General features: G+C 75.1%; 116 protein-coding genes, 1 tRNA gene, 1 pseudogene and 1 riboswitch (1 of these 119 only partly in view). Of the genes and pseudogenes, 57 read left to right on the forward strand and 61 right to left on the reverse strand.

The genetic code is table 11. The annotated features are described in order from the left end of the window. Positions 1-133 precede the first annotated feature (133 nt). Positions 134-505: a zinc-binding dehydrogenase gene (locus ACI79E_RS10315; RefSeq protein WP_456932441.1), complete on the forward strand. Its 372-nt coding sequence runs from the start codon at positions 134-136 to the stop codon at positions 503-505. A gap of 62 nt (positions 506-567) precedes the next feature. Here the strand turns inward: ACI79E_RS10315 and ACI79E_RS10320 are convergent, their stop codons facing one another. The 7 genes from ACI79E_RS10320 to ACI79E_RS10350 form a co-directional block, all read right to left on the reverse strand. Next, positions 568-1,341 carry an amino acid ABC transporter ATP-binding protein gene (locus ACI79E_RS10320; RefSeq protein WP_456932442.1) on the reverse strand — a complete coding sequence of 258 codons (774 nt, stop codon included), beginning with the start codon at positions 1,339-1,341 and terminating at the stop codon, positions 568-570. Beyond that, entirely contained in the window at positions 1,338-2,303 is a 966-nt protein-coding gene (locus ACI79E_RS10325) for an amino acid ABC transporter permease (protein ID WP_456932443.1), read from the reverse strand. The genes ACI79E_RS10320 and ACI79E_RS10325 overlap by 4 nt, the downstream gene beginning before the upstream one ends. A gap of 15 nt (positions 2,304-2,318) precedes the next feature. Beyond that, entirely contained in the window at positions 2,319-3,263 is a 945-nt protein-coding gene (locus ACI79E_RS10330) for an ABC transporter substrate-binding protein (RefSeq protein WP_456932444.1), read from the reverse strand. A gap of 115 nt (positions 3,264-3,378) precedes the next feature. After that, positions 3,379-3,888, reverse strand: coding sequence for a hypothetical protein (locus ACI79E_RS10335; protein ID WP_456932445.1), 510 nt, complete (start codon positions 3,886-3,888; stop codon positions 3,379-3,381). Further along, complete coding sequence (locus ACI79E_RS10340) at positions 3,885-4,778, reverse strand: mechanosensitive ion channel family protein (protein ID WP_456932446.1); 894 nt, start codon at positions 4,776-4,778, stop codon at positions 3,885-3,887. The genes ACI79E_RS10335 and ACI79E_RS10340 overlap by 4 nt, the downstream gene beginning before the upstream one ends. A gap of 51 nt (positions 4,779-4,829) precedes the next feature. Continuing rightward, entirely contained in the window at positions 4,830-5,612 is a 783-nt protein-coding gene (locus ACI79E_RS10345) for a thioesterase family protein (protein WP_456932447.1), read from the reverse strand. 106 nt (positions 5,613-5,718) lie between these two features. Beyond that, the gene (locus ACI79E_RS10350) at positions 5,719-6,111 is read right to left on the reverse strand and encodes a hypothetical protein (RefSeq protein WP_456932448.1); all 393 of its coding nucleotides are present in this window, start codon (positions 6,109-6,111) and stop codon (positions 5,719-5,721) included. Between the two features lie 243 nt (positions 6,112-6,354). Between ACI79E_RS10350 and ACI79E_RS10355 the strand changes: the two genes are divergently transcribed. The 4 genes from ACI79E_RS10355 to ACI79E_RS10370 all read left to right on the forward strand — a co-directional run bounded on the left by ACI79E_RS10355 (position 6,355) and on the right by ACI79E_RS10370 (position 10,111). Next, positions 6,355-8,121, forward strand: a complete 1,767-nt coding sequence (locus ACI79E_RS10355; protein WP_456932449.1) for a BCCT family transporter — start codon at positions 6,355-6,357, stop codon at positions 8,119-8,121. 76 nt (positions 8,122-8,197) lie between these two features. Further along, positions 8,198-8,590, forward strand: coding sequence for a VOC family protein (locus ACI79E_RS10360; protein ID WP_456932450.1), 393 nt, complete (start codon positions 8,198-8,200; stop codon positions 8,588-8,590). Beyond that, positions 8,587-9,102 carry a hypothetical protein gene (locus ACI79E_RS10365; protein WP_456932451.1) on the forward strand — a complete coding sequence of 172 codons (516 nt, stop codon included), beginning with the start codon at positions 8,587-8,589 and terminating at the stop codon, positions 9,100-9,102. The genes ACI79E_RS10360 and ACI79E_RS10365 overlap by 4 nt, the downstream gene beginning before the upstream one ends. A 58-nt stretch (positions 9,103-9,160) precedes the next feature. Then, a complete protein-coding gene (locus ACI79E_RS10370; protein WP_456932452.1) occupies positions 9,161-10,111 on the forward strand; it encodes an EamA family transporter in 951 nt (316 codons plus the stop codon). Between the two features lie 96 nt (positions 10,112-10,207). Here the strand turns inward: ACI79E_RS10370 and ACI79E_RS10375 are convergent, their stop codons facing one another. Then, positions 10,208-11,206 (reverse strand): ABC transporter substrate-binding protein, encoded by a 999-nt coding sequence (locus ACI79E_RS10375; RefSeq protein WP_456932453.1) that lies wholly within the window; start codon positions 11,204-11,206, stop codon positions 10,208-10,210. Between the two features lie 117 nt (positions 11,207-11,323). Between ACI79E_RS10375 and ACI79E_RS10380 the strand changes: the two genes are divergently transcribed. Continuing rightward, on the forward strand, positions 11,324-12,268 hold the full coding sequence (locus ACI79E_RS10380) for a siderophore-interacting protein (RefSeq protein WP_456932454.1): 945 nt from the start codon (positions 11,324-11,326) through the stop codon (positions 12,266-12,268). Positions 12,269-12,343: 75 nt separating this feature from the next. Here the strand turns inward: ACI79E_RS10380 and ACI79E_RS10385 are convergent, their stop codons facing one another. The 7 genes from ACI79E_RS10385 to ACI79E_RS10415 all read right to left on the reverse strand — a co-directional run bounded on the left by ACI79E_RS10385 (position 12,344) and on the right by ACI79E_RS10415 (position 17,083). Further along, a complete protein-coding gene (locus tag ACI79E_RS10385) occupies positions 12,344-13,171 on the reverse strand; it encodes an ABC transporter ATP-binding protein (protein WP_456932455.1) in 828 nt (275 codons plus the stop codon). After that, entirely contained in the window at positions 13,168-14,250 is a 1,083-nt protein-coding gene (locus ACI79E_RS10390) for a FecCD family ABC transporter permease (RefSeq protein ID WP_456932456.1), read from the reverse strand. Before ACI79E_RS10390 ends, ACI79E_RS10385 begins: the two co-directional genes overlap by 4 nt. Next, a complete protein-coding gene (locus ACI79E_RS10395) occupies positions 14,247-15,320 on the reverse strand; it encodes a FecCD family ABC transporter permease (protein WP_456932457.1) in 1,074 nt (357 codons plus the stop codon). Before ACI79E_RS10395 ends, ACI79E_RS10390 begins: the two co-directional genes overlap by 4 nt. Positions 15,321-15,430: 110 nt before the next feature. After that, positions 15,431-16,150 (reverse strand): mycothiol-dependent nitroreductase Rv2466c family protein, encoded by a 720-nt coding sequence (locus ACI79E_RS10400; RefSeq protein ID WP_456932458.1) that lies wholly within the window; start codon positions 16,148-16,150, stop codon positions 15,431-15,433. Then, complete coding sequence (locus ACI79E_RS10405; RefSeq protein WP_456932459.1) at positions 16,147-16,365, reverse strand: hypothetical protein; 219 nt, start codon at positions 16,363-16,365, stop codon at positions 16,147-16,149. Before ACI79E_RS10405 ends, ACI79E_RS10400 begins: the two co-directional genes overlap by 4 nt. Then, complete coding sequence (locus tag ACI79E_RS10410; protein ID WP_456932460.1) at positions 16,362-16,640, reverse strand: hypothetical protein; 279 nt, start codon at positions 16,638-16,640, stop codon at positions 16,362-16,364. Before ACI79E_RS10410 ends, ACI79E_RS10405 begins: the two co-directional genes overlap by 4 nt. A 32-nt stretch (positions 16,641-16,672) precedes the next feature. After that, entirely contained in the window at positions 16,673-17,083 is a 411-nt protein-coding gene (locus ACI79E_RS10415; RefSeq protein WP_456932461.1) for a DUF2237 family protein, read from the reverse strand. Between the two features lie 62 nt (positions 17,084-17,145). Here ACI79E_RS10415 and ACI79E_RS10420 point away from each other — a divergent pair, with 62 nt between their 5' ends. Both ACI79E_RS10420 and ACI79E_RS10425 read left to right on the forward strand, forming a co-directional pair. Continuing rightward, positions 17,146-19,146: an acetoacetate--CoA ligase gene (locus ACI79E_RS10420; protein ID WP_456932462.1), complete on the forward strand. Its 2,001-nt coding sequence runs from the start codon at positions 17,146-17,148 to the stop codon at positions 19,144-19,146. A 25-nt stretch (positions 19,147-19,171) separates the two neighbouring features. Beyond that, positions 19,172-19,312 carry a hypothetical protein gene (locus tag ACI79E_RS10425; RefSeq protein WP_456932463.1) on the forward strand — a complete coding sequence of 47 codons (141 nt, stop codon included), beginning with the start codon at positions 19,172-19,174 and terminating at the stop codon, positions 19,310-19,312. A gap of 7 nt (positions 19,313-19,319) precedes the next feature. Here ACI79E_RS10425 and ACI79E_RS10430 read toward each other — a convergent pair whose 3' ends face one another. Continuing rightward, on the reverse strand, positions 19,320-21,026 hold the full coding sequence (locus tag ACI79E_RS10430; RefSeq protein ID WP_456932464.1) for a glycoside hydrolase family 13 protein: 1,707 nt from the start codon (positions 21,024-21,026) through the stop codon (positions 19,320-19,322). Between the two features lie 58 nt (positions 21,027-21,084). On the opposite strand from ACI79E_RS10430, the gene ACI79E_RS10435 reads away from it, so the two are divergent. Continuing rightward, positions 21,085-21,831, forward strand: coding sequence for an SDR family oxidoreductase (locus ACI79E_RS10435; RefSeq protein ID WP_456932465.1), 747 nt, complete (start codon positions 21,085-21,087; stop codon positions 21,829-21,831). 22 nt (positions 21,832-21,853) lie between these two features. On the opposite strand, the gene ACI79E_RS10440 is transcribed toward ACI79E_RS10435, so the two are convergent. Then, entirely contained in the window at positions 21,854-22,255 is a 402-nt protein-coding gene (locus ACI79E_RS10440; protein ID WP_456932466.1) for a VOC family protein, read from the reverse strand. Between the two features lie 127 nt (positions 22,256-22,382). Here ACI79E_RS10440 and ACI79E_RS10445 point away from each other — a divergent pair, with 127 nt between their 5' ends. From ACI79E_RS10445 to ACI79E_RS10460, 4 genes are all read left to right on the forward strand, one after another. Next, positions 22,383-23,681, forward strand: coding sequence for an MFS transporter (locus ACI79E_RS10445; protein WP_456932467.1), 1,299 nt, complete (start codon positions 22,383-22,385; stop codon positions 23,679-23,681). A 94-nt stretch (positions 23,682-23,775) separates the two neighbouring features. After that, a complete protein-coding gene (locus tag ACI79E_RS10450; protein WP_456932468.1) occupies positions 23,776-24,153 on the forward strand; it encodes an FKBP-type peptidyl-prolyl cis-trans isomerase in 378 nt (125 codons plus the stop codon). An 81-nt stretch (positions 24,154-24,234) separates the two neighbouring features. Continuing rightward, on the forward strand, positions 24,235-25,236 hold the full coding sequence (locus tag ACI79E_RS10455) for a cation diffusion facilitator family transporter (protein ID WP_456932469.1): 1,002 nt from the start codon (positions 24,235-24,237) through the stop codon (positions 25,234-25,236). Next, a complete protein-coding gene (locus ACI79E_RS10460; RefSeq protein WP_456932470.1) occupies positions 25,233-25,958 on the forward strand; it encodes a DsbA family oxidoreductase in 726 nt (241 codons plus the stop codon). The genes ACI79E_RS10455 and ACI79E_RS10460 overlap by 4 nt, the downstream gene beginning before the upstream one ends. Here the strand turns inward: ACI79E_RS10460 and ACI79E_RS10465 are convergent. The 3 genes from ACI79E_RS10465 to ACI79E_RS10475 form a co-directional block, all read right to left on the reverse strand. After that, positions 25,955-26,914, reverse strand: coding sequence for an NAD(P)H-dependent flavin oxidoreductase (locus ACI79E_RS10465; protein WP_456932471.1), 960 nt, complete (start codon positions 26,912-26,914; stop codon positions 25,955-25,957). The two genes, ACI79E_RS10460 and ACI79E_RS10465, sit on opposite strands and share 4 nt — an antisense overlap. Before the next feature lie 91 nt (positions 26,915-27,005). Beyond that, on the reverse strand, positions 27,006-27,248 hold the full coding sequence (locus ACI79E_RS10470) for an acyl carrier protein (protein WP_456932472.1): 243 nt from the start codon (positions 27,246-27,248) through the stop codon (positions 27,006-27,008). A 76-nt stretch (positions 27,249-27,324) separates the two neighbouring features. Further along, entirely contained in the window at positions 27,325-27,564 is a 240-nt protein-coding gene (locus tag ACI79E_RS10475) for a hypothetical protein (RefSeq protein WP_456932473.1), read from the reverse strand. A 72-nt stretch (positions 27,565-27,636) separates the two neighbouring features. Here ACI79E_RS10475 and ACI79E_RS10480 point away from each other — a divergent pair, with 72 nt between their 5' ends. The 8 genes from ACI79E_RS10480 to ACI79E_RS10515 all read left to right on the forward strand — a co-directional run bounded on the left by ACI79E_RS10480 (position 27,637) and on the right by ACI79E_RS10515 (position 37,608). Continuing rightward, complete coding sequence (locus tag ACI79E_RS10480) at positions 27,637-27,966, forward strand: ArsR/SmtB family transcription factor (protein WP_456932474.1); 330 nt, start codon at positions 27,637-27,639, stop codon at positions 27,964-27,966. Next, on the forward strand, positions 27,963-28,481 hold the full coding sequence (locus tag ACI79E_RS10485; protein WP_456932475.1) for an SRPBCC family protein: 519 nt from the start codon (positions 27,963-27,965) through the stop codon (positions 28,479-28,481). The genes ACI79E_RS10480 and ACI79E_RS10485 overlap by 4 nt, the downstream gene beginning before the upstream one ends. 234 nt (positions 28,482-28,715) lie before the next feature. After that, complete coding sequence (locus tag ACI79E_RS10490; protein ID WP_456932581.1) at positions 28,716-30,521, forward strand: phosphoenolpyruvate carboxykinase (GTP); 1,806 nt, start codon at positions 28,716-28,718, stop codon at positions 30,519-30,521. Between the two features lie 186 nt (positions 30,522-30,707). Beyond that, the gene (locus tag ACI79E_RS10495) at positions 30,708-31,922 is read left to right on the forward strand and encodes an MFS transporter (RefSeq protein WP_456932476.1); all 1,215 of its coding nucleotides are present in this window, start codon (positions 30,708-30,710) and stop codon (positions 31,920-31,922) included. A gap of 7 nt (positions 31,923-31,929) precedes the next feature. Then, on the forward strand, positions 31,930-32,355 hold the full coding sequence (locus tag ACI79E_RS10500; protein WP_456932477.1) for a rhodanese-like domain-containing protein: 426 nt from the start codon (positions 31,930-31,932) through the stop codon (positions 32,353-32,355). After that, complete coding sequence (locus ACI79E_RS10505; RefSeq protein ID WP_456932478.1) at positions 32,352-33,023, forward strand: acVLRF1 family peptidyl-tRNA hydrolase; 672 nt, start codon at positions 32,352-32,354, stop codon at positions 33,021-33,023. The genes ACI79E_RS10500 and ACI79E_RS10505 overlap by 4 nt, the downstream gene beginning before the upstream one ends. Positions 33,024-33,035: 12 nt before the next feature. After that, a complete protein-coding gene (locus tag ACI79E_RS10510; protein WP_456932479.1) occupies positions 33,036-35,081 on the forward strand; it encodes a HelD family protein in 2,046 nt (681 codons plus the stop codon). Between the two features lie 103 nt (positions 35,082-35,184). After that, the gene (locus ACI79E_RS10515) at positions 35,185-37,608 is read left to right on the forward strand and encodes a transglycosylase domain-containing protein (protein WP_456932480.1); all 2,424 of its coding nucleotides are present in this window, start codon (positions 35,185-35,187) and stop codon (positions 37,606-37,608) included. Positions 37,609-37,631: 23 nt separating this feature from the next. On the opposite strand, the pseudogene ACI79E_RS10520 reads toward ACI79E_RS10515, so the two are convergent. From ACI79E_RS10520 to ACI79E_RS10530, 3 genes and pseudogenes are all read right to left on the reverse strand, one after another. Beyond that, positions 37,632-38,435 (reverse strand): annotated as a pseudogene (locus tag ACI79E_RS10520) (YhjD/YihY/BrkB family envelope integrity protein); the annotation flags it as partial. Further along, positions 38,432-39,994 (reverse strand): phytoene desaturase family protein, encoded by a 1,563-nt coding sequence (locus ACI79E_RS10525; RefSeq protein WP_456932481.1) that lies wholly within the window; start codon positions 39,992-39,994, stop codon positions 38,432-38,434. The pseudogene ACI79E_RS10520 and the gene ACI79E_RS10525, both read right to left, overlap by 4 nt. A gap of 77 nt (positions 39,995-40,071) precedes the next feature. After that, on the reverse strand, positions 40,072-40,251 hold the full coding sequence (locus tag ACI79E_RS10530) for a hypothetical protein (RefSeq protein ID WP_456932482.1): 180 nt from the start codon (positions 40,249-40,251) through the stop codon (positions 40,072-40,074). A gap of 199 nt (positions 40,252-40,450) precedes the next feature. Beyond that, positions 40,451-40,600, forward strand: a riboswitch (cyclic di-AMP (ydaO/yuaA leader). Between the two features lie 15 nt (positions 40,601-40,615). Here ACI79E_RS10530 and ACI79E_RS10535 point away from each other — a divergent pair. Continuing rightward, a complete protein-coding gene (locus ACI79E_RS10535; RefSeq protein WP_456932483.1) occupies positions 40,616-41,668 on the forward strand; it encodes a C40 family peptidase in 1,053 nt (350 codons plus the stop codon). Here ACI79E_RS10535 and ACI79E_RS10540 read toward each other — a convergent pair. Continuing rightward, the gene (locus tag ACI79E_RS10540; protein WP_456932484.1) at positions 41,649-42,191 is read right to left on the reverse strand and encodes a hypothetical protein; all 543 of its coding nucleotides are present in this window, start codon (positions 42,189-42,191) and stop codon (positions 41,649-41,651) included. The genes ACI79E_RS10535 and ACI79E_RS10540 overlap by 20 nt on opposite strands. Positions 42,192-42,383: 192 nt before the next feature. On the opposite strand from ACI79E_RS10540, the gene ACI79E_RS10545 reads away from it, so the two are divergent. Both ACI79E_RS10545 and ACI79E_RS10550 read left to right on the forward strand, forming a co-directional pair. Continuing rightward, on the forward strand, positions 42,384-42,710 hold the full coding sequence (locus tag ACI79E_RS10545) for a DUF3817 domain-containing protein (RefSeq protein ID WP_456932485.1): 327 nt from the start codon (positions 42,384-42,386) through the stop codon (positions 42,708-42,710). Between the two features lie 36 nt (positions 42,711-42,746). Continuing rightward, positions 42,747-44,072, forward strand: coding sequence for a serine hydrolase domain-containing protein (locus ACI79E_RS10550; RefSeq protein ID WP_456932486.1), 1,326 nt, complete (start codon positions 42,747-42,749; stop codon positions 44,070-44,072). Positions 44,073-44,084: 12 nt separating this feature from the next. On the opposite strand, the gene ACI79E_RS10555 is transcribed toward ACI79E_RS10550, so the two are convergent. Genes ACI79E_RS10555 through ACI79E_RS10565 form a run of 3 tightly spaced genes read right to left on the reverse strand, consistent with a single transcriptional unit; the run spans position 44,085 to position 46,377 of the window. Continuing rightward, positions 44,085-44,603, reverse strand: a complete 519-nt coding sequence (locus tag ACI79E_RS10555) for a hypothetical protein (RefSeq protein ID WP_456932487.1) — start codon at positions 44,601-44,603, stop codon at positions 44,085-44,087. A 56-nt stretch (positions 44,604-44,659) separates the two neighbouring features. Continuing rightward, positions 44,660-45,730: a M42 family metallopeptidase gene (locus ACI79E_RS10560; protein WP_456932488.1), complete on the reverse strand. Its 1,071-nt coding sequence runs from the start codon at positions 45,728-45,730 to the stop codon at positions 44,660-44,662. A 32-nt stretch (positions 45,731-45,762) separates the two neighbouring features. Continuing rightward, positions 45,763-46,377, reverse strand: a complete 615-nt coding sequence (locus tag ACI79E_RS10565; protein WP_456932489.1) for a hypothetical protein — start codon at positions 46,375-46,377, stop codon at positions 45,763-45,765. 72 nt (positions 46,378-46,449) lie between these two features. Here ACI79E_RS10565 and ACI79E_RS10570 point away from each other — a divergent pair, with 72 nt between their 5' ends. Next, positions 46,450-46,701 (forward strand): DUF3253 domain-containing protein, encoded by a 252-nt coding sequence (locus tag ACI79E_RS10570; protein ID WP_456932490.1) that lies wholly within the window; start codon positions 46,450-46,452, stop codon positions 46,699-46,701. A gap of 101 nt (positions 46,702-46,802) precedes the next feature. Here ACI79E_RS10570 and ACI79E_RS10575 read toward each other — a convergent pair whose 3' ends face one another. Both ACI79E_RS10575 and ACI79E_RS10580 read right to left on the reverse strand, forming a co-directional pair. Continuing rightward, entirely contained in the window at positions 46,803-48,014 is a 1,212-nt protein-coding gene (locus ACI79E_RS10575) for a DUF222 domain-containing protein (RefSeq protein WP_456932491.1), read from the reverse strand. Between the two features lie 143 nt (positions 48,015-48,157). Then, positions 48,158-48,631, reverse strand: a complete 474-nt coding sequence (locus tag ACI79E_RS10580) for an Lrp/AsnC family transcriptional regulator (protein ID WP_456932492.1) — start codon at positions 48,629-48,631, stop codon at positions 48,158-48,160. A gap of 214 nt (positions 48,632-48,845) precedes the next feature. Between ACI79E_RS10580 and pdhA the strand changes: the two genes are divergently transcribed. The 5 genes from pdhA (at position 48,846) to ACI79E_RS10605 (ending at position 54,180) form a co-directional block, all read left to right on the forward strand. After that, positions 48,846-49,985, forward strand: coding sequence for a pyruvate dehydrogenase (acetyl-transferring) E1 component subunit alpha (pdhA, locus tag ACI79E_RS10585; RefSeq protein ID WP_456932493.1), 1,140 nt, complete (start codon positions 48,846-48,848; stop codon positions 49,983-49,985). Next, on the forward strand, positions 49,982-50,962 hold the full coding sequence (locus ACI79E_RS10590) for an alpha-ketoacid dehydrogenase subunit beta (RefSeq protein WP_456932494.1): 981 nt from the start codon (positions 49,982-49,984) through the stop codon (positions 50,960-50,962). The genes pdhA and ACI79E_RS10590 overlap by 4 nt, the downstream gene beginning before the upstream one ends. Positions 50,963-50,964: 2 nt before the next feature. After that, positions 50,965-52,467 carry a dihydrolipoamide acetyltransferase family protein gene (locus ACI79E_RS10595; RefSeq protein WP_456932495.1) on the forward strand — a complete coding sequence of 501 codons (1,503 nt, stop codon included), beginning with the start codon at positions 50,965-50,967 and terminating at the stop codon, positions 52,465-52,467. Positions 52,468-52,470: 3 nt separating this feature from the next. Further along, positions 52,471-53,637 carry an AGE family epimerase/isomerase gene (locus ACI79E_RS10600; protein ID WP_456932496.1) on the forward strand — a complete coding sequence of 389 codons (1,167 nt, stop codon included), beginning with the start codon at positions 52,471-52,473 and terminating at the stop codon, positions 53,635-53,637. A 75-nt stretch (positions 53,638-53,712) separates the two neighbouring features. Then, positions 53,713-54,180 carry an SRPBCC family protein gene (locus ACI79E_RS10605; RefSeq protein WP_456932497.1) on the forward strand — a complete coding sequence of 156 codons (468 nt, stop codon included), beginning with the start codon at positions 53,713-53,715 and terminating at the stop codon, positions 54,178-54,180. A 72-nt stretch (positions 54,181-54,252) separates the two neighbouring features. On the opposite strand, the gene ACI79E_RS10610 is transcribed toward ACI79E_RS10605, so the two are convergent. The 4 genes from ACI79E_RS10610 to ACI79E_RS10625 are packed head-to-tail and all read right to left on the reverse strand — an operon-like array spanning position 54,253 to position 58,496. Then, complete coding sequence (locus ACI79E_RS10610) at positions 54,253-54,513, reverse strand: HPr family phosphocarrier protein (protein ID WP_456932498.1); 261 nt, start codon at positions 54,511-54,513, stop codon at positions 54,253-54,255. A 44-nt stretch (positions 54,514-54,557) separates the two neighbouring features. Continuing rightward, the gene (locus ACI79E_RS10615) at positions 54,558-56,678 is read right to left on the reverse strand and encodes a PTS fructose transporter subunit IIABC (RefSeq protein WP_456932499.1); all 2,121 of its coding nucleotides are present in this window, start codon (positions 56,676-56,678) and stop codon (positions 54,558-54,560) included. Between the two features lie 22 nt (positions 56,679-56,700). After that, positions 56,701-57,729, reverse strand: a complete 1,029-nt coding sequence (locus ACI79E_RS10620) for a 1-phosphofructokinase family hexose kinase (protein ID WP_456932500.1) — start codon at positions 57,727-57,729, stop codon at positions 56,701-56,703. Further along, entirely contained in the window at positions 57,726-58,496 is a 771-nt protein-coding gene (locus ACI79E_RS10625; RefSeq protein WP_456932501.1) for a DeoR/GlpR family DNA-binding transcription regulator, read from the reverse strand. Before ACI79E_RS10625 ends, ACI79E_RS10620 begins: the two co-directional genes overlap by 4 nt. 159 nt (positions 58,497-58,655) lie before the next feature. On the opposite strand from ACI79E_RS10625, the gene ACI79E_RS10630 reads away from it, so the two are divergent. Together ACI79E_RS10630 and ACI79E_RS10635 are read left to right on the forward strand one after the other, a co-directional pair. Beyond that, on the forward strand, positions 58,656-60,365 hold the full coding sequence (locus ACI79E_RS10630) for a phosphoenolpyruvate--protein phosphotransferase (RefSeq protein WP_456932502.1): 1,710 nt from the start codon (positions 58,656-58,658) through the stop codon (positions 60,363-60,365). 134 nt (positions 60,366-60,499) lie between these two features. After that, positions 60,500-60,646, forward strand: a complete 147-nt coding sequence (locus ACI79E_RS10635; protein ID WP_456932503.1) for a hypothetical protein — start codon at positions 60,500-60,502, stop codon at positions 60,644-60,646. A gap of 78 nt (positions 60,647-60,724) precedes the next feature. Here ACI79E_RS10635 and ACI79E_RS10640 read toward each other — a convergent pair whose 3' ends face one another. After that, complete coding sequence (locus tag ACI79E_RS10640; RefSeq protein WP_456932504.1) at positions 60,725-61,216, reverse strand: DUF4396 domain-containing protein; 492 nt, start codon at positions 61,214-61,216, stop codon at positions 60,725-60,727. Positions 61,217-61,434: 218 nt separating this feature from the next. Here ACI79E_RS10640 and ACI79E_RS10645 point away from each other — a divergent pair, with 218 nt between their 5' ends. After that, on the forward strand, positions 61,435-63,492 hold the full coding sequence (locus ACI79E_RS10645; protein ID WP_456932505.1) for a diguanylate cyclase domain-containing protein: 2,058 nt from the start codon (positions 61,435-61,437) through the stop codon (positions 63,490-63,492). Between the two features lie 3 nt (positions 63,493-63,495). Here ACI79E_RS10645 and ACI79E_RS10650 read toward each other — a convergent pair whose 3' ends face one another. From ACI79E_RS10650 to ACI79E_RS10660, 3 genes are read right to left on the reverse strand one after another with little or no spacing between them, the layout of a single operon-like run. Next, entirely contained in the window at positions 63,496-64,326 is an 831-nt protein-coding gene (locus ACI79E_RS10650; RefSeq protein WP_456932506.1) for a tyrosine-protein phosphatase, read from the reverse strand. After that, on the reverse strand, positions 64,323-65,228 hold the full coding sequence (locus tag ACI79E_RS10655) for a 3-methyladenine DNA glycosylase (protein ID WP_456932507.1): 906 nt from the start codon (positions 65,226-65,228) through the stop codon (positions 64,323-64,325). Before ACI79E_RS10655 ends, ACI79E_RS10650 begins: the two co-directional genes overlap by 4 nt. Before the next feature lie 43 nt (positions 65,229-65,271). Next, positions 65,272-66,027 carry a 3-hydroxybutyrate dehydrogenase gene (locus ACI79E_RS10660; RefSeq protein WP_456932508.1) on the reverse strand — a complete coding sequence of 252 codons (756 nt, stop codon included), beginning with the start codon at positions 66,025-66,027 and terminating at the stop codon, positions 65,272-65,274. Positions 66,028-66,122: 95 nt separating this feature from the next. Here ACI79E_RS10660 and ACI79E_RS10665 point away from each other — a divergent pair, with 95 nt between their 5' ends. From ACI79E_RS10665 to ACI79E_RS10685, 5 genes are all read left to right on the forward strand, one after another. Beyond that, positions 66,123-67,499: an MFS transporter gene (locus ACI79E_RS10665; protein ID WP_456932509.1), complete on the forward strand. Its 1,377-nt coding sequence runs from the start codon at positions 66,123-66,125 to the stop codon at positions 67,497-67,499. 170 nt (positions 67,500-67,669) lie between these two features. Beyond that, entirely contained in the window at positions 67,670-68,629 is a 960-nt protein-coding gene (locus ACI79E_RS10670; RefSeq protein WP_456932510.1) for an ABC transporter ATP-binding protein, read from the forward strand. Positions 68,630-68,658: 29 nt separating this feature from the next. Next, entirely contained in the window at positions 68,659-69,456 is a 798-nt protein-coding gene (locus tag ACI79E_RS10675; RefSeq protein WP_456932511.1) for an ABC transporter permease, read from the forward strand. Between the two features lie 47 nt (positions 69,457-69,503). Further along, positions 69,504-70,706, forward strand: a complete 1,203-nt coding sequence (locus tag ACI79E_RS10680) for a sensor histidine kinase (protein ID WP_456932512.1) — start codon at positions 69,504-69,506, stop codon at positions 70,704-70,706. Further along, entirely contained in the window at positions 70,703-71,308 is a 606-nt protein-coding gene (locus ACI79E_RS10685; RefSeq protein ID WP_456932513.1) for a response regulator, read from the forward strand. The genes ACI79E_RS10680 and ACI79E_RS10685 overlap by 4 nt, the downstream gene beginning before the upstream one ends. A gap of 33 nt (positions 71,309-71,341) precedes the next feature. Here the strand turns inward: ACI79E_RS10685 and ACI79E_RS10690 are convergent, their stop codons facing one another. From ACI79E_RS10690 to ACI79E_RS10715, 6 genes are all read right to left on the reverse strand, one after another. Next, positions 71,342-71,533 carry a hypothetical protein gene (locus ACI79E_RS10690; RefSeq protein WP_456932514.1) on the reverse strand — a complete coding sequence of 64 codons (192 nt, stop codon included), beginning with the start codon at positions 71,531-71,533 and terminating at the stop codon, positions 71,342-71,344. 24 nt (positions 71,534-71,557) lie between these two features. Beyond that, positions 71,558-71,773, reverse strand: a complete 216-nt coding sequence (locus tag ACI79E_RS10695) for a hypothetical protein (RefSeq protein ID WP_456932515.1) — start codon at positions 71,771-71,773, stop codon at positions 71,558-71,560. A 147-nt stretch (positions 71,774-71,920) separates the two neighbouring features. After that, complete coding sequence (locus ACI79E_RS10700; RefSeq protein WP_456932516.1) at positions 71,921-73,765, reverse strand: acyl-CoA dehydrogenase; 1,845 nt, start codon at positions 73,763-73,765, stop codon at positions 71,921-71,923. 132 nt (positions 73,766-73,897) lie between these two features. Continuing rightward, positions 73,898-74,248 carry a LapA family protein gene (locus ACI79E_RS10705; RefSeq protein ID WP_456932517.1) on the reverse strand — a complete coding sequence of 117 codons (351 nt, stop codon included), beginning with the start codon at positions 74,246-74,248 and terminating at the stop codon, positions 73,898-73,900. A 37-nt stretch (positions 74,249-74,285) separates the two neighbouring features. Then, positions 74,286-74,450, reverse strand: a complete 165-nt coding sequence (locus ACI79E_RS10710) for a hypothetical protein (protein ID WP_456932582.1) — start codon at positions 74,448-74,450, stop codon at positions 74,286-74,288. A gap of 137 nt (positions 74,451-74,587) precedes the next feature. Beyond that, positions 74,588-75,175 (reverse strand): TetR/AcrR family transcriptional regulator, encoded by a 588-nt coding sequence (locus tag ACI79E_RS10715; RefSeq protein ID WP_456932518.1) that lies wholly within the window; start codon positions 75,173-75,175, stop codon positions 74,588-74,590. Between the two features lie 276 nt (positions 75,176-75,451). Here ACI79E_RS10715 and ACI79E_RS10720 point away from each other — a divergent pair, with 276 nt between their 5' ends. The 6 genes from ACI79E_RS10720 to ACI79E_RS10745 are packed head-to-tail and all read left to right on the forward strand — an operon-like array spanning position 75,452 to position 81,563. Next, the gene (locus ACI79E_RS10720) at positions 75,452-76,333 is read left to right on the forward strand and encodes a branched-chain amino acid ABC transporter permease (RefSeq protein ID WP_456932519.1); all 882 of its coding nucleotides are present in this window, start codon (positions 75,452-75,454) and stop codon (positions 76,331-76,333) included. Further along, positions 76,330-77,520, forward strand: a complete 1,191-nt coding sequence (locus tag ACI79E_RS10725) for a substrate-binding protein (protein ID WP_456932520.1) — start codon at positions 76,330-76,332, stop codon at positions 77,518-77,520. Before ACI79E_RS10720 ends, ACI79E_RS10725 begins: the two co-directional genes overlap by 4 nt. After that, positions 77,517-79,229, forward strand: coding sequence for a branched-chain amino acid ABC transporter ATP-binding protein/permease (locus ACI79E_RS10730; RefSeq protein WP_456932521.1), 1,713 nt, complete (start codon positions 77,517-77,519; stop codon positions 79,227-79,229). Before ACI79E_RS10725 ends, ACI79E_RS10730 begins: the two co-directional genes overlap by 4 nt. Then, a complete protein-coding gene (locus ACI79E_RS10735; RefSeq protein ID WP_456932522.1) occupies positions 79,229-79,918 on the forward strand; it encodes an ABC transporter ATP-binding protein in 690 nt (229 codons plus the stop codon). Before ACI79E_RS10730 ends, ACI79E_RS10735 begins: the two co-directional genes overlap by 1 nt. Positions 79,919-79,965: 47 nt before the next feature. Beyond that, positions 79,966-80,166, forward strand: a complete 201-nt coding sequence (locus ACI79E_RS10740) for a hypothetical protein (RefSeq protein WP_456932523.1) — start codon at positions 79,966-79,968, stop codon at positions 80,164-80,166. Between the two features lie 2 nt (positions 80,167-80,168). Next, entirely contained in the window at positions 80,169-81,563 is a 1,395-nt protein-coding gene (locus tag ACI79E_RS10745; protein WP_456932524.1) for an amidase, read from the forward strand. A gap of 121 nt (positions 81,564-81,684) precedes the next feature. On the opposite strand, the gene ACI79E_RS10750 is transcribed toward ACI79E_RS10745, so the two are convergent. The 7 genes from ACI79E_RS10750 to ACI79E_RS10780 form a co-directional block, all read right to left on the reverse strand. Beyond that, positions 81,685-82,110, reverse strand: a complete 426-nt coding sequence (locus ACI79E_RS10750; protein ID WP_456932525.1) for a hypothetical protein — start codon at positions 82,108-82,110, stop codon at positions 81,685-81,687. 77 nt (positions 82,111-82,187) lie between these two features. Next, the gene (locus ACI79E_RS10755) at positions 82,188-82,814 is read right to left on the reverse strand and encodes a TetR/AcrR family transcriptional regulator (protein ID WP_456932526.1); all 627 of its coding nucleotides are present in this window, start codon (positions 82,812-82,814) and stop codon (positions 82,188-82,190) included. Between the two features lie 171 nt (positions 82,815-82,985). Then, on the reverse strand, positions 82,986-83,126 hold the full coding sequence (locus tag ACI79E_RS10760) for a hypothetical protein (protein ID WP_456932527.1): 141 nt from the start codon (positions 83,124-83,126) through the stop codon (positions 82,986-82,988). Between the two features lie 79 nt (positions 83,127-83,205). Beyond that, complete coding sequence (locus tag ACI79E_RS10765; protein ID WP_456932528.1) at positions 83,206-84,243, reverse strand: TIGR03617 family F420-dependent LLM class oxidoreductase; 1,038 nt, start codon at positions 84,241-84,243, stop codon at positions 83,206-83,208. A gap of 42 nt (positions 84,244-84,285) precedes the next feature. Then, complete coding sequence (locus ACI79E_RS10770) at positions 84,286-84,432, reverse strand: hypothetical protein (RefSeq protein ID WP_456932529.1); 147 nt, start codon at positions 84,430-84,432, stop codon at positions 84,286-84,288. Between the two features lie 64 nt (positions 84,433-84,496). Beyond that, positions 84,497-85,423, reverse strand: coding sequence for a ribokinase (locus tag ACI79E_RS10775; protein ID WP_456932530.1), 927 nt, complete (start codon positions 85,421-85,423; stop codon positions 84,497-84,499). Positions 85,424-85,473: 50 nt separating this feature from the next. Further along, a complete protein-coding gene (locus ACI79E_RS10780; RefSeq protein WP_456932531.1) occupies positions 85,474-85,950 on the reverse strand; it encodes a DUF6328 family protein in 477 nt (158 codons plus the stop codon). Between the two features lie 91 nt (positions 85,951-86,041). Between ACI79E_RS10780 and ACI79E_RS10785 the strand changes: the two genes are divergently transcribed. The 4 genes from ACI79E_RS10785 (at position 86,042) to ACI79E_RS10800 (ending at position 89,011) form a co-directional block, all read left to right on the forward strand. After that, the gene (locus ACI79E_RS10785) at positions 86,042-86,392 is read left to right on the forward strand and encodes a DUF3140 domain-containing protein (protein WP_456932532.1); all 351 of its coding nucleotides are present in this window, start codon (positions 86,042-86,044) and stop codon (positions 86,390-86,392) included. Then, entirely contained in the window at positions 86,389-87,090 is a 702-nt protein-coding gene (locus tag ACI79E_RS10790; protein WP_456932533.1) for a methyltransferase domain-containing protein, read from the forward strand. Before ACI79E_RS10785 ends, ACI79E_RS10790 begins: the two co-directional genes overlap by 4 nt. 145 nt (positions 87,091-87,235) lie before the next feature. After that, on the forward strand, positions 87,236-88,264 hold the full coding sequence (locus tag ACI79E_RS10795) for a type III polyketide synthase (protein ID WP_456932534.1): 1,029 nt from the start codon (positions 87,236-87,238) through the stop codon (positions 88,262-88,264). Between the two features lie 84 nt (positions 88,265-88,348). Beyond that, a complete protein-coding gene (locus ACI79E_RS10800) occupies positions 88,349-89,011 on the forward strand; it encodes a response regulator (protein WP_456932535.1) in 663 nt (220 codons plus the stop codon). 10 nt (positions 89,012-89,021) lie between these two features. Here ACI79E_RS10800 and ACI79E_RS10805 read toward each other — a convergent pair whose 3' ends face one another. The 7 genes from ACI79E_RS10805 to ACI79E_RS10835 form a co-directional block, all read right to left on the reverse strand. Continuing rightward, positions 89,022-90,632 carry a GAF domain-containing protein gene (locus ACI79E_RS10805; protein WP_456932536.1) on the reverse strand — a complete coding sequence of 537 codons (1,611 nt, stop codon included), beginning with the start codon at positions 90,630-90,632 and terminating at the stop codon, positions 89,022-89,024. Between the two features lie 107 nt (positions 90,633-90,739). Beyond that, complete coding sequence (locus tag ACI79E_RS10810) at positions 90,740-91,315, reverse strand: universal stress protein (RefSeq protein ID WP_456932537.1); 576 nt, start codon at positions 91,313-91,315, stop codon at positions 90,740-90,742. 130 nt (positions 91,316-91,445) lie between these two features. Beyond that, a complete protein-coding gene (locus tag ACI79E_RS10815) occupies positions 91,446-92,213 on the reverse strand; it encodes a putative protein N(5)-glutamine methyltransferase (RefSeq protein WP_456932538.1) in 768 nt (255 codons plus the stop codon). A 79-nt stretch (positions 92,214-92,292) separates the two neighbouring features. Then, positions 92,293-92,363 (reverse strand) — tRNA-Gly (locus tag ACI79E_RS10820). A 132-nt stretch (positions 92,364-92,495) separates the two neighbouring features. Next, positions 92,496-95,162, reverse strand: a complete 2,667-nt coding sequence (locus ACI79E_RS10825) for an ATP-binding protein (protein ID WP_456932539.1) — start codon at positions 95,160-95,162, stop codon at positions 92,496-92,498. Between the two features lie 104 nt (positions 95,163-95,266). Beyond that, positions 95,267-96,232: a methyl-accepting chemotaxis protein gene (locus ACI79E_RS10830; RefSeq protein WP_456932540.1), complete on the reverse strand. Its 966-nt coding sequence runs from the start codon at positions 96,230-96,232 to the stop codon at positions 95,267-95,269. 1 nt (position 96,233) lies between these two features. Next, on the reverse strand, positions 96,234-96,812 hold the full coding sequence (locus tag ACI79E_RS10835; protein ID WP_456932541.1) for a PAS domain-containing protein: 579 nt from the start codon (positions 96,810-96,812) through the stop codon (positions 96,234-96,236). 162 nt (positions 96,813-96,974) lie between these two features. On the opposite strand from ACI79E_RS10835, the gene dcd reads away from it, so the two are divergent. Continuing rightward, entirely contained in the window at positions 96,975-97,565 is a 591-nt protein-coding gene (gene dcd, locus ACI79E_RS10840) for a dCTP deaminase (RefSeq protein ID WP_456932542.1), read from the forward strand. Here dcd and ACI79E_RS10845 read toward each other — a convergent pair. After that, positions 97,531-98,874, reverse strand: a complete 1,344-nt coding sequence (locus ACI79E_RS10845; RefSeq protein ID WP_456932543.1) for an MFS transporter — start codon at positions 98,872-98,874, stop codon at positions 97,531-97,533. The two genes, dcd and ACI79E_RS10845, sit on opposite strands and share 35 nt — an antisense overlap. Before the next feature lie 138 nt (positions 98,875-99,012). After that, the gene (locus tag ACI79E_RS10850) at positions 99,013-101,307 is read right to left on the reverse strand and encodes a heterodisulfide reductase-related iron-sulfur binding cluster (RefSeq protein WP_456932544.1); all 2,295 of its coding nucleotides are present in this window, start codon (positions 101,305-101,307) and stop codon (positions 99,013-99,015) included. Positions 101,308-101,624: 317 nt separating this feature from the next. On the opposite strand from ACI79E_RS10850, the gene dnaK reads away from it, so the two are divergent. The 7 genes from dnaK to ACI79E_RS10885 all read left to right on the forward strand — a co-directional run bounded on the left by dnaK (position 101,625) and on the right by ACI79E_RS10885 (position 108,675). Next, entirely contained in the window at positions 101,625-103,505 is a 1,881-nt protein-coding gene (dnaK, locus tag ACI79E_RS10855) for a molecular chaperone DnaK (protein ID WP_456932545.1), read from the forward strand. Next, positions 103,502-104,227 carry a nucleotide exchange factor GrpE gene (grpE, locus tag ACI79E_RS10860; protein WP_456932546.1) on the forward strand — a complete coding sequence of 242 codons (726 nt, stop codon included), beginning with the start codon at positions 103,502-103,504 and terminating at the stop codon, positions 104,225-104,227. The genes dnaK and grpE overlap by 4 nt, the downstream gene beginning before the upstream one ends. 19 nt (positions 104,228-104,246) lie before the next feature. After that, on the forward strand, positions 104,247-105,455 hold the full coding sequence (gene dnaJ / locus ACI79E_RS10865) for a molecular chaperone DnaJ (RefSeq protein ID WP_456932547.1): 1,209 nt from the start codon (positions 104,247-104,249) through the stop codon (positions 105,453-105,455). Beyond that, a complete protein-coding gene (locus ACI79E_RS10870; protein WP_456932548.1) occupies positions 105,452-105,907 on the forward strand; it encodes a heat shock protein transcriptional repressor HspR in 456 nt (151 codons plus the stop codon). The genes dnaJ and ACI79E_RS10870 overlap by 4 nt, the downstream gene beginning before the upstream one ends. Further along, positions 105,904-106,398, forward strand: a complete 495-nt coding sequence (locus ACI79E_RS10875; protein ID WP_456932549.1) for a MarR family winged helix-turn-helix transcriptional regulator — start codon at positions 105,904-105,906, stop codon at positions 106,396-106,398. The genes ACI79E_RS10870 and ACI79E_RS10875 overlap by 4 nt, the downstream gene beginning before the upstream one ends. A gap of 157 nt (positions 106,399-106,555) precedes the next feature. Then, positions 106,556-107,029, forward strand: coding sequence for a MarR family winged helix-turn-helix transcriptional regulator (locus ACI79E_RS10880; RefSeq protein ID WP_456932550.1), 474 nt, complete (start codon positions 106,556-106,558; stop codon positions 107,027-107,029). 50 nt (positions 107,030-107,079) lie between these two features. Further along, positions 107,080-108,675: an MDR family MFS transporter gene (locus ACI79E_RS10885; RefSeq protein WP_456932551.1), complete on the forward strand. Its 1,596-nt coding sequence runs from the start codon at positions 107,080-107,082 to the stop codon at positions 108,673-108,675. A 74-nt stretch (positions 108,676-108,749) separates the two neighbouring features. Here the strand turns inward: ACI79E_RS10885 and ACI79E_RS10890 are convergent, their stop codons facing one another. Together ACI79E_RS10890 and ACI79E_RS10895 are read right to left on the reverse strand one after the other, a co-directional pair. Then, positions 108,750-109,190 (reverse strand): OsmC family peroxiredoxin, encoded by a 441-nt coding sequence (locus tag ACI79E_RS10890; RefSeq protein WP_456932552.1) that lies wholly within the window; start codon positions 109,188-109,190, stop codon positions 108,750-108,752. Positions 109,191-109,259: 69 nt separating this feature from the next. Continuing rightward, the gene (locus tag ACI79E_RS10895) at positions 109,260-109,703 is read right to left on the reverse strand and encodes a MarR family winged helix-turn-helix transcriptional regulator (protein WP_456932553.1); all 444 of its coding nucleotides are present in this window, start codon (positions 109,701-109,703) and stop codon (positions 109,260-109,262) included. 202 nt (positions 109,704-109,905) lie between these two features. Here ACI79E_RS10895 and clpB point away from each other — a divergent pair, with 202 nt between their 5' ends. Continuing rightward, positions 109,906-110,976 carry the start of an ATP-dependent chaperone ClpB gene (gene clpB, locus ACI79E_RS10900; RefSeq protein ID WP_456932554.1) on the forward strand. The gene runs 1,515 nt beyond the window's last position, so 1,071 of the gene's 2,586 nt are visible here — the first part of the coding sequence; its start codon is at positions 109,906-109,908; the stop codon falls past the right edge of the window.

Consider the following 110,976-nt stretch of genomic DNA (forward strand, 5'->3'; position numbering starts at 1 on the left):
GGGGCTCGCCGCCGGGCAGGGCGCCGGGGCCGCGGGCGCCCGGCCCGCCCCCCCCCCCCCCCCCCCCCCCCCCCCCGCCCCCCCCCCCCCCCCCCCCCCCCCCCCCGCGGTGGACGGCGGCGCGGCGGGTGGGGTGCCCGAGCGGGTGGCGGAGCTGACCGGGGGCGGGGCGCACGTCTCGCTGGACGCCGTCGGCGCGGCGGCCACCTGCGAGGACTCGGTCCGCTGCCTGCGCCCGCGCGGCCGGCACGTGCAGGTCGGGCTGCTGCCGCCGGCGCAGGGCCGCCCGGCCGTGCCGATGGAGCTGGTCATCGCGCGGGAGCTGCAGGTGCTCGGCAGCCACGGCATGGCCGCGCACGCCTATCCGGAGCTGCTCGGCCTCATCGCCGCCGGCCGGCTGGCCCCGCAGCGCCTGGTCACCCGCCACCTGTCCCTGGACGACGCCCCCGCCGCCCTGGCCGGGGTCGGCCGGGCGCCGGGCATCGCGGTGGTCACGTCCTCCTGACGGCCGAAGTGGCCACGAAGGCCCCGGTCTTGGCGCCCTCCGTGGCCACGTCGCCCCTGTGGTCAGAGGACCTTGGACAGGAACGCCTGGCAGCGCGGGTGCTGCGGGTCGGACAGCACCTGCTTCGGGTCGCCGGCCTCCAGCACGACGCCGTCGTCCATGAAGACCAGGGTGTCGCCGACCTCGCGGGCGAAGCCCATCTCGTGCGTGACGACGACCATCGTCATGCCCGACTCGGCCAGGCCCCGCATGACGTCGAGGACCTCGCCGACCAGCTCGGGGTCCAGCGCCGAGGTGGGCTCGTCGAAGAGCATCAGCTTGGGCTCCATCGCCAGCGCCCGCGCGATCGCGACCCGCTGCTGCTGGCCACCGGAGAGCTGGTTCGGGTAGTTGTGCACCCGCTCGCCGAGGCCCACCCGCTCCAGCAGCTCGGTGCCGCGGGCACGGGCGACCTCCTTGCGCACGCCCTTCACCTGCGTCGGCGCCTCCATGACGTTCTCCAGCGCCGTCTTGTGCGGGAACAGGTTGAACCGCTGGAACACCATGCCGATGTCGCGGCGCTGCGCGGCCACCTCGCGGTCGCGCAGCTCGTAGAGCTTGCCGCCCCGTTCCCGGTAGCCGACCAGGGAGCCGTCGACCCACAGCCGCCCGGAGTCGATCTTCTCCAGGTGGTTGATGCAGCGCAGGAACGTCGACTTGCCCGAGCCGGACGGGCCGATGACGCAGACCACCTCGCCCGACCGGACCTCGAGGTCGATGCCCTTGAGCACGTCCACGTGGCCGAAGGACTTCCGCACGCCCTCGGCCTTGACCATCGGCTGCCCGTTCGCGGTCACTTCGAGCTCCCCACCTCACGCGCCCGCCGCGCCGCCCGCTGCGCCCGGGTCTCCCGCGCGCCGAAGCCGCGGCTGAACCGCTTCTCCAGGAAGTACTGGCCCACCATCAGCAGGCTGGTCAGCGCGAGGTACCAGAGGATCGAGGCCACGGCCATCGGGATGATCTGGAACGTCCGGCTGCCGATCGCCCGCAGCTGGAAGTTCAGCTCGCTGGTCACCGGCACGGCCAGCAGCAGCGAGGTGTCCTTGAGCATCGCGATCGTCTCGTTGCCGGTCGGCGGGATGATCACCCGCATCGCCTGCGGCAGCACGATCCGGCGCATCGTCTTGCCGCGGCTCAGGCCCAGCGCGCTGGCCGCCTCGGCCTGGCCCGGGTCGACCGACTGGATCCCGGCCCGCACGATCTCGGCCATGTAGGCGCCCTCGGACAGCGCCAGGCCGAGCAGCCCGGCGGTGAAGCCGGCGAAGATCTGGTTGCCGTCCAGGCCGAGGAAGCGCAGGTCGCCCTCGAACCCGAACAGGTCCATCAGCTGCCGGTCGAACGGGATGCCGAGGTCGTAGGTCGCGTACAGCGCGCCGAGGTTGGCGATGAAGAACAGCAGGACGATCCGGGGGACCGCCCGGAAGACCCAGATGTAGGCCCAGGCCGCGCCCGAGACGATCGGGTTGGGCGAGAGCCGCATGACCGCCAGCACGATGCCCAGCAGGACGCCGAGCACCATCGCGAGGACGGTCATCACCAGCGTCGTCCGCGCCCCGCGGAGCACCGCGGGGGTGAACATGTTGTCGAGCATGAAGCCCCACTGGAACACCGGGTTGGTGACCAGCATGTGGACGAACATCGCCACCAGCACCGCGATGACGACGGCGGCGATCCAGCGGCCCGGGTGCCGGACCGGCACCGCCCTGATCTGCTCGGGCGGTGCCGGCCGGGTGGTCGTGTCGGGGGCCTCAGCGGCCATGGGGGAGCGCTCCGGTCAGCCGACGGTGGGGTTCACCGTCGGGGCGTCGATGGCGCCGTCCTCCACGCCCCAGCGGGACAGCACCTCGGTGTAGGTGCCGTCGTCGATGAGGGCCTGGACGGCGTCGGCGAGCGCCTGGGCGAAGTCGGCCTGGTCCTGGGCGACCACGTAGCCGTAGGGAGCGGCGTCGTAGATGTCGCCGAGCAGCTCCAGCTGGCCGTTGGTCTGCTGCACGGCGTAGGCCATGATCGGGGAGTCGGCCAGGCCCGCGACCGCGGCGCCGGAGACGATCGCCGCGGTGGCGTCGCTCTGCAGGTCGTACTGGTTGATCGTGATGGGCTCCTCGCCGGCGGCCTCGCAGGCCTCCGAGCGGGCGGTGATGTCGTCGACCTGCACGGTGGCCTTCTGGACGGCGATGGTCAGCCCGCAGGCGTCGTCGGGGTCGACGCCGTCGGGGTTGCCGGCCTTGGTGGCCCACTGGGTCCCGGCCTCGTAGTAGCTGACCATGTTGGCCTGCTGCAGGCGCTCGGGGTTGATCGTGAACGACGAGACGCCCGCCTCGTACCGCCCCGACCCCACGCCGGCGATGATCGAGTCGAAGGCGGCCGTCTGGAACTGCGCCTCCAGGCCCAGCTTCTGCGCGACGAGGGTGAACAGGTCGACGTCGAAGCCGATGATCGTCTCGCCGTCCTCGGCGATGAACTCGTTGGGCGCGTAGCTGGTGTCGCTGCCGACGCTGATCACGCCGTCCTCGGCGATCGCCGGGGGCACGCGGTCGGCGAGCGCCTGGTCGACCTCGACGCTGGGCAGCGGCTCGGTGCTCGCCGCGGCGCCGCCGCCCCCGCCACCGCTGCCCGCGTCGCCGCCGGAGTCGTCCCCGCAGCCGGCGAGCACGAGGGTCAGGCCGGCGGCGGCCGCGACGGCGACCCGTCCACGCCGGGTCAGGGATCGGATGGCCACGGGGTGTCTCCCTCCACGGGCGCCTCGTCCGCCGAGGCGCGGGGTGCTGATCCTGCCCTGCGGACCGCGGGGCCGGCGCGGCGAGGTGCCGGGTGACCGCCGTGCGTGGCGCCCGTCACGGCTCCGCGGAGGTGGTGGGGGCGGGCGGTTCGGAGGCCGGCGGGCGGGTCGTCGTCGGCTCGGCCGGGGTGCTGTCGGCCGGCTCGTCGGCACCGGTCGTGGTCGGCGGCGTCGTCGCGTCGGTGTCCCGCGACGCGGTCGTCGTCGGCGCGGTGCTGCGGCTGGGGGTCGGCGTCGCGTCGGTCGTGCCCGTCGGCTCCGTGGTCTCGGGGGCCTGCGTGGGCTCGACCGGCTCGGTCGGAGCGGGCGCCGGTGCGGGCTCGGTGCTGCCGGCGGGCTGCTGGACGGTCCCCACCCCGGTCACCGGGGGCCGCACGTACAGGTACAGCGTGCCGACGGCGAGGAACAGGATCGTCAGGACGACGGTCGAGGTGCGGGCGCGGCCGAGGTGGCGGGGCACCGCCACCCAGAACCGGCGCAGCCCCGACGGCGGCGCGGTCCGCACCGACGGCCGGGCCGTGGGCAGCTCACGGGTCGGGTGCTCCTCGCCGTGGCGGGGGCTCACCGGGCACCGTCCGCGGAGGCGGAGAGGTCCTCGGCGGCCACGTGCGAGGTCGGCGAGGGCACGCCCAGACCCGCCCGGCGGAACGCCAGGACGACGCGGGCACGCAGGTCGCGGCCGACCTCGAACTGCTTGCCGGGCAGCGTGCGGGCCACCATGCGGACGTTCACCTGCTCCAGGTCGAGGGTCTCCACGCCCATGACGCTGGGCTCGTCGAGCAGCAGCGGACGCATCGCCGGGTCGGCGAAGGCCTGCTCGCCGACCTCGTGGAGCAGGTCGTTGACGCGGCTGACGTCCATGGTGGTGGGGACCGGGATGTCGACCACGGCGCGGGCCCAGTCGCGGGACAGGTTGACCACCTTGACGATCTGCCCGTTCGGCAGCGTGATGACCTCGCCGTTGGGCGAGCGCAGCCGGGTGATGCGCAGCGTGACGTCCTCGACGGTGCCGGTGGCCTCGTCGCCGCCGCCGACCACCTGGATGGAGACGACGTCCCCGAAGCCGTACTGCCGCTCGGTGATGATGAAGAACCCGGCCAGGACGTCGCCGACGATCCGCTGGGCGCCGAAACCCAGGCCGACGCCGAGGACGGTCGCCGGCGCCACCAGCCCGCCGATCGGGATGCCGGCGCGGTCGAGCACGAAGAAGGCGGCGATCGCGTAGATGAGCACGACGAGGGTCCAGGTGATCACCTGGGTCAGGGAGTGCCGGTGCTTGGCCGCCTCGGACCGGACCAGGACGTCGCCGCCGGTGGAGCGGGCGTCGATGCTGTCGGTGATCTTCGTGCCCACCCACGCCACGAGCCGGGCCAGCAGCACCGAGCCGATGACGATGAGCACGATCTCCAGCCCGCGGCCGGAGAGCCAGTCCAGGAGTGCGTCGAGTGGTTCCATCGCCCCCCAGCGTCGTCGTCGCCGCCCGGGAACGCCAGCCGTGACCGGCGGTCAGCGCGGCTCGACGAAGAGCGACTGCGCGGAGCGGCCGACGCGCCCGCCGGCGTCGTAGAGGTCGGCGAAGCACTGGCCGGCGCCGGCCGGGCCGATGGTGGTGGCCGCGTCCATGCCCAGCCACCCGCCGGCCGGGGGGCGCACCAGGGAGAGGCCGAGGTCGACGTTGGCGAAGGTGTCCGTCGTCCAGTCGAGGACGGCGGAGACGCCGCTGGCCGCGTCGGTCATGACCAGCAGGTGCTGCAGCGGCGTCATCGGCTCGCCGTCCACCAGGCTGCACAGCGGGCGGGTCCAGGCGGCGGCCGGGCCGGGCGCGTTGAACGAGCCGTGCGCGAACCGCCACTCCAGCGCCCGGTGGTAGGCGACGTCGGTGGTGAAGAAGTCGGCGGTCTCCGGCCGGCTCTCCTCCGGCCCGGGCAGGGGGACGGCGGGCTCGGGCGTCCCCTCGGTGGCGCGGGTGCGCACCCGCCAGGCGGTCAGCCGCATGAGCGGCCGGTCGTCGCCGGCGGTGAGCCGGGCCTCGACGAGCTCGACCCGCCGGCCGGGGCGCAGCACCCGCGCCGCGACGGCGACCGGGCCCACCGGCACGGGGCCGAGGATGTCGTAGGCCAGCCGGACCGTCTGCCCGTCGGCGATCCCGCCGGCCGCCTCCGCCTCGCGGGCCAGCAGCGCCGCCGGCGGCCCCGCGTGCTGCAGCCCGGGGTCCCAGGGCCCGATCGTCAGCGCGGTGGCGCGGTAGCCGCCGTCCACGGGCTCGTACAGGGCGCCGGGCAGGTCCATGCCGCCCAGTCTGCCGCCGGCCCTGCCGGCGAGTTCCGGCCTCTGCCGGTGCGATCGCGCCCGCAGAGGAGGCGGACCACCCGCGGAGGACCGCCGACGCCGGCCGTCACAGGCCCGACCGGCGGGTGTCCCAGACCGCGAACGCCGTCCACGCGGCCGCGAGGACGGCGGCCACCACCCACAGCCAGCGCAGCGACCCCGCGGGGTCGGCCAGCACCAGCAGCACCGCCACGACCAGCACCGCCCCCGCCAGTGGTGGTGTGCGCAGCACCTGGCCGAGGGTGCCGGGCCCGGGGTAGGTGACGAACACCACGACCGCGACCACGAGGAGGAACCCGCAGAGGCCGGCCAGGAACAGTGCGGGGATGCCGTAGCGGGCCGGCAGCAGCAGCGAGCAGAGGGTGCCGGCGACCAGGCCCACCCCCAGTCCGACCAGCAGTTTCCGGCGCCGGGGGGACCACGACGGCCGCGACTCGGGCGAGGGGGACGGCGGCGCCACGCCGCAGGTGTGCCCCCGCCGTGCGGCGGGCACACAGCCACCGGCGGGCGTTCCGCGGTCGTCTCGCCCAGATCACGGCGGGTTGCATCCGGCCGGCCGGCTCCGGACGGTGGAGGGGCGTCGTCCCCTCCCGTCCCGGGAGCGGGCACGCACCCGTCGTCGATCGAGAGGGAGGAGCGCCGGTCCCCGGCGCCGCACGCAACCGTGACGAACACACCTGCAGGCCCGCCGTCCACCGGGGGCGTGGCGCACCCCGCCGTCGCCCCGCCGCCGCCGTCGCCGGCCGACCGCGGGGGCTCGGTCGACCGCGTCGTCTTCGGCGTCTCCGCCGTCGTCGCCCTGGCGTTCGTCGCCTGGGGCTTCGCCTCGCCGGAGGGGCTCGGCTCGGTCAGCGGCACCGCACTGGAGTGGGTGGAGACCAACCTCGGCTGGCTGTTCGTCCTGCTCGCCTCGGCGTTCGTCGTCTTCGTGCTGTGGCTGGCCGCCAGCCGGTACGGGCGGATCCCGCTCGGCCGGGACGACGAGGCGCCGGAGTTCCGGACGGTCTCCTGGGTGGCGATGATGTTCAGCGCCGGCATGGGCATCGGGCTGATGTTCTTCGGCGTCAGCGAGCCGCTGAGCCACTACGTCTCCCCGCCGCCGCGCACCGTGACCGCCGAGACACCCGAGGCGGTGCAGACGGCGATGGCCACGACGCTGTTCCACTGGTCGCTGCACCCGTGGGCGATCTACGCCGTCGTCGGGCTCGCCATCGCCTACGGCACCTTCCGCCGGGGCCGCCGGCAGCTGATCAGCGCCGCGTTCGCCCCGCTGTTCGGCACCCACCGCACCGAGGGCTGGGCCGGCCGGACGATCGACGTCCTGGCGATCTTCGCGACGCTGTTCGGGTCGGCGGCCTCCCTCGGCCTCGGTGCCCTGCAGATCGGCAGCGGCATGGAGATCCTGGGCTGGGCCGGGGACCTCGGCAACGGCCTGCTCGTGGTGGTCATCGCCGTCCTGACCGCGGCGTTCGTCGCCTCGGCGGTCTCCGGCATCGCCAAGGGCATCCAGTGGCTGGCCAACACGAACATGGTCCTGGCCGTCATCCTGGCCGTGTTCGTCTTCGCCGTCGGCCCGACGGTGTTCATCCTCAACCTGCTGCCCTCGACGATCGGCAACTACGTCAGCGACCTGGGGCAGATGGCCGCCCGCACCGAGGCCGCCGGTGGCGACGCGATGGCCGAGTGGCTGCGCGGCTGGACGGTCTTCTACTGGGCGTGGTGGATCAGCTGGACGCCGTTCGTGGGGCTGTTCATCGCCCGGATCAGCCGGGGGCGCACGATCCGCCAGTTCGTCACCGGCGTCCTGCTGGTGCCCAGCGTCGTGAGCCTGGTCTGGTTCGCCGTCTTCGGTGGCGCCGGCATCGCCGCCCAGCGCGGGGGCGCCGACGTCGCCGGCCAGGGGACGACGGAGGGGCAGCTGTTCGGCGTGCTCGACACCTTCCCGCTGGCCACCGTGATGACCGTGCTGGTCATGGTGCTGGTCGCGATCTTCTTCGTGTCGGGCGCCGACGCGGCGTCGGTCGTCATGGGCTCACTGTCGGAGCGGGGCACGCTGTCCCCGAGCCGCTCGACGGTCGTGTTCTGGGGCGTCGTCATGGGCGCGGTCGCCGCGATCATGCTGCTGGTCGGCGGCGACGAGGCGCTGACCGGCCTGCAGAACCTGACGATCATCGCCGCGCTGCCCTTCGCCCTGGTGATGGTGGGCCTGGCCGTGTCGCTGGCCAAGGACGTGCGGACCGACCCGATGGTGCTGCGGCGCACGGTCGCGGTGGAGGCGGTCGAGCAGGCCGTCGTGGAGGGCATCACCCGGCACGGCGAGGACTTCGTGCTGGTGGTCGAGCCGGCCCCGGACACCGACGGTGACGGGGTGCCCGACGGCCCGGTGCAGGCCGTCGCCCACCCGGTGGACGGCGGGGACCGGCACGTCCCGGACGTCGGCTCCCCGGTCCCCGACCGCGGCGGGCGATGAGTCCTGCCGGCCGGCCCCGTCTCACCTGTGACGGGGCCGACCGGGCCCCCGGACGACGGGACCGACGACCGTGCGCATGATCTTCGTGAACCTCCCCGTGCGGGACCTCGCCGCCGCCAAGGCGTTCTACGGCGGCCTGGGGTTCTCCTTCAACGAGCAGTTCTCCGACGAGCGGACGGCCTCGGTCGTCGTCGACGAGAACATCGTGGTCATGCTGCTGACCCGCGACCGGTTCGCCGACTTCGTGACCGGCGAGGTGGGCGACCCCACGCAGTCCACCACCGTGCTCAACGGCCTGTCGGCGGGCAGCCGCGAGGAGGTCGACCAGCTGGTCGAGCGGGCCCTGGCACACGGCGGGAAGCCGTGGCTGCCGCCCCAGGACCACGGCTCCATGTACGGCGCCAGCTTCACCGACCCCGACGGGCACGTCTGGGAGGTCGTCTGGATGGACCCCTCCGCGGTGCAGTGAACGCTGCCGAGGCCCTGGCCGGGGTGCTCACCGCAGCGGCGCCCCGGCCCGAGCTGGCCGACCGGCTGGCGGTCTTCGCGCCGCTGGTCGGCAGCTGGGAGCTGCGCGTCACCGACGTCGCGGCCGACGGCTCGGAGACGGAGCGGGACGGCGAGTGGCACTTCGCCTGGGCCCTGGACGGGCGGGCGCTGGCCGACGTCTGGATCAGCCCGTCCCGGGCCGCTCGCGCCCGCGGTGCTCCCGACGGCGAGTGGGGCATGAGCCTGCGGTTCTGGGACGAGGCGCTCGGCCGCTACCGGTCCACCTGGCACGGCCCGGCACGCGGCTGGGTCATCCCGTTCACCGCCACGCCGTCCCCGGACGGACTGGTCCTGGCCGGCGAGCGTGACGGCACCCGGCTGCGCTGGGTCTTCTCCGAGGTCGGCGCCGACGGGTTCCGCTGGCGGGCCGAGGAGGACGACGGCGCCGGGTTCCGGGTGCGCCAGCGCTTCGTCGCCGTCCGCCGCGCCTGAGCCACCGGCGCCCGGGGAGGTAGGTGGCACGGGGCGCTACGGGGACTACGTTCTCGCCATGCCGCGCCCCGCCCTCGGATACGCCGCCACCGTCGCCGCCGCGGGGTTCTTCGCCGTCAACGGCACCGTCTCGACCCTGGCCCTCCAGGCCGGCATCCCGCCCACCCGGCTGACCGCGCTGCGTTGCGTCGGCGCGGCCGTGGGTCTGCTCGTCGTCCTGGCGGTGGTGTCCCCCGGGCGGCTGCGGATCACCTGGCGGGAGGTGCCCTTCCTCGCCGTCTTCGGGGTGGTGGGGGTCGCCCTGACCCAGTTCCTCTACTACGTGGCCATCGGCCGGCTGCCGGTCGGCATCGCGCTGGTCTTCGAGATGACCGCGCCGGTGTTCATCGCCCTCTACGTGTGGCTGGTCCGCCGCGAGCAGGTGCGCAGCCGGCTGTGGGTGGCCCTGCTGCTGTCGCTGTCCGGCCTGGTCTTCGTGGCCGAGGTGTGGCAGGGCGGCGGCTCCCTGGACCCGCTCGGGGTGGCCGCCGGGCTCGCCGCGGCCCTGTGCCTGGCCACCTACTACCTGATGGGGGAGCGCGGCACGGTGACCCGGGACCCGGTGGGCCTGACCTGCTGGAGCTTCGTCGCCGCCGGGCTGTTCTGGTCGGTGGCCGCGCCGTGGTGGGAGTTCGACGCCGGGGTGCTCGCCGAGCGGGTGCCGGTGTCGGTCGGCGCGCTGGAGCTGCCGCTGTGGGTGCTGGTCGCGTGGATCGTCGTGCTCGGGGCGATGGTGCCGTTCTGGCTGTCCATCGCGGCGCTGCGGCACCTGGCGCCGACGACCGCGGGCCTCGTCGCCACCGTCGAGCCGGTGCTGGCGTCGGTGGTGGCCTGGCTGTGGGTGGAGCAGGTGCTCTCGGGCTGGCAGGTGCTCGGCGGGATCGTCGTCCTGGTGGGGATCGGCCTGGCCCAGACCGCGCGGTCGGCGCCCACGACGGCGGCGGTGCCGGAGACCGTCGCGCCGTCCTGAGGCGGGCCGGGCGGTGTCGAGATCCCGTGGTCTCACACGTTCCGGACGTGCCGGGCGTGCGAGATCACGGGATCTCGACCGGTGGAGGGGTTGCCCTCAGGTGAGCTTCCGGGCCTGGGTGAGGTAGCCGGCCAGCTCCTCCATGTAGGCGGCCTGGGCCACGTGGTCCATCCCGATGTACTTCCACGGGTACAGCTGGCCGGCCTGCACCGCGGGCAGCAGGGCGGCGGTCGGCTGCGCCGCGTACTCCTCCGGGGTCATGCTGAACCGCAGCGAGTAGAGGATCACGTCGCTGCGGAACCGGGGGACCTCCTCCCAGCCGACCGAGTGCCAGAAGTAGTCCTCGCCCTCGCGGACGTCGACGAACTGCACGCCGAGGTCCTCGTACAGGTGCAGCGACGGGTCGTCGGCGGCGATGCCCATCCACCACCCGTCGCTCGGGGTGGCGTAGACCGGCAGCACGGTGACCCCGCTCGCGGCGGCCGTGGAGAGGGTCTGCGAGGCCGCCTCGAAGTCCGCGCGGGCCTGGTCGACCACGGCGCTGTCGGCACCGAGGGACTCGGCGAGCTCGACGGTCCGCTCGATGACGTCGGCGGCCGAGCCGCGGTAGGCGATCGCGACGATCGGGGCGATCTGGGCGACCTGCTCCTGCTGCTCGACCGACTCGAAGCCGTACAGCGGCTGGGTCTCGTCGATCGTGCCCGCGGCGTCGGTCGGGTAGACCGCGGTGACGATGAGGTCGGGGTCGGCCGCGGCCAGCTGCTCGAGGTCGATCTGCCCGTAGCTCTCGCCCAGGATCGTCAGGTCGGTGAGGTCCTTGCCGTCGAAGGCGACGTCGTCCGCGGCGGAGGTCTGCCCGAAGCCGGCCACCGGCTCGACGCCGTAGTTCCACAGCGAGGCGATGACGTCGTTGAGGCCGGCGATGCGGGTCGGCGTCCGGTCCAGCTCGACGGTGTTCCCGAGGTCGTCGGTGAACTCCCAGCCGCCATCCCCCGAGGCGCTGGTGCCGGCGGGGTCGTCGGAGCAGCCGGCGGCCGCGAGCAGGGCGGCCACGGTGAGGGCGGCGCCGATCAGGCGGCGCGGCGTGCGGTGCAACGGGGTCTCCTCGCAGGTCGTCGCGGGGGGTGGTTCCCCCGAGCGGCGGCTTAGGTTAGCCTCACCTGTGCTGCCGTCCGCAAGGGTCGGGGCGCCGGGAGAGAGTGGGGACGACGCATGACCGTCACCGTCGAGACCGCGGTCGAGGCCGCCCCCGAGTGGGCCTTCTTCGAGGCCACGGTGGCCGCCGTCCGCCGGCTGGGGCCCAGCTTCGTGCGCGTCACGCTGACCGGCCCCGACCTGGCCGGTTTCGGTGTCGCCGGGGACGACCAGCGGATCAAGCTCGTGCTCGCCCGGGACCCGGCCGGCATGCGCCGCCTGGTCGAGCGCGGGTCGGACTGGTACGCCGAGTACTGCGCGATGCCCGAGGAGCAGCGGCCGTGGGTCCGCACCTACACGGTGCGCGCCGCGCGACCGGAGCTCGCCGAGCTCGACGTCGACCTCGTGCTGCACGGCGTGGCGGACGGGCACGCGGGCCCCGCCGCGCGCTGGGCCGCCGCGGCCGCGCCCGGCGACCGGATCGTGCTGCTCGGCCCCGACCGGCCCGGGCGCGGCCGGATGTGGGGCGTGGAGTGGTCCCCGCCCGCCGCGGCCACCACGTTGCTGCTGGCCGGCGACGAGACCGCCGTCCCCGCGGTCTGCTCGATCCTGGAGTCCCTCGACGGGACGGACCGCCGCGTGGTGGCCCTGCTGGAGGTGCCGGCCGAGGCCGACGCGATGAACCTGGCCCTCCCGGCGGGCGTGGACGTGCGCTGGCTGCCGCGCTCCGGTGCGCCGCGGGGCTCCCTGCTGGTGCCGGCGGTGCACGCCGCGCTGTGCGAGCTCGGCGTGGTGGCGACCCCGGCGGAGGCCCCGGAGGACGTCGACGTCGACGCGGAGCTGCTGTGGGAGGTGCCTGAGGGCGGGCGCGGGGACGGCACGGCCGCCTCGGGTTGCTACGCCTGGCTCGCCGGCGAGGCGGGGGTGGTCAAGCAGCTGCGCCGGCACCTGGTCGGTGACCTCGGCGTCCCGCGCGGCGCGGTGGCGTTCATGGGCTACTGGCGGCAGGGCATCGCCTCCTGAGGAGACCCCGTGGCCCGGTCGGGGGCCGCACGGGGCGGATCGAGGGCCGCGCTCCCCGGGGGCGCGGCCCTCGCTTCACCGCAGCCGGCGGACCGGCACGACCATCGGCGTCCCGGCCACCGGGTCGGGCACGATCCGCGCCTCCAGGTCGAACACGTCGGCCAGCAGCTGCTCGGTGAGCACCTCGGCCGGCGTCCCCGAGGCGACCAGGACGCCGTCCTTCATGGCGACCAGCCGCTGCGCGTAGCGGGCGGCCAGGTTGAGGTCGTGCAGCACGACGACGACGGTGCGGCCCCGCTCGGTGTGCAGCCGGCTCACCAGCTCCAGGACGTCGATCTGGTGCGACAGGTCCAGGTAGGTCGTCGGCTCGTCCAGCAGCAGCAGGTCGGTGCCCTGGGCCAGCGCCATCGAGATCCACGCCCGCTGGCGCTGCCCGCCGGAGAGGGCGTCGACCGGGCGCTCGGCCAGCTCGGACATGTCGGTCCAGGCCAGCGCCTCGGCGACCGCGGCCTCGTCCCCGACCGACCACTGCCTGAGCCACGACTGGTGCGGGTGGCGGCCGCGGGCCACGAGGTCGGCGACGGTGAGTCCCTCCGGCGCCACCGGCGTCTGCGGCAGCAGCCCGAGCACCTTGGCCACCTCGCGGGTCGGCGTCCGGGAGATGGCGGCGCCGTCGAGCAGCACCTGGCCCTGGCTGGGCCGCAGCAGCCGCCCCAGGGCGCGCAGCAGGGTGGACTTGCCGCAGCCGTTCGGGCCCACGATCGCGGTGAACGAGCCGTCGGTGAGCTCCAGGTCGAGGTCGCGGACGACCACCCGGTCGTCGTAGCCGAGGCTGACCGACTCGGCGGCGAGGCGGACCGGCCGGGTCCCGGTGGGGGCCTGGGGGTGCACGGTGGTCGTCACAGCGTGGATCGCCGCCTTCCGCGGACGAGGAGCCAGAGCAGGTAGGGGGCACCGACGACGGCGGTGAGGATCCCGACGGGCAGGGCCTGGGGCAGGACGGTGCGGGTGAGCAGGTCCGCGCCGATCACCAGCGCGGCGCCGAGCAGCCCGGAGGCCAGCAGCGGTGGCCGGGAGCCCCCGGTGAGGCGGACGGCGATCTGCGGGACCACCAGGGCCACGTAGGAGATCGGCCCGGCCGCGGCGACGGCGGCGGCGGTGAGCGCGACCGCGACGAGGACCACCGCGGCCTGGGCCAGCGGGAGGCGGACGCCGAGCCCGCGGGCGGTGTCGTCGCCGAACTGCAGCACCGCCAGCGCGCGGCTGGCGGCCAGCGCCAGCGGGACCAGTACGGCCAGGGCGAGGGCCAGCGGAACGGCCTGGTCCCAGGTCCGGGCGTTGAGCGAGCCGGTGATCCAGACGTAGGCCGAGGCGGCGTCGAAGATCTCCGCGCGGGTGAGCAGCCAGTCGGTGAGCGCCGAGGCGACCGCCCACAGCGCGATGCCCACGAGCACCAGCCGGAAGCCGTCGACGCCGCGGCGCCAGGCCAGGACGAACAGCAGGACGCCGGTGACCAGCGCGCCGAGCAGGGCGGCCAGCGGGACGCCGAGGCCGCCCAGCAGCGTCCCGCCGCCCGACGTGCCGCCCAGCACGATCGCCGCCACCGCCCCCACGGAGGCGCCCTGGGTGATGCCGAGGACGTCGGGGGAGGCCAGCGGGTTGCGGGCGAAGGTCTGGAACAGCGCCCCGGCGATGCCGAACGCGAGGCCGACGAGCGCGCCGACGACGATCCGCGGCGCGCGCAGCTCCAGGACGATGAACTGCTGGGTCTGCTCGCCCAGGCCGACGAGGGTCTCCAGCACGTCGACGACGCCGATGGGGAAGTCGCCGCGGCCCAGGCTCACCGCCCCCAGCAGGACGACGACGACCGCGGCGGCCACCGGCACCACCAGCTGGCGCCAGCGCACCCGGCCCGAGACCGGGCCGACGCGGACGACGGTCTCCCGCGGCACGGCGACGCGGTCCGGGGTGGTCGTGCTCACGGGCCCGCCAGCCGGCGGCGGCGGATCAGGGCGATGAAGAACGGCGCGCCGACCAGGGCGAGCACGATGCCGACCTGCAGCTCGCCCGGGCGGGCCACGACCCGGCCCAGGACGTCGGCCAGCAGCAGGAACGCCGCCCCGAGCAGCCCGGAGAGCGGGACCAGCCAGCGGTGCGCGGGCCCGGTGAGCGCCCGGACGACGTGCGGGACGACCAGCCCGACGAAGGCGATCGGACCGCAGGCCGCGGTGGCGGCCCCGCACAGCAGGGTGACCGCGCCCAGCCCGACCAGGCGGGCCAGCCACACGCGCTGGCCCAGGCCGCGGGCGACGTCCTCACCGAGACCGAGCAGGTCCAGCGCCGGTGCGTTGAGCAGTGCGAGGACCAGTCCGGCGGCGATGAACGGGGCGACCTGCCAGGCGATGTCGGCCCCGCGGCCGGCCAGCGCCCCGACCACCCAGAACCGGAAGCTGTCGAGGCTGTCGGAGTCGCTCACCAGGATGGCGCGGACCAGCGCGTAGAGCAGCGCCGACAGCGCGGCGCCGGCCAGGGCGAGGGTCACCGGGGTGGCGCCCCCGCGCCCGACGGAGCCGAGGGAGAACACCAGGACGGTGCCGACCAGTGCCCCGGCGAAGCCGAACCACACGTACCCGGCCGGGGTGGTGAGGCCCAGGGCCCAGATGGCCAGGACGACGCCGAGGGAGGCGCCGGCGGTCACCCCGAGCAGGCCGGGGTCGCCCAGCGGGTTGCGGGTGTGGCCCTGGGTCAGCGCGCCGGCGACGCCGAGCGCCAGGCCGACCATCAGGCCGAGGACGGTGCGGGGCAGCCGCAGCTCCCGCACGATCACCGCCTCCTCGCCGCCGAGGGAGGGGTCGGTCAGGGCCTGCCAGACCGTGCCCAGGCCGATGGTGCGGGTGCCGACGGCGATGCTCAGCGCGGCGGCGGCGAGGACCAGGACGACGAGGGCGACGGCGGCGAGGAACCGCGGGCCACGGCCGCGCAGCAGGCCGCGCGTCCGGGGCGGCGCCACCGCTCCGGGGAGCCGGGGAGCGGCGTCGGTCGTCGAGGACACCAGCGGCTCCAGGGACGAGGGACGGGGGACCACCCGCTTCGACCGGGCCGTCTGCCGACACAGGTTAGCCTTCCCTCAGCCGGCCGGTGCACCTCCGGAGCGTGCCGCGGTCAGCGGTGCTGGCGTCGGCTGCCCCCGTGCCAGTCCTCCTGCACGCCCACCTCACCCGGCCGGACGCCGAAGGCCGGCAGCTGCGGGCGCTCCCGCAGGCTGCGCTTGAACTCGGCGAACCCCGGGAAGGCGGCGAGGGCCACCACGTGGTCCCACAGCGCGACGGCGTCCTCGGGGTCGGGCACCCGGCTGATCACCGGGCCGAAGAACGCGGCGCCGTCCGGGGGCCGGAACTGCAGGATCGGCGTCCCGACGTCCTTGCCGGCCAGGCGCAGCGCCTCGTCGGTGTCGGCCTGGACGACGGCGTCCCACGACTCGTCGTCCAGGGCGTCGGCGAGGTCGGTCGGCAGCCCGGCGGCGGTGAGGATCGGCTCGACGAACTCCGCCCGCCCGCGGTGCGCGCCGTCCGGGACCCGGTCGGACTCGAAGATCCGGGCGCCCATGGCGGCGTAGAGCGGGTCGAGCACCTCGGGGCCGCGCTCGTCGCGCGCCCGCGCGGCGACCCGCAGCAGCCGCAGCCCCGCGGTGTGCCCGGCCTCGTAGTCGGGCGGGAACTGGGCGTCGTAGTCGACGTGCCGGTTGAGCAGCCGCAGCGAGATCAGCCGCCACTGCACGGTGTACGCGCGCCGGGCGGCCACGGTGCGCACCCACTGGCTGGTCAGCCAGGCGAAGGGGCAGACCGGGTCGAACCAGAAGTGCAGGTCGGTGTCGCGGGTCACCGGGGCAGCGCCTGCTCGATGGCGTGCCGCACCTCGGGGGAGTCGGGCTGGGTCTGCGGCCGGAAGCGGGCCACGACCTCGCCGTCGGCGCCGACCAGCCACTTCTCGAAGTTCCAGCGCACCTCGCCGGCCTCCCCAGTGGCGTCGGGCGCCTCGGCCAGCCGCTGGAACAGCGGGTGCGCGCCGGGGCCGTTGACCTCCAGCTTCTCGGTCATCGGGAAGGTGACGCCGTAGGTGGTGGAGCAGAAGCCTGGATCTCCTCGGCCGTCCCCGGCTCCTGCCCCATGAACTGGTTGCACGGCGCGCCGACCACGGTCAGGCCGCGCCCGCCGTACTCCTGCTGGAGCGCCTCGAGCTGGCTGTACTGCGGGGTGAGCCCGCAGCGGCTGGCCACGTTCACCACCAGGGCCGCGCCTCCGCCGGCGAGCGCGCCGAGGGTGGTGGCCTCGCCCTGGAGGGTGGTCACCGGCAGGTCCAGCAGGTCGCTCATGTCGCTCCTCGTCGTCGGGTGGGCAGTGGTCGCTAGTCGAGGCCGCTGAGGTCGTCGGGGACGTCGACGGCGTGCTGGCGCAGCGCCTCGAGGGGGACGACCTCGAGGGCGCGGGCGTGGGTGGCGGCCAGGACGACGCCGGTGGCCGCGCCCGCCTGGTAGGCCTGCAGCCAGCGGGCGGCGACGACGCACCACCGGTCGCCGGGGCGCAGGCCGGGGAAGCCGTACTCGGGTCGCGGCGTGCTCAGGTCGTTGCCCAGCTCGCGCTGCACCTGCAGGAACTCGGCCGACACGACGGCGCACACCGTGTGGCTGCCGACGTCCTCCGGGCCGCTGCTGCAGACGCCGGTGCGGTAGAAGCCGGTCATCGGCTCGGTGCCGCAGGGTTGCAGCGGCCCGCCGAGGACGTTGCGCTCCTCGCTGCCGGGCTCGGGCTGGCTCATCGGGTCAATCTTGCGCGGTGCACCCCTCTGGCGCAGCGCGCGGGGGATGGCAGGGTGCCGGTGTGACTGGGAGCACCACGAACGAGCCGACCGTCCTCTGGCGCCCGACCCCGGAGTCGATGCGCGGCACCCGGATCGCCGAGTTCGCCGGCTGGGTGGCGCAGCGGCGCGGCCTGGACCTCGGCGACCCGCCGGACTACGACACGATCTGGCGCTGGTCGGTCGAGCACCTCGACCAGTTCTGGGCCGACGTGGCCGGCTGGACCGGCGTGCTGCCCGACGTCCCGGACGACCGGGTGCTGCTCCGGCGCGAGATGCCCGGCGCCGTCTGGTTCCCCGGCACCACGCTCAACTACGCCGAGCAGGCGCTGCGCGCCGGCGCCGACGGCACCGTGCCCGCCGACTCCCCGGCGCTGATCGCCGTCGCGGAGGACCGCGAGCCGGAGGAGACCAGCTGGGCGCAGCTGCGCGCGCGGGTCGGCGCGTTCGCCGCCACGCTGCGCCGGCTGGGCGTGCAGCGCGGTGACCGGGTCGCCGGCTACCTGCCCAACGTCCCCGAGGCGGTCGTCGCCTTCCTCGGGACGGCGGCCGTCGGCGCGGTGTGGTCCTCCTGCGCGCCGGACTTCGGCACCCGCGCCGTCCTCGACCGGTTCGCGCAGATCGAGCCCACCGTGCTGGTCGCCGTCGACGGGTACCGGTTCAACGGCAGGGAGTACGACCGGCGCGACGTCGTCGCCGAGCTGCGCGGCGCGCTGCCCAGCGTCCGCACCACCATCGCCGTCCCCCGGCTGTTCCCCGGCGAGGTGCCGGCCGGCGCCGTGCCGTGGGCGGAGGCGGTCGCCGAGGAGCAGGAGCCGCGCTTCGAGCAGGTCCCGTTCGACCACCCGCTGTGGATCGTCTACTCGTCGGGCACCACCGGCCTGCCCAAGGGCATCGTGCACGGCCACGGCGGGGTCACCCTCGAGGAGCACAAGCAGCTGGCCCTGCACGGGGACGTCCGCCCCGGCGACCGCTTCTACTGGTACGCCTCCACCGCCTGGATCATGTGGAACATCGCCACCTCGGCGCTCCTGTGCGGCGCGACGGTGGTCGTCCACGACGGCGCCCCCGCGTACCCGTCGGTCGACGCCCAGTTCGCCCTCGCCGCGCGCACCCGGCTCACCTACCTGGGCACCAGCGCCGGCTACCTGACCGCCTGCGAGAAGGCCGGCATCCGGCCGGGGGAGACCCACGACCTGTCGGCGCTGCGGTACGTCGGGTCGACCGGCTCGCCGCTGCCGGCGTCGGCCTTCAGGTGGGTGTACGACGCGGTGGGGCCCGAGGTCTTCCTCGGCTCGCTGTCGGGCGGCACGGACGTCGCCACCGGGTTCGTCGGCAGCTCGCCGCTCCTGCCGGTGACCGCCGGGGAGCTGCAGCGGCCGATGCTGGGCGTCGCGGCGGCCGCCTGGGACGAGCAGGGGCAGCCGGTGGTGGGTGAGCTGGGGGAGCTGGTCATCACCGAGCCGATGCCGTCGATGCCGCTGTACTTCTGGAACGACCCGGACGGCGAGCGCTACCGCGAGTCGTACTTCGAGCCGTGGCCGGGCGTCTGGCGGCACGGGGACTGGATGGAGGTCACCGACCGCGGCACCTGCCTGATCACCGGCCGGTCGGACTCGACGCTCAACCGCGGCGGGGTGCGCATGGGCACGGCGGACATCTACGCCGCCGTGGAGTCGATCCCCGAGGTGCTCGACTGCGTCGTGCTCGGCGTGGAGCAGCGGGACGGCGGCTACTGGATGCCGCTGTTCGTCAAGCTGGCCGAGGGCGCGGAGCTCGACGAGGAGCTCACCGGGCGGATCCGGGAGGCCATCCGCCGCCAGGCCAGCCCGCGCCACGTGCCCGACGAGGTGATCGCCGTCCCCGCGGTGCCGCACACCCGCACCGGCAAGCGGCTGGAGGTGCCGCTCAAGCGGCTGTTCCAGGGCGTCGACCCGGCCCGGGCGCTCAACGTCGGCGCCGTCGACGACCCGGCCGCGGTGGAGCACTATCTCGCCCTGGCGCGGGAGCGCGGCGTCCGCTGACGGGGCCGGACGCGCCGGGAGGGCCGTGGCCGGCCTGCCGCGGGTGCTGGCTCCGCTGCTGGCCGCGGTGGTGCTGCTGGCCGCCCGGCTGCCGGCCGACGAGCTGGCCCACCCGCTGGACCGCCCCGCCCGGCGGAGCGCCGGGGGAGCGCCCGCCGCGCCCTGAGGGACCCCTACGGCAGCCGCAGCACCCTCGCCTCCCACGGGCGGAGGACGGCGGGGTCGCCCCCGGCCAGGTTGCCCAGCACGAGCTCCGCGCCGACCGCCTCGGGCAGCAGCTCGCCCAGCCGGTGCTCCCGCCCGCCCACGTTGCAGACGACGAGCAGCGTCTCCCCGTCCAGGGACCGGGTGAAGGCGTACACCTCGTCGTGCTCCGGCAGGAGCATCGTGAAGTCGCCCAGCGCGACCACCGCCGACTCGTGCCGCAGCGCGATCAGCCGCCGGTGGTGGGCGAGCACCGACCGCGGGTCGGTGCGCTGGGCGGCGGCGTTCCACTCGGTGGTGTCGGGGTTCACCGCGATCCACGGCGTCCCGGTGGTGAAGCCGGCGGACGGCGAGTCGTCCCACTGGACCGGCGTCCGCGCGTTGTCCCGGCCCATCCGCCGCATGGCCGCCAGCACCCGCTCGGGGTCATCGCCGTGCGCGACGGCCTGCGCGAAGTGGTTGAGCGACTCCACGTCGCGGAAGTCGTCGAGGGACGCGAACGGGGCGTTGGCCATCCCGAGCTCCTCGCCCTGGTAGACGTAGGGCGTCCCGCGGTGCAGGTGCAGCAGCGTGGCCAGGCAGGTCGCGGAGTCCCGCCGGTACCGCGGGGAGTCGTCCCCGAAGCGGGAGACCGCCCGCGGCTGGTCGTGGTTGTCCCAGTAGAGGGAGTTCCAGCCGACGTCGGCCAGCCCGGCCTGCCACCGCCCGAGCGAGGCCTTGAGGTCGCGCAGCCGCAGCGGCCGGGGGTTCCACTTGGACCCGTCGAAGTCCAGCCCCACGTGCTCGAACTGGAACACCATGTCCACCTCGGCCCGCGCCGGGTCGGTGAACAGCCGGGCCTGCTCGACCGTCACACCGGGCATCTCCCCGACCGTCAGCAGCGCCTCCGACCGCCCGGCGACGACCTCACGGTGCATCTCCTGCAGGAACTCGTGGATCCGCGGCCCGCACAGGTAGGACGCCGAGCCGTCGCCGTAGGGCAGGCCGGGCAGTGGTGGGCCGTCGTGCAGGTGGCCGTCCGCGTCGACGTCCTTGCTGATCATGTTGATGACGTCCATGCGGAAGCCGTCGACCCCGCGGTCGAGCCACCACCGCATCATCGCGTACACCGCCTGCCGGACCTCGGGGTTCTCCCAGTTCAGGTCCGGCTGTCGGCGGTCGAACAGGTGCAGGAAGTACTCGCCGCTGGCCTCGTCGTACTCCCAGGTGGACCCGGAGAAGAACGAGTGCCAGTTGGTCGGCTCCGCACCCGGCGCGCCGGCCGTCATCCCCGCCCGCGGGGGCCGCCACCAGTACCAGTCGCGCTTGGGGGAGTCCCTCGACGACCGGGACTCCCGGAACCACGGGTGCTGGTCGCTGGTGTGGTTGACCACCAGGTCCATGACCAGCCGCATCCCGCGCGCGTGCAGCGCGGTGACGAGCTCGTCGAACCGTGCGAGGTCCCCGAACAGCGGGTCGATGTCCTGGTAGTCGCTGATGTCGTAGCCGTTGTCGGCCTGCGGTGAGGGGTAGACGGGGGACAGCCACAGGACGTCGACGCCGAGGTCGGCCAGGTGGTCCAGCCGCTGCAGGATGCCGCCGAGGTCGCCGATGCCGTCGCCGTCGGAGTCCATGAACGAGCGCGGGTAGACCTGGTAGACGACGGCACGGGTCCACCACGGGGGCTGCTCGGGCATGCGCCCAGCCCAGCACGGCGGGCAGCGGCCCGCACCCGGTCGCGCTACGTTCCCAGCCGTGCCTCCCGGTGTCGTGCTGGTGACCGGCGGGAGCCGCGGCATCGGTGCGGCGACCGCGCGTGCCGCCGCGGCGGCCGGGTGGTCGGTCGCGCTGACCTACCGGGACGACGAGGCCGCGGCCGCCGCCGTCGTGGGCGCCATCCGGGCCGACGGCGGGGTCGCCACCGCCACGCGCGCCGACGTCTCGGTCGAGGACGACGTCCTGGCCGCCTTCGCCGCCGCCGAGCGTCTGGGCCCGGTGACCGGGCTGGTGGCCAACGCCGGCATCGTGGCCCCGCGGGCACGGGTCGACGAGCTGACCGCCGAGCGGGTCCGGCGCGTGCTGGCCGTCAACGTGCTGGGCACCGTCCTGTGCTGCCGGGAGGCCGTGCGCCGGATGTCCACCCGGCACGGCGGGCCCGGGGGGTCGGTCGTGCTGGTCTCCTCGGCCGCCAGCCGGCTGGGGTCCCCCGGCGAGTACGTGGACTACGCCGCGAGCAAGGGCGCCGTGGACACCCTCGGCCTCGGGCTGGCCCGCGAGGTGGCCGGCGAGGGCGTGCGGGTGAACGTCGTGCGCCCGGGGATCGTCGAGACGGAGATCCACGCCGCCGGGGGGCAGCCCGACCGGGTCGCGCGGCTGGGCCCGACGGTGCCGATGGGCCGGGCCGGCCTGCCCGAGGAGGTGGCCGCCGCCGTGCTGTGGCTGCTCGGTGACGACGCCGGCTACTGCACCGGCAGCGTGCTGGACGTCGCCGGCGGGCGGTGAGCCGCGCCGCCCCGGCTCCCGGTCAGTCCTGCGGGGGGCCCGACACGGGGGTGTGGTGCACCGCCTCCACGTTGTTGCCGTCGGGGTCGCGGAAGAACGCGCCGTAGTAGCCGGGGTGGTACTCCGGCCACACCCGCGGCTCGTGCAGCACCTCCGCGCCGGCCTCCCGCGCCAGGGCGAACACCTCGTCCACGGCCGCCCGCGACGGGGCCCGCAGCGCCAGGTGCACCGGGCGGTCGGTGCCCTCGGCCAGCGGGCTGAGCCACAGCTGCGGGTGCCCGTCGGGGCCGGCGAACCCGACGACCGGCCCGTCGGGGGTGTCGTAGCGCATCGCCTCGCGGAGGCCGATCGGGTCGAAGACCCGCGTGTAGAACGCCACGGCGGCGGCGACGTCCGCGGCCTGCAGTCCCAGGTGGTCGATCACGCCGCCGGACCGTAGCGGGGCCGCGGGCGGCGGGGGCCTCCCCGGGGCGCGGCCCGGCAAATCGGGTGCGTCCTGTCGTACCCGTCGCGGACCATCGGGGCACCGGATCCGACGAGGAGGCCCTCTCATGGCAGCGCTGCCGCGCGCACTGTCGCCGCTGCGGCACCGCGACTACCGGCTGCTGGCCGCCTCGATGGCGCTGTCGCTGCTGGCCGCCGGGCTGTGGGCGGTCGCCGCGGTCTGGCAGGTGGTGGCCCTCGGCGGCGGCCCGGCCGCCCTCTCGCTGGTCACCGGCCTGTCGGCCGGCGGGATGCTGGCCAGCACCCTGTTCGGCGGGGTGCTCGCCGACCGGGTCCCGCAGTGGTACCTGCTGCTCGCGGTGGCGCTGGTCCAGGCGGCGGCGGTCGGCGTGGTCGCCGTCCTGTCGCTGGCCGGCCGGCTGACGCTGTGGCAGCTGGCCGTGGCCGCCCTGGCCGTGGGGCTGGCCACGGGCCTGTACTACCCCGCCTACTCCGCGCAGCTGCCCGCGCTCGTGCCGGAGGGCGACCTGCTGGCGGCCAACGGGCTGGAGGGCGCCGTCCGTCCCCTGCTGCAGAACGCGGCCGGCCCGGCGGCCGCCGGGTTCCTCGTCGCCGCGCTGTCGCCCGGGGCGGCGCTGACCGCCACCGCGGCGGTCTCGCTGCTCGCCGCGGTGCACGTCCTCGCGCTGCCGGTCACCCCCGTCCGGCGGGCGGACGCCGGCGCCCCGCGCACCGGGGTGCTGGCCGACCTGCGCGAGGGCTTCGTCTACATGCTGCGCACCCCCTGGCTGCTGGCCACGCTGCTGTTCGCCTCGCTGATGGTGCTGGCGCTCCTGGGGCCGCTGGAGGTCCTGGTCCCCTTCGCCATCCGGGACGCCGGCGGCGGCCCCACGCAGCACGCCTACGTGCTGGCCGCCTTCGGGGTCGGCGGGGCGGTCGGCTCCCTGGTCGTGGCGTCGCTGCGGCTGCCCCGGCGGTACCTGACCGTGATGGTCGGGCTGTGGGGCCTGGGGTGCGTGCCGATGGTGGTCTTCGGGCTGTCCACGAGCCTCCCGCTGATGATCGCGGCGGGGGCGCTGGTCGGTGCGGCCTTCGAGGCCGGGACCGTCATCTGGGGCACGCTGCTGCAGCGGCGGGTGCCGTCGGCGCTGCTCGGGCGGGTGTCCAGCCTGGACTTCTTCGTCTCCCTCAGCCTCATGCCGCTGTCCATGGCGCTGGCCGGCCCGGTCAGCGAGCTGATCGGGTCGGCGGCGACGTTCCTGGTGGCCGGGCTGGCACCGCCGCTCCTGGCGGCCGTGGCGGTGCTCGCGGCGCGGATGCCGGCCGACGAGGTCGCCCACCCGCTCGACGTCGCTGTCGCTCCCGCCCGGCGGCCGCCGGTGGACGAGCTCCTCGACCCGGTGTGAGCCGAGGGGCCGGTCGGCGTCCCGGGGGCACCGCTGTTTGGATGGGGTCGACCCGTCGGGCACCGGCCCGGCGCCCCGTCCCGAGGAGACCCCCGTGGCCGAGCTGACCCGCCCCGACGTCGAGCCGCCGACCGGCCCGGCGCCCGACGACCTGGTGATCGAGGACCTCGTCGTCGGCGACGGCCCGGAGGCCAAGGCCGGTGACCTGGTGAGCGCCCACTACGTCGGTGTCACCCACGACGGCGGCGAGCAGTTCGACGCCTCCTGGGACCGCGGCGACCCGCTGGAGTTCCGGCTGGGCGTCGGCATGGTCATCCAGGGCTGGGACGAGGGCATGGCCGGCATGAAGGTGGGCGGCCGTCGCCGGCTCACCATCCCGCCGCACAAGGCCTACGGCGACCGCGGCGCCGGCGGCGTCATCAAGCCCGGCGCCACGCTGGTCTTCGTCGTCGACCTGGTCGGCGTCCGCTGAGCGGCGTCGCCCGGTGACCGGCAGCGTCACCGGGCGACGCCCCAGGCATGGGCACCGGCTGCGCGGGGCACCCGCGCAGCCATGACACAGCCGGCACCCGCTCCCGGGCACGTCCTCGCGGAGGAGGCCCCCGAGGGCACGGGTGGGGAGTCCACCGGCACCGTCGTCGTCGCCGGGCTGGCCAACCTCGGCATCGCCGTCGCCAAGCTCGTCGGCGGCCTGGTCAGCCACTCCTCGGCGATGATGTCGGAGGCGGCGCACTCGCTGGCCGACACGATCACCGAGGTGCTGCTGTTCGTCGCGCTCAAGCGCGGCACGCGGGCGCCGGACGCGCGGCACCCGGTCGGCTACGGCCGGGAGACCTACTTCTGGGCCCTGCTGGCCTGCCTGGCCACCTTCACCCTCGGCGCCGGCTTCTCCTTCTGGCAGGGCGTCTCGACCATCGTCGGGGGCGAGGAGCAGGGCGACCCGCTGATCGCCTACGTCGTCCTCGCGGTCGCCTTCCTGCTGGAGGGCGCCTCGTGGCTCAAGGCCGTCCGCCAGGTGCGCAGCTCGGCCCGCCGGTGGCGGACGACGCCCCGCCGCTACCTCGCCCAGACCACCGACACCACGGTGAAGGCGGTGACCTTCGAGGACAGCGCCGCGCTGGTCGGGCTGGTCCTCGCGGCCCTGGGCCTGTTCCTGGAGCAGGTCACCGGCGACCCGGTCTGGGACGGCGTCGCCGCGATCGCCATCGGGGTGCTCCTGCTGCTCGTGGCCGGCGCGCTGGCCCGGTCCAACGTCTCGCTGCTCATCGGCCAGTCGGTGTCGCCGCGCATCCAGGAGGAGCTGCGGGCGGAGATCGCCGCGCTCCCGCAGGTCACCGCCGTCCCGTTCCTGCTCACCACCGTGATCGGTCCCGGCCAGCTCATCGTCTCGGCCAAGGTGGACTTCGCCGACGACGCGACCGTCGCCGACGTCGAGCGCGCCTCCGACGAGGCCGAGCGCCGGCTGGTCGCCCGGCACGAGGGCGTGCGGTACGTCTTCCTCGACCCGACACCCGGCGACGGGCGGGCCCAGGCCCAGGCGCACCGGGCGGAATGACCGCGGCGGGCGCGCGGTTGGTCGGCGACGTGCGCATCGAGGTCTGGTCCGACGTCGTCTGTCCGTGGTGCTACATCGGCAAGCGCCGGCTGGAGACCGCGCTCGCGCGGTTCCCCCACCGGGACCAGGTCGAGGTGGTCTGGCGCTCCTACCAGCTCGACCCGACCGCGCCCGAGGGGGAGACGCACCCGACGCTGCCCGCGCTGGCGGCCAAGTACGGCCGCAGCGAGGAGGAGATGCGGGCCTCGATGCGGCACGTCGAGGAGACCGCCGCCGCCGAGGGCCTGCAGTATTCCCTGGCCGACGGCGTCAGCGGCAACACCCGGCTGGCCCACGAGCTCATCCACCTCGCCGCCGAGCACGGCCTGCAGGGACAGATGCAGGAGCGCCTGCTGCACGCCCACTTCGAGGAGGGGCGGTCGGTGTTCGACGTCGACGCGCTCGTCCCGCTCGCCGTGGAGGTCGGCCTCGACGAGGCCGAGGTGCGGACCGCGCTCGGCGACTCCCGTTTCCGCCCCGCCGTCGCCCAGGACGCGCGGATGGCCCAGGCCCTCGGCGCGACCGGTGTCCCCTTCTTCGTCGTCGACCGGAAGTACGGCGCGGCCGGCGCCCAGCCGGCGGAGCTGCTGCTGCAGGTGCTCGAGCGGGCCTGGGCCGACGCCCACCCGCTGGTCACGGTGCCCGCCGCCGACGGCTGCACCGACGAGAGCTGCGCCGTCTAGTCCAGCAGCCCGACCACCGCGCGCAGCCGCCGCTCGGCGTCCTCGGCCAGCTGCCGGACGACGTCGGCCGCGGGCCGTTCGGCGGTCACCAGGCCGACCGACTCCCCGGCGTAGAGGGGTGCGGCGTCCAGGTCCCCGGTCTTGCGGGCCTCGACGACGCGTGCGCAGTCCGGGTGACCGGGCAGCTCCGCCTCCCGGCCGTGCCAGGTGCGGCTGAACGCGTTGACCAGGGCGCGGCCGGGCCAGCGCTCCGGCCAGGCCAGCCCCTGCGCCACGTCGAAGGCCCGGGTGAGCACGGTGTCCTCGCCGGCGGCCGCGGTGACCCGGGCGCGCGCCGCGGGTGAGTTGAGCGCCTCCGGGCAGGCCAGCAGCGGCGTGCCGATCCAGACCCCGGCGGCGCCGGCGGCCAGGGCCGCGGCCACCCCGGCGCCGGTCGCGATCCCGCCGGCGGCCAGCACCGGCCGGTCGGTGAGCGCCAGCACCTCCTGCAGCAGCGGGAGGGTCGCGCGGTGGCCGGTGTGCCCGCCGGCCTCGGTGCCCTGGGCGACCAGCACGTCGACGCCGGCGTCCTGGGCGCGGGAGACGTCGGTGGCGGTGTTGACCTGGGTGGCCACGGCGATCCCGGCGTCGTGCAGCGGCCCGACGGCCGGTGCCGGGTCGCCGAAGGAGACCGACACCAGCGCGGGACGCGCGGCGATCGTCGCGTCGAGCAGTTCCGGCCGGGTCTCGAGCACCCACGCCATCAGCCCGATGCCGAACGGCAGGTCGTCGGCGGCCGGGATCGCGGCCTGCTCGGCGACGAACTCCGGCGTCGTCGCGTTGCCCACGCCGATCATCCCGAGACCGCCGCCCAGGGAGACCGCCCGGGCCAGCGCCCCTCCGGCCACACCGGCCATCGGGGCGCCGACGACCGGTGCGGCGAGGTCGAACCAGCGGGTCAGCGGCGTCCGGATCACGCCGCCCATCTTGGCGGCTCCGTCCCCGGACAGCCGCGGGAACCGCCCCGGAGCCGTCCGCGGCGGTGCCCGGGGAGGAGCGGCGCTCCTCCTACTGGGTGGCCGGCCCGCCCTGCTCGGTGCCCGAGAGCCGGCGCAGGAACTCGTGGCAGCGCCGGGCCCGCGCGGAGTCCTGCTCCATCACCTCGCGGAAGAAGCCCGCGATGTCGTCGAGCCCGGCGTTCTCCGCATCGCGCACGTACTGGCCGTAGTCGTGACCGGCCTTGAGCGAGTGGTACTGCACCGAGATCAGGTCGTAGGTGACGTCCTCGAAGCCGGTCTCGCCGGTGGCCATGGCAGCCTCCTCGTCTCGGAACTGTGGGGGGCCTCACACTTCCCCACCTGCGCGTGCCGAAACGGACCGCTCCGTCTCAGTCGTCCGCCGCGCCGATCCCGCCGGCGGCGCCACGGGTGACGTCCCCGCCGCCGGCGTCGTCGGCCGGGGTGGCCCCCGCGGCCAGCTCCTCCTCGGCGAGCTCCTCCTCGCCGCTGACGGCGGCGTCGTCCTCGCCCGAGGCGAGGTCCTCCCCCTGGCCGTAGGCGCCGGGGTCGGCCTGCAGGGTGCGGGGGTCGTTGAGCGGGTCGGGGACGTCGGGGTCGGTGACGGTCATGGGTCGGCCCTGCCCGCCGGCGCCGCGCGTCAACCCCTCGCGAACGCGTAACGCGTGTGTTACGCATGGCGGGTGGAGGCGCTCGCGGCGCTCGCCGACCCCACCCGCCGGCAGCTGGTCGCCCTGCTGGCGCAGGGGGAGCTGGCCGCCGGGGAGCTGGCCGGCCGCTTCCCGGTGAGCCGGCCGGCGATCAGCCGGCACCTGCGGGTGCTGCGGGAGGCGGGGCTGGTCCGCAGCCGTGTCGAGGGTCGCCGGCGGCTCTACGCGCTCGACCCGCGCCCGCTGCGGGAGCTCGACGAGTGGCTGGAGCCCTACCGCGACCTGTGGGCCCAGCGGCTCGACGCACTGGACACCGAGATCGCCCGCGGCCGGCGGGCACGGCAGGGCGGAGGCCCGACATGACCCAGCACGACGCGCACGCCCGCCGCGGCGTCGTCCGCCCCGGTGCCGACGGCCGGCAGCGGCTGGAGTTCCGCCGCTCCTGGCCCGACCCGGTGGACGACGTCTGGGCGGCGATCACCGAGCCCGACCGGCTGGCCCGGTGGATCGGGCGGTACGAGGGCGAGCGCGGTCCGGGCGGGACCGGCACCTTCACGATGGCCTTCGAGGAGGGCGAGCACACCGGGGCGGCGGTGCGCATCGTCGAGTGCGACCCGCCCCGGCGGCTGGTCGTCGAGTGGACCGCGGAGGAGCTGGGGTGGCGGCTGGAGCTGGACCTGTCCTCCGACGGCGACACGACCACGCTGGTGTTCAGCCAGGCCCTCGCGCCCGGGATGGCGGCCGGGGACGTCCTCGGCGGGTGGCACTGGTACCTCGACAGGCTCGACGCGGAGGTCGCCGGGACGGCCGGCCCGGGGGAGTGGGAGCCCTTCTGGGCCGAGGTCGGGCCGCTCTACGGCCGCGGCGGAGCCGGCTGAGCGCCGTCCCCCGACCGGGTGGGACCGGCCCCACCAGGGCCTTCCGTCCCACCGGGTAGACGTCTTATACGTAATCTCTCTCACGGTTACAGGCCGGGCGTGCGCCGGTAGCGTTCGGCACACGGTCCCCGTGCCGGCGCCCGAGGCGTGCGGCGGGCCGGACCAGCTGAGCAGCACCCACGTCGGCGGCCCCCTGCCCCCGCGTACCCGACGGATGGAGACGTCTTGACTTCTGTGGCCACCCCCGGTCTCGACACCGCCCCCACCACCCACACCCGGCTGCTGGCCTGGGTGCAGGAGATGGCGGAGCTGACCACCCCCGACCAGGTCGTCTGGGTGGACGGGACCGACGAGGAGTGGGAGCGCCTCACCCAGAAGCTGGTCGACGCCGGCACCTTCACCCGGCTGGAGCGCAAGCCCAACTCCTTCTGGTGCGCCTCGGACCCCAGTGACGTCGCGCGCGTCGAGGACCGCACCTTCATCTGCTCGGTCGACGAGGCCGACGCGGGGCCGACCAACAACTGGATGGCCCCCGACGAGATGAAGTCGATCATGACCGAGCTGTACCGCGGGTGCATGCGCGGCCGGACGATGTACGTCATCCCGTTCTGCATGGGCCCGGTCGAGGCCGAGAACCCCATGTTCGGCGTCGAGCTCACCGACTCGGAGTACGTCGTCGTCTCGATGCGGGTCATGGCCCGCATCGGCACGCCCATCCTCGAGGCGATGGGCGAGGACCGCCCCTTCGTGCCGGCGATGCACTCCCTCGGCGCCCCGCTGGAGCCCGGCCAGGCCGACGTGCCGTGGCCGTGCAGCTCCACGAAGTACATCGTGCAGTTCCCCGAGGAGCGGGCCATCTGGTCCTACGGCTCCGGGTACGGCGGCAACGCGCTGCTGGGCAAGAAGTGCTACTCGCTGCGGATCGCCTCGGTCATGGCCCGCGACGAGGGCTGGCTGGCCGAGCACATGCTGATCCTCAAGCTGACCAGCCCCGAGCAGAAGACGTACTACGTCGCCGCGGCCTTCCCCTCGGCCTGCGGCAAGACCAACCTGGCGATGCTCGAGCCGACCATCCCGGGCTGGACGGTCGAGACCCTCGGCGACGACATCGCCTGGATGCGCTTCGGCGAGGACGGCCGGCTCTACGCCGTCAACCCCGAGTTCGGCCTGTTCGGCGTCGCGCCGGGCACCGGCTGGGACACCAACCCCAACGCCATGCGCACCATCGAGAAGGGCAACTCGGTCTTCACCAACGTCGCCCTGACCGACGACGGTGACGTCTGGTGGGAGGGCATGACCGACGAGGCCCCCGCCCACCTCACCGACTGGAAGGGCCGGGACTGGACGCCGGACAGCGACGAGCCCTCGTCGCACCCGAACTCGCGGTTCTGCACCCCGATCACCCAGTGCCCGATCCTGGCCCCGGAGTACTCCGACCCGCAGGGCGTGCCGATCTCCGCGATCCTGTTCGGCGGCCGCCGCAAGACGACCGTCCCGCTGGTCACCGAGGCCCGCGACTGGAACCACGGCGTCTTCATGGGGGCCACGCTCTCCTCGGAGACCACCGCCGCGGCCACCGGCGCGGTCGGCGTCGTCCGCCGCGACCCGTTCGCCATGCTGCCGTTCATCGGCTACAACGCCGGCGACTACTTCCGGCACTGGGTCGAGACCGGCAAGGCCGGCGACGCCGCCCGGCTGCCGAAGATCTTCTACGTCAACTGGTTCCGGCGTGACGAGGACGGCGGCTTCCTGTGGCCGGGCTTCGGGGAGAACAGCCGGGTCCTCAAGTGGGTCGTCGAGCGCCTCGAGGGCACCGCGGCCGCCGTCGAGACGCCGATCGGGCACGTCCCGACCGCCGACTCGCTGGACGTCTCGGGTCTGGACCTGGGCGAGGAGCAGCTCCGCAAGGCCCTCGCCGTCGACGCCGACGAGTGGCGCGCGGAGATCCCGCAGATCACCGAGTGGTTCGAGAAGTTCGGCGACAAGCTGCCCAGCACCATGTGGGACGAGCTCGCCATCCTGGAGCACCGCCTCTCCTGAGGGGCGCCTCCCTGGAGGGCCCAGGCCCCGCACCGGTCAACGGCGACCGGTGCGGGGCCTGTTCCGTTCCCGCGGCCGGGCCGACCTGGGCCGATGCCCGCCGACCGGCCACCGCCCGGTCGGTCGGTTAGCGTGACCGCACGTAGTCCCGACCGACCGCCACCTGAGACGACAGGTCCTGCACCCGTGCCCAACCCCTACCTCTCCGTGCTCCGCACCCCGCACGCGCTGCCGATGGTCCTGGCCGCGTTCGTCGGGCGGCTGCCACTGTCGATGGTGGGTCTGGGCTCGGTCCTGCTGATCGCGTCGGAGACCGGTTCCTACGGTCTCGGCGGCGTGGTCGCCGCCACCGGCGCGGTCACCACCGCGATCTCCGGACCGCTCATCGGCCGCTGGGCCGACACCCACGGGCAGCGCCGCACGCTGCTGCCGGTCGTGGTGGTCTTCGTCGCCGCCGGTTGCGTGTTCCTGCCGGCGGTCAAGCAGGACTGGCCGCTGTGGACCGTCTTCATCTCCGCCGGGGTGGCCGGCGCGTGCATCCCGCCGGTCTCCTCGATGATCCGGGTGCGCTGGACGCACCTGCTGCGCGGCACGCACCGGCTGCCGACCGCGCTGGCGATGGAGTCGGTCCTGGACGAGTTCGTCTTCATCGTCGGACCGGTGCTGGTCACCTTCCTGTCGACGACCGGGCACGCCACCTCCGGTGTGGTCACCGCGTTCACCCTCGCCGTCGTCGGCAGCCTGCTGTTCGCCGCGCAGGGCGCCACCGAGCCCCCGCCGCACGGGCACGCGGCGCGCACCGGGCCGGCGGCGATCCGCAGCGCCGGCATCCGCGTGCTGTTCGTGGTGGGCGCGGCGGTGGGCGCCATCCTGGGCACCCTGGAGATCGCACTGGTCGCCTTCGCCGACGAGGTGGACGCCAAGTCGCTGTCCGGCGTCCTGATCGCCGCCCTCGCCCTCGGGTCGATGGCCAGCGGCATCGGGTGGGGGGCGATCCACTGGCGTCAGCCGCTGCGGCTGCGCCTGGCCGCCTCGCTCGTCCTGCTGACCGTGCTGAGCATCCCGCTGCTGCTCATCGAGGACATCTGGCTGATGATCCCGTTCGTGGTGGTCGCCGGGGTCGCCGTCTCCCCCTCGCTGATCAGCTCGTTCACCCTCGCCGAGCTCCTCGTGCCGCGCTCGGCGACCACCGAGGCCTTCACCTGGATCGGCACGGCCCTGGCCCTCGGGGTCGCCGTGGGCACCTCGCTGGCGGGCAAGATCGTCGACTCCGTCGGTGCCAACGCCTCCTTCCTCGTGGCCACCATCGCCGCCGCCGTCGCCGCGGTGACCGTCTGCGCCGCCCAGCGGGTGCTGCACGTGCCGGCCGAGCACGCCGCCGAGCCGGCGATGGCCCGATGATGGGCCGGTGACCACCCCCGACCGCCCCGCCGGGGCACGCACCATCGACGAGGTCCTGGCCGACGTCCGCACCGGGCTCCACCGGCTCGAGCCCGAGGAGGCCGCCGCCCGCATGGCCGCGGGCGCCCTGCTCGTCGACACCCGGCCGGCCGCCCAGCGGGAGGCCGACGGCGAGGTGCCCGGGGCGCTCGTCGTCGAGCGCAACGTGCTCGAGTGGCGGTTCGACCCGGCCAGCGACGCCCGGCTGCCCGAGGCCACCGGCTACGACGTGGAGGTCGTCGTCCTCTGCAACGAGGGCTACTCCTCCAGCCTCGCCGCGGCCTCGCTGCGCGACCTCGGCCTCTCCCGCGCCACGGACGTCGTCGGCGGCTACCAGGCCTGGCGGGCGGCGGGGCTGCCCACCACGAGGGACGACGACGCCGGCTCCGGATGACCCGCGCCCGACCCGCCGCCGGGGGTGGCCGCACCCTCGGCGTTGCCCCGGAGCGGCTGGGCCGCTGGCTGGACGGCGTCGCCGAGCGGCACGGCACCTTCGACCGGGTGGAGCGGGACGCCGACGGCGCCGTGCGGATCACCTGCGCCGACGGCACCACCCTCACCCTGCGGGCGCCGTTCGACTGGCGGCCGGGTCCGGCCCTGCTCACCGCGTTCACCGCCGGCGTCCGGCAGCCGCACCGGGCCGCCGTCCTGCTGGTCCGCCGCGGGCGCTGGGCGGTGGGCGTCTTCGACGGCGCGGACCTCGTCGTGTCCAAGGTCGACGCGCGCCAGGTGCAGGGCCGCACCGCCGCCGGTGGCTGGAGCCAGCAGCGGTTCGCCCGCCGCCGCGGTCACCAGACCGACGCCGTGGTCGCGGCGGCCGCGGACACCGCCGTCCGGGTGCTCCTGCCGCACGCGGCGGAGGTGACCGCGCTGTTCCCCGGCGGCGACCGCGGCCTGGTCGACGCCGTCCTGGCCGACCCCCGGCTCCGCGCCCTCGCGCCGCTGCGCCGGGAACCGCCGCTGGAGGTGGGCGAGCCCACCAAGGCCGTGCTGCTGGCGACCCCGGAGCAGTTCCGGGCGGTGCGGGTGCACATCCTGGAGCCCGGGGACGGATCGGCGTAACGTCCTCCGACCGTGTCTCCCGCCGCTCCCGAGACCACCGTCCCCGATCCCGTCCTCCTCGCCGAGCGCGCCCACCTGGCGCACGCGGCCGACTGCCTGACCCGGATGCGTGCGGCGGCCGGCGCCGTCGGAGACGCCGGCGTCGACGCCTGGGCCTCCGAGCGGCTCGGCGCCGCCCGCGCCGAGCGCCTGCGCGCGCTGGCCGCGGACCCGGGCGTGCCCGCCTTCTTCGGCCGCACGGACGCCGCCCCCGCGGGCGGCCCGGCCGAGACCTTCCACATCGGCCGCCGGCACGTCCGGGACGCGTCCGGGACGCCGGTCGTCATCGACTGGCGCGCGCCGATGAGCCGGCCGTTCTACCAGGCCAGCGCCGCCGATCCGCAGGGGCTCGCGCGCCGCCGCCGGTTCGGGTTCTCCGGTGGGGAGCTCACCGGCTACGAGGACGAGGCGCTCGGCGACCCCGGGCAGGCGCACGAGAGCCGCCTGCTGCGGGAGGAGATCGAGCGGCCCCGCAGCGGCCCGATGCGCGACATCGTGGCCACGATCCAGCCGGAGCAGGACGCGATCGTGCGGGCGCCGCTGGCCGAGTCCGTCTGCGTGCAGGGCGCGCCGGGCACCGGCAAGACCGCGGTCGGCCTGCACCGCGCCGCCTACCTGCTCTACACCCACGGCGGGCAGCTGGCCCGGACCGGCGTCCTCGTCGTGGGCCCCAACCGGGCGTTCCTGCGTTACGTCGAGCAGGTGCTGCCCACGCTCGGCGAGGTCGACGTCGAGCAGACGACGGTCGCCGAGCTCACCGCGCGGGTGCCGGTGCGGGCCGTGGACGCCCCGGAGGTCGCCGTCCTCAAGGGCGACGCGCGGATGGCCGAGGTGCTGCACCGGGCGCTGTGGGGCGCCATCGCCAAGCCCGCCGACGACGTGCAGGTCCCGCTCGGCGGGCGGCGGTACCGGGTGCCGGTCGCGCGGTTCAAGCGCGCCGTCGACGACCTGCGCCGCCGCGGCCGCGCCGGTGACGACCAGCGCCTGCTGCACTACGCCGCCGGGCGCGAGCGGCTGGCGATGGTCCTGGCGGAGGACGCCCGCCGCCAGGCCGAGGAGGCCGGGAGCAGCCCGACCGACGCCGAGACCCGGCGCGCCGCCCGCAGCCCGGAGGTGCGCGCCTCCTGCGACGCGGTCTGGCCGGCCCGCGACGCCGCCGAGCTGGTCCGCGCGCTCTACACCGACCCCGCCCTCCTCGCCCGGGCCGCCCGCGGCCTGCTCGACGACGACGAGCAGGCCCGGCTGCGCTGGGCGGCCGTCCCCCGGTCGCCGCGCACCGCCCCGTGGACCGCGGCCGACGCGGTGCTCGTCGACGAGGTGGCCGGGCTGCTCGAGCGCACGGCCGGCTACGGGCACGTGGTGGTCGACGAGGCGCAGGACCTCTCGCCGATGGAGTGCCGGGCCGTGGCCCGCCGGCTGGCGGCCGGCTCGCTGACCGTGCTCGGCGACCTCGCCCAGGCCACCAGCCCGTGGTCGGCGGCCGACTGGGGGCAGACGCTGGCCGGCCTGGGCCGGCCCGACACCGTCGTCCGGCCGCTCACCCGCGGCTACCGGGTGCCCGGCGAGGTCCTCGACTACGCCAACCGGCTGCTCCCCGTCATGGCTCCCGGCCTGGCCCCGGCCACCGCGGTGCGGCGCGGCGACGGTGCCCTGGCGGTCCGCCCCGTGGCCACGTTCGCCGGACCGCTGGTCGACGTCGTCCGGGAGCTGCGGGCGGTGCCCGGGTCGGTCGGCGTCCTCGCTGCCGACGCCGACGTCGCGGAGCTGGCCGACGTCCTGGCGGCGGCGGGGCTGCCCGCCCGGGTGCTGACGGAGGACGGCGAGGCCGCCCCGGTCGCGGTCGTGCCGGCGACGCTGGCCAAGGGGCTGGAGTTCGACGCGGTCGTCGTCGTGGACCCGGCCGCCGTCGTCGCCGCGGAGCCGCGCGGGCTGCACCGGCTCTACGTCGTCCTCACCCGGGCGGTGAGCACGCTGGTGGTGCTCCACCGGGGCGACCTGCCGGCTGCCCTCGCGGGGTGACCGCCTCCTCACGCTTCGGCATCGAGGCCGGGCGCGTACGGCGCGGGTGGTTGTGGCCGAACACGTTCTCTGTTCCAGTGGGGCGTTCCACGGAAGGGGGCCCATGGACCTGCGCACGGACGCACGGGTCAGGACGCTGCTCAAGCTGGCCGGCACCGTCCTCGCGGCCGGGGCACTGGTCGCCGCACTCCTCTTCCCGTGGGTCGGCGGGCCCGCCGTGGCCGCACAGCGCTCGACGGGGCTGCTCGGTGACCTGCCCACCGAGCTGACGATCGACCCGCCCGCGCCCAACACCGTGCTGCTGGCCGCCAACGGCGAGCCCATCACGTACTTCTACGACGAGAACCGGGCCCCCGTCGCGCCCGACCAGATCGCCGAGGTCATGAAGCAGGCGATGGTGGCGATAGAGGACGCCCGCTTCTACGACCACCACGGCCTCGACGTCCAGGGCACGCTGCGCGCGCTGGTCACCAACCTCGCCGCCGGCGGCGTGCAGGAAGGCGGGTCGACGCTCACCCAGCAGCTGGTCAAGCAGACGCTGCTGCAGACCGCGACCACGTCGGAGGAGCGCCGGGCGGCGACCGAGCAGACCCTCGGCCGCAAACTGCGTGAGGCACGCCTGGCCCTCGCGCTGGAGGACGCCTACTCCAAGGACGACATCCTCACCCGCTACCTCAACATCGTGTACTTCGGGCAGAACGCCTACGGCGTGCAGCCGGCCGCGCGGGCCTTCTTCGGCATCGACGCCGCCGCGCTGGACCTGCCGCAGGCCGCCCTCCTGGCCGGCCTCGCGCAGAGCCCCACCGCCGACGACCCGTTCACCAACCCGGAAGCGGCCACCGAGCGGCGCAACGAGGTCCTCTCCCGCATGGCCGAGCAGGGCTACGTCACCGTCGAGCAGGCCACCGCGGCGCAGGCCGCGCCGCTGGGCCTGGCGCCGGCCCCCGCCCCCCGGCGCGGCTGTGTCGAGGCCAGCGTGGGGCCCTTCGTCTGCGACTTCGTGCAGCGGTACCTGGTCCAGCAGCTCGGCCTCACCCAGGAGGACCTGGAGAACAACGGCTACGTCATCCAGACCACCCTGGACGTCGAGCTGCAGCGCGCCGGCGACGCCGCCGTCCTGGACACCCTGTCGATGGGCAACTCGCTGGCCGGCATGTTCACCGCCGTCGAGCCCGGCACCGGGCACCTGCTGGCGATGAGCGTCAACCGCGTGTTCGGCTACGACAAGGAGGACCCCGCCCAGGAGTCGTTCAACCTCAACGTGGCCCCGAGCAAGGGGTCGGGCTCGACCTACAAGGTCTTCACCGCCGCCGCCGCGCTGGCCCGCGGGTACTCCAGCTACTACACGCTGACCACGGGCGACCCCTACGTCTCCCGCGTCTACCGCGACGGGGCCGGGCGCTACGACGTGGAGAACGCCGGCAGCTACCGGTCCACGCTGGACCTCACGACCGCGCTGTACCAGTCGTCCAACACCTACTTCCTCGCCCTCGAGGACGCCCTCGGCAGCGTCGAGGAGCCGGTGCGGATGGCCGAGCGCATGGGCCTGTTCCAGTTCAGCGACCCCGCGCTGCCGCAGCAGGTCATCGACGAGAACCGGGGGTCGTTCACCTTCGGCGCGGAGGCCACCAGCCCGCTGGGCCTGGCCAGCGCGTACTCGACGCTGGCCGCCAGCGGCACCCAGTGCGACGTCGTCCCGGTGACCGCCGTCCTCGACCAGCACGGGGAGCCGGCCACGCACTCCGACGGCGAGCCGATCGCGGTGGGCGACCGGTGCACCCCCGAGGCCATCCCGCCGGGGGTGGCCAACACGCTCAACCACATGCTGGTCAAGGACGTCGCACCCGGGAACCCCGGTCAGACCGGCGCCCGCGCCCACGTGCCCGGCCACCAGATCGCCGGCAAGACCGGCACCGCGCAGGACAACGACTCCATCGCCTTCGTCGGCTACACCCCCGACGTCGCCGCGAGCGTGATGGTGTTCAACCCCAAGCGGAAGCAGAACGTCGGCGGGTTCGGCGGTGGCAAGGCCGCCACCGTGTGGCACGACGCGATGGCGCCGGTCCTCGAGGCCCGGGGCAGCAGGGAGTTCCCGCCCGCCGACGACGTGGTGCAGAACGGCAACACCCGCCCGGTGCCCGGGTGCGGCTCGGTGCGGGCCTGCCAGGCGGCGCTGACCGACGCCGGGTTCGAGCACACCACCGTGCGGGTCGACAGCGCCCGTCCGGCCGGCGTCCTGCTCGGCACCAGCCCGCCGCGCGGCGGCCGGGCCGTCCAGGGGCAGGTCGTGTCGATCCTGGTGAGCAACGGTGCCGACTACGTCGAGCGCGCCCCCGAGCCGCCACCGGCGCCCGCGGGCCCGCCGCCGGGCGCACCGGCGCCGCCACCAGGAGGGCCGCCACCGGGTGAGCCGCCACCGCCCGCAGCGCCTCCGGCTCCCCAGCCGGCCGAGCCCGCACCCCCGGCCCCCGCGCCGGCCGAACCCGCGCCCCCGGCGCCCGCGCCCGGTGAGCCGGCTCCGGCCTGACCGGCCCGCACGCGCTCGTCCAGGGCCTGGGTCAGCAGCCAGCCCCCGATCAGCACGAGGTGCAGCAGGAACAGCCAAAGGCTGATCGCCACCACCGCGCCGACGACGGTCAGGCCGCCGAAGGGTGCCCCGAGGGCCAGCGGCAGGGCCAGGAAGAGCACGAAGCCCTGCAGGAAGCCCGACAGGCAGGCGGCGGTGAACAGCGCACCGGCCACGAGGGCGGGCCAGCGCAGCCGGCCGGCCGCGACGACGCCGAACCCCCACAGCAGCGGCACGGTGAGCGCGAACAGCACCGAGTAGTAGCCGACCGCGAAGCTGCCCAGCCAGTTGCCGCGGTCGGTGAGGTCGGCCATCGCGGCGGCGGCCCGCAGCAGCGGGTACAGCAGCAGCGGGGTGGCCACGACCAGCGGCATGGCGAGCAGCCGGCCCCGCCAGCCGGTCAGCGTGTCGCGGCGGGGGGTGAACCGCAGCAGCGCCCGCCGCAGCCCCTCCCCGTAGAGCGACAGCGGCAGCAGCGCCAGGACGACGTCGAGCACGCCCATGCCCACGCCCGCCCGGGCCAGCGCCCGCAGCGCCTCCGGTGCCCCCAGCTGCGGCGGCAACAGGTCGCCGAGCCGGTCGCTCAGCTCCCGGACGGTCTCCGGCGAGCTGAGCAGCGCGGTCAGGCGGAAGGCCACCAGCAGCAGCGGCACCACGGCGATGCCCGCGTAGAAGGTCAGCCCCGCGGCGATCAGCGCGAGGTCCCGGCCGCGCAGCTGCCGTTCCGCGCTGCGGAGCAGGGACGACGCCTCCCGCCGCAGCCGGGACGCCGTCCAGCGGCGGGTCAGGGCCGGTCCAGCAGGGCGCGGGCCGCGGCGTAGCCCCCCAGGCCGCTGACCGCCCCGCCGCGGACCGTGCCCCCGGAGGAGGCGGCGACCACCCGCGGGTGCGCGGTCGCGACGCCCCAGGTGCCCACCTCGTCGGGGGTCGCGGCCACCGGCCAGGCCAGGTCGCCGTGGAAGATGTGGCCGCCGGGCATCGCCAGGGACTCCTCGACGTCCAGCGGGGACGCCGCCTGCAGGCAGATCTCGCCGTCGCCGTCGCGGGCCAGGCAGTCCAGCAGCGGCTCGGCCAGGTGCGCGTCGAGCTGGTCGACGACCCGCCGCACCGCCTCCCGGCGGGTGCCGACCGGGTCGCTGCGGAACAGCGCCGCCGGCGTGTGCAGGCCGAACAGGGTGAGCGTCTGGTAGCCCGCCGCCCGCTCGGCCGGCCCCAGGATCGAGGGGTCGGACAGCGAGTGGCAGTACACCTCGAACGGGATGACGTCGGGCAGCAGCCCCGCGGCGGCCTGCGCGTGGGCCGCGTCGAGCTGGCCCGCGGCCTCGTCGACGTGGAAGGTGCCGGCGAAGGCGACGGCGGGGTCCACGCCCGAGCGCAGGCGGGGCAGCCGCGCCAGCACCATGTTGACCTTGAGCTGGGCCCCGTCGGCGGTGGGTCGGGGTGCTGCGCCGGTCAGCCGGTCGAGCACCGCGGGCGCGGCGCCGCCGACCACGTACCCGGCGTCCACCGCCCGTTCGACGCCGTCGTCGTCGGTCCAGTGCACGGTGACGCCGTCGGCGCCCGGCTCCAGCGCGGTCACCGTGGCGCGGGTGACCAGCTCGGCGCCGGCTCCGCGGGCGGCCGCGGCCATGGCGCCGGTGACCGCACCCATGCCGCCCACCGGCACCCGCCAGCGCCCCGTGCCGTTGCCGACCACGTGGTAGAGGAAGCAGCGGCCGGCCGGTGAGGCGGCGTCGTGCACGTCGGCGAACGTGCCGATGAGCCCGTCTGTGAGCGCCACCCCGCGGACCACGTCGGAGTGCAGCTCGTCGGCGACGAGGTCGGCGAGGGGCCGGGCCTGCAGGTCCTCCCACAGCCGCCGGTCGCACAGCCGGCCGGCCAGCTCCCGGGGGGACAGCAGCGGCTCGGTGAGGGTGGGGGCGAGGTCCTCGGCCAGCGTGGCCACCCGTGCGTAGAAGCGCTGCCAGCCGGCCAGCTCGGCGTCGGACCCCGTCAGCGCGCGGAACGAGGCCGCCGTGGCCGGCCCCTCGTCCCGCTCCACCAGCAGGCCGGCCCCGCCCGGGACGGCGGTGTAGGAGGCCACCGCGCGGTCGGCGAGGGTGACCTCCAGGCCGAGGTCGGCGACGATCCGGTCGGGCAGGAGGCTGACCAGGTACGAGTAGGCCGACAGCCGGACGTCGACGCCGGGGAACACCTGCTCGCTGACCGCGGCGCCGCCGACCCGCTCCCGGCGCTCGAGCACCAGTACCGACCAGCCGGCCCGGGCCAGGTAGGCCGCGGCCACGAGCCCGTTGTGCCCGCCCCCGACGACGACGGCGTCGTACGCACCCCGTCCGTCCGGTGTCACCGTCCCCTCCCGCGGGGTGCTGCGCTCCTCGCTGCCGTGCTCGCGCCCGGGTGGGCCGAGGCGGGTGCCGGCACCGGTCAGCTGCCCTCGCCGGGAGCGTCCTCGCTCTCCTCGCAACCCTGTCCGGGTGCCTGCTCCGCGGTGCCGCAGTCCTGCTCGTTGCGGTTGACGTCGGTGTTCCCGCCGGTCTCGGTGCTGCTGCACCCGGCGAGCACCCCGACGAGGAGGAGGGCGGCCAGGGGTCGTCTGAGGTCCATGCGCTGCACGTGCTCGCGCGGACCGCTCGCCAAACCCCACCCGTCCCACCGGACCCACGCGTCCCGCCCGCGCGGCGGGTTGAGTCGAGAGTCCACCAAATCACATCCGGGTAATTGTCACGGCAGCGTCACGGCCCTTACGGTGTGTGCGTCCGGCGGGGCGCTCCGTCACCAACCTGGGTGACACTCCGCGGACGCCGTCGAACCGGCGCCCTCCTCCCGGGGGTGGCCGGACCGGGGACCCACCGCACCACTGGGGTGGAGCGCGCACGGCCCCGTGGCCGGACGCGCCGGGCGCCTTCCCGCCCGAACCCGTCAGCTGACCCGGTAGGCGGCCGTGGAAGAAACGGAGTGCCGCCGCACCATGGCGTCCCCTCGCACCGCCCGCCGCGCTGCCGTCGTCCTGGCCGTCGCCGGCGCCCTCGGTCTCACCCTCGGGCCGTCCTCGGCCGGCGCGGAGGAACCGGCCACCGCGCAGGAGGCCGCCGCCCTGGTCGCCGCCCGCGGGCACGAGCTCGAGGTCGTCACCGAGGACTTCAACGAGGCGCGCGAGGCGCTCGCCGCCCAGCAGGCCACGGCCCAGGCCGCCGCCGCGGCGGTGGCCGAGGCCAGGGGCGCGGCGACCGCGGCCCAGCAGCAGGTCCGGGGCATCGCCCGCAGCGCATTCACCGGCGACAGCATGGGTTCGCTCCAGGCGCTGATGACCAGCGACTCCGCCGACGAGTTCGTCAACCGGGTCACGCTGCTGGAGACCGTCGCGGGGCACCAGAACGGGCTGCTGGACCAGGCCGTGGCCGCCGGCGAGGTCGCCGCGCAGGCCCAGGCGGTGGCCGACGCCGCGGCGGTCGAGGCCCAGGCCCAGTACGACGCCGTGGCCGCCCAGCAGGCCGACCTGCAGGCGCAGATCAACGCCTACCAGGCCGACTACGCCCGGCTGTCGGCCGACGAGCGGCGGGCGGCCCTCGAGGCGGCCGCGACCGCCCACGGCGGCGGGGCCGAGCGGGCCAGCCGCGCCGAGCGCTCGGCGCCGGCCCCGGCCGCCGCGCCGGTGGTGGCCGGCAGCGGGGCCGTGCAGGCCGCGATCGACGCGGCGATGGCCCAGCGCGGCAAGCCCTACGTCTGGGCCGCGGCGGGGCCTGGCTCCTTCGACTGCTCGGGGCTGGTCCAGTACGCGTTCAAGGCCGCCGGCATCAGCCTGCCGCACTCCAGCCGCTCGCAGTCGGCCATGGGCACCCAGGTGTCCCGCGCCGAGGCCCGCCCCGGTGACCTGGTCGCGTTCTACAGCCCGGTCAGCCACATCGGCATCTACCTCGGCAACGGCCAGATGGTGCACGCGCCGACCTCCGGCGACGTCGTGAAGGTCGCCAGCGTCGATGCCATGGGCGCCACGCCGCGGTTCAACCGCATCGCCGGCTGACCTCCTGCAGCAGTCCCCACACGAACCGGGCCCGGACCCCGCCGGGCAGCTCCACCTCCCAGCGGGTCACCACGCCGGGGTCGACGCTGCGCGCCCCCGGCAGGCCCACCACGTCGTCGAGCACGTGCTGCCACACCAGCAACCGGGTCGCGGACGCCGGCGGCACCGGTGAGCCCGGCGCCCGCGCCAGGTGCTCCGCGAGCACCGACCCGCCCGGGCCGGACAGCACCTCCCAGTACAGATGTGGCCACAACGGCACCGGCCAGCGGCGGACCTGGACGTCGAGGTCGCCGAACCGGCGGTCCTCCAGCTCCTCCGGCGGGCCCAGGACGGCGGTGCGCAGCGCCAGCCCCCGGGGAGCCCGCGGCGAGTGCTGCAGCGCCTGCCAGCGGGTGTGCGCGGCGTGCGCCTCGGCTCGGGTGGCCCCCAGCCGGGGCAGCGCCTCGGCGACCAGGTCGGGACGCAGGTCGGCCATCCGCCGCAGCAGCACGAGGCAGAACTCCCGCCGCGCCAGTCCCCGCACGGGCGCCGACCCTGCCAGCACCCGGCCGTGCCGGTCCCACCGGCCACCGCCGTCCTCGACCGGGAGACACTGCCGTCCACGCGGGACGTCCGCCGGCCCGAGGAGCTCGGGCCGGTCCACAGCCCCCGCGGTCGGCGCCCCCCCGCGGGGGGCGGCGTACCCCGGGTCGGGCATCGGGGAGGATGGGGGGCGATGAACGCCCGCGCCGTCGCCCTCGTCTTCCGTGCCGTCGCCCTCGCCGAGGCCTGTTCCTGGGTGGGCCTGCTGTTCGGCATGTTCGTGAAGTGGGTGCTCGCCTCCTCCGAGCGGGGCGTGCAGATCTTCGGCCCCATCCACGGCGGCATCTTCGTGGCCTACGTGCTGGTCACGCTCCTGGCGGCGCGCGTGCTCCGGTGGAACGCGCCGACCACGGTGTTCGCGCTCGCCGCGTCGGTGCCGCCGCTGGCCACCCTGTGGTTCGACCGCTGGGCGACCCGCACCGAGCGGCTGCCCCTGCCCGAGCCCGTCCCGACCTCCTGACGACGGCCCCCCCGGCCCGCGTCTAGGTTCGCGGACGTGCCCGAACCGGTCCTGCCCTCCACCGCCCGCACCCTCCTCGCCCGCGTCGCGCGGGTACAGCGCGACGGGCGGGCGCCCAGCCTGGTCGCCGGGGTCGTCCGGGACGACGGGCTGGCCTGGTCGGCCGGGCGCGGCGACGTCCCGGAGCCGCACACCGACGTGCAGTACCGGCTGGGGTCGATCAGCAAGACCGTGACTGCCGTCGCGGTGCTGCGGCTGCGCGACGAGGGCCGGCTGTCGCTCGACGACCCGCTGGAGCTGCACGTGCCGGGGACGCCGGTGGGGGAGCGCACCGTCGGCCAGCTGCTCGCCCACCTCGGAGGCGCCGCCGCGGAGAGCCCGGGCGGCTGGTGGGAGCGCACACCCGGCGGGTCGCTGGAGGAGCTCGGGCTGGCCGAGGAGCACGCCGTCCTGGGCGCCGCGCGCCGGTTCCACTACTCCAACCTCGGCTTCGGGCTGCTCGGTGAGCTGGTGGCCCGGCTGCGGGGGCGCCCGTGGGACGACGTCGTCCACGACGAGGTGCTGGCCCCGCTGGGCATGACCCGCACGACCCCCCGGCCGGTGGCCCCGGCCGCGGAGGGTCACGCGGTGCACCCGTGGGCCGACGTCGTCCTCCCCGAGCCCGAGCACCATGCGGGGGTGATGGCGGCCGCGGGGCAGCTGTGGGCCTCGCTGGACGACCTCGCCCGGTTCGCGGTGTTCCTCCTCGGCGACACCGGCGAGGTGCTCGACCCGGCCACGCTGGAGGAGATGACCGTGCCGGCCGGCGTGGACTCCTCGGCGCCGGGCTGGTCGGCCTACGGGCTCGGGCTGCAGGTCGTGCGGGTCGAGGGGCGCACCCTCGTCGGGCACGGCGGGTCGATGCCCGGCTTCCTCGCCGGGGTGTTCGTCGACCGCGAGGAGCGGACCGGCGCGGTCTCCCTGGCCAACGCCACCAGCGGTCCGGAGCCGGTGGTGTTCGGCCTGCTGGCCGACCTGCGCGCGGCCGAGCCGCGGATCGTCGACCCCTGGGAGCCGGCGCCGTCCCCGGTGCCGCTGGAGGACCTCGGCGTCTGGTTCTGGGGCCCGGCCCCGCACGTGCTGCGGGCGCTGCCCGGCGGGCTGCTGCACCTCGGGCCCATGCCGGGGCGGGCGGGGCGGGCCAGCCGCTTCGCCCGGCGGGACGACGGCACCTGGGTCGGCCTGGACGGCTACTACGCCGGTGAGCCGCTGACCATCGCCGCCGACCACCTGGACCTCGGCACCTTCGTGTTCACCCGCACCCCCTACGACCCGACGGGCCCCGTGCCGGGTGGGGTGGACGAGGGCGGCTGGCGGCACTGAGCCGCCCGCGGGCTACGGCCTGTCGAAGGCGTCCATCGTCGTCTTGACCACCGCGCCGTAGACCAGGTGCGGCACCAGGTCGCTGGCCCAGTCGGTGGCCGACCAGGTGCGCGGGTCGGTGATGCCGAGCGCGGTCATCGGCCCGTTGGCGGCGACCAGGACGCCCGCCGTGGTGAGCAGGGTGCCGACCACCGGCTGCGACCGGAAGCCCGCCGCCCGCGCCAGGCCCACGAGCACGCCGACGCCGATCCCGGCGACCAGCCCGGTCAGCGGGCCGAGCCCCTGCACCCGGTTCTGCCGCGTCTCGTCGTCCCCCGGGATGGGCACGTGCGCCTTCTCGGCCAGGGTCTCCACGGTCTGCTCCGGGGTGGAGCTGCTGCCGCGGCCGCGGACGGCCATGTCCAGGTAGGTGACGGCGTTGAGAGCGGTGCTGCCCGCCGCGCCGGCGGCGGCGCCGCGCAGTGCCCAGCCGAGCACGCTGATGCCGCGCCGGCCCTTGCCGATCGTCCCCACCGGGGTGCGCCTCGCCATGGGTGCGCCCTACCCGGGGGACCGGTGGGCACACCCGGCCGGACGGCGCCGCGGGGTCAGCCGGCCACCGGGCGGACGAGGAACTCGGCGAGCAGGCGGGCGCAGCGCCCCACGGTCTCGGTGTGCTGCACCTCGTAGCCGTGGGTGCTCAGGGTCGGCAGCGACAGCAGGGCGGCCCGGGCGGTCTGCCCGCTGCTGCGGGCCTGGGAGGCGTCGGAGTCGAAGGACTCCCAGACCGCGGCGCGCGGAGCGAGGTCGAGCTCGTGTCCCAGCGTCATGAGCCGGTCGCTGATGGCCTTGTCGTAGACGACGGCGTCGTCGGCGTAGGCGACGACCGGGCCCGAGTCGACCGGCACCTGGTACTCCGCCTCCGCGGGGCCGATGTCCAGGGCCAGGGTGACGTCGCCGGGGAGCGTGCGGCTGGCGTGCGCGGCGCCGATGCCGCCCATCTCCTCGCCCACGGTGCAGACCAGGTACACGTCGGCCGCCGGACGCCGGCCCTGCTCCCGCAGCAGCCGCGCGGCGCCGACGAGGGCGGTGAGGGCGGTGCGGTCGTCGAGGAAGTAGGAGCCGACGAAGTCGCCGAACTCCACCAGCGTGCGGCGGCTGGAGTGCACGCAGACGCGCGTGCCCGGGTGCACCCCGGCCGCCCCGAGGGCGTCGACGTCGCGGCCGGTGAACACGTACACGTCGTTCCACTCCATGGCCTGGTCGCCGCCGTCGGGCTTGGTCTGCCAGACCCGGGGGGTCTCCTGGGTGGTGTGCTCCGACCCGAGCAGCAGGACGGCGGTGAACCGCTCGGCGTCGCCCAGCACGGTGAGCGGACCGAGGCCGAAGTTGCCCGGGTACATGGTGCCCAGCTGCGACAGCCGCAGGGTGCCGTCGGGCTCGACCCGCTTGACGATCATGGCGAGCTCGTCCATGTGCGCCATGACGCGCACGACGGGGGCGTCCTGCTCGCCCGTGCCGCGCAGCAGGGCGACGAGGTTGCCGGCGGCGTCCACGGTGAGCTCGTCGGCGAGTGGCTCGAGGACCCGCCGGCAGACGTCCCTGACCTCGTCCTCCTGACCACCGGGTCCGTAGGCGGCGAGCAGGTCCTGGAGCAGGGCGCGGTCAGCGGGGGACACGGATCTCCTCGGGGTGCGACGGTCCGCGGCCCCTACCCCCGGCCCCCGCCCGGGTAGTCGTCGTACCGGGGGGCTCCCCGGTGGCGCAGGAGCGCTGCGCCGGCGAGGCCGAGTCCCCCGGCTCCCGCCGCGGCCAGGGCGAGCCAGCCCCACGGGGACCCGCCGCCGTCGGCACCGGTGCCGGCGCTGCCCTGCCGGGGGGCGGCCGGTGCCGGGTCGCCGAGCGCGGCGCGCACCGCGGCCTCCGTCTCCGGCGTCCAGGTGGTCGTGCCCCCGCAGAGGTCGGCGGACATCGGGTCCTCGCCGGGGTCGGAAGCGCCCATGGCGAGGACGAGGAACGGTCCGTCGCCGTCGAGCTCCAGCCCGCAGCTGGCCCCGGACGCCGCCGACACCACGCCCTGCTCCGCGGCCACGCTGCCCTTCCACACCACGTCGACGGCGAAGACGTGGAGGGCGGGGGCGGAGCTGCTCGCCCCGCCGTGCACCTCGCGGGACAGCAGGCGGCCGGTGAAGACGGCATCGGCCCGGTCGACCTGCCGGGCCAGGGGCTCCCCGGTGCAGCTGCAGGCCGACGCCGGGCCGGCCAGCACCCACCCGGCCGCCAGCAGCACCAGGGCCGTGAGCAGGCAGGTCGTCGTGCGGCGCACCGCGGCAGCGTCCCGCGGACCGCCCTCGACGGCCAGTGGCGCGGGCGCTGGCCGGCCCGCACCCTGTGCGGTGTGGACGACGTCGACGCGCACCTGGAGCAGACGATCGAGGCGCTGCTCGACGACCGGCGGGCCGGTGCCTCGATCTGCCCCTCGGAGGCCGCCCGCGCCGTCGACCCCGCCGGCTGGCGCGACCTCATGCCCGCCGCCCGGGCCGCCGCGGGGCGCCTGGCCGCCGCCGGCCGGGCCGAGGTCACCCAGGGCGGCACGGTCGTGGAGGTCGGCACCGCTCGCGGGCCCGTGCGGGTGCGGCGGCCGCGGTAGCCGTCGTCGACCGCTTCCGCCGCACCCTCAGCTCACCCCGGTCGGGGATCGCCGTGCGGGCGGCGCCGCCCGGAGGCGCGGCTGTACGCGGCTCTGGCTCGTCAGGCGGCGGCGAGCCGTTCGTGAGGCGGGAGGATCTCGGTGCCGTCGGGGCGCCAGGTGCGCCAGCGTCCGTCGGGTGGTCGCTCGACCCGGAAGCCGTGGTGGACCTGGGTGTGGTGCCGTTCGCACAGCAGTGCGGAGTTGTCCAGTGAGGTCTCGCCGCCGTTGACCCACTCGATGAGGTGGTGGACGTCGCACCAGTGGGTCGGCGCCTCGCAGCCGGTGAACACGCACCCGCGGTCGCGAGCCTCGACGGCCTTGCGCAGGTGCGGCGGCACCACCCGGTGGCTCCTGCCCAGGTCCAGGGGCAGGCCGTCGGGGGCCATCACGATCCGGGAGACGCTCGCGTCGCAGGCGATCCAGCGGGCCCGGGCGGCGGAGATCCGGGCGCCGAACCCGAGGTCGGCGGTGCCGGGGCCGGTGGCCGGTCCGACGAGGTCGTCGAGGTCGACGGTGACCGCGACGTGCGGCTTCACCGTGCGGAGCACCGGCAGGCCCCCGGCGGACAGCTGGTCGTCGCACAGCTGCACCAGCGCATCGCCGAGGGTCTGGGCGCGTGAGCGCAGGTCACCGGTACACCGGCTGGCGGCGGCGACCGCTTCGAGAGCGGCCTGGAACTTCTCCCCACCGACGGCGTCGAGCTGGACTCGGGCGGTGAGGCTGCCGTCGGTGTGCGTGGCGATCACGACCGACCGGCCCTCGGTCGGGTCGGGTTCGACGCCGTCCGGGTCGAGCCGGGCCAGGTAGTGCGCGACGGCCAGGGTCAGCTTCTGGGAGGGCAGCGTCCGCGCCGCCGAGGTCAGGGCGGCGTCGACCTCGGCGAGGTCCACGCCCTCCGCGTCGGCGGCGGCCCGCCGCTCGGCGGTGGCGACGGGCGCGATGGCCGTGACCTGCTCGGCGCTGACCTGTCCCGCAGCGAATGCCTCCGCCAGCGTGGGCAGGTGCTCCACTGCCCGCCCGGCGCGCACCAGCTGGGCGGCGGCGCGGGGAGAGAGCCGGGTGTGCCCCCGCAACCACGAGGGCATCGTCTTCAACCCGTCGTGCTCCGCGGCCTGCCGCACGTCGGCCACGCGGACGGTGCGGATCAGTTCGGCGTCCAACCGGTTGCGCGCGGCGAGCAGGACCGCGGTCCGGTCCAGCAGATCGCCGTCACCCAGCGCGTGCAGGTCGGCGTCCGCGAGGGCGTCCAGGACCGTGGTCAACTCGTCCACGAACACCTCCCACCAAAGGTCGATCAGGTGTTCGAAGTCTACCGCTGCCAGAGGGCTCGGGCGACCTGAATCCCCAGGTCAGGCGGCTGTCCCCGGATCTCGAGTGCCCCCTTGCGGGGCCGCGCATGGTTCCTGTACGGAGCTCAGTCGGCGCCGGCGGCCCGGTCGAGCAGAGGGCCCATCCGGTGGTCGACCAGCCGGCGCAGGGCGAGGGCGGTGTCGGTGCGCTGGACGCCGGGGATGGCCAGCACCCGCTCGGTGATCCGCCACAGGTCGTCGGCGTCGGTGGCCACCACCCGCACCAGGAGGTCGGCGACCCCGGACAGCGCCGTCACCTCGAGCACCTCGGGGATGTGGGCGAGCGCCTCCCCGACGTCGGCCAGGCTGCGCTGCACCACCTGCACGGTGACGTAGGCGCCGAGCCGGTAGCCCAGCGCCTCGGGGAGCACCCGGGCGTCGAAGGGGGCCAGGGCGCCGCTGCCCTCGAGCCGGGCCAGCCGCGCCTGCACGGTGTTGCGTGCCAGGCCGAGCTTCTGCGACAGCGCCATCACCGTGGCACGGGGGTCCTCGGTGAGGGCCCGCAGCAGGCGGGCGTCGGTGGCGTCGAGGGCCGGCACGGTGCTCAGTCTGACATGCGAGGACGTCCTAGTACCGAGCAATCTGCGCACCACGTGGGACGCCCCTTGCGCATCCCGGCGGAGCGGTGATCTTCTCGCCGGGGCGGGGGACGTGCCACGATGTGTGAGTGGCGCCACACCCCGGTGCCACGAGACGTCCACCACCGAGCGCGGCCGGCGACCCCGGCAGCCCGGTCGACGGAGGAGTGAGTGCGTGAGCGTGTCGAGCGCGACCACCGAGGTGGTCGACCCCGTCCCCGGGGCCGAGGCGCCCCACCTGCCGCAGCAGCCCGACCTGGTGCAGCTCCTGACGCCGGAGGGTGAGCGGGTCGAGCACCCCGAGTACTCGCTGGACCTTCCGCCGGACGAGGTGTGCGGCCTCTACCGCGACCTGGTGCTGGTCCGTCGGTGGGACGTCGAGGCCACGGCGCTGCAGCGGCAGGGGGAGCTGGGCATCTGGGCCTCGCTGCTCGGCCAGGAGGCCGCCCAGATCGGCGCCGGCCGCGCGCTGCAGCCCGACGACATGGCCTTCCCCACCTACCGCGAGCACGGGGTGGCCTGGACCCGCGGCGTCGACCCGCTGGACGTCGTCAGCCTGTTCCGCGGGGTCGACAACGGCGGCTGGGACCCCGTCGCCACCGGGTTCAACCTCTACACCGTCGTCATCGGTGCGCAGACCCTGCACGCCACCGGCTACGCGATGGGGCTCCAGCGCGACGGCGCGGAGAGCGCGACGATCGCCTTCCTGGGCGACGGCGCCACCAGCCAGGGCGAGGTCAACGAGGCGATGATCTGGGCGGCCAGCTTCTCGGCGCCCGTCGTCTTCTTCTGCCAGAACAACCAGTACGCGATCAGCGTGCCCCTGGAGCGCCAGTCGCGGGTGCCGCTCTACCAGCGGGCCGCCGGCTTCGGGTTCCCCGGCGTCCGGGTCGACGGCAACGACGTGCTCGCCGTCCTGGCGGTGACTCGGGCGGCGCTCGCCGCGGCCCGGGAGGGCCAGGGCCCCACGTTCATCGAGGCCTTCACCTACCGCATGGGCGCGCACACCACCTCCGACGACCCCACCCGCTACCGCCTGGCCAGCGAGCTGGAGGAGTGGAAGCTGCGCGACCCGATCGCCCGGCTCAAGGCGTACCTGTCCCGGAGTGGTGCGGCCGACCCCGCCTTCTTCGACTCGGTCGAGGCCGAGGCCGACGAGCTGGCCGTGCGGATCCGCCGCGGCACCGTCGAGATGCCCGACCCGCGGGGGTCGGCCATCTTCGACCAGGTCTACGCCGAGCAGACCCCGCACCTGGCCGCCCAGCAGGCGGAGTTCGAGGCCTACCAGGCGAGCTTCGAGGGAGGCCACGAGTGACCGCGCAGACGCTCACCATCGGCAAGGCGCTCAACCTCGGCCTGCGCAGGGCGATGGAGGACGACGCCAAGGTCGTGCTCATGGGTGAGGACATCGGCCGCCTCGGCGGGGTCTTCCGCATCACCGACGGCCTGCAGAAGGACTTCGGGGAGGCCCGCGTCGTCGACACCCCGCTGGCCGAGGCCGGCATCCTGGGCACCGCCGTCGGCCTGGCCATGCGCGGCTACCGGCCGGTGTGCGAGATCCAGTTCGACGGGTTCGTCTTCCCCGCCTACAACCAGATCGTCACCCAGGTGGCCAAGATCCACGCCCGCTCCCGCGGGAAGCTGGCCATGCCGATCGTCATCCGCATCCCCTTCGGCGGCGGCATCGGCGCGGTCGAGCACCACAGCGAGAGCCCGGAGGCGTACTTCGCGCACACCCCCGGCCTCAAGGTGGTCGCGGTGAGCAACCCGGTCGACGCCTACTGGGGCATCCAGCAGGCGATCACCCACCCCGACCCGATCGTGTTCCTCGAACCCAAGCGCCGGTACTGGGAGAAGGCCGAGGTCGATCCGGACGCCACGCCGGAGCCGCTGTTCGCCTCCCGCGTCGTGCGCGGCGGGGACGACGTCACCGTGCTGGCCTACGGGCCCATGGTGAAGACGGCGCTGCAGGCGGCGGAGGCGGCCGCGGAGGAGGGCCGCTCGCTGGAGGTGGTCGACCTGCGCACCCTCTCCCCGCTCGACCTCGACCCGGTGTACGACAGCGTGCGCCGCACCGGCCGCTGCGTCGTCGTCCACGAGGCCCCGGTGACCCTCGGTCTCGGCGCGGAGATCGCCGCGCGCGTCACCGAGACCTGCTTCCACTCGCTGGAGGCGCCGGTGCTGCGGGTGGGGGGCTACGACACCCCGTACCCGCCGTCGAAGCTCGAGGAGGAGTACCTCCCCGACCTCGACCGCGTGCTCGACGCCGTCGACCGTTCGATGGGGTTCTGAGCATGGGCGAGCTGCGCCAGTTCAAGCTCCCGGACGTCGGCGAGGGCCTGACCGAGGGCGAGATCCTGCAGTGGCTGGTCGCCGTCGGCGACACCGTGACGGTCAACCAGCCGCTGTGCGAGGTGGAGACGGCGAAGGCCGCCGTCGAGCTGCCCTCGCCGTGGGCGGGCACGGTCACCGCGCTGCTGCACGACGCCGGTGAGACCGTCGACGTCGGCACGCCGATCATCACCATCGACGTCGGGGGCGGCGGCCCGGCCCCGGCGGGGGACGGCGGCCGGCCGGCCACCCAGGCCGCCGCCGAGCCCACCGCCCGGACCGCCGAGCCCGCCGCCGGCCTGATCGGGGGCGCCGCTCCCGGCGGGCGGACCGCGGTCCTCGTCGGGTACGGCCCCCGCACCACCGAGGCCCGGCGGCGCCCGCGGCGGGCCGTCCACGCCCAGCCCGCGCCCACCCCGCTGGCCGGGTCGGCCGACGACGGCTCGCGCGGCACCCCGCTGCTGACCACGGCGCCCGACGCGCGCACCAAGCCGGTGCGGCACGGTGGGCTGGAGGTGGGCCGCGCCGCCGAGGCGCACGCCGCCGCCGAGGAGGCGGCGACCGCGCTGGTGGCCACCCCGGGTCGGGGGCGGGCCCGGCCGCTGGCCAAGCCGCCGGTGCGCAAGCTGGCCAAGGACCTCGGCGTCGACCTCACCGCCCTGGCCGGCAGCGGCCCCGGCGGCGTCATCACCCGCGCGGACGTCGAGGCGGCGGCCGCGGGCGGGCGGCTGGCCGCCGCACCCGCCGCCGCGCCGGTGGCGGCCGGGGCGGTCCAGCAGCGGATCCCGGTCAAGGGCGTGCGCAAGCACACCGCCGCGGCCATGGTGGCCAGCGCGTTCACGGCGCCGCACGTCACCGAGTTCCTGACCGTCGACGTGACGCGGATGATGAAGCTGCGCACCCGGCTGGCGGCCCGGCCCGAGTTCGCCGGGCTCAAGGTCAGCCCGCTGCTGTTCGTCGCCAAGGCGCTGCTGCTGGCCGCCCGCCGGCACCCGATGGTCAACAGCTCCTGGGACGAGGCCGCGCAGGAGATCGTCGTCCACGGGCAGGTCAACCTGGGCATCGCCGCCGCCACGCCGCGCGGGCTGGTCGTCCCGAACGTCAAGGACGCCGGCCGGCTCAGCCTCCCCGAGCTGGCCGCCGCGCTCGCCGAGCTGACCGAGACCGCCCGCGCGGGCCGCACCGCCCCGGCCGACATGACCGGCGGCACGATCACCATCACCAACGTGGGCGTGTTCGGCGTCGACACCGGCACGCCCATCCTGAACCCGGGCGAGTCGGCGATCCTGGCCTTCGGGGCGGTCCGCGAGATGCCGTGGGTGCACAAGGGCAGGGTCAAGCCGCGGCAGGTGACGCAGCTGGCGCTGTCCTTCGACCACCGGATCATCGACGGTGAGCTGGGCAGCCGGTTCCTCGCCGACGTCGGTGCGCTGCTGTCCGACCCCGGCACCGCGCTGGCGTTCTGACGCATGACCGACCTGCAGCGGCTGCTGGACTTCGCCGAGCGCTCGGCGGTGCCCGGCGGGTTCGGCTTCCTCGGCGGCGACGGGCGGGTGGACGCCGAGCGCCCGCTGATGACCTTCATCACCGCCCGCAAGACGCACGTCTTCGGGCTGGCCCAGCTCCTGGGCCGGCCCGGGGCGGCCGCCCTCGTGCGGCACGGCGTCGAGGCGCTCACCGACGGGCCGCTACGGGACGCCGCGCACGGGGGCTGGTACGCCACGGCGGACGACGACACCAAGTCCGCCTACGTGCACGCCTTCGTCGTCCTGGCCGGGGCGACGGCGACCACGGTGGGCGCGCCGGGGGGCCGGGAGCTGCTGGACGCGGCGCTCGAGATCTGGCAGACCCGCTTCTGGGACGACGACGCCGGCCTGGCGGTCGAGGAGTGGGACGCCGCCTGGACGACGCTGTCGGACTACCGCGGCGCCAACGCCAACATGCACGGCGTCGAGGCGTCGCTGGCCGCCGCCGACGCGCTGGGCGAGGACCCGCTGGCCGCGCGGCTGCGGCGCCAGGCGCTGCGCACCACCGAGCGGGTGGTCCACGGCTGGGCGCGGGAGCGGGACTGGCGGCTGCCCGAGCACTTCACCCCCGACTGGACGCCGCTGCCCGGGTACAACCGCGACGAGCCGGCCCACCCGTTCCGGCCGTACGGCGTCACGGTCGGGCACCAGTTCGAGTGGTCCCGGCTCGCGCTGCACCTGCACGCGGTCACGCCCGACCCGCCGTCCTGGCTGCTCGGTGACGCCGTCGCGCTGTTCGACGCGGCGGCCACCCGCGGCTGGGCCGCCGACGGGCACGACGGCTTCCCCTACACGCTGGACTGGGACGACCGGCCCGTCGTGGGCGCCCGCATGCACTGGGTGCTCTGCGAGGCGGTGGCCGCCGCGGCGGCCCTGGCCGCGGTCACCGGGGAGCCGCGCTACGCGGAGCTCGCCCGGCGGTGGCGGGCGCACGGGGAGGAGCGGTTCGCCGACCCGGTCACCGGCAGCTGGCACCACGAGCTGGCGCCGTCGGGGGAGATCGCCTCGGGCACCTGGGACGGGCAGCCCGACGCCTACCACCTCGTGCAGATGCTGCTGCTGGCCGAGGGCCGGCCGGTGCGGGGCAGCGTCGCGGCCGCGCTGCACTGAGCTGTGACGGACGTGTCCCGTCCGGATCCCGGGGGTAGGTCGTCCAGGACCAGTACCCGAGCAGAGGAGCTGACAGTGGCCAGCGTGCAGGAAGCCATCGACGTCGACGTGCCGATCCGCGTGGCCTACGACCAGTGGACCCAGTTCGAGAGTTTCCCGCAGTTCATGGGGGGCGTGGAGCGGATCACCCAGCTCGACGACACCCACACCCACTGGGTCACGAACATCGACGGCGTGAAGCGCGAGTTCGACGCCGAGATCACCGAGCAGCGCCCCGAGGAGCGCGTGGCCTGGACCAGCACCAGCGGCGAGGCCAAGCACGCGGGCGTGGTGACCTTCCACCGGCTCGACGACACCAAGACCCGCGTGATGATCCAGATCGACTGGGAGCCGACCGGGATCGTGGAGAAGGCCGGCGCGGCCCTCGGCTTCGACGACCGGCAGGTCAAGGCCGACGCGAAGAGGTTCAAGGAGTTCATCGAGAGCCGCGGCACCGAGACCGGCGCCTGGCGCGGGGAGGTCTCGCGGCCCGACCAGCCGTGACCTGAGCCCGCACGACAGGACGGCGCCCGCCCCCTTCTGCAGGGGACGGGCGCCGTCGTTCGTGGGCCGGTGCTACTCCGCGTCGAGGTCCTGGGCGACCAACCCGGCGATCTGGTCGAGGACGGCGGGGTCGTCGGTGGTCACGACGACCGACGTGCCCTGCTTGGCGCCGAGCGTCATGATCATCAGCGGTGAGCCGGCGTCCACCGGGTGGCCGCCCTCGGTGGCCAGGGTGACCGGGACGCCGGCCTTGCCGACGGCCTCGGCGATGAGGGCGGCCGGGCGGGCGTGCAGCCCGACGCGGGATCCGACGGTGACGGTCTGACTGGGCATGGGGTCTCCTCGCTGCTGGGGCGGGTCAGGACAAGCGTGCCCGGTCAGGCACGGGCCGGCTGGGTGACGGGGGTGGCGGCGTGGGCGTGGGCCATGTCGACGGCGTCCTCGGGGACGTCCTCGGCCTTGGGCCGGCCGATGCTCTTGGCGATGGTCACCGCCACGGCGCCGACGACCGTGCCGGCGACGATCCCGATGACGAACCAGAGGATCCCGGTCATCGCGAACAGGACGAAGATGCCGCCGTGCGGGGCCCGCAGCTCGACGCCGGCCGCCGCGACGATCGCGCCGGTCGTGGCACCGCCCAGCATCATCGACGGGATGACCCGGAGCGGGTCGGCCGCGGCGAACGGGATGGCGCCCTCGGAGATGAACGAGGCACCCAGCAGCCAGGCGGCCTTGCCGTTGTCCCGCTCGGCCGGCGTGTAGAGCTTCGGGCGGATCGCCGTGCTGAGCGCCATGGCCAGCGGCGGCACCATGCCGGCCGCCATGACGGTCGCCATGATCACCAGCGGGGCGCCGGTGGCGGCGGCGGTCAGGCCCGTGGTGGCGAAGACGTAGGCGGCCTTGTTGACCGGGCCGCCCAGGTCGAAGCACATCATCAGCCCGAGGAGGATGCCGAGCAGGGCCGCCGAGGTGCCGGTCAGGCCGGTGAGCCAGTTGCCCAGGCCGGTGAGCGCGGCGGCCAGCGGGCGGCCGAGGACGACGGCCATCAGGCCGCTGGAGATCAGCGTGGCCAGCAGCGGGATGATCACGACCGGCTGCAGCCCGCGGACGCCGGTGGGGAGCTTCCAGCGGCTGATCCACAGGGCCGCGAAGCCGGCGATGATGCCGCCCACCAGGCCGCCGATGAAGCCGGCGCCCACGGTCACCGAGACCGCGCCGACGACGAAGCCGGGGACGATGCCGGGACGGTCGGCGATCGCGTAGGCGATGTACCCGGCCAGCGCCGGCACCAGGAAGCCGAAGGCCGCCTGCCCCAGCACCGTGCAGACCGCGCCGAGGTACCCCCAGAACCCGTCGTTGAGGCCCTCGGTGGCTGCCGCCGTCGGCAGGTCGAGGAAGGAGTTGTTGAGCACCCAGCTCAGCGCGTAGCTCTGACCCTCGGCGTCCGGGTTGTCGTTGACGATCTGGTAGCCGCCGAACAGGAAGCCCAGCGCGATGAGCAGGCCACCGGCCGCGACGAACGGGATCATGTAGCTGACGCCGGTCAGCAGCCAGCGGCGGATCTCCGTGCCGGTGCCCGGGCGGCCTCCGGAGGACGCGGCGGCGGGCGCCTCACCGCCGGCGCCGGCACCGGGCACCCGGCGGGCGTCCGGGTCGTCGGCCGCGGCGAGCGCCTCGCGGATCATGACGTCGGGCTCGTTGATGGCCCGCTTGGTGCCGGACTGGACGACCGGCTTGCCGGCGAACCGGTCGCGGTCCTTGACGCCGACGTCCACGGCGAAGATCACCGCGTCGGCGGCGCGGATGACGTCGGGCCGCAGCGGCGTGGAGCCCGAGGAGCCCTGGGTCTCGACGTGCACGTCCACCCCGGCGGCCTCGGCCGCGGCGGTGAGCTTGTCGGCGGCCATGTAGGTGTGCGCGATGCCGGTCGGGCAGGCGCTGACCACGACGATGCTGCGCCGGGCGGCGGCCGCCTCGGGCTGGGCGGCGGGGGCCGGGGTGGGCGCGGGAGCGCCGGCGGGGGACCCGACGGGTGCGGCGGCCGGCTCGGGGGCCACGACCTCCTGCACCAGCCGGACGACGTCGGCGTCGGAGCCCGCGGCGCGCAGCGAGGCGACGAACTCCGGTCGCACCAGCGCGCGGGCCAGCGCGGTCAGCAGGGTGAGGTGGTCGGCGTCCCCGTGGGCGGGCGCGGCGATGAGGAAGACCAGGTCCGCCGGGCCGTCGGGGGCACCGAAGTCGACCTTCGGCGAGAGGCGGGCGAAGGCCAGCGAGCCCTCGGTCACCGCCTCGGAGCGGCAGTGCGGGATCGCGATGCCGCCGGGCAGGCCGGTGGCGGCCTGGGCCTCACGGGCGAGGGCGTCGTCGGCGAGCGCGTCGGCGCCGGTGGCCCGGCCGGCGTCGGCGACCAGCGCGGCCAGCCGGCGGACGACCGTGTGCTTGTCAGCGCCGAGGTCGGCGTCGAGCGCCACCAGGTCGGGGGTGATCAGGTCGGGCATGGCTTGCCTCTCCGGGAGGGCGTCAGCGGACGTCGCGGCCGGCGGCCGGGACGGTGGTGCGGGCGGTGCCGGGCGGTGCGGGAGGGGATCCGGGGCCCCGGACGGCCTGCACCGCGACGGTGGCGCGGTCGACCTGGGCCGGGGTGGGGACGGCGGAGCCGGGCAGGGACGCGCTGGCCGCCCCGTAGGCGACCGCGGAGCGCAGCCGCTCGTCGGCCGGGGCGCCGGTGAGGTCGGCCAGCAGGTGGCCGGCGAGGCTGCAGTCCCCGGCGCCGACGGTGCTGCGGACGGCGATCGGCGGCGGGGTCGCCGACCACACCCCGTCCGCGCCGGACAGGAGGGCGCCGTCGGCACCCAGGGTGAGCAGGACCTCCGCGACGCCGCGCTCGTGCAGCGTGGCGACGGCGGCGAGGGCGGCGTCCCGGTCGGCGGTCAGCTCGGCCTCGGTGGCGCCGGCCAGCTGGGCGAGCTCCTCGGCGTTGGGCTTGAGCAGGTCCGGCGCGGCGTCCGGGCCCGCGGCCAGCAGCGCCAGCAGCGGGGCCTCGGAGGTGTCGACGGCGATCCGGGCGCCGGTGTCGCGCAGCGAGCGGACCAGGTCGGCGTACCAGTCGACCGGCGTGCCCGGGGGCAGCGAGCCGGAGAGCACCACCCAGCGCGCTCCGGTGGCGTGCTCGTGCAGGGTGGCGGCGAGCTCGGCGCGGGTGCCGGCGTCCAGTTCGGCGCCGGGCTCGTTGAGCTTGGTGGTCGTGCCGTCGGGCTCGGCGAGGGTGTAGTTGGTGCGCACCGGGCTGCCGACCGGGACCGAGGCCAGCGGGAGCCCCAGCCGGTGCAGGGCGGCCACGATCGGGTCGTCGTCGCCCGCGGGGAGCACGGTCACGACGTCGGCACCGGCCGCGGCGACCGCGCGGGCGACGTTGACCCCCTTGCCGCCGGGCTCGGTGAGGCTGGGTGCGAGGCGGACGACGCCACCGCGCTCGAGGGGCCCGGGCAGGGCGAGGGTGCGGTCCAGGCTCGGGTTCGCGGTGAGGGTGACGATCCGGCCGGCGCTCACGCGACCACGACCTCGACGCCGGCGTCCTCCAGGCGGGCCACCGCGGCGGGGTCGGCCTCGGCGTCGGTGACCAGCACGTCGACGTCGGCCGGGGTGGCGAAGCGGACCAGGTGCTCGCGGCCCAGCTTGCTGCTGTCGGCGAGGACGACGACCTTCTGCCCCGCCCGCGTCATGGCCCGCTTCACCGACGCCTCGGCCTCGTCCGGCGTGGAGAAGCCGTGCTCGGGGGAGATGCCGTTGGTGCCGAGGAAGGCGACGTCGACCCGCAGGTCGGCCAGGGCGTTGACGGCCTGCTCGCCGACCGCGCACTGGGTGATGCCGCGGACCCGGCCGCCGACCACGTACAGCGACAGGCCGGGCATGGTGCCCAGGCGGGCGGCGATGGGCACCGAGTGGGTGGCGACGAACAGCCGGCGGTCGGACGGCAGCAGCTCGGCCAGCGCAGCCGTGGAGCTGCCGCCGTCGAGGAGGAGGCTGCCGTCGGCGCCCGGGAGCAGGTCGAGCGCGGCGGCGGCGATCTTGCGCTTCTGCTCGCTGCGGGTGCCGTGCCGCTCCCCGAGCGCGGTCTCGACATAGGTGAGCGCCCCGGTGGGCACGGCGCCGCCGTGGACCCGCCGGAGCATCCCCGACCGCTCGAGGACGGCGAGGTCGCGGCGCACCGTCTCGGTGGTGACGCCGAACTCCTCGGCGAGCGAGGTCACCGCGACCCGGCCGCGATCGGCGACCAGCTGGGCGATGGCCTGTTGACGTTCCTCTGCGTACACCACCCGCCTCCTCTCTGTGCCCGGTTGTGTGGTTTTACGGTTGCGATGGTGTTGTTCTACGTCCGATCCATTGACAAGTCAACACATTTCCGTGACCGTGGTCACCAGAGGACGCCGACGTCCGCCGCGCTCCTGTCCCCTCCTCCGTCAAGGCAGGTACCCATGTCCACCACCGCCCCCGCCGCTGCCGCCTCGCCCACCGGCGGCGCGACCGTCCTCCCTGGCACGCCGGTCGTCCCCGGTGTCGCGTACGGCCCCGTGGTGCGGCCCTCCGGTGCGGTGCGCCTGCCGGCCGACGAGGGCGTGGTCGTCCGCGAGGACGAGCGGGCAGGGGAGAAGGAGCGCTTCACCGCCGCCGCGGGCCTGGTCGCCGAGCGGCTGGCCGGGCGCGCGTCCGGGGCCACCGGTGTCAGTGCGGAGGTGCTGGCCGCGACCGCCGGCCTCGCGCGGGACCGCGGGCTGCTGTCGGCCGTGGAGCAGCGGATCGACGCGGGCGTCCCGGCCGCGGTGGCGACGGTCCAGGCCGCCCAGCAGTTCGTCGACCTGTTCACCGGCCTGGGTGGTCTCATGGCCGAGCGGGTCACCGACGTCCGCGACATCCGCGACCGGATCGTCGCCGAGCTCACCGGGCAGGGTGAGCCCGGCGTGCCCGCCCCGGCCGTGCCGTCGGTGCTGCTCGCCGACGACCTGGCGCCCGCCGACACCGCCGGCCTCGACCCGGCTCGTGTCATCGGCCTGGCCACCCGCCTGGGCGGCACGACCAGCCACACCGCGATCATCGCCCGCCAGCTCGGCCTGCCCTGCGTGGTCGCCGTGGGAGGGCTCGACGACGTCCCCGTGGGGGCGACCGTCCTGCTCGACGGCGAGCAGGGCACGGTCACCGTGGACCCCGACCCGGAGGACGCGCGCGCCCGGGTGGCGGCCGCCCGCGCGGCGGCCGCGGCGCTGGCCGGCTACCGCGGCCCCGGGACGACCAGGGACGGCGTGGCGGTCAAGGTGCTGGCCAACGTCCAGGACGGCGCCGGGGCCCGGGTGGCTGCGGCGGCGCACGCCGAGGGTGTCGGGCTGCTGCGCACCGAGCTGGCCTTCCTCGGTCGTGCCGAGGAGCCCTCGGTGGAGGAGCAGGCCCGCGGCTACGCCGAGGTGTTCACCGCCTTCGAGGGTCGTCGGGTCGTCGTCCGCACCCTGGACGCCGGGTCGGACAAGCCGCTGGCCTTCGCCACGGCCCCGGACGAGGCCAACCCCGCGCTCGGCGTCCGCGGGCTGCGCGTCGCCCGCCGGGACCCCGGCCTGCTCGAGCGGCAGCTCGACGCGATCGCCGAGGCCGCCCGGCGGACCGGCGCCGAGCCCTGGGTGATGGCGCCGATGGTGGCGACGGTCCCCGAGGCGGCCGCCTTCGCCCGGCTGGTGCGCGACCGCGGGCTCGTGCCCGGCGTGATGATCGAGGTGCCGTCGGCGGCGCTGCAGGCCGACCGGCTGCTGCGGCACGTGGACTTCCTGTCCATCGGCACCAACGACCTGTCGCAGTACACCCTCGCCGCCGACCGGCTCTCCGCCGACCTCGCCGACCTCACCGACCCGTGGCAGCCGGCGCTGCTGGAGCTGGTCGCGCTGACCGCGGCCGCCGGGGCCCGCGCCGGCCGGCCGGTGGGTGTCTGCGGCGAGGCGGCGGCCGACCCCCTCCTGGGGTGCGTGCTCGTCGGCCTGGGCGTGACCTCGCTGTCGTGTGCCGCCTCCTCGATCGCCGGAGTCGGTGCCCGCCTGGCCACCGTCGACCTCGCCACCTGCCGGCGGGCCGCGGAGGCGGCGCTGGCCACCGACGACCCACAGGCAGCGCGGGCGGCTGCCCGGGCGGTCCTCGCGGTGGACTGAGGGGGACATCACCCCTCCGGGTGACGATCCGTCGTCGTGTCCTGCTGTCTTCCTCCGATCCTTCGGAATACTGTGGCCATTACCTGCTTTGTAGTGGGTGAGACACCCCCGAGATCGAGAGAAGGCACCAGGCGATGAGCAACGTGACCTCCAGCTGGCGGCGGCGTCGGCAGGTGGCGCGCACGCGCCGGGCGCTGGAGCGCGCCCTCGCGCGCAGCAGCAGCCCGTCCATGCGCGACGAGCTGCTGACGATGGCGAACGGCAGCGGCCTCACCCGTTGAGCCCGCCGCGACACGCGCGACCCCGGCCTCCGTCTGGAGACCGGGGTCGTCTGTTGTCCGGCCCCTGTGGGGGCTCGGTCAGTGCATCCCGTGGACGACGGCGTGTCCCTTGCCGCGGGCGATCATGGCCCGGTTCACCGGCAGGGTGACGACGAACGCGACGGCCAGCGAGCCGGCCAGTGCCAGCCAGAAGAGGGCGCTGGCGACACCGGCGTCCATGGCGCCGGGCACGGAGACCATGATCGCGTTGTCGACGACCTCCATGACGGCGATGGACACGGTGTCGGCGGCCAGGGCCACCTGCAGCGCGCGGCGGAACGGCAGGCCCGCGCGGAGCACCCCGCGCATCGTCAGGGCGTAGCCGAAGACGAAGGCCAGGGTCACCGACAGGGCGACGGTGGCGCCGTCGTGCAGGCCGAGCGAGGTGCCGATGACCATGCCGAGCACCTCGCCGATGGCGCACCCGGTCAGGCAGTGCAGCGTCGCCGCCGCGGCCGTCGCCCACGAGGCGCCGCCGCCGTGGTCGTGCCCGGCTCCAGGGCTGGGGTGGTCGTGCTGGGTGGTCTCCATGGAGGCCCACCTCCTCGTCCGTGTGACTGCTCAGGTACCCCCCAGGGGTATTTACCGTTCTACTCCGGGTCGGGCGGCGGGGCAAGGGGCGGCGACGCCTCCCCCCTTGGGGGCGATCCGCTCAACCACGGCCGCACGGGCGCCGATCGAGGACCCGTGAGGACCGAGTACCGGCGCCCGACGCGCGCCGCGGGGTGCCGCCTGCAGGCGGGCGCCCGATGAGCGTCGTCCCGCCGGAGGCCCGCGAGACCTCCGGGGCCACCACCGGGCTCGTGCTCGGCTACGTCCGGGCCCGCGCCGGCGAGGCAGCGGTCGAGGAGGTCCTGCGCCGGGCGGGGGTCACCTCCACCGCCGAGCAGCTGGCCAGCGCCGCGCACTGGACCAGCTACGACACGCGCATCCGACTGTTCGCCGCCGCCACGGAGGTGCTCGGCGACCCCGGGACCATGTTCCGCGTCGGGCGCGAGGCGCTCGCCCACGGGATGAACCCGGCGCTGGTCCTGGTGGTGCGCGCCATGGGGTCGCCGCAGCAGGTCTACCGCCAGCTGCCCCGCGCGGTCGCGAAGTTCTCCACCACCTCCACCATGGAGGTCGTCGAGATCGGCCCCGGCCACGCGACCATCCGCTTCACGCTGCACCCCGGCTACGCGCACTCGCGGCTGGACTGCGACTACGCGCGCGGCCTCATCGGCATGGTGCCGGCCATCTTCGGCGACGCCCCGGCCGACGTCCTGCACAACGAGTGCGAGTCCGACGGGCACCCCGCCTGCGTCTACCACCTCACCTGGGAGCACCGCCGCCGCTGGCGCCGGCGCCGGCGCACGCCGGAGGTCACCTCCGAGCTGCAGGCCCTGCGCGAGCAGCTGCGGATCCTCCAGTCCGCGGCCACCGACCTGGTGGCCAGCGACGACGTCGCCACCGTCCTGCACCGCATCGTCAGCCGGGCCGCGGAGGCGGTGCTCGCCCCCGGCTACGTGCTCGCCGTCGCCGACCCCGCCGGTGGCCCCGACCTCGTGCACAGCGCCGGCCTGCCGGCCGACGAGGTGGCCGCGCTCGCCCCGGTCCTTCGCTCCGGCGCCGCCCCCGGCCCGAACGTCGTCGCCGTCGACGTCGCCTCGGCCCGCCGCACCCACGGCCGGCTCGCGGTCGTCTACCGGCCCGGGGACGGCGCCCTCGGCCACGAGCGGGACATGCTCGCCGCCTACGCCGGCCACGCCGCGGCCGCGCTCGACCTGCTCCTGGCCCTCGAGGACTCCCGCACCGAAGCCCACCGGGCCGGCGCGTTGCTGGCCCTGGCCCACGAGCTGGCCCGCACCGAGGACGCCGCGGCGGTCTGCACCGTCGTCGCCGAGGCCCTGCCAGGCATCGTCGGCTCCGACAGCGCCACGATGATGCTCTGGGAGCCCGGCACCGGCTCGCTCGTGCCGGCCGCGGCCACCGGGCACGCCGGGCGGGGGGACGACGAGCTGCTGTCGACCGTGCTGCGGGCCGAGGACACCCCCGAGCTGGTGGGCATGCTCACCGACCGGGAACCGCGCGTGCTCGACGCGGCCGGCTGCAGCCCCGGCCTGGCCGGGCTGCTGGACCGGCTCGGCGTCACCCACGTCGTCGCCGTCCCGCTCCTGGCCGGGCGCACCTTCCTCGGCGTCGCCACCGCCAGCTGGGCCGCCGGCCGGCACCCCGCGCGCCTGGACGGCGACGTGCTGGCCCGCCTGCGCGGTGTCGGCGACCAGGCCTCGACGGCGCTGCAGAAGGCGCGACTGCTGGAGACCGTGCGCCACCAGGCCACCCACGACGCGCTGACCGGCCTGCCCAACCGGGTGCTCTTCCTCGAGCGGCTGGGCAGCGCGCTGGCCGCCACCGGCCCCGACCAGCACGCGGCCGTGCTCTTCTGCGACCTGGACCGGTTCAAGGCGGTCAACGACTCGCTCGGTCACGCCGCCGGGGACGAACTGCTCCGTCAGGTCTCGGCCCGGTTGCGGGCCGCCGTCCGCCCCGGCGACACCGTGGGCCGGCTCTCCGGCGACGAGTTCGCCGTCATCCTGCCCGGCCTGACCCAGCCCGAGGACGCCGACCGCGTCGTCGCCCGCGTGCAGGCCTGCTTCGAGCCGACCTTCCGGCTGGAGGGCGCCCAGGTCGCCGTCGGCACCAGCATCGGGGTCGCCGTCCACAGCGGGGAGTGGGGCCGGCCCGACGCGCTGCTGCGCGACGCCGACGCGGCGATGTACCGGCACAAGCACGCCGGCCGCGCCCGCGCGGAGGACGCAGAGAGCTGAGCCCTAGGAGCGCAGCCGGGCCCGCAGCGCCGCCTGCTCGTCCGGGCCGAAGCCGTGCTCGGTCAGCCAGCCCAGTGGGCCGCCGTGCCGGGCGTCGAGGAGCGACAGCAGCCGGTCCATCGTCTCCGCCCGCGGGGTGTGGCTGGCCACGTCACGGGTGACCATGTCCTCCGCGTAGGTGGGCGAGGCGGCGAGCTTGGCGACGAGGTCGTCGATGACCTCGGCGGTCAGCGCGTAGTCGGCCACGATCTCCTCGTGCGGGACCCCGGCCGCGGCCAGGGTGAACATCGCCACGACGCCGGTGCGGTCCTTGCCCGCCGCGCAGTGCACCACGGCCGCGCCGTCGGTGTCGGCGGCCAGCGCCCGCAGCGCGCCGAGCACGTTGTCCGGCCGGTGGGCCAGGTAGCCCAGGTAGGAGCGCACCGCCGGCGGCTCGCCGGCGTCGTCCTCGGCCACCTGCCGCGGCAGGAGCGACTCGGCCCAGTCGGCCGGGAGCTCGGGCAGGTCGGTCTCCTCGACGGCGAACACGTCGGTGTGGTGCCCGCGCTCGGGCAGCAGCGTGAAGTGGCGGTGGGTGACGCCCGGCACCGAGCGCAGCGGCCCGCGGCCCTCCAGCAGCACCTCCGCGGTGGTGCGCAGGTCGATCACCTCGGTCAGCCGCACCTGGTCGACCAGCCGGCGGACGTCGGCGTCGCTCAGCGTCTGCAGGTTGTCGCTGCGCAGCACCCGTCCGGGCAGCGTCGTCCCGCCGTCGTGCGTGGGCAGCCCGCCCAGGTCGCGGGTGTTGGTCGTCCCGTCGAGCCGCAGCCAGCGGTCGGTGCGCGTGGAGGTCACCGTCCGACGGTACGACCCGTCGGGGACGCCGCGGCTGCATCGTGGGGGACGGCGAGCAACGCCCCGGTGACGCCCAGCAGCCGCTCGCGCAGGACCGCACCGCGCCGGGCGAACCCGCGCTGGGCGGCCGCGTACTCCGCGCGCCCGTCCGGCGTCTCGATGCGGACCGGCGCGCGCCCGTAGGAGCGCAGGTCGTAGGGGGAGGCACGCATGTCCAGCTCGCGCACCTCCCGGGCCAGCTCGAAGCAGTCCAGCAGCAGCTCGCCGGGGACGGCCGGGCCCAGCTTGGTGGCCCACTTGTAGAGGTCCATGGTGGCGTGCAGGCAGCCCGGCTGCTCGAGGTCCGGCTGGGTGGCGCGGGTCGGCTGCAGCTGGTTGAGGCCCACGGCCGCGGGGGTGAAGAAGCGGAACGCGTCGAAGTGGGTGCACCGCACAGGGTGCGCCTCCACCACGGCGTCGGTACCGGCCTGGCCCAGCCGCAGCGGCAGCGGGTGCCGGTGCTCGTCCTGCCGGTAGACCATCGCCCACTCGTGCAGCCCGAAGCAGGCGGAGTGGGCCGGCCGCGAGGCGGTGGCGGTCAGCAGCCGGTGCACGAAGCCGACGGTGTCCCCGCGGTCGGCGAGGAACGCCGTCTCGTCGAGGGCGACGGTCCCGTCGTCGTCGGTGCGGTACCAGCGCCAGGCCGCGTGCGGGGCGGGGCCGGCGTCCGACGGCGCCAGGGCGGTGCCGGCGCCGGGGTGCCAGCGGCGCAGCACCGAGGGGCGGGTGCCGTAGTACTCGTAGAGGAAGTCCTCCACCGCGTGCCGCTGCCCGGTGGCCCTGCGCGCGCGGTGTCCGGCGGTCAGCGCGTCGGCCCGCTGCGCGTGCGCGCGCGCCCGTTCCTGCCAGACCCCAGCGCGCACGCACCCAGCGTAGGTGGCCCGGCGGGAGGGGCGGGGTCCTCCCTCAGTGGGCGCTCCACCCGCCGTCCATGACCAGCGAGCTGCCGGTGATCGAGGCGGCCGCGGGGGAGCACAGGTAGGCGACCGCCTCGGCCACCTCCGCCGGCTCGATGAGCCGCTTCACCGCGGCCGGGGCGAGCATCACCTGCTCCACCACCTCGTCCTCGCTGAGCCCGTGCGCCCTGGCCTGGTCGGCGATCTGCCCCTCGACCAGCGGCGTGCGGACGTAGGCGGGGTTCACGCAGTTGGAGGTGACCCCGTGGGGGGCGCCCTCCAGCGCGATGACCTTCGACAGCCCCTCCAGGCCGTGCTTGGCGGTGACGTACGCGCTCTTGTAGGCCGAGGCCCGCAGCCCGTGGATGGAGCTGACGTTGACGATCCGGCCCCAGCCGCGGCCGTACATGTGCGGGAGCGCGCCGCGGACCAGCCGGAACGGCGCCTCGAGCATCAGCCGGATGATCAAGGAGAACCGGTCGACGGGGAACTCGTGCAGCGGCGCGACGTGCTGCAGCCCTGCGTTGTTCACCAGGACGTCGACGTCGAGGTCGAGGGTGTCGATGCCGTCCAGGTCGGTCAGGTCCGCGGCGAGCGCGGTGCCGTCGACGGCCGCCGCCACCTCCTTGGCCGCGTCGCCGTCGCGGTCGAGCACCACGACGGACGCCCCCGCCGCCGCCAGCCGCTCCACGCAGGCGCGCCCGATGCCCGACGCCCCTCCCGTGACCAGTGCCCGTCGTCCCGCCAGCGTGCCCGTCGCCTCCATGGCGTCACCGTCGCACAGCCTCGGATGGTGAGCCACGCCACAGCGCCCTAGCGTCGGTCCCGACCGTGTCCCGTACTGCTCGACGAGGAGGTCCCATGTCCGCCCCCGCGCAGTCCGCCGCACCCTCGGGCTCGAACTTCGCCCGCGTGGTCGGTGCGAGCATCATCGGCACGACCGTCGAGTGGTACGACTTCTTCCTCTACGGCTCGGCCGCCGCACTCGTCTTCGGCCCGCTGTTCTTCCCGGAGCAGGACGACTTCGTCGGCGTCCTGGCCGCGTTCGCCACCTACGCCGTCGGCTTCTTCGCCCGGCCGGTGGGGGCGCTGATCTTCGGCCACTTCGGGGACCGGCTCGGCCGCAAGAAGCTGCTGGTGATCTCGCTGATGATGATGGGCGGGGCCACCTTCTGCATCGGCCTGCTGCCCACCTACGACACCGTCGGCGTGCTGGCGCCGGTGCTGCTCATCCTGCTGCGGCTGATCCAGGGCTTCGCCCTCGGTGGTGAGTGGGGCGGCGCGGTGCTCATCGTCTCCGAGCACGGCAAGCCCGAGAACCGCGGCTTCTGGGCCTCCTGGCCGCAGGCCGGCGCGCCGGCGGGCAACCTGCTGGCCACCGGCGTCCTCGCGCTGCTGGCCACCTTCCAGTCCGACGAGGCGTTCGAGGCCTGGGGCTGGCGGATCCCGTTCCTGCTGTCCGCGGTGCTCATCCTGGTCGGCCTGTGGGTGCGGCTGACGGTGAGCGAGTCGCCGGTCTTCCTCGAGGCCCAGCGGGAGGCCGAGGCGAAGGCCGCGGCGAGCGGGGCGGCGGAGAAGGCGCCGATCGTCACGGTGCTCACCCGGTACAAGCGCGAGGTGCTCACCGCCATGGGGGCGCGGATCGCCGAGAACGTCTCGTTCTACCTGCTCACCGCGTTCAGCCTGACCTACCTGACCAACGTCGAGGGGCTGGACTCCTCCTTCGCCCTCAACGCGGTGCTCATCGCCTCGGCCGTGCACCTGGTGACCATCCCGCTGTGGGGGGCGCTGTCGGACCGGATCGGCCGCAAGCCGGTCTACCTGTTCGGTGCGCTGGGCGTCGGCGTGTGGGCGTTCGCGTTCTTCGGGCTGCTCGACACCGGCGACTTCTTCCTGGCCGTCGTCGCGATCACCGTCGGGCTGCTGTTCCACGGCGCGATGTACGGCCCCCAGGCGGCGTTCTTCTCGGAGCTGTTCGGCACCAAGGCCCGCTACACCGGCGTCTCCATCGGTGCCCAGCTCGCCTCCCTGGTGGCCGGCGCACCGGCACCGCTGATCGCCCTGGCGCTGCTGGGCAGCTTCGACGACCCGAACGAGTTCGCCGTGGCCCTCTACATCGTCGGCTGTGCCGTCGTCACGCTCCTGGCCGTGGCCACCTACGGCGAGACGGGCAAGCGCGACCTCGCCGAGGACAAGGCCGTGGTCGTGAAGGACCGCCGCCCCGCCGCGTCGGTGTAGGCGAGCGGCCCACGGGCGGCCCATGACACGTGTCATGGGCCGCCCGTGGCCGGAGCGACGCACGTCGTGAGATCCGGCACCTGTGCCGGGGTCTGCTCGACGGCAGCCTCGGAGGTGCGCCCGGGAGGACAGGCCGACCCCCGGCCGGCGGGCGCACCGAGGAGGCCCCCGTGCACCCGACCGTCGCCCCCGTCCCGCCGTCCGCCGCCCCGGCACCGGCCGTGCCCGCCGTCGAGGTCACCGACCTGCGCCGCCGCTACGGCTCGTTCGAGGCGGTCCGTGGCATCTCCTTCGAGGTGCACGCCGGCGAGGTGCTGGCGGTGCTCGGCGTCAACGGCGCCGGCAAGACCTCCGCGCTGGAGGTGCTCGAGGGCCTGGCCGCACCCTCCGCGGGATCGGTGCGGGTGCTCGGCCGCGACCCGCAGCGGGAGCGGGCCGCCGTCCGCCGGCACCTCGGGGTGCTCCTGCAGGCCAGCGGCCTGCCGGGGGACCTCACCGTCGCCGAGACCGTGCGGACGTGGGCGCGCACGCTCACCGACCCGCGCCCGGTCGCCGAGGCGCTGGAGATGGTGGACCTCACCGGGCGCGCCGACGTGCGCGTGCGCAGCCTCTCCGGCGGTGAGCGCCGCCGGCTGGACCTGACGCTGGCGCTGCTCGGCCGCCCGACCGTGCTGGTCCTCGACGAGCCGACCACCGGCCTGGACCCGGAGAGCCGGCGCACCGTCTGGACCCTGGTGCGCGGCCTGGTGGACGACGGCGCCGCGGTCGTGCTCACCACGCACCACCTCGAGGAGGCCGAGGAGCTGGCCGACCGCATCGCGGTCATGCGGGCCGGGCGGATCGTGCTGGCCGGCACCCGCGAGGAGATCGCGGCGACGCAGCCGGCCACCATCGGCTTCACCCTCGCCGCCGGCGCCCCGCCGCTGCCGGCGCTGCCGGGGGTGCAGGTCCACACCGGCCCTCCGCACGTCGAGCTGCACACCCGCGCCCTCCAGCCGGCGCTCACCGCGCTGCTGGCCTGGGCCGCCGAGCACCGGGTGGTGCTCAGCGGGCTCCAGGCGCGCTCGGCCTCCCTCGAGCGGGCCTTCCTCGCCGTCGCCGACGCCGAGCCCGCCGCCCCCGCCGCCTGACCACTCCCACCCCGTCCGAGGAGCTCGCCATGACCACCGCGCTCGCCGCCCCCGCCCCGACCGCCCGCCGCCGCGTGCTCGCCCTCGCCGGCGCCGAGACCCGCCTGCTGCTGCGCAACCGCACCGCCGTCGTGAACTCCCTGCTCATGCCGCTGCTGCTCGTGGCCGCGGTGCGGATGATCGGCCTGGAGACCGCCGACGGGAACCAGCTCGTCGTCACCGGCCTGGGCATCACCCTGCTCTTCGTCACCTACTACAACCTGGTGACCACCTACGTCGCCCGCCGCGAGGACCTCGTGCTGCAGCGGATGCGCACCGGGGAGCTGACTGGGCCGGAGATCCTGGTGGGCACCGCCGTGCCGACCCTGCTGGTGAGCCTCGCGCAGGTCGCGCTGGTGGCCGCCGGCGTCGCGGTGATCGGCGAGTGGTCCGCGCCGGTGGACGTCGTCCTGCCGCTGGTCGCCCTCGTCGGCGGGGCGGCGCTCATGGTGCTGCTCGCCGCGGCCAGCACCGCGTTCACCCGCACCGCCGAGAGCGCGCAGATCACCACCCTGCCCCTGGTGATGGCCGCCACCGTCGGCTCCGGTCTGTTCACCCCGCTGAGCCTCTTCCCCGAGACGTTCGCCGGCGTCCTGCGGCTCCTCCCGCTCACGCCGGTCGTCGAGCTGGCCCAGCTGGGCCTGACCGGGCGGACGTGGGACGGGCAGCTGGTCGACCTGGCCGGCGCCTGGTCCGCGGCGGTGCTGCCGCTGGCGGTCCTGGCCGCCTGGATCGTCGTCGGCGGCGCCCTCGCCGGCCGGGTGTTCCGCTGGGCGCCGCGCAGGTGACCTCCGGCGACCCGGACGGGCGCGGTCGGTACGGCAGCATGGGCGCCGTGCCGACCGTCGCCCGCTGGTGGGAGAACCGCACGGCGCCGCAGCGCATCGAGCTCTACACCCGCTGGTCGTTCTACGGCTGGCTGGCGATGACCCCGCTGCTGGCCGTCGCCGTCGCCGGGTCCTCCGCCGACCAGGCCGAGCCCGCGACGACGGTCTTCGTGCTCGCCTCGGTCACCGTGGCCGTCACCGCGGTGCTGCTGGCCCGCACCGGGCTGGCCGCCCACCGGGAGGGCTCCGGGCTGCCGCGCCGGCAGGTCGCCGCCGCGGCGGCCGCCGCCCTCCTGACCGCCGCCGCGGCGGGAGCCGCCTTCTCCGGCGAGGCCTTCGAGACCCCGGCCCTCGCCTGGGGTGTGGCGATGCCCCCGGCGATGGCCCTCTGCGCGGCCTCGACGGTCTGGCCGACGCGGACGCTGACCCGCGCGGGGTTCGCCGTCGGCGGGCTGACCGGCATCGTCGTCGTCGCCGCGGACGTCCCGCTCGGCGTCGGGGCGGTGCTCGCGGTGGTCATCGGGGCCACCGTGACGTTCCTGGCGCTGGCGTTCCGGTTCTCCGTGTGGGTGCTCGACGTCGTCCGGGAGATGGAGCGCAGCCGCGGCGTGCAGCTGCAGCTGGCCGTCGCCGAGGAGCGGCTCCGCTTCGCCCGCGACCTGCACGACGTCATGGGCCGCAACCTCTCGGCGATCGCGGTGAAGAGCCAGCTGGCCGCCGAGCTGGTGCGCCGGGGCAAGGAGGGCGCGGCCGAGGAGCTCACCGACATCAGCCGGGTGGCCGAGGAGTCGCTGCGGGAGGTGCGCGACGTCGTCCGCGGGTACCGGCGCACCGACCTGGCCGGGGAGCTGGCCGGCGCCCGCTCGGTCCTGCGCGCCGCCGGGGTGGGCTGCACCGTGGCGGGCGAGGAGGCCGGCGCGGCGCTGCCGGAGCCGGTGCAGGCGGCCCTGGGCTGGGTGGTGCGCGAGGCGGTGACCAACGTGCTGCGGCACAGCCGCGCGACGGAGTGCGCGGTGGCCCTGCGGGCGGCCGGCGGAGAGGCGGAGCTGACGGTGACCAACGACGGGGTCTCGGCTCCGGACCGCGGCTGGGGGACCGGTCTGACCGGTCTGGGCGAGCGGCTGGCCGCCGCGGGCGGGCGGCTCTCCGCCCGCCCCGAGGACGGTCGGTTCGTGCTGACGGCGACCGTGCCGGTGGGGGTGCCCGCGTGATCCGGGTGCTGCTGGCCGACGACGAGAACCTGATCCGCTCCGCGCTGGCCGCGCTGCTGGCGCTGGAGGACGACCTCGAGGTCGTCGCCCAGGCGGCCTCGGGCGCGGAGGCGATGGCGATGGCCCGCGCGCACACCCCGGACGTCGCCGTCCTCGACCTGCAGATGCCCGACCGGGACGGGATCACGGTGGCCGCCGAGCTCGCCGCCACCCTCCCGGGCTGCGCGATCGTCATCGTGACCGGCCACGGCCGGGCCGGGCACCTCAAGCGGGCGCTGGAGGCGGGGGTGCGCGGCTTCCTGCCCAAGACGGTCAGCGCGCCGGTGCTCACCGACGTCGTCCGCACCGTGCACCGCGGCGGCCGCTACGTCGACCCGGAGCTGGCCGCGGAGGCCATCAGCGCCGGGGACAGCCCGCTGACCCCGCGCGAGGCCGACGTGCTGGAACTCGCCGCCGGGGGCGCGCCGGTCGAGGAGATCGCCGCCCGCGCCCACCTGTCACCGGGCACGGTGCGCAACCACCTGTCGGCCGCGGCGGCGAAGCTGGGTGCGCCGAACCGGCACGCCGCGGTCGAGGCGGCGCGCCGGCACGGGTGGATCTGAGCGGGCCGCCGGCGGACCCGCGCACGGGGGCGCTCAGGACGCGGCGTTGCCCGGGCGGGCGGTGGTGTCGTCGCGCTGGGCCTCGTCGTCGGTGGTCAGCGTGGTGTCCTGCGCGCCGCCGTCGGGACGGTCCTCACCGGGGACGCCGTCGATGAGGTTGCCGCTGCTCGGGCCGTCGGAGATGTCCTGGCCCTCGTGGTAGCCGGTCGGGTCGGGTGCACTCATGGGGTCTCCTCGGTCTCGTCGGGGTCAGACGTTGCCGCCCGGCCCGCCGCGCTCGGCGCGGGCCGGGGCGCTCTCGGCCTTGGCGGGCAGGTCGTCGGGCTGGGAGGCGTCCCGCTCCACGGCCTCCTCGCGGGTGAGGGGGACGTCGTCGAAGCCGGACCCGGTGCTGCTGTTGTCGCCGGTGCCCGACGCGGTGGGGACGTCCTGCTGGATCCGGTCGCCGCCCTGCGGGTCGCTCACGGGAACCTCCTGGGGACCTCGTCGTCACCGACGCCATGCCCGCTGTCCCGACCGTGAAACGGCCGACGGCCGCCTCCCGTGAGGGAGACGGCCGCCGGACCGGGGACGGCGCCCGGCCGCGGGATCGTCCGGAGGACGGCGGAGCGCTCAGAACGCCGCCTCGTCGACCTCCATGAGCGCGTTGTCGGTCTGCTCGACGACGACCCGCTCCGAGGCCAGCCGCGGCAGCACCTGGGTGCAGAAGAAGCGGGCGGCGGCGAGCTTGCCCTCGTAGAAGTGCCGGTCCTTCTCGCCGACCTGCCCGGCCAGGGCGGCCAGCGCCACCTCGGCCTGGCGGACCAGGAGCCAGGCGGTGACCAGGTCGCCGGTGGCGAGGAGCAGGCGGGAGGTGTTCTGGCCGACCTTGTACAGGTTGGTGGGGTCCTGCTGGGCGGCGGTGAGGTGGCCGAACATCGCCGTGAGCATCAGCTGGACCTCGCCCAGGGCGGTGGCCAGCAGCGCGCGCTCCTCCTTGAGCCGGCCGTTGCCGGCCTCGGCCTCGATCGTGGCCTGGATCTGCGAGGCGAGCCAGGTCAGCGCGACCCCGCCGTCCTTGACGATCTTGCGGAAGAAGAAGTCCTGGCCCTGGATCGCCGTGGTGCCCTCGTACAGGGTGTCGATCTTGGAGTCGCGGATGTACTGCTCGATCGGGTAGTCCTGCAGGAACCCGGAGCCGCCGAGGGTCTGCAGCGACTCGGCGGTGAGCAGCTGCGTGGCCCGCTCCGACCCGAAGCCCTTCACCACCGGCAGCAGCAGGTCGTTGACCCGCGCGGCCAGACGGGCGGCCTCGCTGTCGGCGGTGCCCGCCGCCTCGGCCTCGGTCACCTGGTCGCGGAAGCTCGCGGCGTACAGGTACAGCGCGCGCATCCCCTCGGCGTAGGACTTCTGCAGCATCAGCGAGCGGCGGACGTCGGGGTGGTGGGTGATCGTCACCCGCGGGGCGTCCTTGGACGTCGCGGTGAGGTCCGCGCCCTGCACGCGGTTCTTCGCGTAGTCCAGCGCGACCTGGTAGCCGGCCGACAGGGTGGCGATCGCCTTGGTGCCGACGAACATGCGGGCGTACTCGATGATCCGGAACATCTGGGCGATGCCGTCGTGCACGTCGCCGACCAGCCAGCCCTTGGCCGGCACCGGGCCGTCGCCGAAGGTAACCTCGCAGGTCGTGGACACCTTGAGGCCCATCTTCCTCTCGACGTTGGTCACGTACACGCCGTTGCGCTCGCCGAGCCCACCGGTCACCAGGTCCACGTGGAACTTCGGGACGACGAACAGCGACAGCCCCTTGGTGCCCGGCCCCGCGCCCTCGGGGCGGGCCAGCACCAGGTGGACGATGTTGTCCGACAGGTCGTGCTCGGCGGAGGTGATGAACCGCTTCACGCCGGTGATGTGCCAGGAGCCGTCGGGCTGCTGCACGGCCCGGGTGCGGCCGGCGCCGACGTCGGAGCCGGCGTCGGGCTCGGTCAGCACCATGGTGGCGCCCCAGCCGCGGTCGATCATCAGGCGGGCCAGCGCCTTCTGCTCCTCGGTGCCCAGGTCGAACAGCGTCTGGGCGAACGCGGGGCCAGAGCCGTACATGAACACCGCGGGGTTGGCGCCGAGCACCATCTCGAACGCGCCCCAGGTCAGGGCCGCGGGTGCACCGAAGCCGCCGAGCTCCTCGGAGAGGTCCAGGCGGTACCACTCGCCGGCGTGCAGCGCCTCGACCGACTTCTTGAACGACTCGGGCAGCGTCACCGAGTGGGTGGCCGGGTCGAAGACCGGCGGGTTGCGGTCGGCGTCGGTGAAGGAGGCCGCGATCGGGCCCTCGGCGAGCCGGCGGATCTCGGCGAGCACACCGCGGGCGGTCTCGGCGTCCATCTGCTCGAAGGGGCCGGTGCCGAACCGCTCCTTGGTGTCGAGGAACTCGAAGAGGTTGAACTCGAGGTCCCGCAGGTTCGCGGTGTAGTGGCTCATCGTGTCGTGCTCCCGTGTCCCGTGCCGGCGTGCTGCGGGTGGGTACCCGCGGGTAACAAACGGTATTACCGGCCGGTAACACGAGCAAGCAACCGCCCGGGGACACCCCGACGAGGGAGCCCGGGCGGCTGCTCAGCGGCTGCGACGACGCGCGCGCAGCACCAGGCTGCTCAGCCAGCCCACCAGCGCACCCAGGACGGCGGCGATGAGCAGCGCCACGACCAGCGGGGCGTCCACGTTGCCGAAGACCAGGCTGATGTCGACGGTCTGGGTGTTGAAGACGACGAACAGCACGAGGATGACGGTGACGGTCAGCAGCAGGGCCAGCGCGAGGGTGCGCCCGATTGTGCGGCCGGCGTGCCGCTCCGGCGCCGTGCGGCCGGTCGCGGCGGGCGTGGGGGAGCCGCCGGAGGTGCCCGGTGTGCCGTAGCCGGTGCCGGCGGAGGTGCTCAGGGGGTCGGTGGGCGATCCGGGAGAGGTCACGGGTGGAGTCTGCTGCCCGCCGCCCCCGGACGCACGGTCATCGCCCGCCGTCGGGCTCGCTGTCGGCCGGCGGGTAGCTGGGGCCGGCGATGCCGGAGGCGGGCCCCTCGGTGCCGCCCTGGGAGTCCGGGTCGGCCGGCGGGGCCACCTCCGCGCCGAGGGGCTGGGCGTCGCGGTCCTCGGAGGGCTCGGGCATCGTCACGCCCCGAGTGTCACCCTCCGGGCGCCCCCGCGCCCGACGGCGCATCCCGGCGTTGCCGGCAGTCCTGGTGCACTGCCGGTGCTGCCGCACCGGCAGTGCACGAGGAACGCCCGCAACGGTCAGCCGGGTCGACGACGTCACAGGTACGTCGGGTCCGGTGCGCGCAGCGCGTCCACCAGCAGGGCTGTCCCCGTCTCGGGCCGCACGCACACCCCCTGCACGAGCAGCCGCAGCTGCGCCGCGCGCCGCCTGCGGTCCCGGACCGAGCCGGCCAGCTCGATGAGGTCGCGGGGATCGGCGTGCCGGTGCACCTGACCGTCCCGCTGCGCCCGGACCCACAGTGCTGCCATGGCCTCGTCGAAGGCGGCCTTCGGGCCCCGGATGGGCGCCGGCACGCGGCCGATCCGGATGCCCGCCGCCTCGATGAACCCGTCGTCGGCGCTGACCATGCGCGAGAAGGTCTCGGCCAGCAGCACGATGCGCGACAGCGTCTCCTCGGCCGCGACCGGCTGCCTGGCCAGGTGGTTCATGGCGCCCCACCGCTGCACCGACACCGCGTCGATGAGGCTGCCCTTGTCGGGGAAGTGGCGGTACAGCGTGCTGACCCCGACCTCCGCGCGCTCGGCGATGACCCGGACGCCGACCCCGGGGCCCTCCGCCGCCACCGCGTCGCGGGCGGCGCGCAACAGCCGCGTGACGTTCTCCGCCGCGTCGCTCCGGGCCATGGCGCCCCTCCCGTGCTCGTGGTCACCGGTCGGAGACGGTGCCAGGGAAGTGGGACGTTAGGCGCCTGTTGTTACCGCTTTGCTGCACAAGCGCGACCCCCGTCCTGAGACTCCTGCCACCGATCGGCGCCGGCCTCCGGCCCGGTTCCCGCCGTCGGGCCAGGACGCCGGGGCGCGGGCAGCCGCCGCCCCGGCCGGGGTGATCGCGAGGTGGAACGCTCCGATGCAGTTGCCAGGTGGCGCCGCACCGCGCCACGACCGGGACGGCGAGCGGTAGTGGACTCGCTGGTCTCCTTCGTCCTCTCCACGGCCAACCTCTTCGGGTTCTACGCGCTGCTGGCGCTCGGGCTGGGCCTGGTGTTCGGCCAGCTGGGCGTGGTCAACGTGGCGCACGGCGACCTCGTCATGGTCGGGGCCTACGTGATGTACGCACTGCAGCCGGTCCCCTTCGCGCTGCGCGTGCTCGTCGCGGTGCTCATCGCCGTGGCGCTGGGCCTGCTGGCCGAGTGGGCGGTGCTCCGCGAGCTCTACAGCCGGGGGATGCTCGCCACGCTGCTGGCGATGTGGGGGCTGGGCATCGTCCTGCGCCAGCTGGCCGAGGCGGTGTTCGGGGCCACGCCGCGGTCGGTCGACGCGCCGATCGAGGGCAGCACCGACGTCCTCGGCGTGGCCTTCCCGACCTACCGGCTGGTGGCGACGGGGGTCTCGCTGGCCGTGGTCGTCCTCGCCCTGCTGCTGGTCTACCGCACCAGCCTCGGCCTCAAGCTGCGGGCCTCCATCGACAACCGCGACATGGCGGCGGTGCTCGGCATCCCACCCCGCCTCATGATCGCCGGCACCTTCGCGGTCGGCACGCTGCTGGCCGTCCTCGCCGGTGCCCTGCAGAGCCCCACCCTCGGCCTCACGCCCGGCATGGGTGTGGCCTTCCTGGCGCCGGCCTTCTTCGCCGTGCTCGTCGGGCGTCCCGGATCGCTCACCGGGCCCGTCGCGGGGGCGTTCCTCGTGGCGCTCCTGTCCTCGCTCCTGCGCCGGTACCTCACCGAGACCGTCGCCGAGCTGCTGTTCTTCGCCGCTCTCGTCGTCCTGATCGCCGCCCGCCCGGCGGGCCTGTCCTGGAGGTTGCCCTCGTGGTCCACAAGAACCCGGAACGTCGCGTGACCGGCTCCCGTCGGCTGGTTCTGGCCGGCGGCACCGCGGCGCTGCTCGCGGTGAGCGCGTGCGGTGGGTCCGTCGGAGGCGGCGGGGACGCGGCCGCCGACGGCCAGGAGCCGCTCAAGATCGGCTTCCTCGCGCCGGTCACGGGGCCGGCGGCCCCGGAGGGCATCGCGATGAAGCAGGGCTTCGACCTGGCCATCGAGGACATCAACGCCGACGGCGGGGTGTTCGGGCAGCCGGTCGAGGTGGTCTTCATCGACGACCAGGCCGACCCGGCGACGGCCACCCAGGCGGCGCAGCGGCTGGTCCAGCAGGAGCAGGTCGACTACATCTTCGGGACGATCACCGACGACACGACGATCGCCGCGGCCAACGTCGCCGAGCAGGCCGGCGTGCCGATGTCGCAGGCGATCGCCACCGCCCTGGACTTCTGCAGCCCGCACTTCTGGCCCTTCGGCGAGACGCCGACCCAGCTGCTGACCGACCTCGTGCCCCGGATGATCGAGCAGTTCGGTCCCGAGGTGGCCCTGGTCGGCAACGACTACGTCTTCCCGCGGACCTACCACGAGACCGCTCGCGAGCTCGTCGAGGCCGCCGGCGGCACCGTCGTCGCCGAGGAGTACTCCCCGCTCGGGACGTCGGACTGGCAGCCGGTCATCACCAAGCTCGCCGACGCCGACCCCGCGTGGATCCTCTCCGCGGTCGTGGGTGGTGACGCGGTGTCGCTGGTGAAGCAGGCCGACCAGTTCGGGCTGCTGGAGGGGCGCGGCCTCACCGGCACGTCGGTCGACCAGCAGTTCTACCCGGGTCTCGGCGCGCTGCTGGACGGCCGGACGCAGACGGTGCGCTACACCGACCAGGCGTCGGGTGAGGCCAACGCGGCCTTCGTCGAGGCCTACCGCGAGGCCTACGACACGCAGGACCCGATCTCCGGGGTGGCCGGCAACGCCTACGTCGGCATGCGCTTCGTCGCCGAGGCCTTCGAGCAGGCCGGGTCCACGGACGCCGACGCCGTGAGCGAGCAGATGGGCCAGCTGGAGTACGAGGGCCTCACCGGGACGGTGAGCTTCGACCCCACCAACCACGTCAGCCTGGCGCCGATGTTCCTCACCACCATCGACGGCGGCGCCTACGCGGTCGAGGAGGAGCTGGGCGTCATCGAGGACGACCAGACCAAGGACTGCGAGTGATCTCCTCGCTCCGCACCCGGGTCGGGGCCGGGCACGCGGTGGCGCTGGCCGCCGCGGTCCTGGCCCTGGCCGCGGCCCCCTTCGTCCTGCTGCCCTACCCGCTGGCCCTGCTGACCCTCGCACTGGTCTACGGCCTGTTCGCCTTCGGTCTCGACATCGCGTGGGGCCGGGCCGGGGTGGTCAGCATCGGACACGCGGCCTTCTTCGGCCTCGGCGCCTACGGCGCCGCGATCGCCGCCGCCCACGACGTCCCCATGGTCGTCGGCGGAGCGCTCGGCGTGGCCGTCGCGGTCGTGGTGGCCGTGCTGGTCGGCATGGCCGGCCTCGGCCGCCGGGCCATGCCCGCGACCATGGCGGTGCTCACGCTGGCACTGACCCTGGTCATGAGCCAGGGCGCCCGCTCCTGGACGGGGTTGACCAACGGCACCAACGGCCTGGTGGTCTTCACCGGCGACGGCGTCGTCGGCACGTACTACCGGACCGCCGTGGTGGTCGTCGTCACGGTGCTCCTGGTCTGGCTGGTCGTGCTGCGCGGACCGCTGGGCCGGCGGTTCCTCGCCATCCGCTCCGACCAGCAGCGCGCCGAGCACCTGGGCGTCGACCCCCGGCGGGTCAAGACCACCGCCCTGGCGGTCAGCGGTGGGGTGGCCGCGGTGGCCGGTGCCGTCGCTGCGCCGGTGATGGGCCTGGTGTCGCCGTCGGCGGCCGGGATCGTCCTGTCCACCGAGGTGCTGGTGTGGCTGGCCGTCGGTGGGCTCGGCACGATCTCCGGGGCCTTCCTGGGGGCCGGACTGGTCACCCTCGGCGAGCAGACCCTCGGCGACGTCCTCGGCAGCTGGTACCTCCTGTTGATGGGCGTGCTGTTCCTCCTGGTCGTGCGCTTCGCCCCCGAGGGCCTGGTCGGCCTGGCGCGCACCCTGCTGCGGCGGCCGCTGCGGGAGAAGGCCGCAGGCGGCGCGGTGCTGACCGCACCGGCCGGTCCGGTGCCGGCCCTTCCGCCGGTGGACGCGGCCGCGCCCGCGCTCAGCGCCCAGGACGTCGAGAAGGACTTCGGTCCGGTCCCGGTGATCAAGGGCGTCGACCTGCGTGTGGCCAGCGGCGAGGTGGTCTGCCTCATCGGCCCCAACGGCGCGGGCAAGTCCACGTTCCTGGGCGTGCTCGCCGGAGAGCACCTGCCCGAGCAGGGGCGGGTCGGGCTGGCCGGTCGCGACGTCACCGGCTGGGCACCGCACGAGCGGGCCCGGCTGGGGCTGGGCCGGATGTTCCAGATCCCCAGCGTCTTCCTCGACCTGACACCTGCGCAGAACCTGGCCATCGCCCGCGCCGAGGCGGTGCAGCAGCCGGTGACCCTGCCGGTCTTCGACCGCTTCCTCGTGGCCGACGAGGCCCCCGCCCGGGAGCTGTCCCTGGCCGACCGGCGCGCCCTGGAGCTGGCCATGGTGCTCAGCTGGGGGCCGCGGGTCCTGCTGCTCGACGAGCCCGCGGCGGGGCTGTCCCACGAGGACTCCGTCGCGCTGGCCCGCACCCTGCGCGACGTCGCCGAACGCACCGGCTGCACCCTCGTGGCGGTCGAGCACGACATGGAGATCGTCCGCGAGCTCGCCGACCGCGTCGTCGTCCTGGCCGACGGCCGGATCCTCGTCGAGGGCTCGATGGAGGAGGTCTCCGCCCACGACGAGGTGCGGCGCGCCTACCTGGGGGTGGCCTGATGCTCGACCTGCACGCGGTGACCGGTGGCTACAAGGACACCCGCATCGTCAACGACCTCTCGCTGCGCGTGCAGCCCGGCGAGGTCGTCGGGGTGCTCGGCCGCAACGGCGTCGGCAAGACCACGCTGCTCAAGAGCGTGTTCGGGCTCTGCCGCAGGTTCGCCGGCGAGGTCCGGGTCGACGGCAAGCCGGTGCCGCCGGACCGGCCGGAGTTGCTGGCCCGCGCCGGCCTCACCCTCATGCCCGACGACCGCGGCGTGTTCGCCAACCTGACCATCAGCGAGAACCTGCGGCTGGCGACCCGGCGGGGCTACCGCCCGCCGGTCGACGTCCGGGACGTCTACCCGCTGCTCGCCGACCGGGCCGACCAGGCCGCCGGGACCCTCAGCGGCGGCCAGAAGCAGCAGGTCGGCCTGGCGCGGGCGGTGCTCGCCGGCTCCCGGCTGATCGCGGTGGACGAGTTCTCCCAGGGCCTGCAGCCCTCCGTCGTCGACGACTCGATCGCCGCGCTGCGGACCGTCGCCGCCTCCGGCGTCGCCATCGTGCTGGTCGAGCAGGGCCCGGAGATCCCGCTGCGGTTCTGCGACCGGATCGTGGTCATGGTCAAGGGCGAGATCGTGCTGGATGCTCCCGCCGCGGACCTGCGCGCGGACCCCTCGCGCCTGACCGACCTGCTCGTGGTCGGCTGACCCGGCCCCACCCGACCGCCCGCCCCTCCGACCCCCAGGAGCTGCCCGTGACACCCACCCCGCGTTCCTTCTCCGCCGAGGGCACGGCGCACGCCGCCCGCGGAGCCCGCCTCGACCTCGCCGCCGACCGGCACGAGGCGGTGGGCGCCGTCCTCGCGGAGATGTACGCCCTCATCGACCGGCTGGACGACGTCCCGCTGGGCGAGACCCCGCCGGCCACCGCCTTCGACGCCCGCTGGGAGGCCTGACCGTGCAGCCGTACGAGCTGTCGCTGACCGCCGCGGCGGAGGAGATCGAGGCCGGGCGCCTGTCCCCGGTGGAGCTCACCGACTCCGTGCTCGGCCGCATCGAGGCCACGGAGCCCGCGATCAACGCGTTCGCCCACGTCTGCGCGGACCTCGCGCGGGACCAGGCGCGGGCCGCCGAGAAGGAGATCGCCGCGGGCCGGTACCGTGGCCCGCTGCACGGCATCCCGCTCGGGGTGAAGGACATCTACGACACCGCCGGCATCCCGACGACGGCCAGTTCGCAGGTGCGCGCGGAGTACGTGCCCGACACCGACGCCGTCGCCGTCCAGCGGCTGCTCGAGGCCGGGATGGTCATGGTCGGCAAGACCCACACGCACGAGTTCGCCTACGGCGGGCGCACCCACACCACCCGCAACCCGTGGGACACCACCCGCATCCCCGGCGGGTCCAGCGGCGGCTCCGGGGCCGCGGTGGCGGCCGGCTCCTGCCTGGTCGGCATGGGCACGGACACGGCCGGCTCGATCCGCATCCCGGCCAACCTGTGCGGCACCGTGGGGCTCAAGCCGACCTACGGGCGGACGTCGCGGCGCGGGGTGGCGTCCCTGTCGTGGTCGCTGGACCACGTCGGCCCGCTCACCCGCAACGTGCGGGACGCCGCCCTGGTGCTCGACGCCATCGCCGGGCACGACCCGCTCGACCCGGCCTCGGTCGACGTGCCGGTCCCGGGCTACGCCGCCGGCACCACCGGGGACGTCCGCGGGCTGCGGATCGGCGTGCCCACCAACTTCTTCTTCGACCACGTGCAGCCGGACGTCGAGGCGTCGGTGCGGGCGGCGGTCGAGGTGCTCGTGGGCCTGGGCGCCGAGGTGCGCGAGGTGACCATCCCGTACCCGGACCAGGTGCTGGCCGTGGAGTGGGGCATCGTGCTCCCGGAGGCCGCCGCCTACCACCAGGAGGCGCTGCGCACCAAGGCCGAGCTCTACCGCCCGGAGACCCGCATGCAGCTGGAGGTGGGGGAGCTGGTGCTGGCCACCGACTACATCAAGGCGCTGCGGGTGCGCACGCTCATCCAGCGGGCGTGGGCGGAGCTGTTCCGCGACGTCGACGTCGTCGTCGCGCCGGTGCAGCCCTTCCCCGCGCCGGTCGTCGACCAGATGGAGGTGACCTGGGCCGACGGCACCACCGAGGCCGTCGACCTGGCGATGGTGCGGCTCACCTCCCCGGCCAACCTGACCGGCCTGCCCACGATCGCGCTGCCGACCGGGTTCGACGCCGGCGGGCTGCCCCTGGGCATGCAGCTCATGGGCCGGCCGTTCGACGAGGCCACGCTGCTCGACGTCGGTACCGCCTACGAGTCGGCGACCGACACCGTGGGCCGGCTCGCGCCGCTCACCTGAGTCGGCCCACCGGCCAGGGGCGCGGCTTCCCGTCGCGGCGCGACTCCGGGGGAGGTGCGGCCTCCGGGCCCATCCGGACGGCGACTCCCCCGGAGTCGCGCCCCGGCCCGACCGGCCCCCGTCACTCGTGGAGGGCGGGCCCGGCCTCGTGGTGCGGGTGGCCCTGCGTGCGCTCGCGCTGCTTCATGCGGGCTTCGTAGACGTGCCGGTCGCCGCCGGCGAGCTCGGTGCGGGCCCGCTCGTCGAAGGCGCGGAAGACCGACCAGTAGGTCGCGTCGTAGTCCTCGACGATCTGGAACGTCCAGCGGTCGGCGATGACGTTGCGGCCCACGAGGTCGCGGTCGAGGTCGTCGGCCAGCTGCGTGTGGCCGGCCTCCCGGAACAGCTCGACGGCGTCCTGCAGGAGCAGGTCGGCCTTCCCGGAGTGCTGGTGGAACCCGTAGAGCTGGCCGCGGGCCTGCTCGATGGTCTCGAGGGCCTCGGACAACTTGCCGAGGCCCTCCACCGTGGTGTCGTCGAGGTCGGGCCGGCTGCGGTCGGTGCTCACCGCCCCATCCTGCGGTGCCCGGCGCGGCGGCGCCGGACGACCGAGGGGAGCAGCGGGAGGCGCCCCGGGCCGGACCGCTAGCGGCCGGCGAGGGCCGCGTCGACGAGCCGCTCGGCGAGGGCACGGCCGTGCGCGGCGGGCCCGTCGGGGCCGAGCAGGCCCCCGGAGAGGTACATGCCGTCGATGATCAGGTGGACCTGCGCGGCCAGGTCGTCGCCGGCGCCGGGCACCAGCTGCTCGGCGAGGCGCTCCAGGCGGGCGTGCAGCTCGAACTTGTAGTCGGCCGCGGCGCTGCGCGCGGGGTGCTGGGGGTCGTCGTACTCGCTGCTGACGTTGGTGAACGGGCAGCCGCGGAAGCCGGCGCGGGTCACGTCCCGCTCGACGGCGTCGACGACCGCGAGCAGCGCGGCGCGCGGGTCGCCCTCCAGGCGCACCAGCTCGGCGTCGATGAAGGCCAGCACGGTGGCCGCCTTGCGGGCCAGGTAGGCCCCGACGAGGTCGTCCTTGCTCTTGAAGAGCCGGTAGACCGTCATCTTGCCCAGGCCGGTCTCGCGGACCAGCTCGTCCATGCCCACGCTGCGGGAGCTGCGGGTGGCGAACAGCCGCTCCGCGGTGTCCAGGACGATGGCCTGCCGCTCGGCCCGGCTCCGGCGGACGGGAACCGAGACGTCGTCGGCGGCGAGGGGGAGGGCGGCTGCGGTCACGTCGGGGATGCTGCCCCAGCCCGTGACGGATCAGTTCGCGGCACGCCGGGATCCGGCGGCGGTTGGTCGCAGTGAGTGACGAGAGGCGCCCGGGCTGGCCGGGACCCCGGGGATCGGTGGGACGCGTGTGACGATGTGTGACCGTCGGGCGACCACCGATCCCCGTTCGGGTCAGGCCCGGCGCACCCGGCGGGGGTTGGCCAGCATCCGCGCCACGGGGACGGCGGAGGCCTGCTGGGCCTGCGACTCGTCGGCCTGGCGCCCGGTCGGGGTCTCGTCAACTACTCGCATGTCGCGCTGCGTGTCCTCCATGGGACCCAGCGTCCCCCCGAGGAGGCCGCGGGAAACAGACCCGTAACGGTGAGTTGAAGCCGGAACGGTGAGAGATCGGTCACCCCGCGTGTGGGCCGGGGGCCCTGTCGAGGGCGGCGGCCAACGCGTCCCAGGCCCCGGCAGGGACCGGGGCGACGGTGTTCGCGCTGTACCGGTCCACCAGGCCGGCGTAGCGCTCGCGCACCCGCGCCCCGACGTCCGCGGGGTCGGCGACGACGGCGAACGCGTCCAGCACCTCGTCGTCGACCAGGTCGCGCATCGCCGTCCACCGGTCCTCGCGGCGCCCGACGGACAGCGTGTGCAGCTCGTCGGCGAGGGCCTCCCAGCCGTGCAGCTCCAGCACCGGCCGGTAGGCCGGCGTGCTGCCGTAGAACGCGATCTGGGCCCGGACGGCGGTGGCCGCCGCCTCCCGCTCCGCGGCGGTGTCCCCGGTGACGACGAACCCCGGCAGGTTGACGGTGACCTCGGTGCGCGCCCGGCCGGAGCCGGCCAGCCCCTCGTCCAGCGCCGGCAGCGTGCGCTCGCGCAGGTAGCGGGCGGTGGTGAAGGGGTGGGCGAACAGGCCGTCGGCGACCTCGCCGGCCAGCCGGGTCATCGCCGGCCCCACCGCGGCGAGGTGCACCGGCGGCCCGCCCCACTCGTGCGGCTCGGGGCTGAACACCGGGGTCATGAGGGTGTGCGTGTAGTGCTCACCCCGGAAGCGCAGGGGGCTGCCCTCCTGCCAGGCGGTCCAGATGGCCCGCAGCGCGGCGACGTACTCGCGCATCCGCGGCACCGGGGCGCTCCACGGCATGGAGAACCGGCGCTCCACGTGGGCGCGCACCTGGGTACCCAGGCCCAGCACGAAGCGGCCGCGGGTGGAGCGCTGCAGGTCGTGCGCGGTGACCGCGACCGTCATGGGCGAGCGGGCGAACGCGACCGCGATCGCCGTCCCGACCTGCAGCCGGGTGGTCGCCCGGCCGGCGACCAGCAGCGGGAGGAAGGGGTCGTGGGCGGTCTCGGAGGTCCAGACGCCGGCACAGCCGCGCGCCTCCAGCCCGCGGGCGACGTCGGGGACGGCGTCGAGGTCGGCGGGCAGGGTGGCGTCGAGCAGCACGGCTGCGCAGCCTGCCGCACCGGCCACCCCGCCCGCCAGCGATCAGGGGGTGTCCGCGCCCTCGCCGGGCAGCTCCTGGCCCTCGGCGGGTTCCTCGCTGCGCGGGGTGCGGCCGTCGGTCGGCTCCTCGCCGGGCGGGTCGCCCTCGGCGCGCTCGGCGGTGCGGGGTGGGCGCTCCGGGTCGGTCATCGTCGTCCTCCTCGGTCGGGGGCTCGGTCCGGTCCGCCCGGCCTGTGCCCGGGGAACCGGCAGCTCAACCCCGCAACGGCGCCGCCGGCGGCAGCTCGGGGCGCAGCCGGGCGACGGCCGCGGCGTCGGGCAGCGCGGACCGGGCGCCGGGGCCGGTCGTGGACAGCGCAGCGGCGGTGACCGCGGCGGCGACCGCCTCGGCCGGGGTCGCGCCGCCGGCCAGCGCGACGCCCATCGCGCCGCAGAAGCAGTCCCCGGCGCCGGTGGTGTCGACCGGCCGGACCGGCGGTGGGGCCTGCAGCAGCGCGGGCCCGTCGGCGGGCACCAGCAGCGCCCCGCGCGCGCCCAGGGTGACCACGACCGTGCCCGCCCCCAGGGTGCGGGCCAGGACGGCCAGCTCAGCAGGGTCGCGGTCGCCCGGTGCCGCGCCGGCCAGCGCGACCAGCTCGTGCTCGTTCGGCACGAGCACGTCGACGCGCGCGAGCAGCTCCGCCGGGAGCGGCCGGGGCGGGGCGGGGGTGAGGACGACGGTGCCGCCGGCGAGGGTCGCGGCAGCGGTCACGGTGGCCAGCGGCACCTCCAGCTGGAGCAGGACCACCCGCGCCCGGCGCACCGGGTCGACGTCGACGTCGTCGGCGCGCAGCTCGGCGTTGGCCCCCGGGACGACGACGATGAGGTTCTCCCCGCTGCCCTCCTCGACCGGGATCGTCGCGGTGCCGGTGGGCGTCTCCGGCGTCCGTCGCACGTGCCCGACGTCGACCCCGTCCCCGGTGAGCGCCGCCAGCTGCCGGTCCCCGGCGGGGTCGGTGCCGACCCGGCCCACCATGACCACGCCGGTGCCCAGCCGGCCCGCGGCCGCGGCCTGGTTGGCGCCCTTGCCCCCGGGCGCCAGCGTGGTGCCCGAGCCGACGACGGTCTCGCCCCGCCCGGGCAGGCGCCCGACCCGCACGAGGACGTCCTCGTTGAGGCTGCCGACGACGGTCACCGACACGCGGGCACCTCCGGAGGACGGGCGGGGAGGTCAGCTCTACCAGACCCCGCTCACCGCGCGGCCGTCCGGCGGTGGCGCAACGGCAGCGCGTACCAGGCCACCGCGCCGACGCCCACCACGAACCCGCACCCGACGACGGCCGGCCAGCGGCCCAGCACCACGTCCAGCACCAGCAGGACGGCGCTGGTGATGCCGAGGAAGAGCAGCCCCAGGCCGATGAGCAGCGCGCGGTCGGCGAAGGCGACCAGCTCGGCCTTGCGCCGTCGACGGAACAGCGTGCGGTGGAACGACACCGGTGCGATGAGCACGAGGATCGCGGTCGCCGTGCTGAGCAGGGTGACCGTGTAGACCGTGGTGCCGAACGGTCCCTGCTCCTCGAAGCGGACCGTGAACGGCAGGGTCAGCAGGAACGCGAAGAGCACCTGCACGCCGGTGATCGCGACCCGCAGCTCCTGGAGCAGCTCGGCGAGGTTGCGGTCGAGCACCTGCTCCGGCGTCTGACCCCGCAGCTGGGCGGCACCGGCCACGTCCGTCCGCTCCCGCGTCCCGGCCGTCCGTTTCCCCGTCACGGCGTCGCGGTACCGCGCGGGGACGCACCCGACACCCGGAGGCAGGCACATGGCCGAGGACCGCGACACCGTCCGGCGTGAGTTCGGCGAGGCGGTGAACATGACCCCCGCGGAGCTCGAGGAGTGGCTCGACACCGACGAGTCGCAGGCGGTCGGGCAGAAGGACGGCGACGGCGAGTCCACCGGCCACGCATCCGGACGCCGGATCGTCGCGCTGCTGCGGACGAAGGCAGCCGACCTGACCGACGACGACATCGCCCACATGCGCAAGGTCCACGGCTACGTGCAGCGGCACCTCGCGCAGGAGCCGGCGAAGGAGGACGTCGCGACCTCCCGGTGGCGGTACTCGCTCATGAACTGGGGACACGACCCGCTCAAGGGCCGTTGGATGCCCGCATGAGCGGTCTGCCCCGCAACGACCCCCGCCAGTACGACGAGCTCGCCGACCAGTGGTGGGACGTCTCCGGTGGGTTCGCCGCGCTGCACTGGCTGGCCGCCTCGCGCGCCGAGCACATCCCGCCGGCCGCGGCGCCGGGCGCGGTCCTGGTCGACCTGGCGTGCGGTGGCGGGCTCATGGCGCCGCACGCGGCCCGGCTGGGCTACCGGCACGTGGGGGTGGACCTCGGGTGGCGCGGGCTGGAGCTGGCGCGGGGGCACGGCGTCCTGGCGGTGCAGGGCTCGGTGCACGCCGTCCCGCTCGGGGACGGCTGCGCCGACGTCGTCGTCGCCGGGGAGATCCTCGAGCACGTCGAGGACGACGTCGGCGTGCTGGCCGAGTGCGCCCGGCTGCTGCGGCCCGGCGGCACCCTGGTGATCGACGCCCTGGCGGCGACCCGGCTGGGGCGGTTCCTCATGGTGACCGTCGCCGAGCGGCTGCCCGGCGGCCCACCGCCGGGCCTGCACGACCCGGCGCTGTTCGTCGACCGCCGCCGGCTGCTGGCCGCGGCCGACGAGCTCGGGCTGGAGCTGCGGCTGGTCGGGCTGCGCCCGTCGATGCGGGAGGCGATCGGCTGGCGGCTGGGCCGGCGCCGGTCGGTCCGGATGAAGCCCATCCGCTCCACCGCGGTGGTCTTCGCCGGGTACGGACGCAAGCGCTGATGCGGCGGGACGCCCTGCTCAGCCGTACCGTTTCCGCCATGACGCCGAGCCCGTGCGCCCGCGGAGCGGCACCCGCAGCCGAGTCCTCGCCCACCCGTGTGGCTGCCTCCCCGCCGCGGCCCGCCGGCGTCGGCCAGGTGGCCCGGTGAGCGCCGCCGTCGTCACCGGCGCCGGCGCCGCGCTCCCCGCCACGATCGACCAGGACGCCGTCTGGGACGGCTTCTTCGCCGAGCACTACGCCGGGCTGCGCGCGGCCCGGCGCATCTTCCGCTCCTCGGGCGTGCGCCGCCGGCACGCGGTGGCCAGCCCGCTGGACGAGGACCTCAGCAGCTGGGGCACCGGCGCCCGGATGCAGCGCTACGTCCAGGAGGCGCTCCCACTGGGCAAGCAGGCGGTGGCCGGCGCCCTGGACGCCGCCGGCCTGCCGCCGGGCGACGTCGGGCTGTTCGCGGTCGCCACCTGCACCGGCTACGCCACGCCGGGCCTGGACATCCGGCTGGCCGGCGACCTGGGCATGCCCCCGGGCCTGCAGCGGCTGCTGGTCGGCCACATGGGCTGCTACGCGGCGATCCCCGGGCTCGCGGCCGTCGCGGACTTCGTGACCGCCCGGTCACGCCCGGCGGTGCTGCTGTGCTGCGAGCTCACCAGCCTGCACGTGCAGCCGGCCCAGGCCGACCTCGAGCAGGTCGTCGCGCACGCGCTGTTCTCCGACGCCGCGGCCGCGGTCGTCCTCGAGCCCGGTGCCCGGCGCGGGCGCCGCCTGGCCGGCGTCGTGGCGCGCACCGACGCCTCCACCGCCGACCACATGACCTGGGACGTCACCGACCTCGGCTTCCGCATGGGGCTGTCGCCGCGGGTGCCCGACGTGCTGGCCCGGCACGTCGGGGACGTCGTCGAGGAACTGCTCACCGGCGCCGGGCTGCGACCCGAGGACGTCGCGGGCTGGGCCGTGCACCCCGGGGGGCCGCGGATCCTCGACGTCGTCCGTGACGAGCTCGGGCTGGCCGAGGCCCAGCTCGCCGCCTCCCGGCGGGTGCTGGCCGAGCACGGCAACTGCTCGTCGGCCACCGTCCTCCTCGTGCTCGACGAGCTGGCGGACGTCGACGGCCCGGTCGTCGCCATGGCGTTCGGCCCCGGCCTGACCCTCTACGCCGCCCTGCTGCTGCCCGCCTGACCGGGGCCGGCGTCCGGCGTGACGCCGACCGTCGCCGCCTCCTAGGCTCTGTGCGCTGCATCACATCCCGGAGGGGGCGACTGCATGGGGGAGGAACCCACCGAGGTGCGAGTCTTCCTCGTCGACGACCACGAGGTCGTCCGGCGGGGCGTGGCCGAACTGCTCGAGGAGGACCCGGCGATCCGCGTGGTGGGCGAGGCGGGATCGGTCGCCGAGGCCCTCGCCCGGGTGCCCGCGGTGCGGCCGGACGTCACCGTGGTGGACATGCGGTTGCCCGACGGCGACGGGGCGGAGGTGTGCCGCCTGCTGCGCGAGCGCGTCCCGGACCAGCGCTGCCTGGTGCTCACCAGCTACTCCGACGACGACGCGGTCGCCGCCGCGGTGGCCGCCGGAGCGGCCGGTTACCTGCTCAAGCAGGTGCGCGGATCGGCGCTGGTGTCCGCGGTGCGGACCGTCGCCGCCGGCGGCACGCTGTTCGACCAGGACCCGGCGGTGGCGGTGGCCGCCCGCAGCCGGCCGGTCGAGCGCGACCGCCGGCTGGCGGTGCTGACCGAGCAGGAGCGCACGGTGCTGCGGCTGATCGGGGAGGGCCTGACCAACCGGCAGATCGGCGAGCGGATGGGCCTGGCGGAGAAGACGGTGAAGAACTACACCAGCCACCTGCTGGCCAAGCTGGGCCTGGAGCGCCGCACCCAGGCCGCCATCCTCGCCACGGAACTGCGCGACCGCCCGGCTGCGGGGAGCTGAGCGGCCCGGGTCAGGGCTGGGCGGGCAGCGGGACCGTCCAGCGGATCTCCGTCCCCGACGGGCCGGTCGACGTGGTCAGCCGGCCGCCGTGCCGCTCGGCACGGTCGGCGAGGTTGGTCAGGCCGCTGCGGACGGTCACCTCCGGCAGGCCGACGCCGTCGTCGGTGACCACGACGCGCACGTCCGACGTGACGGTGACCAGCACCGTGACCCGGCTGGCCCGAGCGTGCCGGACCACGTTGGTCACCAGCTCACGGACGACGGCGACGACGTCGGGCACCAGGCTCGCGGGCAGCTCGTCCAGGTCGCGGAGCCGGACGTCGGGCCGGATCCCCTGCCCGCCGGTGATCGACCGGACGACGTCGGCCAGGCGGCTGCGGACCGCGTCCGGGGAGTCGTCCTCCGGCTGGTGCAGCTCGAAGATCGCCGAGCGGATGCGGGCGATCGTCCCGTCCAGCTCGTCGACGCGCTCGGCCAGCCGGGCGGCCGCCTCGGGGTGCTCGACCTGCAGGGACCGGCTGATCCGGTCCAGGGCCAGACCGGTGGCGAAGATCCGCTGGACGACGTGGTCGTGCAGGTCACGGGCGATCCGGTCGCGGTCGGCCTCCATCTGCAGCCGGCGCTCCCGCAGCTGGCTGCGGGCCAGCTGCAGGGCGACGGCGGCCTGGGCGGCGAAGGCCGAGGCCAGGTCCAGGGTGTCGGGCTCGAAGGGCGCACCACCCTTGCGCCGCATCGCGACCACGGTGCCCAGGGGCGGGCGACCACCCAGCGGGATGAACAGGGTGGGGCCGAAGCCGAGAGCCATCTCCCCGAGCACCGGCGCGCGCCGGCCACCGGGGGCCGCCACGCTCACGTCGGCGATGAGACGGGGGACCCCGGACCGGTGGGCGGCGCCCAGCTGGGTGTCGGCCAGGGGCAGCCGCACGCCCTCGAAGTCCCCGCTGGCCAGGCCGTAGGCGGAGACGACGACGAGGGCGTCCTCGTCGTCGGCGCTCGGGGCGAGGACCCCGGCGACGTCCGCGTCGGCCAGGGCGGCGACCCGCTCGGCGATGGCGTGCAGCACGGTGTCGGGGTCGGCGCCGGAGAGCAGCGCGGTGGCGATGCCGCTGCCGGCCTGCGCCCACGCCCGCCGGTGCTCGGCCCGCTCCACCCGGAGGGCGTTCTCGATGGCCAGGCCCGCCGTCGCGGCCAGCGCCTGGGCCACCCGTTCGTCGGCGTCGGTGAAGGGGCCGCCGGGGCGCTTCTCGGTCAGGTAGAGGATCGCGAACACCCGCCCCGCCACGCGGATCGGCAGGCCCATGAAGCTGTGCATCGGCGGGTGACCCGGCGGGAAGCCGACCGCCTCCGGGTGGGTGGTGAGGTCGTCGAGCCGCAGCGGCCCCGGGGCGCCGATCATCACGCCCAGCACGCCCTCCCCGGCGGGGAGGCGGCCGATCCGCTCGCGGTCCGCGGCGTCCATGCCGACCACGACGAACCGCTCGAAGCCGGTGCCCGTGCGGTCGAGGACGCCGACGGCGCCGTAGGTGGCCTGCACCTGCTCGACGGCCGCGCTGACGACCCCGCGCAGGGTCGACTCGACGTGGTCGCTCTGCGCGGCCGCGCGCACGCCGGCGGCGAGCACCGGGACGGGACCCCGGTCGTCAGGGTCCCCAGGGGCGGGCGGGGTCACGGCCCGGCCGACGAGGACCTCGGGATGGGGAGCACCGGTGCGGGGATGGCGGCCTCCGGTCACGCTCCGCGGGCCAGGCGCCGGGGGTGCGGCCGGGGGACCGCCGGGCGCAGCAGGGTCTTGCCGTGGGCGCCGACGACGACGAGGTCGGCACCGCGGGCCGCGCTGGTGAGGGCCTCGAACACCGGCCGCTCGAGCACCGCGGTGCGGGTGCGCCCGGCCACCCCGGTCTCGGCGATCGCCCGCAGCACCACGGCCTCCAGGCGCTCGAGGGCGGGCGAGGGGTCACGGCGGCCCAGGCCGGCCAGCGGGTCGGGGTCGGTGTCGTCCAGGACGCTGACGGCCACCACCGTGGCCTCCCGCCGGGCAGCCTCCCGCAGTGCCCACACCAGCGCGCCGTAGCTGCCGGCCGAGCCGTCCACGTCGACGACCAGCCACGGGTTCTGCCGCCGCGGCAGCAGCGGGGACAGCCGCGTGGGCTCGACCGGGGGCCTCGGGTCGTGGGTCTCCTCCGGCACGGCGCCATCCGGCATCTCGTCGTCCCCCAGTGCGCGCACGGCGCCGTCGTCCGACCGCCGGGTGACCGCACCGGCCCCCGTGTCCGGCTCGCTGCTGAACCGGTGCTCGTCGGCCATGCGGGGCATCGTGTCCGCCCGTCCCCGCTCCGCGGCAGGGCCCAAGGGCCCGGTGTCCGCCCAGGTGGGGGAGTGACGACACCGTTCCGGTTCACACCCGTGCGTGCCACTGCGCAGAGTCATCCAGCGACTACAGCGATGCGGGGACGCGCCTGCCGCTGACCACGGTGGCGTCCCGCTCCCCGTCGTGCACCACCTCGGCGGTCAGGCCGCCGGCAGTGACGGCGGCCGCGGTGAGCGGCGCCTGCGCCCGGCTGGTCTCCAGCAGCAGCACGCCGCGCGGCGCCAGCCACCGACGCGCGCCCGCGGCCACCCGGCGCTGCAGGTCGACGCCGTCCGCACCGCCGTCCAGCGCCGTGCGGGGCTCGTGGTCGCGCGCCTCGGGGGGCATGAGCGCGATCGCCGCCGTCGGCACGTAGGGGGCGTTGACCGCGAGCAGGTCCACCCGGCCGAGCAGGTCGGGGGGCAGCGCGTCGTAGAGGTCGCCCTGGTGCACCCTGCCGCCGACGGGCGCGAGGTTGCGCCCGGCGCAGCGGACCGCCACCGGGTCGACGTCGGCGGCGTGCAGCTCGACCGGGCCCGCCGCGGCCGCCACGGCCGCGCCCACGGCGCCGGTGCCGCAGCACAGGTCGACCACGACCGGGTGGGGGACGCCCCGCAGGACGGCGGCCGCCCGGTCGACCAGCAGGCCGGTCCGCAGCCGCGGCACGAAGACGCCGGGCTCCACGGCGATGCGCAGCCCGCAGAACTCCGCCCAGCCGAGCACGGTCTCCAGCGGCTCGCCGGCCACCCGCCGTGCGACCAGGGCCTCCACGGCGGCGGGGTCGGGCGTCGCGGCGACGAGCGCGGCGGCCTCGTCCTCGGCGAAGACGCAGCCGGCGGCCCGCAGCCGGGCCACGAGCTCGGGAGGCGGGATGGGGACCTCCCGGCCGGGGCGGGTGTCGGCCCGCCGGGCGAGCCCCGTGAGGGGCGAGGAGAGCGGGTGACGAGAATCGAACTCGCACTGTCAGCTTGGGAAGCTGATGTTCTGCCATTGAACTACACCCGCGGGGTCGCCCACCTGCGACGACGGCTGGAGCCCCGCCGCGGGAAGCGACACCCAGGAGCCTACACGGGTGGTACACGGCGGCGAAGCAGGGGACGCAGCCGGAGGCGGCCATCCCCGGGCCGGCCGGGCAGCTCACGCCGAGCGGATGACCACCGTCGTCCCGGTCGGGCTCGGGGTGGCGGTGATCTCCCCGACCGCGCTCATCAGCATCGAGCCACGGCCGCGGTCCATGCTCGGCACCCGCTCCCGCCACCGGCCGTGGTCGCGGACGGAGATCTCCACCCGCCCGCCGACGACCTCGGCCGCGACGTCGATGAACGGCTCGGTCGGGTCCTGCGCGTGCTCGACGGCGTTCGTGGCCGCCTCGCACGCGGCGAGCACGAGGTCGTAGGCCCGCTCCTCGTCGAGACCGGCCTCGGCGAACAGGGCGCGCACCCGGCGGCGCAGGGCGGGGATGGACGAGCCGGCCGCGGGGAACCGCCACCGGCCGCTGATCCGGCCCGGCACTGCGGGTGCGCCGTCCCCGCGGTCGGTCCCGGCCGGCGGGGGACCGGTCATCGGCAGGCGCGGCACGGGCGGGCCGGCAGCGTCGGACGGGACGGTCCGGCCGCCGTCGCCCGGCGGCGGCGGGGGGACGGCGCCGCGGGCCGCGCCGGCGCGGGCGAGCACTGCCCGCAGTCGGGCCACCAGTTCCGCCGACTGGAACGGCTTGGCCAGGTAGTCGTCGACCCCGGCGTCGAAGCCCTCCACGGCGGCCTCCTGGCCGGCGCGTGCGGTCAGCACGACCACCGGGACGCTCCGGGTCGCGGGATCGGCGCGCAGGGCCCGGAGCAGGCCGAACCCGTCCAGTCCCGGCATCATCACGTCGGTCAGGACGACGTCCGGGCGGGCCGCGGCCACGCTCTCCAGCGCCTCCTGGCCGTTGGTCGCCGTCCGGACCTCCCAGTACGGGGACAGCAGCCGGGTGAGGTACGCGCGCATGTCGGCGTTGTCGTCCACGACCAGGACCTCGGCGCCCGCGGCGGGGCTCCGCCCGGGCGCGGTCCAGCCGAGGTCGTCGTCCCAGGGGGCGACGGTCGCACCGCGGGCGGCCGTCGAGGGGGCGGCGGGGCCGTCGGCGGCGGCGTCCGGGGAGCCGAACGGCAGGGTCACGGTGAAGGTGCTGCCGACGCCGGGCTCACTGGACACCGTGACGCTGCCGCCGTGCAGGCCGGCCAGCTCGCGGACCATCGCCAGCCCCAGCCCCGTGCCCTCCCGGCTGCGGGCGGGGGAGTCGGGGACCCGGTGGAACCGCTCGAACAGGTGCGGGAGCTCCTCGGCCGGGATGCCCACGCCGGTGTCGGACACCTGCAGGGTGATGGTCTCGCCGTCGGCCCGCAGGGTGACCTCGATGCTGCCGACGAACGTGTACTTCACCGCGTTGGCGAGGAGGTTGAGGACCACCTTCTCCCACATCCGCCGGTCGACGTACGCGGGCCGTCCCAGCGGCGGGCAGTCGACGACCAGCTGCAGCCCGGCCCGCTCCGCCGCCGCACGCAGCACCCCGGCCAGCTCCGCGGTGAGGGCGGCCAGGTCGGTCTCCACCCGGACGGCGGCGGTGCGGCCGGCCTCGATGCTGACGAAGTCCAGGAGGTCGTTGACCAGGCCCTGCAGGCGCTGGCCGTTGCGCAGCGCGAGGGTCAGCTGGTCGCGGACGGACGGCTGCAGCCCGGTGCCGGCCAGGGCGTCGCTGATCGGCGCCAGCAACAGCGTCAGCGGCGTGCGCAGCTCGTGGCTGACGTTGGCGAAGAACGCCGTCTTCGCCTGGTCCAGCTCGGCCAGGGCCTCGGCGCGGGACCGCTCCGCGGCGTAGGCGCGGGCGTCCAGGACGGCGCCGGCGAACTGCCCGGCGAGCAGCTCGTGGAACGAGCGGTACTCCTCGTCGAGGGCCCGGTTCGGGTTGACGCCCACCACCAGGGCCCCCACTTCGTCGCCGCCCGGCCCGGCCAGCGGGAGGACGACGGCGGCGGCGACCGGGTCACCCCACGGCCCGCCGGCGACCCTGAGCCGCCCGACCTCGCTGGGCAGCAGCGCGGCGGCGGAGGGGACGGCCGCGGGCAGCAGCTGCGGGTCGCAGCCGACGGCGGCCGCCCGCCGCAGCCCGGGGGTGCCCGGCTCGGCGAGGTAGACGGCCGCGAACGGGACGTCGAGGGGGTGCCCGGCCAGCGCCGCGGTCATCTCGGCCACCGCGTCGCGCTCGTCGCCCAGCAGGCCCGCCGACGACGCCACGTCGCGCAGCAGCCGTTGCCGGCGCTCGGCCAGGACCTGGCGGGTGACCTCCGTGCACACCGCGTGCATGCCGGCGACCTCGCCGTCGTCCCCGTAGGCCGGGGCGTGCGAGACGGTGAAGTAGGTCTCCTCGCGGTAGCCGGCCCGCTCGAGCAGGAGCAGCAGCTCCGGGATCCACGACGGCTCGCGGGTCGTCATGGCGCGCTCGACCGGCTCCTGCAGCGCGGGCCAGCCCTCCGCGAGGGTGATCCGCAGGTCCTCGCCGATCGCGCCGGGGTGCTTCGCGCCGATGAGGTCGGCGTAGGCGTCGTTGTAGATCTGGGTGTACCGCGGCCCCCAGGTCAGGATCATCGGGAACCGTGAGGCCAGCACGGTGCGCACGGAGTGCCGCAGGCTGGCCGGCCAGTCGGTGACCGGCCCGAGCGGGGTCGCCGACCAGTCCAGCGAGGCCATGAACCGGCCGTTCTCGCCGCCGTCCCGGAAGAGCTCCTGCTCCACGGGCGGCCGCTCGTCACCGGTGCTGGCGCGCACGCACACCTCCGGCTCCGGTCCTCGACTGCTGCGCCGGCGCGGTCGCTCGTGCGCGGGTCGCCCGGTCAGAGGCCGGGTGACAGGCCCGAACGGTACCCCGGGGGTCAGCGGCGCATCTCGACGAGGAACCCGGTCGCCTCCGAGCGCAGCCGCTCGGCCATCTGGGACAGCCCGGTGGTGTCGGTGGCCCCGGCGCCCATGGAGGCCGAGCCATCGACCGCGGCGGCGATCCCGTCCACCAGGCCGTTCATCTCGGTGACCGTCGTCCCCACCTTGTCCATGACCGCGGCGACCTCCTCGCAGGCCTCCCGGATCCGCTCGACCTGGGTCGTGACCCGCACGGTGGCCCGGGCGGTCTGGTCGGCGAGGTCCTTGACCTCCGTGGCGACCACGGCGAAGCCCTTGCCGGCCTCGCCGGCGCGGGCGGCCTCGATGGTGGCGTTGAGCGCCAGCAGCCGGGTCTGCGCCGCGACGGCGTCGATGAGCGCGATGACGTCCTGGATCTCCGCCGAGGAGCGGGTGAGCGAGCTCAGCGTCTCCTGGGCCGCACCCGTCTCCGCGCTCGCCGCCGACGCCGCGGCGGTCAGCCCGGACGCCGAGGCGCTCATCTCCGTCGACGCCGTCGCCACCTGCTCCGACATGGCCAGGACGACGGCCTCGAACTCGTCGGCCAGGCGCAGCCGGGCGGTCTGGGCCTCGGTGACCCGGCCCGCGGTCCGCTCCATGGCCTCCCGCGCGGTGTTGATCTCCGTCGCGCCCTGGCGGTACGCCCCCGCCAGCCCGGTGAGCAGCAGCGAGCGGGAGAAGCGGCCCTCCGCCGCCGCGGCCAGCGCGGCCGAGGACTCCCGGACGAACGCGTCGGACACGTCCAGCACGCGGTTGGCGCTGTGGTGCAGCGCCACCAGCTCCGGCACGTCCGCCATGCCGGGCGTCGGGCGGCTGCGGGCCTCGAGGTCGCCGCGGGCGGCGGCCTGGCACGTCGCGGTCAGCTGCCGCACGAACTCGCGGTAGGCGGCGAGCTCCGCCGCGTCGCTGCGCCGGGCGCCCTCACCCCGGGTGCGGACGCCCACGTCAGCGCTCCTCGCGGTTGATGACCGACCAGATGAACTCGTCGTACGACGACGCCTGCTCCGCGACGAGCTCGTCCAGCAGCCGGGACGACGCCGCGACCGCGGCCCTGGCCGTGGGGTGCCGGCGCTCCTCGGCGAGCAGCCGCTCGTACAGCGGCGTCACCCGGCGGACCGCGCCGGCGGCGGGGCTGCGTCGGTTGGAGTGGAACCCCGTCACCGAGCCGTCGGCGCCGTAGGACGGCGTGACGTGGGCCAGGACCCAGTAGTGGGCGCCGTCGGAGGCGAGGTTGTCGATGTAGGCGAACAGCTCCCGGCCCTCGGTGAGGGTCTGCCACAGCAGGGCGAACACCGCGCGCGGCATCCGCGGGTGCCGGATGAGGTTGTGCGGCTGGCCCACCACCTCGTCGAGCTCGTAGCCGCTGACCCGTAGGAACACGTCGTTGGCGTAGGTGATCACGCCCCGCTGGTCGGTCTTGGAGACGATCAGCTCGTCGGGGCGGAACGTGCGCTCCTCGCCGGTGGGCCGGATGCCCCGGCCGGCGCCTCGGGGTGCGGGACGTGCCGCCTGGGTGTCGAGCACGGGTCCTCCTGGGCGGCGCGGCGTGACCCCTGTGTCATCGGCAGCCGCGGCCCCGGGTGTAGCCGGGACGCCACCGCCGGCCGCGCACCGCCAGGGCCCACCGCGCACCGCCCGCCGCCAGGGCCCGGGAGGGCCGGAGCGCGCCTCCCTAGACTCCGGCGCATGCTGCTGTCCGACCGCGACATCACGGCTGCCATCGCCGAGGGGCGGCTCGGCATCGAGCCCTACGACGAGGGACTGGTGCAGCCCTCGAGCATCGACGTCCGGCTGGACCGGTTCTTCCGGGTCTTCAACAACGCCCGGTACACCCACATCGACCCCGCCCGGCAGCAGGACGACCTGACCACCCTGGTCGAGCCGGACGGCGACGAGCCGTTCGTGCTGCACCCGGGGGAGTTCGTCCTCGGCTCGACGCTCGAGGTGGTGACCATCCCCGACGACCTGGCCGCCCGCCTGGAGGGCAAGAGCTCGCTGGGCCGGCTCGGGCTGCTCACCCACTCCACGGCCGGCTTCGTCGACCCGGGGTTCAGCGGCCACATCACGCTGGAGCTGTCCAACGTGGCCAACCTGCCGATCACCCTGTGGCCGGGCATGAAGATCGGCCAGCTGTGCCTGTTCCGGCTGACCAGCCCCGCCGAGCACCCGTACGGCTCGGCGGTCTACGGCTCCCGCTACCAGGACCAGCGCGGCCCCACGCCGTCCCGGTCGTTCCGCAACTTCAGCCGCGCCGAGACCCGCCGCCCGGCTCCGTGACGTGCACGGTGACCGGCGGCTCGGCCCCGGCCACCTCGACGACGTCCCCGTGGGCAGCGGTCGGTGACCAGCCGGGGACCTCGTCGTCGACGAACCGGGGCCGCGACACCAGCCAGCCGGTGACCATCAGCACCGCCACCCCGGTGAGGACGACGACGAACATGCCGGTGTAGCCGCCGGTGCTGCCGCGCAGGACGCCGACCAGCAGCGGACCGGCGCCGGCCAGCAGGTACCCCCACCCCTGGACGACGGTGGAGAGCGCGGCCGTCGTCTCCGGCGTCCGGGCCCGCATGCCGATCAGCGTGAGCACCATCGCGAAGGTGCCCATGCCGAGGGCGAGCAGGCTCATCCACAGCCACGGCACGGTGCGCGGGGCGAGCATCAGGCCGACCCAGCCGGCGACGTAGCAGACCCCGAAGGCGGCCAGCAGGGGCCGTTGCAGGTTCTGGCGCACGGTCAGGACCGGGACGATCGCGTTGAGCGGGATGACGACGATGGTGTTGATGCCGAGCAGCAGGCCGGCCGTGGCCGCGCTCAGGCCGGAGTCCCGCAGGTACTGCGCCGTCCACCCGATGAGGACGTAGGCCTGCATCGACTGGGCGCCGAAGAAGACCGCCAGCGCCACGGCCATCGGGCTGCGCACCAGGGAGCGCATCCGGACCGCGCCGCGGGCGTCGCGGGCGGCGTCCCGGGACGCGCCCGGGCGGGCCGGCACCGCCAGCCACGGCAGCGCGGCCAGCAGGGCGAGCACCGCCCACCAGCCCAGCGCCCAGCGCCAGCCGTCGGCCCCGGTGGCGGCGGCGATCGGAGCGGCGGAGATGGAGGCGATCGCGCCGCCGGCGGCCATCGACATGCTGTAGGCGCCGACCAGCAGACCCGTCCGCCCGGGGAAGTGGCGCTTGACCAGGCTGGGCAGCAGCACGTTGCCCAGCGCCCCGCCGACCATCGCCAGCACCGTGCCGACGAGGAACAGCCAGAAGGATCCGGCCAGCGCCCGCACCACCAGGCCGGCGGCCATGGCCAGCAGTGCGCCGGCCAGCACGTGCCCGTCGCGGAAGCGGGCGGCCAGCGGTGGCCCGGCGAAGCCGATCGCGGCGAAGCACAGCACCGGCATGGTGGTGATCAGCCCGGCCATCCCGCTGGAGATGCCCAGGCCCCGCTCGATCTCCTCCAGCACCGGGCCGATGCTGTTCACCGCGGTGCGCAGGTTGAAGCCGGTGAGGACGATCGCCGTCCCGATGAGCAGCAGGCCGCGGCGGTGGTCCGGAGCGGTCGGGCCGGCGGAGGAGGACGGGACGGCGCGGGTCACCCGACGATGGTCCTCCCCGGTCCGGGACGACCTCGCGCCGGGTGGTTAGCCTCCGCAACCATCGGTGCCGCCCGGGACGGCGACGGCGCGCGCTCCCCGAGGGGAACGCGCGCCGTCGTGGTGTCGGGCCGGCCGCGGTCAGCTCCGGGGGCCGTGCTCCGTGTTGGCCGAGTCCAGGCCCACCACGTCGTCGGTCTGCGTGCCGACGTCGGCACCGGACTCGGTGCCGGGTGCGCCCACGGGCGCCAGCGAGCGCAGCAGGATCTGGCTCACGTCGAGGACCTCGACGTGCTCGCCGGCCTCGCCGTTCTGCTTCTTGGTGGTCAGCGCGTCCGACAGCATCGTGATGCAGAACGGGCACGCGGTGGAGATGACGTCGGGATCGAGGTCGAGCGCCTCCTCGGTGCGCTCCATGTTGATCCGCTTGCCGATCTTCTCCTCCATCCACATGCGCGCGCCGCCCGCGCCGCAGCAGAAGCCGCGGTCCTTGCAGCGGTGCATCTCCTGGGTGGTCAGGCCCTGGACGGAGTCGAGGATCTCCCGCGGCGGCGTGTAGACCTTGTTGTGCCGGCCGAGGAAGCACGGGTCGTGGTAGGTGACCTTGCGGTCGACCGGGGTGACCGGGGTGAGCCGGCCCTCCTCCACCAGCTGGCCGAGCAGCTGCGTGTGGTGCACCACCTCGTAGTTGCCGCCCAGCTGCGGGTACTCCCGGCCCAGGGAGTTGAAGCAGTGCGGGCAGGTGGCGACGATCTTGCGCATCCCCGGCACCCGGCCCTCGAAGACGCCGTCGAGGGTGGCGACGTTCTCCTGCGCCAGCATCTGGAAGACGAACTCGTTGCCCATGCGGCGGGCCGGGTCGCCCGAGCAGGTCTCCCCGGAGCCGAGGACGGCGAACTCGACGCCGGCGGTGTGCAGCAGTTCGGCGACGGCCTTGGTGACCTTCTTGGCGCGGTCGTCGATGGCGCCGGCGCAGCCGACCCAGAACAGGTACTCGACGTCGTAGTCCAGCGGGCCGTCGGCCATCCGGACCTCGAAGTCGAGCTCCTTGATCCAGTCCTCGCGGGTGCTGGCCTGCACGCCCCACGGGTTGCCCCGGTTCTCCAGGTTGCGCAGCATCACGCCGGCCTCGGAGGGGAAGCTCGACTCGATGAGCACCTGGTAGCGGCGCATGTCCTCGATGTGGTCGACGTGCTCGATGTCGACCGGGCACTGCTCGACGCAGGCGCCGCAGTTGGTGCAGCTCCACAGCACGTCGGGGTCGATGACCCCGCCCTCCTCGAGGGTGCCGACCAGCGGGCGGTGCGCCTGGGCGTCGTTGGTGCCCTCGATGCGCGCGTAGCCCGAGGCCCAGACCTGCTCGTCGCTGGGCTTGAGGACGTCGTAGTCCGGCGCGGTCTCGCTGGCGGTCTTCTCGCCGAGCAGGTACGGGGCCTTGGCGTACAGGTGGTCCCGCAGGTCCATGATCACCATCTTGGGGCTGAGCGGCTTGCCCGTGTTCCACGCCGGGCACTGGCTCTGGCACCGCCCGCACTCGGTGCAGGTGGTGAAGTCGAGCATCCCCTTCCAGGTGAAGTCCTCGATCTTGCCGCGGCCGAAGACGGCGTCCTCGTCGGGGTCCTCGAAGTCGATCAGCTCGCCGCCGGAGGTCATCGGCTGCAGCGGGCCCAGCGCGACGCTGCCGTCGTCCTCGCGCTTGAAGTAGATGTTGAAGAAGGCGCTGAACCGGTGCCAGGCCACGCCCATGTTCAGGATCCGGCTGATGACGACCAGCCAGACCAGCGAGACGACGATCTTGACGAAGGCGACGACGGTCAGCAGGTCGGGGCTGTCCGGCAGCAGGGTCGCCAGCGCGCCGGAGACCGGGTGCGACCAGGCGGGCGCCTCGGTCAGGCCGCTGGACACCTTGAGGGCGCGGATGAGCAGGATGCAGACGCCGACGGTGAGGACGACCGCCTCGACGAAGTAGCCGCGGCCCTCGTTCGTGCCGGCGAACCGGCTGGCCCGCCCCTGCCGGCGCGGGTGGTCGCGCTGGCGCCGGATGATCAGGTAGATGATCCCGAGGACCGTCCCGGTGCCGATGACGTCGGCGAACAGGTTCCACAGGCTCCACTCGCCGATCAGCGGCAGGTGGAACGCCGGGTCCCAGACCTCGCCGAAGGCCTCGACCAGGGTGAGGAACAGGCCGTAGAACCCGACGAAGACGAACCAGTGGGCCACGCCGATGGTGGACCACTTGAGCATCCGGGTGTGGCCGAGGGACTCGACCAGCAGCGTCTTCAGCCGGGCCCTCACCGGGCCGAACCGGGTGCCGTCGGGCTGGCCGATCCGGATGATCCGGACCATGGCGCGCACCGCCCGGTAGGCCATCACCGAGGCCACCACCAGGAACAGGACGCTGATCGTCCCCAGGACGACCTGCAACGGGCCCGTCATGTTCTTCCTCCCGCACGCGCCTGACGGCGTCGGTTGATCCCCCGCCCGCCGTCGACGGACCGCCGCGGGCACACCGCCCGCACGCGTCGCACGATAGCGGCCGGACGCGGATGCTACTCGCCGGTAACCACCGCGGCGGGCCGCCCTGCCCTCGAGTCCTCGGCGGCGACCCGGCCCCGCGCCCCCGGGGAACAGTTCCGGCCGGACTGCCGTTAGGGTGGGCAGGAAAGTTGAGTGGACCCCGCGCAAGGCGGGCACCCAGCAACTGACCCACAGACCTGGACCACACCGGTACACACGGAAGAGAGGCCATCTCCATGGCTCGAGCGGTCGGTATCGACCTCGGCACCACCAACTCCGTCGTCACCGTCCTCGAGGGCGGCGAGCCGACGGTCATCGCCAACTCCGAGGGTTCGCGCACCACCCCGTCGGTCGTCGCGTTCGCGAAGAACGGCGAGGTCCTCGTCGGCCAGTCGGCGAAGAACCAGGCGGTCACCAACGTCGACCGCACCATCCGCTCCGTCAAGCGGCACATGGGCACCGACTGGAAGACCAACGAGATCGACGGCAAGCGGTACACGCCGCAGGAGATCTCGGCCCGCATCCTGCAGAAGCTCAAGCGGGACGCCGAGACCTACCTGGGCGAGCCGGTGACCGACGCGGTCATCACCGTCCCGGCCTACTTCGAGGACGCGCAGCGCCAGGCCACCAAGGAGGCCGGTGAGATCGCGGGCCTCAACGTGCTCCGCATCGTCAACGAGCCCACCGCCGCCGCGCTGGCCTACGGCCTGGACAAGGGCGAGACCGAGCAGACGATCCTCGTCTTCGACCTCGGTGGTGGCACCTTCGACGTCTCGCTGCTGGAGATCGGCGAGGGCGTCATCGAGGTGAAGGCCACCGCCGGTGACAACCACCTCGGCGGTGACGACTGGGACCAGAAGGTCGTCGACCACCTGGTCAAGACCTTCAACGCCTCCAACGGCATCGACCTGTCCAAGGACAAGCTGGCCATGCAGCGGCTCCGCGAGGCCGCCGAGAAGGCCAAGATCGAGCTGTCGGGCGCGCAGTCGACCAACGTCAACCTGCCGTACATCACCGCCGGCGCCGAGGGCCCGCTGCACCTCGACGTCACGATCACCCGCGCCGAGTTCCAGCGGATGACCCAGGACCTGCTCGACCGCGCCCGTGCGCCGTTCAACCAGGCCATCCGGGACGCCGGGATCTCCGTCGGCCAGATCGACCACGTCGTCCTGGTGGGTGGCTCGACCCGCATGCCGGCCGTGACCGACCTGGTCAAGGAGCTCACCGGCGGCAAGGAGCCCAACAAGGGCGTCAACCCCGACGAGGTCGTCGCGGTCGGTGCCGCGCTGCAGGCCGGCGTCCTGCGCGGTGAGGTCAAGGACGTCCTGCTGCTCGACGTCACCCCGCTGTCCCTGGGCATCGAGACCAAGGGCGGGATCATGACCAAGCTCATCGAGCGCAACACCACGATCCCGACCAAGCGCTCGGAGATCTTCACGACGGCCGACGACAACCAGCCGTCGGTGCAGATCCAGGTCTTCCAGGGCGAGCGCGAGATGGCCGCCTACAACAAGAAGCTCGGCATGTTCGAGCTGACCGGTCTGCCCCCGGCGCCGCGCGGCGTCCCGCAGATCGAGGTGGCCTTCGACATCGACGCCAACGGCATCGTGCACGTGTCGGCCAAGGACCTCGGCACGGGCAAGGAGCAGTCGATGACCATCACCGGCGGCTCGGCCCTGCCCAAGGACGACATCGAGCGGATGATGAAGGACGCCGAGGCCCACGCGGAGGAGGACAAGCGCCGCCGCGAGGAGGCCGAGACCCGCAACCTCGCCGAGTCGCTGCAGTACCAGACCGAGAAGTTCCTGGCGGAGAACGGCGAGAAGATCCCCGCCGAGAAGAAGGAGGAGCTCGGCGAGGCCCTCACCGAGCTGCGCTCGGCCCTCGGCGGCTCCGACATCGCGGCCATCAAGGCGGCGCAGGAGAAGGTCGCCCGCGTCTCGCAGGAGGTCGGCGGGGCCCTCTACGCCCAGCAGGCCGAGGCCCAGAACGCCGCGGGTGCCCCCGGCGCCGGTGCGGGAACCCCCGGTGACGCCGGCGCGTCCGGTACCACGACGGGTGGCGACGACGACGTCGTCGACGCCGAGATCGTCGACGAGGACAACGACCGCCGATGACGGGGAGGGAAGAGGAGCCGCGGGTCGTCATCCGCGACAAGCGGCGCATCGACCCGACCAGCGGCACCGTGCGGGAGCCGGCCGGCGAGCAGCCGGCCGGCGCCCGCACGGGCGCAGACGTTCCGGACCGGACCGCGCCGGGCCCAGCTCAGGGCTGGCCGGCGCAAGGGGAGCAGATGAGCGAGCACGAGACCGTCGCCGAGCAGCAGCCGGCGACGGGGGACGACGACCTGGGCCGCCAGCTGGCCGAGCGGACCGAGGACCTCCAGCGGGTCACCGCGGAGTACGCCAACTACCGCCGCCGGGTGGAGCGGGACCGCCAGCTGGTGGTCGACCAGGCCGCCGAGCGGTTCGCCGCCCAGCTGTTCCCGATCGTCGACGACATCGAGCGGGCGCGGGACCACGGCGACCTGACCGGTGCCTTCAAGGTGGTCGCCGACCGCGTCCTGGGCCTGCTCGACGGGCTCGGCGTGGAGGCCTACGGGGTCTCCGGGGACCCGTTCGACCCCTCGCTGCACGAGGCGGTCATGCACGACACCTCGCCCGACGTGCAGGTGCCGACCGCCAGCACCGTCCTGCGGCAGGGTTTCCGCCGCGGCGACCGCGTGCTGCGGACGGCGATGGTCGCGGTCACCGACCCCGAGGGCCCGGCAGCGGCCGGCGACGGCGCGGTGGTCGAGGCCGCGACGCCGCCGGGCGACGGCGCCCCGGCGTCCGACTGAGCCAGAGAGGGGGCGCCCGATGAGCACCCGGGACTTCATCGAGAAGGACTACTACGCCGCTCTCGGCGTCGCCCAGGACGCCGACGCGGCTGCGATCAAGAAGGCCTACCGCCAGCTGGCGCGGGACCTCCACCCGGACAAGAACCCGGGCAACAGCGAGGCCGAGGCCCGGTTCAAGGAGGTCTCCGAGGCCTACGACGTGCTGTCGGACACCAAGCGCCGGGCCGAGTACGACGAGGCCCGGCGGCTGTTCGGGGCCGGCGGCGCGGGCGCGCGGGCCGGCTTCCCCGGGGGCTTCCCGGGCGGGGCCGGCGGCGGTCAGCCGTTCGACCTCGGCGACCTGTTCGGCGCGGCCGGGAGCGCCGGCCGCGCCGGGACCGGCGGGCTCGGGGACCTCTTCGGCGGCCTGTTCGGTGGTGGCGGTGCGGGATCGGGCTCCGCGCGGGCGCGCAGCCAGGCGGCGTCCGGTCCCGCCCGCGGCCAGGACGTCGAGACCGAGGCGACGCTCTCCTTCGAGGAGGCGGTCCTCGGCGTGACCGTGCCGCTGCGCATGCAGAGCCCGGGCACCTGCCCGACCTGCTCCGGCAGCGGCGCGCGGCCCGGCACCTCGCCGCACACCTGCCCGGTGTGCCAGGGGGCCGGCGTCACCAGCCGCAGCCAGGGCGCGTTCGCCTTCTCCGAGCCGTGCCGCAACTGCCGCGGCACCGGCCAGGTGGTCGACGACCCGTGCCCGACGTGCGCCGGCAACGGCGTCACCACCCAGACCCGGACCATCACCGTCCGGATCCCGGCCGGGGTCAAGGACGGCCAGCGGATCCGGCTGGCGGGCAAGGGCGCGCCCGGCCGGCGCGGTGGCCCGGCCGGCGACCTGTACGTCGTCGTCCACGTCTCCGAGCACGAGCTCTTCGGCCGTAAGGGCAACGACCTCACCCTCACCGTGCCGATCACCTACGCCGAGGCGGCGCTGGGGACGACGCTGACCGTCCCGACGCTGGACGGCAACGTCTCCCTCAAGGTGCCCGCCGGCACGGCCAGCGGCCAGACCCTGCGCGTGCGCGGGCGGGGCGTGCCGGGCAAGGGCCGGGCCGGGGACCTGCTGGTGACCGTCGAGGTCGCGGTGCCCAAGCGGCTGAGCCCCGCCGCCGAGGAGGCGGTCAAGGTGCTCGACGCCGAGCTCGGTGACCCGCGGCCGCGGATCACCGCCGCCGTCCAGGGGAGCTCGCGGTGACCGCCGCGGCCGAGGGCCGGGAGCGGCAGGAGGCCGGCCGCGCGGTCGCCGAGGACGCCCCCGTGTTCGTCATCTCGGTGGCCGCCGAGCTGGCCGGCATGCACGCGCAGACCCTGCGCCAGTACGACCGGCTGGGCCTGGTCAGCCCCGGGCGCACGCCCGGTGGTGGCCGGCGGTACAGCCCGCGCGACGTGGCCCTGCTGCGGGAGGTCCAGCGCCTCTCGCAGGAGGACGGCGTCAACCTGGCCGGCATCAAGCGGATCATCGACCTGGAGTCGCAGGTGGAGGCGCTGCAGCAGCGGGTGACGGAGCTGCTGGGTGAGCTGGAGGTCTCCGAGACCCGGCGGATCGCCGCCGAGTCCGCCGTCCGGGCCGGCTACGGCCGGGACCTCGTGCCGCTGCGCCCCTCCACGTCGGCGCTGGTCGTCTGGCGTCCCGGGCAGCAGCGGTGAGCGACACCGGCGTGCACGAGGCGATCGTGCACGTGGAGCGGGAGATCGCGCTGCTGCTGCGCCGGTCGCGGGCGATGTCCGCCCGGCTGTCGCGGGAGCTGCACCCCGACCTGGACGGCGCGGCCTACGGCCTGCTGGTGCTCCTGGAGGACGCCGGGCCGCTGCGGGCGAGTGACCTCGTCGCCCGTCTCGGCCTGGACAAGAGCACGGTGAGCCGCCAGATCGCCTCCCTGGTCGACCTGGGCCTGGTCACCCGCGCCCCCGACCCCGCCGACGGCCGTGCCCAGGTGCTGGCCACCTCCGCCGAGGGCGCCGCCCGGCTCAGCCGCATCCGGGACGCCCGGCGGGCCCGCTGGGAGGCCGACCTCTCCGACTGGCCGGTCGAGGACATCGCCACCCTGGGCGACCTGCTCGGCCGGCTCAACCGCCTGGGTGAGGCGCGCGACGGCAGCGGGATCGCCGAGCCCCGGGAGGCCGCGCCGCGCCGCTGACCGGCGCCGCCCCCTCGCCGCCGCTTCCTCGCCGCCACAGACCCCCACCGTGACCGACCGGTCACGGTGGGGGTCTTCTGCGTCACAACGGTTGCAGACAACAACCAACCGATTGTATGGTTGCAGTCTGCAAGCAACATCGTGGCGAGGAACCCCCGTGCCCATCACCCCCCAGACCCGTGACCGGCTGACCGCCGGCGTGGCCCGCATCGTCCGGAGCGGGCGGCACCTCAGCGTCCGTGCGGCCGACGCCCTCTACGGCGACCTGCCGTCCTACGGCTGGGCCCTGCTCGTCCCGCTCCAGCAGGACGGCGAGCAGCGCTGCAGCGCGCTGGCCGCCCGGGCGGGCGTGGACGTCTCCGTGGTCAGCCGCCAGCTGGCCGTGCTCGAGCGCTCCGGCTACGTGGCCCGCCGTCCCGACCCGGCCGACGGGCGGGCCAGCCTCGTCTACGTGACCGAGGCCGGCGAGGCCGCCCTCGCCGGCACGAGGGCGCTGCGCTCGGAGTGGGCCGCGACCGCCCTGGCGGACTGGGACGAGCACGACGCCGGCCTGCTCAGCGGCCTGCTGGAGCGCCTCGCCACCGACCTCGACGCCTCCGCCGCAGCAGGCGTCTCCCGGACCGCCTCGTGAGCGGCCCCGCGACGACCCACCCCACCCGCACCGAACCGCCCAGGAGCACCGTGACCAGCACCCTCGAACCCCGCGTCGCGGCAGCCGCCCCGGCCGACGTCGCCCCCGTCGAACAGCAGGGCGGGATGACGCACCGCCAGATCCTCTCGGCGCTGTCCGGCATGTTGCTGGCGATGTTCGTGGCGTTCCTGTCCTCGACCGTCGTCTCCAACGCCCTGCCCACGATCATCACCGAGCTGCGCGGCACGCAGGGCCAGTACACCTGGGTGGTCACCGCGACCCTGCTCGCCTCGACCGCGTCGACGCCGATCTGGGGCAAGCTCGCCGACCTGTTCAGCAAGAAGCTGCTGATCCAGATCTCGATCGTGGTCTTCATCGTCGGCTCGATGCTCGCCGGCCTGTCGCAGTCGGTGGACACCCTCATCGCCTGGCGGGTGCTGCAGGGTCTGGGCCTGGGCGGCGTGCAGGCGCTCATGCAGATCGCGATGGCCGCGATGATCAGCCCCCGCGAGCGCGGCCGGTACTCCGGCCTGATCGGTGCGGTCATGGCCGTGGCCACCGTCGGCGGCCCGCTGATCGGCGGTGTCCTCGTGGACACCAGCTGGCTGGGCTGGCGGTCGGTGTTCTACGTCGGCGTCCCCTTCGCCGTCGTCGCGCTGGTCCTGCTGCAGCGCACGCTGCACCTCCCGGTCACCAGGCGGCAGGTCCGCATCGACTACCTCGGCGCGACCTTCCTGACCGCCGGCGTCTCGGCGCTGCTCATCTGGGTCACCCTGGCCGGCGGCACCTTCCCGTGGTGGTCGATGGAGACGGCGCTGTTCCTCACCGGCGGTGTGCTGGCCATCGTGGCCTTCGTCGTCACCGAGCTGCGGCACCCGGAGCCGATCGTGCCGCTGCGGCTGTTCCGCGACCGGACGACGACGCTGGCGATCGTCGCCAGCATCGCGATCGGTGTGGCGATGTTCGGGTCGTCGGTCTTCCTCGGCCAGTACCTGCAGATCTCCCGCGGCTACTCGCCGACGGCGGCCGGGCTGCTCACCATCCCGATGGTCGCCGGCCTGCTGCTCTCCTCCACCGTCTCCGGCATCCTCATCACCCGCTCCGGCCGGTGGAAGGCCTACCTGGTCGCGGGCTCCGTGCTGGTGGTCGCCGGGTTCGGCCTGCTGTCGACGATCGACCACGAGACGGACATGGTCGTGCTGGGCGTCTTCCTGTTCGTCCTGGGCGTCGGCATCGGCATGACCATGCAGAACCTGGTGCTGGCGGTGCAGAACACCGTGGCCGCCCGCGACCTGGGTGCGGCGAGCTCGGCGGTGGCCTTCTTCCGGAGCCTGGGCGGCACGATCGGCGTCTCGGTGCTCGGCGCGGTGCTCAGCGGCCGGGTCGGCGACCTGATCGCCCAGGGCCTGGCCGGCGTCCCGGGGGCCGAGCAGGCCGCGGCGTCCGGTGAGGTGGGGCTGGCCAGCCTGGCCGACGCGCCGCCGGCGATCCGGACGCTGATCCAGGTGTCCTACGGCGACGCCACCGGGCGCATCTTCGCGATCTCCGCCGCCCTGGCCGTGGTCGCGGTGGTGGTGATCCTGTTCATCCGCGAGGTGGCACTGAGCACCCAGAGTGGTGAGGAGCGGCTGCGCAGCGGCGAGTAGCAGGCAGCCCGCAGACGACGGCGGCCCGTCCCCACCGGGGGACGGGCCGCCGTCGTCTGTGCTGCAGCGGGGCGTCAGCCCTCGAGCGCGGCATCCAGGGTGATCTCGTCGACGCCGGCCAGGGCCTTGCTGACGGGGCAGCCGACCTTGGCGGCCTGCGCGGCCTTCTCGAAGCCGGCGGCGTCCAGGCCCTCCACCTCACCCCGCACGGTGAGGGCGATCCGGGTGATGTGCGGCCCGCCGTCCTTCTGGCCGAGCGTGACGTCGGCGGTGATCTCCAGGGCCTGCGGGGTGCCACCGGCCTTGCCGATCTCGTTGGACAGCGCCATCGCGAAGCAGGCCGAGTGGGCCGCGGCGATCAGCTCCTCGGGGCTGGTGGTGCCGCCGGCGTCCTCGGCCGCGCGCTTGGGGAACGAGACCTCGTACGTGCCGACCTTCGAGCTGGACAGCTCGACCTGGCCGGATCCGTCCTGCAGGGTGCCGTTCCACGCGGTGCGGGCAGTGCGGGTGGGCATGCGTCCTCCTCCGTCTCGGGTGCTGACGGGGCTCGCCCTACCCGGGCCGGTTGCGCGCAACCGTGCCGGTCAGTGTGCGCTGACCCGCGCGGTGACCAGCTGCAGCTTCGACTTGAGCTCGGTGAACTCCTCGCGGTCCAGGTCGAGGGCGCAGATGATCTCGCCGGAGATCGACTCGGCCTTGTCGCGCAGTGCGCGGCCGGCGTCGGTCAGGGCGATGGACACCGAGCGCTCGTCCTCCACCCGGCGGTGTCGGGTCACCAGGCCGGCGGAGGTGAGCCGCTTGAGCAGTGGGGAGAGCGTGCCGCTGTCCAGCGACAGGCGTGCGCCCAGCTGGCCGACGGTCTGGTTGTCGGTCTCCCAGAGCAGCATCATCACGAGGTACTGCGGGTAGGTGAGGCCGATCGCGTCGAGCAGGGGGCGGTAGCGCGCCGTCATCGCCCGGGAGGCGGCGTAGAGCGCGAAGCAGAGTTGGTCCTCGAGGACCGCGCTCGGTGCCGGCAGACGCGTCATCCCCAGGAGTCTAGGCGTCGCGACCAGGCCGCCACGGGGGGTTGCCTGACAACGACCCAGGTGGGTGAGGTCCTCCGGTCCTTGCCCCGGGGGCGCGCAGCGAGGTTGAGTGGAACAGACTCAACCTCGTCCACGTTGGACGGGACGAGAACCACGGCCGAAGCCCGGCCGACCCCACGCGGAGAGGACCGCTGCACCGACCATGCAGAGCAAGCTCACCACCCGTTCGCAGGAGGCGATCGCGGCCGCCCAGCGGCTGGCGGTCGACCGTGGCCAGGCGGCCCTGGAGCCGCTGCACCTGCTCGTCGCCCTGCTCGAGCAGACCGACGGCATCGCCGGTCCCCTGCTCAAGGCCGTGGGCGCCGACGCCTCCGACGTCCGCGCCAAGGCCGAGGCCGCGCTGCGCCGCATGCCCAGTGTCAGCGGCGCCACCGTGCCCGCCCCCTCGCCCTCGCGCGAGCTGCTGCGGGTGCTCAACGCCGCCGGCGAGCAGGCCACCGCGCTGGGCGACGAGTACGTCTCCACCGAGCACCTCCTGGTCGGCCTGGCGAGCTCGGACGGCGAGGCCGCGACGGTGCTGAGCAGCACCGGCGCCACCCGCGACGCGCTGCTGGCCGCCTTCCGCACCGTGCGGGGCAACCGCAAGGTCACCACCGCCGACCCGGAGAGCACCTTCCAGGCCCTGGAGAAGTACGCGGTCGACCTCACCGCCCGGGCCCGCGAGGGCAAGATCGACCCGGTCGTCGGCCGCGACACCGAGATCCGCCGCGTCGTGCAGGTGCTGTCCCGGCGCACGAAGAACAACCCGGTGCTGATCGGCGAGCCCGGTGTCGGCAAGACCGCGATCGTCGAGGGCCTGGCCCAGCGGATCGTCGCCGGCGACGTGCCCGAGAGCCTCAAGGGCAAGCGGCTGATGGCACTGGACCTGGCCAGCATGGTCGCCGGTGCCAAGTACCGCGGTGAGTTCGAGGAGCGGCTCAAGGCCGTCCTGCAGGAGATCACCGAGGCCGAGGGCGAGATCATCACCTTCATCGACGAGCTGCACACCATCGTGGGTGCCGGCGCGACCGGCGACTCCGCCATGGACGCCGGCAACATGATCAAGCCGATGCTGGCCCGCGGTGAGCTGCGCATGGTGGGCGCGACCACGCTCGACGAGTACCGGGAGCACATCGAGAAGGACCCGGCCCTGGAGCGCCGCTTCCAGCAGGTCTTCGTCGGCGAGCCCTCCGTGGAGGACACGATCGGCATCCTGCGCGGCCTCAAGGAGCGC

This window comes from Geodermatophilus sp. SYSU D00079, from assembly GCF_054050635.1.

What these genes read in the sequence shown, in the direction of transcription:
- ACI79E_RS10325 (WP_456932443.1), bottom strand. Translation starts at nt 2,303, where the DNA reads ATGGCCGCTGAGGCCCCCGACACGACCACCCGGCCGGCACCGCCCGAG.
- ACI79E_RS10340 (WP_456932446.1), bottom strand. Translation starts at nt 4,778, where the DNA reads ATGGAACCACTCGACGCACTCCTGGACTGGCTCTCCGGCCGCGGGCTG.
- ACI79E_RS10345 (WP_456932447.1), bottom strand. Translation starts at nt 5,612, where the DNA reads ATGGACCTGCCCGGCGCCCTGTACGAGCCCGTGGACGGCGGCTACCGC.
- ACI79E_RS10360 (WP_456932450.1), top strand. Translation starts at nt 8,198, where the DNA reads ATGATCTTCGTGAACCTCCCCGTGCGGGACCTCGCCGCCGCCAAGGCG.
- ACI79E_RS10370 (WP_456932452.1), top strand. Translation starts at nt 9,161, where the DNA reads ATGCCGCGCCCCGCCCTCGGATACGCCGCCACCGTCGCCGCCGCGGGG.
- ACI79E_RS10380 (WP_456932454.1), top strand. Translation starts at nt 11,324, where the DNA reads ATGACCGTCACCGTCGAGACCGCGGTCGAGGCCGCCCCCGAGTGGGCC.
- ACI79E_RS10405 (WP_456932459.1), bottom strand. Translation starts at nt 16,365, where the DNA reads ATGACCGAGAAGCTGGAGGTCAACGGCCCCGGCGCGCACCCGCTGTTC.
- ACI79E_RS10410 (WP_456932460.1), bottom strand. Translation starts at nt 16,640, where the DNA reads ATGAGCGACCTGCTGGACCTGCCGGTGACCACCCTCCAGGGCGAGGCC.
- ACI79E_RS10415 (WP_456932461.1), bottom strand. Translation starts at nt 17,083, where the DNA reads ATGAGCCAGCCCGAGCCCGGCAGCGAGGAGCGCAACGTCCTCGGCGGG.
- ACI79E_RS10430 (WP_456932464.1), bottom strand. Translation starts at nt 21,026, where the DNA reads ATGCCCGAGCAGCCCCCGTGGTGGACCCGTGCCGTCGTCTACCAGGTC.
- ACI79E_RS10445 (WP_456932467.1), top strand. Translation starts at nt 22,383, where the DNA reads ATGGCAGCGCTGCCGCGCGCACTGTCGCCGCTGCGGCACCGCGACTAC.
- ACI79E_RS10455 (WP_456932469.1), top strand. Translation starts at nt 24,235, where the DNA reads ATGACACAGCCGGCACCCGCTCCCGGGCACGTCCTCGCGGAGGAGGCC.
- ACI79E_RS10460 (WP_456932470.1), top strand. Translation starts at nt 25,233, where the DNA reads ATGACCGCGGCGGGCGCGCGGTTGGTCGGCGACGTGCGCATCGAGGTC.
- ACI79E_RS10470 (WP_456932472.1), bottom strand. Translation starts at nt 27,248, where the DNA reads ATGGCCACCGGCGAGACCGGCTTCGAGGACGTCACCTACGACCTGATC.
- ACI79E_RS10475 (WP_456932473.1), bottom strand. Translation starts at nt 27,564, where the DNA reads ATGACCGTCACCGACCCCGACGTCCCCGACCCGCTCAACGACCCCCGC.
- ACI79E_RS10485 (WP_456932475.1), top strand. Translation starts at nt 27,963, where the DNA reads ATGACCCAGCACGACGCGCACGCCCGCCGCGGCGTCGTCCGCCCCGGT.
- ACI79E_RS10505 (WP_456932478.1), top strand. Translation starts at nt 32,352, where the DNA reads ATGACCCGCGCCCGACCCGCCGCCGGGGGTGGCCGCACCCTCGGCGTT.
- ACI79E_RS10515 (WP_456932480.1), top strand. Translation starts at nt 35,185, where the DNA reads ATGGACCTGCGCACGGACGCACGGGTCAGGACGCTGCTCAAGCTGGCC.
- ACI79E_RS10530 (WP_456932482.1), bottom strand. Translation starts at nt 40,251, where the DNA reads ATGGACCTCAGACGACCCCTGGCCGCCCTCCTCCTCGTCGGGGTGCTC.
- ACI79E_RS10535 (WP_456932483.1), top strand. Translation starts at nt 40,616, where the DNA reads ATGGCGTCCCCTCGCACCGCCCGCCGCGCTGCCGTCGTCCTGGCCGTC.
- ACI79E_RS10545 (WP_456932485.1), top strand. Translation starts at nt 42,384, where the DNA reads ATGAACGCCCGCGCCGTCGCCCTCGTCTTCCGTGCCGTCGCCCTCGCC.
- ACI79E_RS10555 (WP_456932487.1), bottom strand. Translation starts at nt 44,603, where the DNA reads ATGGCGAGGCGCACCCCGGTGGGGACGATCGGCAAGGGCCGGCGCGGC.
- ACI79E_RS10595 (WP_456932495.1), top strand. Translation starts at nt 50,965, where the DNA reads ATGGGCGAGCTGCGCCAGTTCAAGCTCCCGGACGTCGGCGAGGGCCTG.
- ACI79E_RS10600 (WP_456932496.1), top strand. Translation starts at nt 52,471, where the DNA reads ATGACCGACCTGCAGCGGCTGCTGGACTTCGCCGAGCGCTCGGCGGTG.
- ACI79E_RS10610 (WP_456932498.1), bottom strand. Translation starts at nt 54,513, where the DNA reads ATGCCCAGTCAGACCGTCACCGTCGGATCCCGCGTCGGGCTGCACGCC.
- ACI79E_RS10615 (WP_456932499.1), bottom strand. Translation starts at nt 56,678, where the DNA reads ATGCCCGACCTGATCACCCCCGACCTGGTGGCGCTCGACGCCGACCTC.
- ACI79E_RS10630 (WP_456932502.1), top strand. Translation starts at nt 58,656, where the DNA reads ATGTCCACCACCGCCCCCGCCGCTGCCGCCTCGCCCACCGGCGGCGCG.
- ACI79E_RS10635 (WP_456932503.1), top strand. Translation starts at nt 60,500, where the DNA reads ATGAGCAACGTGACCTCCAGCTGGCGGCGGCGTCGGCAGGTGGCGCGC.
- ACI79E_RS10640 (WP_456932504.1), bottom strand. Translation starts at nt 61,216, where the DNA reads ATGGAGACCACCCAGCACGACCACCCCAGCCCTGGAGCCGGGCACGAC.
- ACI79E_RS10645 (WP_456932505.1), top strand. Translation starts at nt 61,435, where the DNA reads ATGAGCGTCGTCCCGCCGGAGGCCCGCGAGACCTCCGGGGCCACCACC.
- ACI79E_RS10660 (WP_456932508.1), bottom strand. Translation starts at nt 66,027, where the DNA reads ATGGAGGCGACGGGCACGCTGGCGGGACGACGGGCACTGGTCACGGGA.
- ACI79E_RS10665 (WP_456932509.1), top strand. Translation starts at nt 66,123, where the DNA reads ATGTCCGCCCCCGCGCAGTCCGCCGCACCCTCGGGCTCGAACTTCGCC.
- ACI79E_RS10675 (WP_456932511.1), top strand. Translation starts at nt 68,659, where the DNA reads ATGACCACCGCGCTCGCCGCCCCCGCCCCGACCGCCCGCCGCCGCGTG.
- ACI79E_RS10690 (WP_456932514.1), bottom strand. Translation starts at nt 71,533, where the DNA reads ATGAGTGCACCCGACCCGACCGGCTACCACGAGGGCCAGGACATCTCC.
- ACI79E_RS10700 (WP_456932516.1), bottom strand. Translation starts at nt 73,765, where the DNA reads ATGAGCCACTACACCGCGAACCTGCGGGACCTCGAGTTCAACCTCTTC.
- ACI79E_RS10715 (WP_456932518.1), bottom strand. Translation starts at nt 75,175, where the DNA reads ATGGCCCGGAGCGACGCGGCGGAGAACGTCACGCGGCTGTTGCGCGCC.
- ACI79E_RS10735 (WP_456932522.1), top strand. Translation starts at nt 79,229, where the DNA reads ATGCTCGACCTGCACGCGGTGACCGGTGGCTACAAGGACACCCGCATC.
- ACI79E_RS10760 (WP_456932527.1), bottom strand. Translation starts at nt 83,126, where the DNA reads ATGGAGGACACGCAGCGCGACATGCGAGTAGTTGACGAGACCCCGACC.
- ACI79E_RS10770 (WP_456932529.1), bottom strand. Translation starts at nt 84,432, where the DNA reads ATGACCGACCCGGAGCGCCCACCCCGCACCGCCGAGCGCGCCGAGGGC.
- ACI79E_RS10785 (WP_456932532.1), top strand. Translation starts at nt 86,042, where the DNA reads ATGGCCGAGGACCGCGACACCGTCCGGCGTGAGTTCGGCGAGGCGGTG.
- ACI79E_RS10790 (WP_456932533.1), top strand. Translation starts at nt 86,389, where the DNA reads ATGAGCGGTCTGCCCCGCAACGACCCCCGCCAGTACGACGAGCTCGCC.
- ACI79E_RS10800 (WP_456932535.1), top strand. Translation starts at nt 88,349, where the DNA reads ATGGGGGAGGAACCCACCGAGGTGCGAGTCTTCCTCGTCGACGACCAC.
- ACI79E_RS10810 (WP_456932537.1), bottom strand. Translation starts at nt 91,315, where the DNA reads ATGGCCGACGAGCACCGGTTCAGCAGCGAGCCGGACACGGGGGCCGGT.
- dcd (WP_456932542.1), top strand. Translation starts at nt 96,975, where the DNA reads ATGCTGCTGTCCGACCGCGACATCACGGCTGCCATCGCCGAGGGGCGG.
- ACI79E_RS10850 (WP_456932544.1), bottom strand. Translation starts at nt 101,307, where the DNA reads ATGACGGGCCCGTTGCAGGTCGTCCTGGGGACGATCAGCGTCCTGTTC.
- dnaK (WP_456932545.1), top strand. Translation starts at nt 101,625, where the DNA reads ATGGCTCGAGCGGTCGGTATCGACCTCGGCACCACCAACTCCGTCGTC.
- grpE (WP_456932546.1), top strand. Translation starts at nt 103,502, where the DNA reads ATGACGGGGAGGGAAGAGGAGCCGCGGGTCGTCATCCGCGACAAGCGG.
- dnaJ (WP_456932547.1), top strand. Translation starts at nt 104,247, where the DNA reads ATGAGCACCCGGGACTTCATCGAGAAGGACTACTACGCCGCTCTCGGC.
- ACI79E_RS10890 (WP_456932552.1), bottom strand. Translation starts at nt 109,190, where the DNA reads ATGCCCACCCGCACTGCCCGCACCGCGTGGAACGGCACCCTGCAGGAC.
- ACI79E_RS10895 (WP_456932553.1), bottom strand. Translation starts at nt 109,703, where the DNA reads ATGACGCGTCTGCCGGCACCGAGCGCGGTCCTCGAGGACCAACTCTGC.